This is a genomic window from Dermatophilus congolensis, from assembly GCF_900187045.1.
Classification (GTDB): domain Bacteria; phylum Actinomycetota; class Actinomycetes; order Actinomycetales; family Dermatophilaceae; genus Dermatophilus; species Dermatophilus congolensis.
This window is the reverse complement of sequence record NZ_LT906453.1, coordinates 57,672-173,014: the sequence shown is the minus strand read 5'-3', so window position 1 is coordinate 173,014 and position 115,343 is coordinate 57,672. Positions and strand designations below refer to the sequence as shown.

The window sequence follows — 115,343 nt, the reverse complement described above, 5'->3', positions numbered from 1 at the left end:
GACAATTACTCGCGGGGTTCGTCGTCTCATCCCCGGAACAGGCACGGTTCGCGATGGCCATCAGCGGGTTTGTCGTCGTAGTGACCAGTTCCTTAGTGCTCCTGTCGCCCGCAGTTCGATGTCTGTCTCGTGACTTAACCGCCGGGTCGTGACCCAAAACTAGAGACGGGGGTGGGCGAGACCGTTGTGAGAGCCGGTTGGTAGCGGCGTAAAGCGTCGCGAGTTTCGTGCCTCTCCTATGAGAGCCATCTCTCGGCTGAGGTGGCGTAGCAAGCATTCTCGTACTCAGCTGGGGTGCTCATGCTCAGGGAACGACCCTCGGGTCTACTGGGAAAGGGCTGAGCAGCACATCACGGACACAGAGGCCGAGTTCACGATCTCACCGTTCGATGACAGTGGGTGCGCATCCGTCGAGGATGGGCATTTCGGTGTTTTCGTTTTCGGTGGTGTTGTCGTCTTGTTTGTTCAGATTAGGGTCCATGGACGTACCTCGTTAGCGGTGTCAATGAGTGCGGCGCGTTCGCGCTCGTTGGGTGTGAGGGTCGCCAGCCTATGGTAGGCATCCGATAGAGCGAGGCGGACTGCTCGTTTGGTTATGCGGATTCCGTCGAGGGTTTCTTTGGGTTTTTCTCCTGTGCTGGTGATGCGTTGGAGAGCTGTGTTGAAGAGGTGTACGCGGAATCGGGCGCGTTCGATGGGGGTGACGGGCAGGTTTTCGGTGCTGCGCCACGCGTGGTCAAGGGCGTCGTATCCGGGTGTGTGTGTCGATAGCTCGGCTCGTAGCCACTGGGCGCGGCCGTGAGCTGTGGTGCCCGGTGGGATGAGGTCGAGGGCGGCGATGGCGTGGTCGGGGTTGCCGTCGCGGATGTGGGTGCGTGCGATGCCGAATGCGGCTGCGGTGGTGTAGCTGGTGTCGGTGCGTAGGCAGGTGAGGTATTCGCGTCGGGCGTTGGTGGTGTCGCCGTTGAGTTCGTGGGCCAGAGCTAGGCCTAGGTGTGGGGCGATTTCGCCGGGGTGTTGGTGGTAGACGCTGGTGAAGCTGTTGATGGCTTCCTCCAGGGCGCCTTGGTGGAGGGCAGAGAGGGCGTGGAGCCATAGTGCGCGCCATTCCCAGGGGTCTGCGGCGAGGATTTCTTCAACGGTGGTGGTGATCTTGGTGTGGTCGTGGAGGCGGAGGTGTTCCCAACCTTCGGCGAGCATGACTGCGGGGGTGCGGCGGGGGATGGTGCGTAGGGCGTTGAGGCGGTTCCAGGAGTCGTTGTCGGTGATGGAGGCGACGGCGGCGCGGGAGGGGTCGGTTTCGTCGGGGCGTAGGGCTGGTAGTTCCCACCAGGCGAGGGATTCGTTGGTTACTAGGGGGGAGTGGAAGAGGTGTGAGGGGGCGGATTGGGGTGCAGTGGTGGGGTTGTCGCAGTCGAGGACGGTCAGTCGTAGTACGCCTAGGAGTTGGGTGCGTAGTTCGTCGATGCTTTGGAAGCGGTCGGCGGGGTCGGGGGCGCAGGCTTTGGCGACGAGGCGGTAGAAGGGGTCGTTGTTGCTGAAGGCGGGTAGTTGGTCGCGTGGTGGGAGAGTTGTTGCGTAGGTGGTTTGGTAGCCGCGGAATTCGTTGGTGAGGACGGCGAGAGTTCGTCCGATGGTGTAGATGTCTGAGGCGATGGAGGGGCCTACGTCGGGGACTTCGGGGGCTTGGTAGCCGATGGTGCCGTAGATGGGGGAGTCGAGGTCATCGATGGCACGCATGCCGCCGAGGTCGATGAGTTTTACTTGGTCGCCGATGTGGATGAGGTTGTCGGGTTTGAAGTCGCAGTAGAGCATTCCTGCGTCGTGGAGGTAGGTGAATGCGGGCAGGATGCCGTGGATGTAGGCGAGGGCGTGTTCTACAGGTAGTGGGTTGTATGTGCCGCCAGCCTCGCGGAGGCGTTGTTTGAGGATGTCTTTGAGGCTGGTGCCGGGGACGTGTTCCATGACGGTGTATCCGGCGTCGTTGTGGGTGACGACGTTGTAGACCTCGACGATGTGGGGGTGTTCGACGCGGGCGAGGAAGGCTTGTTCGGCTTCGGCGGCTGCTGCGGCGTCGGCGTCTTCGGCGTTGAGGAGGCCTTTGAGGACGACAGGGCGGTTGGAGACGTTGCGGTCGCGGGCAAGGTAGATCCACCCTAGGCCGCCGTGGGCGAGGGGGCCGGTGATTTCGTATTGTCCGGCGACGATTTCGCCGGGGGTGAGTTTGGGGGTGAAGGAGTAGGGGGTGCCGCAGTTTGGGCAGGTGCCTTCGGGGTTTCCGGGGGTGTTGTCATGGCTGCGTCCCACGGGGGTTTGGCAGGTGGAGCAGTGGCGTTTGTTTTCGGGGACGGTTGGGTTGGTGAGGATGTTGTCTTCGGGTGGGGTTGGTGGTGTTGCGGGTACGACGGTCAGGCCAGTGCCGAGTCCGGTGGTGCGGGTGTGTTGGGGGCGGACGCGGCGGCGGGTGGCGTTGTGGCGTGCTGAGCCGAGGGTGACGATGGCGGCGCGTTCGTCGGGCAGAGCAGTGTTGGTGGTGTTTTCTGGTGGGGCTGGTGTGGTGGGTGTGTTGGGGGTGCCGCAGTAGTCGCAGTAGCCGTCGGTGTAGTGGCCGGGGCAGCTGGTGTTGGTGCAGGGGTAGGTGTCCGTCATCGGGAGCTTCCTTGCTGGGTGGTGCTGTCCTGGGTGGTGCTGTCCTGGGTGGTGTAGGTGGTGGTGTAGGCGTCGATGGCGGCGGTGAGTGCGGCGATGCGGGTGGTGTCGGCGGGGTGTGTGGTGGTGGCGGTTTCGAGTGCGGCCAGCAGGGGGGTGAGGTCTTCGGTGGCGTGGGGGGTGGTGAGGGTTCGGGCTGTGTGTGCGGTGGTGGTGGCGTGGGTGAGGGTGTTTTGGTGGTGGCTTAGTGCGGTGGTGAAGGTGTTGCGGGCGTGTTCGAGTGCTTGGGCTACACGGTCGAGTTTCGCGGTGTAGTTAGCGAGTTCATTTGGTTCGGTTGGGGGTTCGCCGAGTGCGTTGGGGTCGGGGATGCCAAGGCGCGGTGGGGTGTTTAGGGTGTGGGCGGCCTGACTGGCGAGGGCGCGGATTTCGTTGGCGGTGGTGTTGAGTTCCTCGCGGCGGGTCAGGGCAGCGTTGTGGGCGTGTTTGGTGTTGGCGCGGGTGCCTGCGGCGACGATGAGGTTGCGTTCGGTCAGGGCAAGGTCGGTTTCGAGGGCGGGTAGTAGGCCGCCGACGTCGGCTCCGCGGTTATATCGGTTGGTGATGTCGACGACGCGGCGGTCGAGGTTGATAAGGGTGTTTTGGGCGTCGCTGCGGTGCTGGGCAGGAATGAGATGGACTTGGTCGCGGATGCGTTCGATGCAGGTGCGTAGTGCGTGGACGCGGTTGTGGTGTGCGGGGTTGGGGCCGTGGAGTCCGAGGTTGGCGCGTAGGGATGAGACGAGGGTGTCGGAGAGCCTGCAAGCTTCGGGTAGGGATATGGCCAGGCTGTTGTTGGTGTGGTTGTCTTCGAGGGTTCCCCAGATGAGGCTGGTGATGTGGGTGCGTTGGGGTTCGGTGGCGCGGCCGTTGTCCCAGAGGGTGGTGATTGTGGTGTAGCGGGTGTGGATGGCTTGCCACAGGGTCATGGACAGGACGATGTCGCTGGTGAGGTGGTCGCTGCCGGGGGTTTTGAGGGCGGTGGCGTCGAGTTCGTCCAGTTCGGTGCGGCGGGTTTGGCACCAGTGGCCGAGGTCGTTGAGGTAGGTGAGTAGTTCGGTGGCGGGTGTGTCGGTGCCTGGGGTGCCTGGTGGGGTGGGGGCGGTGGTGGTCATCGGTACTCCTGGGCGCGTTTGTTGATGCCTCTGGCGGTGAGGATTCCGGCTAGGACGCTGCCGGTGAGGGTAAGGGCGCCTGCGGCGAAGGTGGGTAGGGTGCCGGTGCCTAGGAGGTTGGTGGCGGTGATGCCGGTGCAGGTACTCAGGAGCACGGCGCCGGTGAGGATGGGCAGGCTGATGAGGCGTTTGGTGGTGCGTGCCAGGGTGATGCTGGCGCCGATGAGGGTGCCAAGGGCGGTGAGGGCGGTGAGGGTGTAGAGGCTGGTGGCGAGCAGGGGGGTGGTGTTGTCGCTCATGGCGACTAGGGGGGTGGTGACGTCATTGGTGAAGGCGGTGTCGGTGTCGGTGGTGGATGTGCCGGCGTTGACGGTGGCGATGTAGGTGGCGAGTTTGTGGGCGACGGTTTGGTAGGTGGGGGTGTCTGTGGTGGGAGCGCTTGCGGCTAGGTGGGGGATGCGGGAGGCGAGGTCGGTGGCGGCGGCGGTGAAGTGGTTGCGTGCGGAGTGGGTGTCGGGGGCGATGCGTACTTGTTGGGCGGCGGCGGGCAGGGTTTGGGCGATGGTGGTGGCGTTGTTGAGGGCTTTGTTGTAGGTGGAGGTACGTGGGGAGGCTAGGCCGAGTGCGCCCATGCCGACGACTCCGGTGAGGGTGCCGGTGGCGATGGCTGCCGCTGACCAGGTGCGTAGTCGGGCGCGGGTGTTGCGTCGCCGTGGTGTGGGCGTTGTTGGGCTGGTGGTGATGGTGTGTGTGGCTGGGGTTGTTGTTGGTGTGGTGGTGGCGGGGGGTGTTGCTGTGGCGTGGGGGGTGGCGCTCATTGTGGGTTTTCGCCCTCCTGGGGTGTGGTGGTGGGGGCGGCGGTTTCTTCTGGGGTGTGGTCGCGGTTTTCGATGTCGCTGCGTTCGAGGGTGCGGAGTTCTTCGGTGGTGGGTTCGGTGATGTTGGCCAGGCGTAGTGCGTGGTGGCTGATGGCGTTTTCGAGGATGTTGCGGGCGAAGCGTCCGTTGCCGAAGGTGTGGTCGCGTGGGGTGGCGGCGAGGATTTCGCGGAAGCGTTGTTGGGCTCGGTGGGTGAGGTCGTAGTCCCAGTTGCTGGCTTGGGTGGTCAGGATGGAGACGATTTCGTCGTCGCTGTAGTCCTCGAAGGTGATGGTGGTGCGGAATCGGCTGGCTAGGCCGGGGTTGGTGTCGATGAATTCCTGCATGGGGCGGGGGTATCCAGCGACGATGACGACGAGTTCGTCGCGGTGGTCTTCCATTTCTTTGACGAGGGTGTCGATGGCTTCTTGCCCGTATTGGTCTCCGGCGAGGGTGTATGCCTCGTCGATGAAGAGCACTCCGCCGTAGGCGGATTGTGCGATTTCGGCGGTTTTAGCGGCGGTTTGGCCTAGGTATCCGGCGACGAGTTCGGAGCGGTCAACTTCGATGAGTTGGCCTTGGGAGAGCAGTCCGAGGGCGTGGTAGATGCTGGCGACGAGGCGGGCGACGGTTGTTTTCCCGGTTCCGGGGTTGCCGACGAAGACGAGGTGGCGGGAGAGGGTTGCGGTTTTGAGTCCGGCGGCGCGGCGTTTGGCTTCCATTTCGAGTATGGCGCTTTGGCGGCGGATTTCGGTTTTGACACTGGTCAGTCCGATGAGCTGGTCGAGTTCGGCCAGGAGTTCTTCGACAGTTTCGGTGGGGGTGTTTTGTAGGGGCGCGGTGGTGTTTTCGAGTGGGGGTGGGGCAGCGGTAGTGGGCTGGTAGGGGGTGAGGTTGCTTAGGTCCAGGGCGTTGGAGGCGGGCCAGGTGGCTGTTCCGTTGGTGTCAGGTGCGCCGGTTGCGTTGGTTTGGGTGGTGGCGGTGCGGGTTGCTTTTCCGGCGGCGGTGACGGGTGCTTCGGGCAGGGCTGCGCAGGTGGTGGCGATGTGGGCTAGGGCGTGGGCGTAGGCGCTGGCGTGTGGGGAGCCGGTGTGGATGAGGTGGGTCAGTAGGGGGGTGGGGGTGTGTTCGTGGCGGCGCCCGTGGGTCGCGGCTGTGAAGAAGTCGGTCAAGGTGGCGCCGGTGGCGTCCTGCCAGGCGTTGTGGGCGCTGCTGGGGCGGCTGGTGGCCAGGGTGGCTGCAGCGATGGTGGTGCCTTCGATGCGGGCGGTGTCTGGGTTGATTCCGGCTCGTTGGGCCAGGTCGGTGAGGTTGGTGAGGGCCCGGGCGAGGTCGTGGGGGCTGGTGTGTGGTGTGTCCACGGGTTACCTCGGGTTTTCGGGTGGGGTTGGGGGTTGTAGGCGGTCCGGTTCGCCGGTGGGTGGTGGCGGGGTAGGGGTGTTTTCGCTGAGGTTGAGAGCAGGTGTGCTGCTGCCGTGGCCGAATTTGTCGGCGAGGAATTGTCCGTGCGCGATGAGTGCGTTGGCGTCTTCGCGGTAGACGGCGTCGAAGATGTTGTCCATGGTGGCGCCGAGCAGGTCGAGTTGGTCGATGAGCACCATGAGGGAGGTGCGGCCGTTGTCGACGGGGCGGGTGTCGGCGAACCGGCGGGGCAGGCGTAGGTAGCCGTTGACGGCGTCGGGGAGGTAATCGGTGGCGGTGGCCATGACGTTGTACACGGTGGCTGATCCGGCGCCGAGGGCGTCGAGGCGGGGGAGGGTGTCGCGTACTGCGGTGGTGACTCGCAGTACGCGTGCGGTGACGGGGGAGGGGACTTCACCCGTGTTCACGAGTGCTTCGGTGGCTTCTAGAGCTTCCCGGAGCCGGTCGCTGGTGGGCGGGCCGGGGTGTGTTTCTTCTGGGGTGGGGGTCTCTTTGCGGCCGAATAGGTCAGCGAACACGGGTGGTCACCTCCTTGGGACGGGCTTGTGCGGATGCGTGTGGTGCTTGGGGTTCAGGGGCGGGGGTTGGGGCCGCCGATGTTCAGTGTGCCGTTGTTGTGGCGTTCGTCGACTTTTTTGGCGCGGTCGAGGTATGCGCGGGATTTACTGACTTCACCTTCGAGGGTGCCGATGGTGGTAGCCATGTTGTCGAGCGCTTCCAGTTTGAACTGGTCGATGGCGTCCATGGTTTGGTAGATGTTCGCGAACGCGGCCTGTAGCTGGGGTAGGCCGATGGTGGAGCTGGCTGCTTGTTGCTGGATGGTGACGGAGTTGTCGCGCAGCATCTCGGACGTTGATTGGATGAGGTTTGAGGTGGTGGTGTTGAGCGCGGTGATTTGCTCCAGGACGAGCTTTTGGTTGTTCAGGGCTTGGGCGACGATGATCGCGGTGCGCAGGGCTGAGACGGTGGTGGTGCTGGCCCGGTCGACACCTTTGATGAGTTCGAGGTTGTTTTTGATGACGATGTCGATGGCCAGGTAGTTCTGGATTGACACGGCCAGCTGGGTGAGTAGGTCTTGGTGTTTCTGCCGGATGTAGAAGAGGACGTCTTCACGCATCGCTTTGGCGCGTTCGGGGTCGCTGACGTCTAGTTCAGTGATTTGAGCTGAGACTCGTGCGTCGAGTTGTTCTGCTACGTAAACGTATTGGTTAAGCCTGCCCATGGACTCCCAGAGCTGGTTTTTTTCGACGTTGAGGGCGGCGTTGTCTTTGAGTAGTTCGTCTTGGCCGCTGCGTAGGGAGTGCAAGATGCCGTCGATGTGTTTCTGGGCGGATTCGTAGCGGCGGAAGTAATCGGTGATTTTCCCGCCCATCGGAATGAAACCGAGGAGTTTTTTACCGACGGAGGCTTTGCCGGGGTCGAGGTCTTCGACGGTGCGGCGTAGCTCAAGCAGAGTGTTGGAAACTTTGGATTCTTTGCTGATTTCGCCGTCGTTGAGTGCTTTGACGGGGGTTTGGAGCAGGCGGTTGCTGGATTCGGCGGCGCGGCGGATATCGGCGTCGCCCATGCCTCGTACTTCGGCAGCGCGAGATTCGAATTCGGGTGATTTGGTTGCGGCGGCGTCCAAGCCGCGCATGAACTCGTTGACTTTGTCGTCCAGGGCGGGGATAGCGCTCTCGGGGACGGCGGGGGCCATTTTGGGAGCGGAGGTGGCGGCAACGGGTTGCGGTGGCGCAGGGGCTTCCAGTTTGAGGACGGGCTCCGGTGGCTGCAACGGCGTCGTCATGGTTCTCCCCTGTTCCGGGCTGGTGGCCCGTGAGTGATGGCGTGGTATGTGGGCGTAGCCGTGCGGCTGGTTGTGCCAGCAGTTCAGTGGCTTCGATGACCCACCGGGTTCACGCACAACTGTTCCATATCGTTCCCGTGTTGTGCTGATGCTGGTGGAGGTGGAAGTACCACGTACTGCTGGGCCGACACGCCGGAGCCCGGTAACTGTGAACATCTCACACACAGCTAGGGTTCGGGTGCAGTGTGGTTGTTAGGCAGTTGATCTCGCAGGAAGCGGTGAATAAATCGAGGGGGTTTGCTGACTCAGAGACTTCGGTCGGGTGCCGATAGGTGCGCGTATTCACGCGGGACGTTGGGTCCCCGGACGGGTCGGGAAGAGGTTGACATGATGGGCAGCTTCGGGCTTTCCCCTCTGATACGGGCCGCAGCGGTGCAGGTCGGTGCCCCGGTGACAGGTGACGTGCGATGGTTCGATGCCAGCCCAGCAGAGTTGCGCGGATTGACCGAAACCGACAAAGAGCTCATCTATGTGGCAACAAGTGAGCGTATTCCTGATGACATTCCTGAAGAAGGCTTGCGGGTCAGCTTCTATGTGCTGCAAATCGCGATGGATCGCCTGGCCGGTCCGTTAAAAAACGGCGAAGACATCAGCGTCGAATACGCCGAGCACATTCACACGATGTACGAAGAGGGATGCCCGGACGGAAACCCGTTCTCGGGAGACCTTCTCGATATGACGTTAGCGTTCTTAGTGGGCCGCGAGTTGGGGCGACTCGGTCCGGACCACATGAACGTCTGACGGCCGCGAGGCCGGGTGCCTGAGGGGGCGCCTGGCTGCCGCGGCGGCCGAGGCGCGGTGAGCGAGTGATGCGCTCACCGCGCCTCGTGCTGTCCCCGCAGGTTTATATCGAGTCAGCACCAAGCGATTTCCCCCCGCGCTACTGGATACACCTGCGTTGACTGCCGAAATAGGTAGTAGAAAGAATGACTGGTATGGCCCTCCGCGGCCGTCATGACCCTCGTTCGCTCAGGATTGGGGGCCGCTAGCTGGAACGTGCTGACAAAAGGCGTCACCCACCAAATCTGCTGGACTTTCGGGTGGCCACCAACCTGATCGCCTTAATCGTGCTGATGGCATGGATCCCGCTACGCGAAATGCCAGGGCTGGGCACAATCATGAGCTCCCAGGTAGAGCGCATCAAACCAGGCGAACATGATCAGGCCAGCACATAAATAGGCCACGCGAATTGGTAGCGATTTGGCGGGCGGGATAATTATTGCGGCCCAGTCTGCGGCCATTCCCACAAGAAGGACGTAACCCTGTAACAGCCACAGTTACTTCGATGCCAGTTCGCACTCGGCCTATGGGCTGTCGCGTTATACGAGTCAATCCGGTCATGATGCCATCACGCGGCCCTGCTCCTAGCTGTAGCGCAGTCCGTGGCGGTATCGACGACATCCCCTGCCCACACGCCCGCTAGCGTGAGCAGGTGGATGTCGTCGGAGCCGTCATAGCAGGCGCAGCGCTCATCGTTGGCGTCGCCGTCGGCCGACTCTGGAAACCCCGCCGCCACTTGCACCCCGAACTGCCAGAACACCAAGTGCTCGCCCACGAAATCCGCACCCCCCTCTCCCTGGTCGAAGGCGCCACCGAACTGCTCGCCGAAACCCTCGACACAGAACAACTCACCCCCCAACAACGCAAACTTCTAGACACCATCCGCACCAACAGCGTCCGCGCCATCGGAGTAGCCGCCACCTTCCTCGTCTCCGCCCGTATGCGCAGCGACGACTTCCGCCCAGACCTCCAACCCTGCGACGTACGCCTCCTGCTACGGGAAACCGCCCAAGAACTACGCGAAACCAGCGCCATCCCCATCGTCGTCGACGACCAAGGCGACCCACTGCACGTCCACGCAGACCCCGTACTCCTACGCCACGCACTCTGGAACGTCATCAACAACGCCGCCCGCTACGCCGCCGAAACCAGCGACATCCGCGTCCACGCCCGCGCCGGCGAAAACAACGTCGTCATCACCGTCGCCGACCTCGGCCCCGGCATGAGCCGCCAACGCTGCCGCTCAGTCTTCGTACCCTTTGAACAATACGAACCACGCGCCGGACTGCTCAGCGGAGCCGGCCTAGGCATGTCCATCACCCGCGACATCGTGAACGTCCACGGCGGACGCCTCCTCGTGGACTCCATCGCCCACCACGGCACATCCGTGCTTCTGACCCTGCCCCGGAGCCGTGCATGACACCAACACCCCGATACGTACTCGCCATCGACGACGAACCCCAAGTCGCCCAAATCATCTCGTTCGCCCTCGAAAACGAAAACCTCGAAGTGCTCACCGCCCACACCGCCCACGACGGCTGGTCACTATTCGAACGCCACGACTGCTGCCTAGTCATCCTCGATGTCATGCTCCCGGACTCCAACGGATACGACCTCTGCCGCCGCATCCGCAGCACCAAAGACATCCCCGTCATCATGCTCACCGCCCTAGGCGACACCGACGACCGCGTCACCGGCCTGGAAGCAGGCGCCGATGACCACCTCGCCAAACCCTTCTCACCCAAAGAACTCATCCTGCGCGTACGAGCCATCATGCGCCGCTACGGACTAGCCACCACCCACACCGCCACCACCATCTGCTGCGGCCCCATCACCCTGGCCCCCGCCAGCCACGCCGTCCACGTCAACGGCACCCGCCTGGACGTCACCACCACCGAAAGCCGCCTACTCCAAGCACTCATCACCCGCCCAGAAGAAATCGTCCCCCTACGAGCCCTGCTCAACGAAGTATGGGAAACAAGCGCAACCCAAGGCGGACGCAACATGGTTAAATCCACCGCCTACCGACTCCGCCGCAAACTCGAAGCAGCCGGACTACCCGCCGAAATCATCACCGCCGTACGCGGAGCCGGATACGTCTTCACCCTCGAACCACTCACCCCCAACCCAACCCAACCTCGGTAACAAAACTGGCACCAACAGTTACCAACACCCACTGCCGCCGTTACTCCCATAAGCGAAGAATCGTGACGTCACCCACGACCCGCACAAAGGAGTCCCCATGCTCACCTGGCTGCAGGCACCGCCGCCGGCCGCCCCACTCCCCACGGAGGCGGTTGCCTCCACGTACCGTCGCTACCGGTTCCAGGTGTTCATGGGGATTTTCCTCGGCTACGCCGGGTTCTACCTCATCCGTAACAACATCTCCACCATCGCGCCCCTCCTGCTCGACGAAGGCGGCGCCATCGACAAACCCGCCATCGGCATCATCGGCAACGCAGTACTCGTCAGCTACGGCCTGAGCAAATTTTTCAGCGCCATGATCTCCGACAGATCAAACGCCCGATACTTCCTACCCCTCGGGCTAGCCCTATCAGCACTGATGAACCTCGTCGTCGCATTCGTGCCCTGGGTCACCGCCAGCGTCGGCCTTTTCGCCACCGTCATGTTCCTCAACGGCTGGTTCCAAGGCATGGGATACCCACCCTGCGGACGCATCATCGTCCAATGGTTCAGCACCAGCGAACGCGGCTGGAAAGGCTCACTCTGGAACACCTCACACAACCTTGGCGCAGGTGTCCTGCCCGTACTCGTTGGCATCGGCCTGGGCGCTAGCGGCAAAAACTGGCAAGGCGCCTACTGGCTACCAGCCCTCGTCGCCCTGGCCGTCGCTGTCGTGGCCTTCTTCCTCATCCACGACAACCCACCCGCAGTCGGCCTACCCCCCATCGACGAATACCGCAACGACCCGGCAAAAGTCTCAGACACCACCGCCGAAGGCACCGAACGCATCTCCACCAAAGAACTCGTCGTCACCCACATCCTGCGCAGCCGCATCATCATGCTGCTCGCCATCGCCAACGTCTTCGTCTACGCCCTGCGCTACGGCGTCCTGCACTGGATCACCACCTACCTATCCGAACACCACCACATGAGCATCGGATCAGGACTCGTCGGCTTCGCAGCCTTCGAACTAGCCGGACTGCTCGGCACCATCCTGTGCGGCTGGGTCTCCGACAAACTCCTGGGAACCAACCGGTCCGCCACCGTCTCACTCTTCATGCTCGGCGCCGCAGCCTCTACCGCCGCCTACTGGCTAGCCCCAGTCGGCACCCCAGCCTGGGTACTCCTACTCTTCATCTCCCTCATCGGTGGATTCATCTACGGCCCCGTCGCCCTCATTGGCCTCCAAGCCCTAGACCTATCCCCACGCAACATCGCCGGAACCGCCGCCGGATTCACCGGACTATTCGGCTACCTCCTCGGCGCCACCCTGGCCTCCACCGGCGTTGGATTCCTCGTCAAATACGCAGGATGGGACGTCACCTTCATGACATTCCTAGCCTTCAACGTCCTCGTCCTAGCCATCTTCCAAGTGATCTGGCGCGAAGAAAAACGCCTCATGGCCGAACACACCGCCACCACCGCCTAACCTCATCAGCCACACCAATCACGGCGTGCAGGGAACAGCCCACGAGGCAACCCCTGCACGCCGTGATTGCTAAATTGACCGATCCAACTCACTGGGCCGGAAGGACAACAGTGCTCGCCAAATGGCTGCGCCTGGCCACCCTGTGCGCAGTGGCGGCCGTATCAATCATCTCCATGGGCCACACCCTCTTCCCGCCCCGCGCCGACCTCACCCTCATGTGCTCAAACGACACCCGCGTATGCGAGCAATGGCAAACCGGCCTCAAACGCGACCTCGGCCTCGACGTTCGATACGTCGCCCTACCCACCCAAGAAGCCCTCAAACGCCTCCAAACCAGCCACACCCACCCCGAATTCGACCTCTGGGTAGGTGGCCCCTCCGAAAACTACCGATACGCAGCCGCCCAAGGCCTCCTCCTGCCCATCACACCCCCACACGCCAGCGACCTACCCCCACAATTCCGCGACCAACATGGCCGCTGGTTCGGCGTATACGCCTCCGTTCTAGCCTTCTGCTCCGACCCCGACGCCCTCACCAAACTCCACGCCCCCACCCCACACTCTTGGAAAGAGCTCACCACACCCCGCCAACCAGGCTGGATATCCATGCCCTCACCACTTTCCTCCGGCACCGGATACGCAACACTGCTCACCCTCGACGCTGCCGGACTCTCCCGCACCGACATCACCCACCTACTGAGCAACGTCGAACGCTTCACCCGAGCAGGCAACGCACCCAGCGACATCGTCGCCCGCGGTGAAGCCGCCGTCGCCATCTCCTACGAGCCCTACTGCCACGGCAAAACCACCCGCACCGGCCGCCCCCTGACCATCACCCACCCCCGCGAAGGAACCAGCTACGAAATCGCCTCCGGCGGCGTCCTGACCGGAACCACCCACAAAACCCACGCCACCGCCGCCATGAACTGGCTCCTATCACCCACCGGCCAACAAGCCGCACGCCAAGCCGGACTCGACCAAGCCCCCGTCAGCCAAGCAGCCCCCGGCCACATCGGACAACGCCTAACAACATCCCACTTACCCCTACTCACCCTGGACCCCAAACGCGCCGAAACCACCCGATCAGCCTGGATGGACTGGATCGCCAAACAAGTCTGGCCATGACACGAACCACCTACACCGCCCTGACCACCACCATCCTCACCCTCACCGCCACCACCTCACCAACACGCCCCACCTGGTGGCCCATCCTCACCGCCCTACTCGTATGCGCAGCAGCCTCCACCGCAGCCTGCGCCATCGGCGCCACTACCGCCATCTGCGCAACCATGCTCTCCAGCCGCGCCCAAACCCTCCTAGACGCCCTCTTCCTCTTCCAACTCACCATCCCCCCATTCATCATCGGATCCCTCCTCAAACTGATCCTCGGCCGCACCAGCCCCCTAACACACCTAATACCCACCACCGAATTCACCGGCCCCACAGCCCTCATCCTCACCTACGCCATCGCCCTCACCCCACCAGCACACTTCGGCATCCGCGTAGCCCTACGCGGCATCACCGCCTCACACATCGACGCCGCCCGCGTCGCTGGCCTCTACGGACCCCACCTGCTCAAAATCGTCCTCGGCCACCGCCTCGCCCTAGCCACCCCATGCCTCATCGCCTTCCTGTTCTCCATCGCAATGTCCGACCCCGTCACTCCCGCCCTCGTCGCCCCACGCCTACCCTTCGCCGCCAGCGAGATCTGGTTCCGCGCCCACGCCTTCGACCAAGCACACCTCGAAGCAGGCCAAGCCCTCCTCCTAGTCATCCCACACATCTGCGTCCTGGCCGCAGCGCTATGCACCTGCCGCCGCCTGCTCCTACGCAACCCAGAACTGCCCGAATCATTCCGCCTACACACCACCACCGCCGACTGGTCCCGCCCCGTGGGATCACACACCTGGATCCCCACCACCATCGTCACCATCGCCGCAACAACCAGCGCCACCCTCATCACCGTCATGATCCTCATCGGCAGCCAATCCCGCGGCGGCCCAGCCATCACCGAAGTCGTCATCAACACAATGGGCCTGGCCTTCCTCGTCCTCGCCCTAGCCCTCGCACTAGCCTCAGTAGCCCTCCACATCCGCAAACACCTCGGCCGCGCCTGGGGAAGACACGCGCGCCGCACCATCGACGCCCTCTTCCTCACCCTGCTCACCCTGCCCGGCGCAACAATCGGCACCGGCCTACGCCTAAGCATCCACAATCCCAACCCCACCCTCGGCAACTACACCGACACCCGCCTGGCCGGCCTCCTCCTAGCCTGCCTACCCGCAGCCCTTGCCCTGACATACCTCCTCACCGTCATCATCGGCCCCGTACTCTCCCGCGACGACTACGAAATCGCACTCCTCCAAGGCGTACGACCACTGGCTGCATTCATCGAAGTCGTCCTGCCCAGATCAACCAACATCGTCATCTGCGGCTTCCTCGTCGTCTTCTCCCAATGCGCCGCACTCGCAGCCCCCCTGCTGTGGGTAAGCCCACCAGACACCCCCCTAGTCATGCTGCGCCTGTTCAAACTCCTCGACGCCGCCGACTACCCCGACGCCTTCCGCATCTCAGCCACCGTCTCCATACTCGTGGCCACCCTCGCCGCAGCAATGCGCGCCACAATCCAACCCCACACCCCAACCCGCCCCAAAGGACGCCGATGACCCACCCCGACCACGACGTCCACGCCGGTGTCTCCATCCGCGGACTCAACGTCCACACCGGAACAACACCACTGCTGCACGACATCAACCTCGACGCCGAACCGGGCGAAATCGTCGTCATCCTTGGACGCTCCGGCGCCGGAAAATCAACACTCCTACGCGCCCTCAGCGGCCTGACCCCCGCCACCGGATCTGTACGAATCGACGGCCGCGAAGTCAATGCACTACCACCACACCGCCGCCCCATCGCCATGATGCTCGACACCCCCTCCCTGTTCACCCACATGACCGTCCGCGACAACATCCGCCTCTCCCGCAGCCGACGCCTGCGCACCGAACACAGCGTCGACGTCGCCATGCTCTCCCTAGGCATCGACCACCTAGCCAACCGACACCCACACCGCCTCTCCACCGGCCAACAACAAAAAGTCGCCCTAGCCCGCGCACTCGTACGCGTCCCCACCGTCCTGTGCCTCGACGAACCCCTCGCCCACGTCGACACCTACGCATCCGGACAACTCAAAGCCGAAATCATCCACACACACCGACGTCTCGGATGCACAACCTTCTACGTCACCCACGACCTCGACGAAGCCTTCTCCGTCGCAGACCAAATGGTCTACCTCAGCGGCGGACGCATCATGCAAATAGGAACCCCCGCAGACCTACGCGAACGCCCCGCCACACTCGAAGTCGCCCGACACCTGAGAGCAAGCATCTTCCTACCCGCACACGGCACCATCACCCACGACCGATTCGGCGCAGCCACCGCACGCGTATGCCTCCTGGGACAACACCTCAACGTCCCCGCCTGCGACACCCTCACCCCCGGCACCCACGACCTCGTCGTCATCGGATACCCAGACAGCGCAACCGCCGACCCCACCGGTCGCCGAGCACGCCAACTCCTTGGCGCACTAGGACAAGTAACCGACAACATCTACATGGGCGCTTTCCACCACGTAGGCGTCGAAACCATCGCCGGACGCATCACCGTCCACACCCAACCCGACTCCGACGCCGCCATGACAGCAGCCGGCGACGAAGTTGAAATCAACCTCGACGCCACCCGACTATGGGCCCTACCAGCCGAAACCGCAGCCCCACGACCCCCAGCCAGCTAACCCCACTTCACTGCGTCATACGATGCAAAAGCGCATCAAAAAACTCCTCACACGCAGCAAGCTGAGAAACCTCAATCCACTCATCAGGCGTGTGCGCCTGCGCAATATCACCTGGACCACACACAACCGCATCAGCACCCAACCCAGCAAACAATCCCGCCTCAGTGCCATACGTGACCTTAGGACCAGGAACAACACCACCACACGACCGCGCATACTCAGCAGCAACCCCACCAGGATCACTATCCAAAGCTGGCACCGTCGCAAGAACCTCCACATCCACATCCGCATCCGGATGCTCATGATTCATCCGAGCCCCGATACGCGCCGCCTCCGCCTTCACCTCACTGATCACCACTTCCGGGGAAATCTCCGGCAAACTACGAAACTCAAAAGTGATGAGGCACTCACCCGGAACAATGTTGCGCGCAGTACCACCAGCCAACATGTTCACCGACAACGTCGTGTGCGGAACCACATACGCATCATCAAACGGACCATTACGCACCCAAGCATCAGCCAAGCCCCGCAAATACAACACAAGCTCAGCAGCATGCTCGATAGCGTTCACCCCCGCAGAAGGCAACGACGAATGCGCCGGCACCCCACGAAAGCGCACCTGCACCACACTCATCGACTTATGCGCCGTCACCACCTGCATACGCGTGGGTTCACCAACAAACACCACCCTAGGCACCAACCCCGCCCCAGGAAGCTGAGCAACTAAATGCTCAGCCCCCAAACACGCCAACTCCTCGTCATAAGTCAACGCCACATGGAAAGGCTCATTCAGCGACGCCGCCGCGAACCGAGGAAGCGCCTCTAACACCACACCGATATAGCCCTTCATGTCGCACACGCCACGCCCATACAAACGCCCATCAGCCACCCGCACCGTGAACGGGTCACAACTCCACGCTTGCCCATCCACAGGAACCGTATCGGTGTGCCCAGAAACCATCACCCCACCATCGGTGCGGCCATATCGGTCTGGCACCGTCACCACCACGTTGGCTTTCTCCTGCGCAGGGGCAGGAAAAACACGCGCAGTTAGGCCTAGGCGCTCGCATTCAGTGATGACGGCGGTGATGAGTTCGAGGTTGCTGTTTCGGCTGGTGGTGTCGTAGGAGACGAGGCGGCGAATCCAGTCCAGGCAGCGCAGCTTTGGTTCGGCGAAGGGTTCGGTGAGTTGCTGATGACCCGGTTGCTCTGCGAAGGACGGTGATTCGCTCATGCACACGTGTATACCCGATGCGTGTCAGCAAGTTTGAAATGCGCGCCACACAGACATTAGTAGATGTATTTCTTTGAAGCTTAATGATTTTCGTAATTTTCCTGTCGTGAATCAGTTTTATGCATCGCGTATACCTGTTGAAAAAATCACCTGAGTTTATTCAGAGAAACAGATACACAGCTGTTGCACCGCTCCTGACCAGCAAATAAGGTGAGGCTCACTTAATGCCGGGCTGCGTGGTCCGGCCTGCGTTATGTCGGAGGAATCCCGTGTCTGCAGTTGCTGAACAGCTGTCCCGGCGTGCTTTATCTGCCCCAAAATCCGCTAAATCCGCTGACAGAGAAGAAAATTCAGCAACCACAACAGTGCAGCCGCTCCGTGCTTTGCCCCTGGGAGCCACCGCTCACATCACAGGATTCAACAACTCACTGGCACCCCAAGTAGCCCGCCGCCTTCTCGACCTCGGATTTACCCCAGGCCTAGACATCACCCCCGTTCGCCGCGCCCCCCTGCACGACCCCGTCATCTACCGAGTCGGGGGAATAGAGATAGCGCTGCGCGCTCGTGAATCAGCCGCCATCCTGATCGACACCCCTTCCAGCGCGGCGGCTCAGGCATGAACAGCCACTGCGAAAAAACCCCACACAACACACCCACCGCTGAAGCAAACGCGACCCGCATTGCCCTCATCGGCGCCCCCAACTCAGGAAAAACCACCCTCTTCAACGCGCTCACAGGACTCCACGCCAAAACGGGTAACTATCCAGGCGTCACCGTTGCTAAATACGAAGGCACCGCCCGCGGCCTTGGACACACCGTCGTTATCGAAGACCTTCCCGGCACGTACTCGCTCGATCCGATCAGCCCAGACGAACAAATCGTCTCTCAGGTTCTGGATCCAGCAGACACCGCTATTACTACCCCCGATGCACTACTAGTCATTCTGGATGCCACGGCGCTGCGCCGTTCTCTTGGACTGCTCGCCCAAGTAATGGCCACCGGTCTACCAGTCACAGCTGTGGTGACTTTTACCGACGAAGTCCAGCGCCGCAGCGGAAACCTCAACATCGACGATTTACAACGCGCCCTGGGTATTCCGGTGGTGTCTGTCGTTGCAGGCGGTAACGGTATTAAAAAGCTGCGCACGCACTTAGAAGATCCCACCGCTTGGCCTCTCCCATCCTTGCCGCCGCCGCTGGAGCCTTCCGAGGGTGCAGCCTGGGCAGAGTCAGTCCTGAATGCCAGCGGCTACCACGCCCCGGAACAAGATGTACGTACCCGCCGCATCGATGCACTGCTGCTGCACCCCATCTTGGGAACACTCGTGTTCGCCACGGTGATGTTCTCTTTCTTCCAGGTCATTTTTTCTGTGGCCACACCTTTGCAAGACATGGTTGAAGAGGCCTTCGGCGTGATGGGGCAGTGGGCTGGATCCCATATCTCATCACCATGGTTTTCCTCGTTTGTTAAAGACGCTTTGATCGGTGGGGTTGGCGGTGTGGCAGTTTTCTTGCCACAAATTGCTCTGCTCTTTCTTATGGTGTCGATCCTTGAGTCGGTTGGATACCTATCTCGGGCCGCGTTCCTCATGGACCGTCTCATGGCTCGCACTGGCCTGGAAGGGCGAGCTTTTGTAGCTCTGTTGAGTTCTTTCGCCTGCGCGATCCCCGGAATGATGGCCACCCGTACGCTGCCCAGTGCGCGAGATCGCATCGCGACCATGATGGTTGCCCCGCTTATGACGTGCTCAGCACGGCTTCCGGTTTATGTGTTGCTGATCGGAATGCTCGTTCCTGATGACAGCAGAGTCGGTCCTTTCGGCATGCAGGGCCTGGTCATGTTTGCTTTGTATGTGCTGGGTGCGGTTTCAGCGATGCTTGCCGCTTTCGTCATCCAAAAGCTCACCGGCCGTGATGAGCCTGTCTTGCCGTTCTATATGGAGATTCCGCCATATCGGGTTCCGAAGCTGAGCACAGTTGCGTTGGCGGTGTGGGAGGCATGTGCGGCATTCGTGCGGAAAGTGACCACAGTGATTTTGGCAGTCACGATCGTGCTGTGGTTGCTGCTGAATCTTCCGGTTCGTGGCTTGCTGGAGATGCAGTCCGCTGGTGTTGACATCAGCGATGAGGTCGCAGTGTCGCAGTACACGTTGGATCACTCTGCTGCGGCCACGGTTGGTAAGGCAATCGAGCCTGTTTTCGCGCCGCTGGGTTTTGACTGGCGGATCAATGTGGGTGTTGTGGCTTCTTTGGCTGCGCGGGAAGTGTTCGTAGCGACGTTGGGTCAGATCGCTGCTGCCTCAGATCCGGAAGAACCCGCGACTGCTTTGGAGCGGATGACTGTTTCGCAGGTGGATAGAGCCACGGGGAAAACGGTAGAGCGCCAGTTGTTCGATGCTCCGACTACAGCAGCTCTCCTGGTGTTTTTTGTGTACGCGTTGCAGTGCATGTCCACGGTGGTGGTGATGCGCCGTGAATCCAACACGTGGAAGTGGCCGGTGATTGCGTTTGGGTACATGTTTGTGCTCGCGTGGGTAGCGGCGTTCATCACGCGGTCTGTGGTGGGGGTGTTCGTGTGACGGGGCAGGTCAAGCCGGTTCCGATGCATCCAGAGACGACTGCGGATCCGGATGTGTTGCGCTGGATGGTCCCTGCAGGCGTGCTTCCGTTCGTGGGGTTGGTTGCTGCGGCTCCGGGGCTTTTGCAAGAGCGTTTGGCTCGCGGGCAAGTAGAGATCGAGTTGCGTCCTACTGCGATGGTGGTGCGTCTTGTGCCGCCAGCTTCCTGGCGTAGTGAGGGTGCTGCGGTGCGTTCAGAGCTTGCTGCGGCATTACATGACCCTTCTGGGTGGGTGTTGGCGCAGGGGGCAGTTGGGGTGTCGGGTAGCCCGAGTGCTGTTCTTGATGCTGAGCTTGCTCAGGCTGTGCGTGAGGCGATTGCGGGGCGGGCTGGTGAGTATGTGCGCTCTCATGGTGGTGAGGTGGAGCTCGTCGATGTTGTTGGGGGGGAGGTGTTGTTGCGGTTGAGTGGAGCGTGTGGTCAGTGTGCTGCCTCGACGTTCACTTTGCAGCGACATTTTGAGGCTGAGTTGCGGGCGATGGCGCCGGGGGTAGTGCGGGTGCGTCAGGTGGCGTGAGGAGTTTTTTGGGGGTTTTGGTTGGTGTTGCCGATGGGATGTGAAACAACGCGGCGTCGTTGTGCGTAGTTATTCCGTGCCTGTCGTGGTGATGGGTTGTTTCGGTGTGTGGCTCTGTTGTAGGTGGGGTGGCGTGCCGGGCACGTGAGTGTGGCGTGATGTGCGCAGCATTCTCGACACACTGGTCGGCTCAGGCTCTGTGTTCGTGGGTGGGGTGGGCCTACGCTTTCGAGTTGTGGGGATGAGCCCGCGCAGGCTCTAGAGGGAAAGGCGCCAGGATGGCGGATGAGACGTTGGGTCGTAAGTTACGTGCCGGTCGGGCACGCTCTGGTGCTGCGCCTGCGTGGGTGGATGCGTTGCGTGAGATTCCTCGGGAGGGGACTCATGGGGGGCCGGTGCCCAGGGGGTTGAAAATCGCTGCGGCGTGGTCGTGGCGGTTGTTGCTTATTGGTGCGTTGGTGTTTGTTGTTGTTAAGACGTTGTCGTTGGTTCCGTTGGTGACGATTCCGTTTGTGTGCGCCTTGTTGTTGGCGGCTGTGTTGACGCCGGTGCAGCGGTGGTTGCATGAGTCGTTGCGGGTGCCGCATACGTTGGCGGCTTTTTTGGCGGTGCTTATTGGGGTGACGTCGATTGGCGTGGTTTTCACGTTCGTGGTGGGGCAGATTCGTAGTAATGCGCCGGTGTTGGCGGATGGGTTTATTACGTTCGTTAATGATGCGGCGTGGTGGGCGCAGCATGGGCCGTTGAAGGTGGATAGGGCTCAGGCTGATCGGTTGTCTGCTGAGCTGGTGGCGTTGCTTTCGCGTAATCAAGAGGTGCTGTTGAGTGGGGCGTTGGCGACGTTGTCGACGGTGGGGCATTTGGTTGCTGGTGGTTTGTTGTTGCTGTTGTCGACGTTTTTTATGTTGCGTGATGGTGAGTTGTTGTGGGGGTGGGCGTTGTCGTTGTTGCCGGCGCGGGCGCGGCGTCGGGCTGATGTGGTGGGGCGTATGGGGTGGCACACGGTGGGTGGGTTTATGCGGGGGCAAACGATTATTGCGTTCCTGCACGCGAGCACGCTTTTTGTTGTGTTGATTCTGTTGGATGTGCCGATGGCGTTGGCGTTGTCGGTGTTGATTTTTTTGGGGTCGTATGTGCCGTTGGTGGGGATGACGGTGGCCGGGGTTTTGTGTGTGTTGGTGGGGTTGGTTGAGGGTGGTGTGGGGGCTGCTGTTGTTTTGGCGCTGGTCATTGTGGTGTTGGTGCAGTTGGAGGCGCATTTGTTGCAGCCGTTGATCATGGCTCATCACGTGGAGGTGCATCCGTTGGCGGTGGCGATGGCTGTGTTGGCGGGTACGAGTTTGGGTGGGATTGCTGGGGCTTTGTTTGCGGTGCCGTTGGTGGCGTTTGCGAATGTGACGATGCGGGCGTTGGCGCAGACGCGTTCGGAGGATGTTGGTTTGGTTGGGGGTGTAGCTGAACGGCCCGCTCCTGCAGGAGAGGGATCCTGAGGGCGGGCCGTTGGGGTGGGGCGTGGTTGGTTTAGGCGGTGGTGATGGAGACTTTGCGGACGCCTGCGGCGGCGCGGGCGACGGCGAGGGCTTGTTGTGCTTCTTCGGCGTTGCCGTTGCCGGTGAGGGTGACGATGCCGCGCTGGACGGTGGCGTGCCAGTCGTAGAGTCCTTCGTCGGCGAGGTCGGCGGTGAGATCGTTGAGGAGTTCTTCGTCGGGACGGAAGAGGGCTTCGATGACGTCGCTGCGGCTGACGATGCCGATGATGCGCTCGTTGCGGAGTACGGGTACGGAGCGGATGTTGCGGGTGGAGACGTGGGCGGCGATGTGGGCGACGTCTTCGTCTTCGTAGGTGGTGAGGACGTCGGTGGTCATGAGGGGGTCGATGGTTTCGGTTTGGGTGATGTCGGAGATTTCGGCGAGTTTTTCGTGGGGGTTCTCGCCCATGTCTTCGGCGTGGTTGGGCATGATTGCGCGTAGTAGGTCTAGTTCGCTGATGATGCCGCACAGTGCGCCTGTTTCGTCGATGACGGGTAGGGCGGTGACGTGGTGGGTGGCGAGTAGCTCCAGTGCGTCTTGGAGGCTGGCGCCGCGTTGCACGGTGATAGCGGGGGCGGACATGATCTCGCGAACGCGCATAGTGTCTCCTCGATGAATCGTTTTGTTGTGTCTAGTTTTTCATCATGCCGTGGTGGGATTGTGTGTGTCTGGTGGGTTGAGGGTGATTTGGCAAGGGTTGTGGTTGCTGTAGCGGTGTAGGTGTGGTTGGTGGGTGAAGCCGCTGGAGGTGAGGTATCCGGCAATGAGGCCTTGGTGGATGTTGCAGATGATCTCGGGGGCTTCTTTAGCGATGTGGATGAAGGGGCATACGCCTAGTTCGGTGGTGTTGTTGGTGTGGGTGGGGTTGAAGCCCAGGTGGGTGAGGATGTGAGTGAGCGCGTGTGTGGGGGTGGGGTGGGGGTGGGGTGCTTTTTGGGCGATTTGGGTGCCGATGGTTTTTCCTGCGGTGAGGGCGTCGTGGGTGGGGTTGGTGCTGGTGCGCAGGAGTTGGTTGACCAGGGCTGTGGTGAGGGCGTGGTAGGCGCGGGTTTCGGGGCGGGCATTTTGCAAGGGGAGTGCTTGGTAGAGGGTTGGGGGGCGTCCACGGCCGTGGGGTTTGCTGGTGGTGGTGCGGACGAGGCCGAGGTGGATGAGGGCGTTGAGGTGTTCGCGCAGGGTGTTGGGGTGGTGGCCAGTGAGGGTGGCTAGGTCGTGGATGTTGGTGGGCGTGTTGATGGAGAGGAGTTCCAGGACGCGGCGCTGGGCGGGGGATAGGTGTGCGATGGGGTCGGTGTCGAGGTGGGTTTGATCGGGGGAGAGAGGACTAGGGGCTGCGCCGGGTGCGTTCATGCGGTGCCCTCTCTGGGGTTGCTATGTGGTGTGAGTCGATGGTGGCTGGTTGGGGTGATTTTACGTTTGTTTGGGTTTTGTTCTGGAGGTTGGTTGGGATGTGGTGTTTTGGTCATTAGGTGGTTGGTGGGTGTGGTTGGGCGGTGGTGGTGAGTGATGATGGGCGCGTTAGGTTCGGGGCGAGTGCCTCGGGCGTCACGGATGGTTGTGTAGTGGTGAGGATGTGGTTGTGATGTCTTCAGAGCAGTCTGTTGGTGGGTGTGGTGGATCGTGTGCGTGTGGTTCGGGTGGGTGCGGTGAGGGCGGCCGGGTTCCGGAGTTGGATGCGCGTCCTATTGATGCGGCGATTCGGCAGGCGGCGATTTTGGGTGTGGTGATGGGGTTGGCGTTGGGGTCGAAGGTGGCGGTGGTTACTGATGAGCGTCCTGAGTTGATTCTTATGTTGATTGAGCAGCAGGTGCCGGGGCAGTACGAGATTGAGTCGGTGGACTCTGATGGGCAGTGTCGGACGGTTTTTGCGCGGATTGTGTGAGTGTGTCGGCTAGTGGCGTATGGGGGGCGTGTTCCGATGCGTGCGTCTAGTTGTGCGGCCTAGAGTGGGTTTTGTTGTCCCGTCAGGGGTATTGCCTTATTCGGTTGTGAGTGGTGGCGATCTCTGGCGGGCGTTTGCCTATGTCGGTCGATCAGCGAGGTTGTTATGCAGTTTCCCCGGATGCGACGAGTAGGAGTTGCTGGTGTAGCGGCAGCGTTGTTAGTGATAGCTGCGTGTTCTGGCGCTGGTGATGCAGCTATATCTGGTAAATCGGGTGGGAATGATGCGGCGCAGGCTGCTGATGGGGGGAAAAAGAAAGAGTTACCGATGGGTGGAACAAAGTTGTTCCCGGATTATCGGATTGTGGGTTTTGCTGGGTCGGAGGGGACTGGCCCGGTGTTGGGGAAGTTGGGTGTGGGGAATATGGATGACCGTATGAAAGAGGTCGTCGATATTACGAAGAATTACCAGAAGGACGTGAAGAAGGTTCTTCCGGTGGGTGAGTTTATTGCGACGATCGTGCACGGTAAGCCAGGGGAGGATGGCATGTACCGGGGGCGTGCGTCGGAGCAGCAGGTGCAGAAGCATTTGGATGCTGTCCGGAAAGTGAATGGCATTCTTCTGCTAGCTATTCAGCCGGGTCGTTCGGACTTTGTGACGGAAACTAAGTATTACGAAAAGTTTTTGAAAGAGCCTGATGTTGGAGTGGCTTTGGATCCGGAATGGCGGATGGGTCCTGGTGAAATCCCGATGAAAACTTTCGGGCATGTGAGTGGTCAGGAATTAGATGATACGGCTGCTTATCTTGAAAAACTAGTGAAGGATAATAACCTTCCGGAAAAGGTGATGCTGTATCACCAGTTGCGTGCGGATATTGTGCGTGAAACTGGGCCAATGAAACCCCGCGACGGTGTTGTGCAGATGGTTTCGGTTGACGGTATTGGTTCTCCGGATATGAAGATCGCGACATGGAATTCCATCATGCGTATGAAGCCCAAGCATGTGTATCCGGGATTCAAGTTGTTTTACCAAGAAGACGCTACGTTCGGGCCGATCATGAAGCCGGAGGCGGTTTTGGGACTGACCCCCTCACCGTTCTACGTCCTGTACGAATGATGTCGTACAGAGTTTGACGTTCTAAAGAGTGAGGTTGGCTGTGACGGTCTCGAAAGATGCTGTTTCGGCGGCGGTGGCGCTGGGCCAGTTCGTGGATGGGGCTCCGACGCCCTACCACGCTGTGGATTCGGCCATGGAAATGCTGCGTGATGCAGGGTTCGTTGAGGTCTTTGAGGGGCAGCGCTGGCCTTCGACTCCAGGCCGGTATGTGACGACGCGTGGTGGGTCACTGGTGGCTTGGTCAACCGAGCGCCTGTCAGATAGCGGCGTAGTGCAGCAGTGGCCTGCGCAAGCATCGTTTTCGGTAGTGGGTGCGCACACGGATTCACCGAACCTGCGGCTAAAACCGAAGGCTGATTACCGTTCAGCGGGGTGGGACATGCTGGGGGTGGAGGTGTATGGCGGGCCGTTGCTGACCACGTGGCTTGATCGAGACCTGGGCTTGGCTGGCCGGGTGGCGGTACGTGATGCGTCGGCATCGGGTGGCTATGCGATGCGTTTGTTCCGCTGTGATGAGCCATTGCTGCGGGTGGCTAATTTGGCGATCCACCTTGACCGTTCCTCTGGGGCTGGTGGTGTGGAGATGAATCGTCAGAGCCATCTGGCTCCGTTGTGGGGTTTTTCAGGGGGAATGTCGTTTCCGCGATGGGTGTCCGAGCAGGTGGATTGCGCCCCTGATGACGTGTTGTCGTTTGAGGCGATGGCTTATGACCTGCTCCCGGCCTCGCTGTTGGGGCATTCGCGTGAGCTGTTGGCTTCACCGCGTTTGGATAACTTGTGCACGACATTCGCCGCAACGGAAGCGATGAAGCAGGCAGTGCTGACCCCTAGTGAGGAAGGACCTGCGCGGGTGGCTGGGGCAGGGAAGGGGCCTCGAGTGCCGGTGTTGGTGCTGTTCGACCACGAGGAGATTGGCTCCGAGACCTCATCGGGTGCGCGCTCGCAGTTGTTGGCCAGTGTGCTGGAACGGATTGTTTTGTCTTGTGGTGGTGATCGGGCTGATGTGCTGGCTGCGCTTTCTAGTGGTTTGCATGTTTCGGGAGATATGGCGCATGCGATCCACCCGAATTACGCAGATCGTTCTGAGCCACACAACTACCCGGTGATTGGTGGTGGTCCGGTCCTGAAGGTGAACGCGCAGGGGCGGTACGCCACCGATACGGGGGGCGCGGCTGCGTTCGGTGTGGCGTGTGAGCGCGGCGGGATCACGCCGCAGGTGTATGTGCACCGCACGGACTTGCCGTGCGGGTCAACGGTGGGTCCGGCCAGTGCAGCGAATCTGGGGATGACCACTGTTGATGTAGGTGCGGCGATGCTGTCGATGCATTCGGTGCGTGAGGTGATGGCTGCGCGTGATGTGGAGCCATACACACGTGCGTTGGCGGCGGTTTTAGGGGCTGAGGTGAGCGCCCCGGGTCTGGTGGCCTGAGGGATTTTCGATCTGTTTGTGGGTCGCAATGACCACAGATGTGTTCGTTCTGTGGTCATTGTGATTCTTATCTGGTTTTGAGAAATCAATGCTGTGGGACCGTTCGGCCTGCAAACATACGTGACACGTCCTCGGAACGAGTCTTTTCGCAAAATTTGTGACAAGTTGTGCGCAAGAGATGCGATGGCCCCACGCCTCGCCGGGGGCGAGGTTGTGTACCGCTACGACGAAGTTCCGGGAGACGATTTTCATGCCGAAGTACGTGTACGCCTTGTCCGAAGGGAACAAGGACGCCAAGGACCTCCTTGGTGGCAAGGGAGCCAACCTTGCCGAGATGTACAACATGGGTCTGCCTGTCCCGCCGAGCTTCACCATCACCACCGAGGCGTGCAAGGCATACCTGGCTCATGGTTCCGAGCCAGTGGAGTTGTCCGAGCAGATCGACGAGCATCTTTGCGCCATCGAGTCCGAGATGGGTAAGAAGCTCGGCGACCCTGAGGACCCCTTGCTGGTGTCTGTGCGATCCGGTGCGAAGTTCTCGATGCCGGGAATGATGGAGACCGTTCTCAACGTGGGGTTGAACGACTCCTCGGTGTTGGGATTGGCGAAGGTCTCCGGCAACGAACGATTCGCCTGGGACTCCTACCGGCGTCTGCTGCAGATGTTCGGTAAGACTGTTCTTGACCTCGATGGTGAGCTATTCGAAGACGTCCTCGATCGAGAAAAAGACGCCAAGGGCACCAAGAACGACCTCGACCTCGATGCGCAAGATTTCAAACGCATTGTCGAGGAGTTTAAAAAGATCATCGCGGATCAGACAGGTTCGCCGTTCCCGCAGGAACCAAAAGAACAGCTGCTTGAAGCGATGCGGGCTGTGTTCCGTTCTTGGAACTCCCCACGCGCTGTGTTGTACCGCCGTCGTGAGCGCATCCCCGGTGACCTGGGCACCGCAGTAAACGTGTGCTCCATGGTGTTCGGAAACATGGGGGAGACCTCTGGTACCGGTGTGGCATTCACCCGCGACCCAGCCTCGGGACACCAAGGTGTTTACGGCGACTACCTCGTCAATGCTCAGGGTGAGGATGTCGTAGCCGGTATCCGCAACACCATGTGCCTGGCTGACATGGAAAAGGTGGACAAAAAGTCCTACGACGAGCTGATGGACATCATGGCCAAGCTCGAAAACCACTACAAAGACTTGTGTGACATCGAGTTCACGGTCGAGAAGGGCAAGCTGTGGATGCTGCAGACCCGAGTGGGTAAGCGCACCGCGGCAGCAGCGTTCAAAGTTGCAGTCCAGCTAGTCGATGAGGGTCTCATCGAGCGCGGTGATGCGCTGCAGCGCGTCACCGGTGAACAACTGGTGCAGCTGATGTTCCCCCGATTCGATGAAGACGCACCCCGCACCAAAGTCGGCAAAGGCATGGCCGCCTCGCCGGGCGCAGCAGTCGGTGGGTTGGTGTTCTCTTCCGAGCGCGCAGCTGAGCTTGCTGACGCAGGCCAGAACGTGATCTTGGCTCGCCGGGAAACCAACCCCGACGACCTGGTCGGCATGATCGCTGCCCGGGGCATTTTGACCAGCCGTGGCGGAAAAACCTCGCACGCGGCTGTCGTGGCGCGCGGTATGGGCAAGACCTGCGTTTGTGGCGCCGAAGAGCTGAAGATTGATGTCAACGCGGGCACGCTGACCCTGCCAGATGGCACCATCCTTCGTGAAGGTGATGTGGTCTCGATCGATGGCACCACCGGTGACGTTTTCGTCGGTGAAGTCCCAGTCGTAGACCCGCCAGTGGTGAAGTACTTCGAAGGCCAGCTCTCCGAGGAAGAAATCGCCTCGGACGAGCTCGTACACGCCGTGGACTACATCATGGGCATCGCTGACGCTCGGCGCCGGATGAAGGTACGCGCCAACGCTGACACCGGCGAAGACGCTGCCCGTGCCCGCCGTTTCGGTGCACAAGGTATCGGTCTGTGCCGCACCGAGCACATGTTCCTTGGTGACCGCCGCCCGCTAGTAGAGAAACTCATCGTCGCCGAAACAGACGACGAGCGAGAAAGCGCCCTGGCTGCCCTGGCACCGCTGCAAAAGGGTGACTTCTTGGAAATCCTCGAAGCGATGGACGGCTACGAAGTCACGATCCGCTTGCTTGACCCGCCGCTGCACGAGTTCCTCCCCGCCCAGGCAGAACTCATCGCCCAGCGCGCTATCGCCAAGGTCAAGGGATATGACCTTGAAGAAGACCAGAAAAAGATCATGGCTGCCGTGGAGCGGATGCACGAGCAGAACCCAATGCTTGGTCTGCGTGGTGTCCGGTTGGGGATTGTCATCCCAGGCTTGTTTGAGATGCAGGCCCGTGCGATCCTCGAAGCCACAGCTGAGCTGCGTAAAGCGGGTAAAGATCCCCGCCCAGAGATCATGATTCCGCTGGTCTCGGCGGTGCAAGAGCTCGAAATCATGAAGGAAGCGATCCAGCAGGTCGCCGCAGATGTCAGCGAAGAGACCGGGGTTGACCTAACCAAGACCCCGATCGGCACGATGATCGAGTTGCCACGTGCAGCAATGACTGCTGGAGAAATTGGTCAATGCGCCGAATTCTTCTCCTTCGGAACGAACGACCTCACACAGACCACGTGGGGATTCTCCCGAGATGACGTCGAAGGCACCTTCTTCAAGAACTACCTGGAGCGCGGCATCTTCGGTGTCTCCCCATTCGAAACCCTGGATCAGCAAGGCGTCGGCGCATTGGTGAAGCTCGCAGCTGACACTGGCCGCGCTGCGAACCCAGACTTGCACCTAGGCGTCTGTGGTGAGCACGGTGGCGATCCGGAGTCGGTGCACTTCTTCCACAAGATCGGTTTGGACTACGTCTCTTGTTCCCCATTCCGGGTACCGGTTTCTCGACTTGAAGCTGGCCGGGCAGCATGGCGCGGTTGGTGATCACTAAGCCAGACCAGCCGTAACACCGGCTAAGAACCCAGTAGGCAGTGGTTGGACACGGCAGATCGCCGCGTCCAACCACTGCCTACTGGGCGTCGATAACCATGGCTACCAGCCTTATGCGAACAAACAGACACAATCTCGGCATGAGGTAGCTATCCGTTAGCCCCTTCCCTAACGTGGGCCCAGTGAGTACCAACCCTCAACAAGACACTGCACACAGCAGACATAGCCCCCACCCCACCGCCACGTCCACACCAACCCCGGTCGTCACCACCACGGGCATCACGATGGACTTCGGCAGGGTGATCGCCCTGGACCACGTAGATCTTGCCATTCCCGCTGGCGTCACCGGTCTGGTCGGAGCCAACGGCGCCGGAAAATCCACCCTCATCAAAATCTTGCTCGGACTGCTGCGCCCCACCAGCGGAACTGCCGCTGTTCTTGGCCTGGATACCGCCACCGACAGCGCCCAGATCCGCCGCACAGTCGGGTACATGCCTGAACACGACTGTCTACCACCTGACGTCAGCGCTAGCTCCTTCGTCGTCCACATGGGCATCATGTCAGGCCTACCCAAAGCCACAGCACGTGAACGCGCCGCCGACATCTTGCGCCACGTCGGTCTTGCTGAAGAGCGATACCGCCCCATGGGTAACTACTCCACCGGCATGAAACAACGCGTCAAACTCGCTCAAGCCATCGTCCATGACCCGAAGCTGGTGTTCCTCGACGAACCTACCAACGGCCTTGATCCCGCTGGCCGCACCGACATGCTCCGCCTCATCCGCCGCATCGGTACCGAATTCGGCATCTCCGTCATCGTCACCAGCCACCTTCTAGGCGAACTCGAACGCGTCAGCGACCATGCAGTCATCCTCGACGGCGGCACCTTGCTGAAGGCATCATCCACCGCCGACTTCACCCAAGCTACCGGAGCCCTACTGATCGAGGTGCTCGGCGGAATCACTGAACGCGACCACATGGGCGAAGCCCTGGCCGCAGCTGGCCTCACCGCCTATCCCGAAGGCCGATGCGTGCGCATCGACGACGCCGCCACCGACTTCAGCACCCATGATCTCGTTCGCGACACTGCAGACCAGCTCGGTCTGGGCCTGGTGCGCATCGACAACGACCAACGCCACCTACAGGACATATTCGAGGAGAAACCCGCATGAGCAACACCTCACCTTCGGCGGGAGTGATCCACGATCTCGGCTACCGCCACTACGACGGACCCCGCCACACCGACGCGGCTATCGCTCGTGCTCTTTTCTTCAACGGGCTCGGTGGCGCCTACGGAATCGGCCGCGCTGGCCGCGCAAAATGGATCCCTTTCGTCTTGCTCATCATGTACATCCTCCCGGCGTTCATCACGGTTGGTGTCCTCAGCTTCGGGTTGCTCAACGAACTACCCACCAAGCTCTACAACTACCCATCTAGTAGCGCCATCCTGCCCAGCATCTTTGTCGCAACCCAGGCACCCGCCATTTTTGGACGCGACCTGCGGCACCGCTCCATCGTCTTGTACATGGCCAGGCCTTTGTCGGCACGTATCTACGCCCTTACACGCTGGGCATCCATGACTGTGGCTGTTTTCTTGTTCCTGCTGGCACCCCTTGTTCTGTTGTTCCTCGGGGGCTTGCTAGCTAATCTCAACGCCGCTGAATTGACCCGACAGGTAGCCCCTGCACTAGGTGTGTGTTTCCTCATCTCCCTGGGCACCAGCAGCATCGCAGGGATTATCAGTAGTTGGACCCTGCGTCCTGGCCTAGCCATCGTCTTTTCTCTTGCCGTGTTCATGCTAGGTAACGGAATCGTCGCCATGCTTCAAGCGATTCTTCAGGTCACAGGCAAAGCAAGCACGGCCGCTGAGATGCTCGGCATTTTTTCTCCGTACGCAGCCGCTAACGGCGCCATCCACGCATTCGAACCCACCACCTCCATGATCCTTGCCCCCAGTAGCGCCGCTGTACACGCCCTCTACTGGGTCGTGTGCATCATCGGACCTGCTCTGGGCGTCTGGCTCATCGGAAACCGCATCACCCGAGGAGGAAACCGATGAGCACCATCGAGTTACGAGACGTATCCCGTTGGTATGGCCATGTCGTGGCAGTCAACGACGTCACCCTCACTTTCGCCCCCGGTGTCACCGGGCTTCTAGGCCCCAACGGTGCCGGAAAAACCACACTCATCGGCATGATCAGTGGGTTCCTTCAACCCTCATCCGGAACGGTCACTGTCGCTGGTAAGCCTGCCTGGAGGAACACCGACCTTTACCGCCACATCGGCTTGGTGCCTGAACGCGAATTGTCCTTTGGATACCTCACCGGCAGAGCTTTCGTTCGCGCTTCTGCGGACCTGCACGGCCTAACTGATCCCGGCGCAGCAACCGAACGCGTTCTGGCTACAGTGGATCTCACTGATGCAGCCGACCGTAAAATCGGCACCTATTCCAAAGGGATGCGTCAACGCATCAAACTTGCTGCCGGACTCGTCCACGATCCGGAAATCATTCTGCTTGATGAGCCTTTTAACGGCGTTGACCCCCGCCAGCGCGCACAACTTATGCGTCTTTTACGCGAGCGGGGAGCAGAAGGCCGCACTGTTGTGTTCAGCTCGCACATCCTCGAAGAAGTAGAGGCATTGGCCCGCCATATCGAAGTCATGGTTGCGGGGCGCCACGCCGCTTCTGGAGATTTCGGAGCGATTCGGCGTCTGATGACTGACCGGCCCGTTCACTACTACATCACCAGCAGTGATGATCGAGCATTGGCGTCGGCGCTCATTGGCCGTCCCAGTGTTGTCGGTGTTGCGATTGCCCCCGAGGGTGGTCTGGACGTACGTGTCTGTGATCTGGGTGCTTTTGCTGCAGGTTTGCCGGGCTGGGCGCGTGAACTAGGTATTACTTTGCGTCAACTCACGCCCACTGATGAGTCTCTTGAATCCGTCTTCTCCTACTTGGTGGCCTCATGAATCGCACAATTATTCGGCTTGCGGCTGCGTCCATCGTCGGTCAGAAACGTATCTGGGCTTTGGTGGCTTTTCCGCTGGTGTTGTTCGCTATTGCTGGGATTATTCGCCTTGTGGGCAGCGGCGACACGAGCCTTTCCTTGCTGTCGAATATCGCGTATCCGTTGATGTTGCCTTTGGTTGCGTTGCTTGCCGCGAACTCCACGATTGGTCCGGAGGTGGAAGACTGCTCGGTTGTCTACTTGTTGTCTAAGCCGGTGAACCGGTATGTCGTGGTGGTGAGCAAGTTTTTTGTCGCGTGGATAGTCACGATGATTGTTGGTGTGCTGCCGCTGCCATTGGCGGCCATCACGCTCAGTCTGGACTTTAAAGACATTGCGGTGGGTTGGGCCGTTGCAGGTGTGCTGGCGGGCACCGCTTACACCACACTGTTCGTTGCTGCATCTGCGTATACACGGCATGCGGTAAGTGCAGGTGTGCTCTACGTACTGATGTGGGAAGGCACTCTTGGTGGTTTCTTGCAGGGGGTCAGCTGGGTATCTATTCGTAAGTGGGGTGAGCGGGTCGGGTCGCATTTTGATGGTGCTATTACCGAGCCGAACATTTCCATGGCCTATGCGATCGGTGCTGCGATTGTCGTGGTCGTAGTGGGATTGTGGTTCGCCGGTGACCGGTTGCGCTCACTCACCTTGAAAGGTGAGTGAGCCTGACTGCGCTCATGTGCTGATACCTATGTAGTGGTGCCCTCTCCCGATCGGGAGAGGGCACCACTACATAGGCGGGGGAGTGGGGGTTTATCTGCTGCACTTCACCGAGGGGCTGGCGAGCTGGAAACCATCTGCTTTGAAGTCCGTCACCATGGAGGGGGTCACCTCTACACCGTGCAGGTCTACGACTACGTAGACGCGCGGATCGTCTTCTCGCATGTCTGTGATCCGGTGTTCAAGGGCGACGACGGGAACCGCGCGAGGAAAATATTTCGCTACGTGTTCGCCGAATGCGCGACATTCAAGAAACTCACCGATACGAGGTACCACAACCGAGAAAAGCCCTGACCGCATAAACACGGCATCGACGGTTTCCACCGGTTCTTTTTCTGTTTTTGAACCGCTGTCACGGGGTAAGACCCGCACCACCAAGCGGATCCGGTCCATCACTGCACCTCCAATACGACCTTGCCGATGTGACTGGACTCTTCGAGAACTCGGTGTGCAGCGGGTGCCTGAGCTAGCGGGAAAGTCGCGTGTAGGACAGGTTTTAAGTGTCCGGTTTCCACCAACGGGACCACGTTCTCTCGCACCTGGCGCACGATGTCAGATTTGCCTTCTACAGATCGTGATCGCAGTGAGGTGGCCGCTAGGGTGCCCCGCTTATTCAATAGTTTCCCCAGGTCGAGTTCGCCTTTGCGTCCGCCGAGCAGACCAATCGTGACGATGCGCCCATCTGGGGCTAGTACATCTATGTTGCGTTTGAGATATTTCGCTCCGATGACATCGAGGATTACGTCAGCGCCACGGGAGTTGGTCGCTTTCTTTACTTCTTCTACGAAGTCTTGCTCGCGATAGTTGATGAGGATGTCTGCGCCCAGCTGTGCACAGGCCTCAAGCTTGGCTTGAGATCCTGCTGTTACTGCCACCTTTGCACCTTTGGCTTTAGCGATCTGGATTCCTGTGGTGCCGATACCGCTGGAACCGCCGTGTAAGAGAACTGTTTCGCCTTTGGCCAGATGGGCGGTCATGAACAGGTTTGACCATACTGTTGCCGCGGTTTCGATGAAGCCGGCAGCTTCGGTAAGCGATAGGTTGCTCGGTCGAGGCATGAGTTGCCCGATGGGTACTGCCACTTGCTCTGCGTACCCACCGCCGGAGAGCAGCGCTACCACCTCCTCACCGATGTGGTAGCCGCTGGAATCTGGGGCGACCCCTTCACCAAAAGCCGCTATGCGACCGGCGACCTCTAGTCCGGGAATGTCGGTGATGCCCGGTGGGGGCGGGTAGTACCCCAGGCGTTGCATGACGTCGGCACGGTTCACGCCTGCGGCTACGACGTCGATGAGTACTTCTCCAGGGCCAGCGGTGGGGGGTTCTACATCGTTGAGGACGAGAGCGTCCGCGTCGCCGAATTCGGGAATCGTGACGGCCTTCATGGAATCACCCTAGCGATGAGGCCACTGCTGGCACAGGGCGGGGCGAAGGTTAATTGGTGCGTGTCCGGTTGATGTGCTGTTGTGCCAGGTCAAGGTCTTCTGGAGTGTCGACATCCAATGCCGCTGAGATGTGTTCAAGGGGTAGTGGCACGGTCTTGACGTGTAGATCTTTCAAGGCGCGGTAGACGCCTTGGTTGCGGGTATCACCGCGAACAGCATGGGCGAGGGCATGTACGCGGTAGGCAGCTAAAAGGAGTGCAGGTCGTGCAGAGAGATCGTTGCTGTCAGTGCTGGCAGCAACGGCGTGTGTGGTTGCTGCTGCGGCTTCGAGTGCTTTGAGCAGGTGGGGGACTGCGCGCCCAGCGAAAGGCTGGTCACCGGCAATGACAGCGAGTATGCCTGCGTCGTACTCAGGGGGGGCTGCCATATTCGTGAGCTGGTTAAGTCCAGCGCGGATACCGTCTAGCGGGCCACCTCCGGGTGGGGTTTCTCGTGTCCAGGTCACGCCATCACGCAGGAGCGGGCGTGGGGGGCCTACACACACCACGGGACCTGATGGGAGCCCAAGGAGCGCGGAGTCCAGGAGCGTTGCTGTCCCAAAAGGCAGTGCTGTTTTGTCGGGAACGCACATGCGGGCAGATGTGCCACCGCACAGCACGATTGTGCCGAGGTAGGTGCTCACGGGTTTTTCTGGATGGTCAGGTCGGAGTTGTCAATTTCGTTGACCAGGGCGACGATGCGCTTCCAGTTGGTGCGCATTGCTGAGCCGAATCCGATGAGGGCGCAGAGGATGAAGATCGGGGGCACAAAGATCCACAAGATGACGTGCGCTTTGAGGAGGGCGGCGACAAGTATGCCCAGGAAAATGGCCCAGAGCAGGTTTGAGTAAATCAGACCAATGGGGCCGAAGAAGAGTCCCAGTGCTGCGGCGATAACGGGGTTTTTCATTTTGAGCTTGGAGGTGTCCACGCCCAGTTCTGCGCTGGCGGCTTGGTAGGCGCTGGAGGCTCCTGGTGGGTTGAAGAAGCTACGCGAGAAGGGGTTGTTGCTCAGTGGTTCGGACTTGATGTAGCGGGGGCCTTCGCTGGAGGTCGGGCCTGCTGATGGGGGCTGGTTGGTGGTGCTGCTCTCTGAGATGACTTCGCCGCATAGCACTTCTTCTGATGCAGCTGAGCGTGGGTTGTTTGGGTTGCTGAATGGGCTGTTGGGGGTGGACATCGGGTCCTTTCGGTACATCACGGGCATGTGAGAGAGGGGGCGTGCGTGTAGGGGCGGTTGTGGTGCCTTGATACCGATGCCCCATTCATTATGGACAGCATCAGGGGTCTGTGTTGTTCCGGTTGTGTTGCTGGGAATCATCTGTGAATGGTTTTTTGTCAGTGACGGGGATGCTGAGGTGGTCGAAAGGCCCTGTGAGCAGTGGTGATGTTGTGTATCTCATATGTGTGACCGGCAGCGCGGGAGTGGGGGTGGTTTTAGCGTGGTGGCATGGCTGATGCATCTGCAGGTGTTTACTCGTCGGGCTGTTCTCGGCACAAGGGTGGGCATGGTCATGGTGCTGCCGGTGGGGCAGGGGCCGGGCATCGGCGGATGCGTGGGGGGCATGCGCCGATGGACTTCGATAAGGCTCCTTTTGTGGTGATTTGGGAGACAACACAATCGTGTGATCTTGCGTGTAAGCACTGCCGTGCTCAAGCGCAGCCGTTACGTCATCCGGATGAGCTCACCACGGATGAGGCTAAGGCGATGATGAAACGGCTTCGTGAGTTTGGGCCGGTGGTGTTTGTGTTTTCTGGTGGGGACTGTATGAAGCGCCCGGACATTGTGGAGTTGGTGAAGTACGGCGCAGATCTGGGGATGAGGATGGCGGCCACTCCGGCAACGACTCCGTTGACGTCCAAGGAGAAGCTGCGTGAGTTGAAGGAAGCGGGCTTGGTTCGTCTGGCGGTGAGTTTGGATGGGTCGAATGCCGGGATTCATGACACATTCCGCCGGGTTGAGGGATCTTTTGATCACGGGTTGCGTATTTTGCGGCAGGCCCGTGAGGTGGGGATGTCGACGCAGGTGAATACGGTTGTGCGGCGCGACAACATTAATGACATGCGGGCGATGGCGGAGTTGAACGCTCAGCTGGGAATCGTGTTTTGGGAAGTGTTTTTTCTGGTGCCGATGGGTAGGGCCAGGCCCGAGGATGTAGCAAGCGCAGCCGAGTTCGAGCGTGTTTTTGACCTTATGTACGAGATGAGTAAGGAGGTGCCGTATGACATCAAAGCGACAGCGGCTCCTCAGTACAGCCGGGTAGTGGTTCAACATAAGCGTGCTGAGAATGCGGCAGTCCCGCGGGTGGCGAATGCGGGACCTATCCAGATTGATGTGTTGACTTCAGGGAAGCATCATTCGGATTCGGATGGTATCGGCCGAGCGCGTAACGTGAATGATGGAGATGGGTTTTTATTTATCAGTCACACGGGAGATGTGTTTCCTAGTGGTTTTCTCCCGGTGAAGGCTGGGAATGTTCGTGACGCGGATGTCATTGATATTTATCAGCGTTCTGAACTGTTTCGGGGGCTGCGTGATCGGAGTAAGCTCAAGGGCAAGTGTGGAGTGTGCAATTACAAAGGAATGTGTGGTGGTTCTCGGGCTCGCGCGTTCGCGGTGACGGGTGACCCATTTGAGTCTGAGCCGTTTTGTGCCTATGTTCCCCCGCGGTGGGAGAAGATGGTTGGGGATGGATAAGTCGCCCATCCCCAGTCGTCTGGCATATTTTATAAATGTTGCTGGCTAGTTTTATTCCTGTGTAGCTTGTAGGTCAAGAATGCGCCTGCTGTGAAAGAAGAAGCACCAAGGATGACGGCGGCGTATCCGATGAGTTGAATGATTCCGCCTTCTTGCGCCTGGATCATGTATCTGCTTGAAAGCAGAATGCACAGTCCAGAAAGAATGTACGAAAGATATTCGTATTTCTTTTTATGGTCTTTCGGTGTCATTTTCTTATCTTTCCCTGTGGTGGCGTGTTGGTTATTTTTTAGCAGAGTCTAAGAGGGGTACAGGTAGAAAAATTCAGATGCGTAGCAAGTTTGACGGCTCTGTCTATGTAGTCGTTCTTGTGGCGACATGGATCGGTAGCTAAAGCCGGGTCCTCGGTTGAGAGGGGTCTGTGTGTCACGATTTGATCGTGAAAACTGCCGTTCTCGGAGGGAAAGGGCTGTTTGGCCACCGGCTGTGCGAATCTTTGGTCGCCGCCGGGCATGAGGTTGTCTCGGTGCGTCCTCGCAGGCAGGGCAGTGTGGCTTCACCGTATCGGGGAGTGACATATTCGGCAGTCGATGTCACCGATGACGAGGCTGTGATCACGCAGGTTTTGCGCGGCGTGGATGCACTTGTCTACGGCGTCGGGGTTTCCGGCGTGGGGCCGGTTGAAGGTGGGGATGCCGTCGAATGGGTGCGTGATGTGGTCGGGCGCACGTTTCGAGCGGCTGCCGCAGCTGGGGTGGAGCAGGTGGTGGTAATCGGGTCGTACTTGGCTGCATGGGAGCGAGCGAACCCCGGTCTGGGGATAGCGGATCGTCACCCGTATGTGCGGGCTCGGGTCGCTGAGGCAGATTTCGCTATCGAGGTAGGTACTGAGCTAGGCATGCGGGTGTGTGTGCTGGAGATTCCGTATGTGTTTGGTGCTGGGTCGGGGGAGAGGCATCACTGGCGGGAGATTTTGTTAGATCGGCTGCGGGGGCCAGTGGTGTTGTTTCCTACTGGCGGCACCTCGGTGATCACAACGCAGCAGTTGGTTGATGCTGTGATGAGTGCGCTTCAGCGGGGGGAGCATGCGGCGCGCTATCCGCTCACTGATATGGATTTAACCTGGCGGGAAATGATTTCTGTAGTGATGGATGCGCTGGGTCAGCGCAGCCCCATTATGGGAGTGCCGCGGTGGGTTGCACAGCCAATCTGTGTGCGAGTGATCCGTCGATTGCAGCGGCATGGCCAGTTGCGGGGGCTGAGTGCTGAGCATGTACTCGACGATTTTCTGTGCAGCCATATTTATGTTGACGCGACGTGGAGTCGAGAGCTGTTGCGTTACCGCCCTGGAGGGGTACCCCAAGCAATTCGGGATGAGTCGTTGGATGCCTATGGGTTGCCGATTGAGTCGCCGCGTCCGGTGCCCCAGTTCGCGGGGCGCCGGCATTAGCGAGATCTGCAAGGGGCGATTGGGTTAGGCCTGTGATGGGCCATCTGGGGTGTCAGGGTGGTGTGTAGAGCGCTGGGTTTTCTCGGCTTCTTCATCTCCGCTGGCTGCCGCGCGGGCCATACGGTCGCCGGTGAAAGTACCGCCGGGGACGCTTTGTACTCCGAGTTCGGGGAATTTGTCGTAACCCTTGAGGTACAGCACAACCACGTTTGTGAAAGCCATGGCAGGCACGGCGAATACGGCACCAACAATGCCGAAAAGGAATGAGCCGACTGCAACGCCGAGCAAGGTAGCCAGAGGGTGGATCGACACGGATCGGCTCATGAGTACGGGTTGGAGCACATTTCCTTCGAGCTGCTGCACCGCCAAAACGACCAGCATCATGATGAGCGCCGGTACCGGCCCCTGAGTGACCAGGGCCAGGAGTACGGCAAGGGCTCCGGATGCGAAAGCTCCAACCATGGGGATGAAGGAGGAGAGGAAGACAATGAGTCCTAGGGGGACAACCAGTGACAGCTTGAGGAAGAACGCTCCGACGCAGATACCGACGGCATCGATAGCTGCGACGAGGATTTGGGTGCGTACATAGGCTCCGACGGTGGTCCAGCCTCGGCGGGCAGCGTTGTGGACGTCGGTGCGTACGCCGCGAGGCATGAGGCGCACCAGCCATCCCCAAATGTTGGGGCCATCGCCAAGGAAGAAGAAAGTGACGATGAGGGCGATGACTAGTCCGGCTACCAGGCTGGTGGCTTGGCTGCCCACGGTTACTGCGCCGCTGGTGAGGGTGCTGGCGTTGGCGGAGAGCCATTCGCGGGAGTGGGTGATGGCTTCGTTGATTTGGTCGCCACCGATTTGTAGGGGTCCGGTGGCTAGCCAGGTTTGGATTTGAGTCATGGCACCGGAGACGCGATCGATAAGTTGGGCGACGCCGGTGATGAGTTGGCCGCCTGCGATGGCCAGTGTGCCGGTGATAAGGATGATGCCAAGGATGATGGCGATGGCTGCCCCGCCGTAGGTGGGGATGTGGGCGTGGCGGTGTAGGCGGTTGACCAGGGGCTGGCCCAGGGCGGTGAACAGTAGTGCCACGGCTACCGGGAGGGTAACGGAGGAGGTGATCTGGATTCCGCGACCGACGAGGTAGAGCGCAGCGATAATGGCGATGAATCGCCACGCAATTTCTCCGGCGATGCGTAGTTCTTGGGAAATGTTTTTGTCGGCGTTGACCACGTGTACTACGGGTGGTTCTTCCGGAGGGTTTTCGGTGGGAGAGGGGCGGAAGAAAGGCATCAGAAGACCTCGCAGGGTACGCGTTGGTGTGTGAGTTGTGATGTGTTGAATGGGCCCTCGGTCAAGGGTGTGGGAGGGCAGCGCATTAGCTTTGAGTGTGGCATAGAGGATGGTCGAATTCGGGTCTGCTCAGTGACGGGGCGTTTCGGTTTAATTTCCGCCCTATCTGAGTGAATAAAATTGTGTGGGTTCAGCGGCACTGCGGGAGAGTGGCGAAAGTGTATCCGCGGCTCTTGAGAGTGCTGATGATTCCATCAAGTGCTCCGATGGATTGGGTGCGGTTTCCGCCGCCGTCATGCATGAGGATGATTGATCCTGGGGTAGTGAGTCGCAGTGCAGTAGAGCGGATATTCACTGTTCCGGGGCGCTGCCAGTCGCGAGTATCAACATCCCAGTTGATGACACTTTTATCTAGCTTGTTTGCTTGCGCGATGACGGTTTTGTTTATGAGGCCGCCTGGAGGGCGCATGCATGTAGTTTCTCCAAGAATGTCATCGGTTTTCTGTAGCTGTTTACGTATTTCGGGTGTGCTGAGATGTGTGAGCCATGGGTGGGTGTAGGTGTGATTTCCGATGGCATGTCCAGCTGCGCGAACTTTAGCCACAGTCTCTGGGTAATGTGCGGCTTCTTCACCGATCATGAAAAAGGTGGCAGGCACATTGTGGCGAGAGAGAATTTCCAGTGCTTTCGTGGTGTAGGGGCTGGGGCCGTCATCGAGGGTGAGATAAACGATTTTGCGTTTTCCCTCGGGTGATTTTGTGACGGGGGTGCGTGCTGGAGTTGGGTGGGGCCGACTTGGCGTGGGTGTTGAAGTAGGTGGCACTGTCACAGTGACGGTGGGGGAGGGGGTGGCCGTGGGATGGCCGAAGAGTGTGCTGTTGCCTTCGGAAAACGCCCGATCCAGCGCAGGGATCGTCAATAAAGCCACCGCTGCCGATGACATAACCAGCAGGGAAAGCCGTGAATGTGACATGTGGCCACCTCCTCGATGCGCTCATCGGCACATCGTAGGAGCCACTTAAGGAGATTCTTTTTCCGAAAAAGTGTTGTCTCCGTAAGGTTTTCCCCTCCTTTTAGGAAGGGAGGGGGTGCACTGTTTCGGCACTAATGCGAGCGCCGTTCTCTGCTGGCTCTACTCGATACACTCCGGCTCCGGTGCGCTCAGCCCAGAATGATTGGACTTGGCCGTCTAGGTAATGAATGCCTGCCGCATCATCGACGGCGTATCCGGCCGGTAGGGCGCAGGTGTCCACGAGCTGTTGGTACCGCGGTGCGCGGTCGGGCTCTGAGTTGTAGTGCGGGCAGAAACTTCCAGGCAGCAGCCCCAATCCGAAGGGCAAGGCTGAGATGCCATTACCGAATCCGTCTGTGGCACAAGCTTCGTAGAGCGCGGCTGCGCCAGCGGCGTTGCCTGCAATGACGATATCGCGTCCCTGATCTTGGGTGTAGCTGCGTAGTTTGTCGCCTACTCCGTGCGCGGACCAGAGTGCCAATAGATTCACGGTGTTTCCGCCACCGATGATGAACACGTCTGCTTCGTCCATGCGCGCGATGGAGTCCGCTGCGCCTGTCCACAGTGTTAATACGCTAGTTCGTACGCCTAGCCCGCTGTAGGCGTTGAAAAACTGTGAAATATATAGCCCGTTGTCGCCTGAGGCGGTGGGGACAAAGCATACGAGCGGGTTGGGTTTGTCAGTCAGGGACAGGATGAATCGGTCTGCTGCGCTAGCGCGGTGGTCCGCAGACATGGAGAAGCCTCCGCCACCTGACACGACGATGTGAGTGCTCATAGCAGCACCGTAGCTGCGGTATCTGGCTGTTTCGGCGAAGACAAGCCCCGATGTGGTGTGGCCCACCCCCCATACTGGGCGGCGGGCCACACCACATCGGGGCCAGCAACGGTTTAGCTATTTTCCGCAGGCGCGCCGAGTGGCTTCTTCGAGTCGTTGTAGTAAGCGTGCAACTTACGGCTCGCTACCAGCTTGAATGTCGCCATAAACACAGCTGACAAAATCGCAAAACCCATCGCCTCCGCGAAGGAAGTTTCTTCCGGGTCATCAGGGTTTTCCGGTGGTTCGCCGACGACACCGCGCCACACCAAACCCACCAGCTTGTTCGCGACGGCGCCAGCAGCGAGCGCAACGCCCGTACCGACTAGGTCGAAGATTTTCTCGTTCATACCTCTCCTCAGGATGACACCGAACCGACGACTTTCCGTCAGCAATCACATTGCGGCAGGACGTGATCGGTCAGATGTGGAACGTTCCGCGCGACACCTCGAGAGTGCGTCCACCCACGAAGATATCGCCAGATTCATCAACCGTAAGGTCGACGTGGCTGCCGCGACCCAATGGGCGGCCTTGGCGAATGTGTCGACTGATTGGGCCTCGCCCCTGAGAGGCGAACCAGGCGCCGAGGTTAGCTGCACCGGAGCCGGTTGCGGCTACTTCCAAGACACCGCCACGAGGGCCGTAGAACATACGTGAGTGGATGACCTCGTCTTCGTCGCTCTCAGCCCATACGTATACGGATGGGACCGTGTTGAGCAGCATCGCGTATGAGTGCAGCAGGCGTGCATCCAGGCGAGTTTCCCGAACATCGTCAATGGTGCGAACAGGCAGAATGATTCCGCCGGTGCCGCTTGTTGAAGAGACGGTGGCCGGGGCTGCCGCGATGGCATCCAGCGACAAACCAACCAGAGAAGCAAGGATCTGCGGTGAGGCTTTCAGCTCGCGGGTTCGGCGCTGGCTACCTTGGAACATCCATTTGTTTTCGCTGCCGGCGACGTGCTGGACGTGGTAGTCGCCGTACTGTGACTCGTGTAGCGTCACGTCTCCGGTGCTGCCCATCATGTCCCGCACCACGTGAGCCGTGGCCAGCGATGCGCTACCGGCGAACCCTTTCTCCTGATGAGGAGAGAAGAAACGCACCTGTGCGTTCGCAGGATCGTCGGTGGGGAAGATGAACACCGCTTCCTGATTTAACTCTTGCGAGAGTGACTGCATCTGATAGGTCGAGAGTTCGGAACCATCCTCGAAGATGGCTACAGCATTGCCCGAGAAAGGATCGTCACCGTCCGTGAAGACGTTGACGAGGCGGTAGGTGATCTCCATTCCGCCAGCGTAGCCGTCACGTGGGTTGAGGTGAGGCGACCTGCCAGGACTTGTTAGAAACGTTCGGCGTGTCGCCTCTTCTGTTATACGGCGACGTCCTCGGCGAGTTGGAGTTCCATTGACTGCTGCGGGGTTAGGCCATCACGGCGGGCGGCGTCGAGAGCCTGGCGCATGGAGTCGTGGCTGCGGCGTAGTCGCTGGGCGTGACGGCGGCGTAGCTCAACGTGGTGAGCGATAGCCAGGCTACCGACAGCGGACAATCCCCAGCCGATGAGGATCCACGCGCCGCGGCTGACATTGGCCTCGGGGAAGTAGGTGACGTGCTGGATGACGTCGATGAAACCAGAACCGATCCAGAACGAGTGGAGCCAATCGAAGAAGGCAGGCTGCATAGCTGGTGGCATGGTCCCGCCGGAAGAGGTGAAGTTCAACGCCACAAAGAGGGCGTTAAACACCAGCGTGCTGTAGCGGCCAACGAGAGTGTGGAGCCCGACGCTGATACCGATCACAGTCAGGCAGTAAGCCACCGAGATAGCCCAAACGGTCCCGCCATCGTTGGGGAAAAGGCCAAACAGCACAGAAGAGACGCCCAGCATCAGCGTGGGGATAGTGATTCCGGCGCCGATCACCAAGGCTAGGCGCTCGCGGAAACGACGTGTAGCCCCGGCGGCGGCGATGGAGATGGCGGTTGCGTAGGAGCCGATCGACAAGATGATCAGGTAGAAGAACGCGTTCTGTCCGATTGGGTCTTCAGCGGGTAGGGGAGCGACGTCGTTAATCGTTAGTGGTTTGCCCTGTTTGGCGGCCATCTGTGTGAATACGCGGTTGGCGGCGTTGGCGGCTGGTTCGGAGGCAGCGCTAGCGACAAAGAGGGTGGGTTTATCGGCTGAGGGTAGGTAGGCCCCCGAGATCTCAAGGCGTTGGAGGGCGTCAGTGGCTGCTTGGGTTGAAGGCAAGGTGCGCACCTCGAGCATCTCGCCGGTGGCTTGTTGGAGTCCGGCAGCCACGGGGCCTGCGGTGTTGACGGGGCCGATGATGGCTACGGGCAGGTGGTGAGGTTCGGGGCGGTGGAACCCGCCGAGGTAGCACAGGGCCATGACCAAAGTCATGAGTACAGGGATGGTCATGTGTGACAGCACGGTCCGCATGGGGACGCGTGAAGTTTCTTCGGAGTGCAACACGGGAAATCCTTCGTGGTTCTTGTGCGCGTTGAACATCAACGCCTAAATCACAAGAAAACTTATCAGTCAGACTGACTATTTAAAATCGAGGAAGCACTCAACAACCAAAACAACAACCACCCCTCACACCCCACCCAACCTGCGCAAACCTTGAATCAGTCTGCAACCCTATGCAAAAGCGCAACAGCCTCCTGAACCGCCTCCAACTCCACCCCAGACAACCGCGAAGCAAGCCGAGCCGACAACCAGTCATCCCGCGCAGAACCAAGCTGCATCAACAACTCATGACCAGCATCCGTCAAATGCACCTCACGCCGCCGCCCATCCTGCGCATGAGCCCGCGTCTGCACCAACCCCGCCTCACGTAAAGCAGTAACAGAAGCACCCATCGACTGCGGCGTCACCTTCTGCTCCCGCGCAAGCTCAGCATTCGTTAACCCCGGCGTGCGCGCCAACAACAACAACACATCCTGCTGCGGAAGCGGAACATCACTCACATGCAAAGTCTCCGAACGCAACTGCCGCGTCAAACCACGAATCAGAGCACGCAAAGAAGCAGAAACCTCAACAGGATCAGCGGCCCCAGACATGCAGCCATCGTAAGACCCAAAACACCGCCCCAAGCAGCACAACCCCAACAACTAGCCTAGACAGGTGCACAACCCCAACACCCTCCCCCAACATCCCCTCATCGGCCTGCCCGCATCCCACCTGCCCAGCCGCACACTCCGCACCGAAATGTGGCTCGTCATCGGAGTCAGCATCGGCGCCTCCGCCCTCCGCGCCATCCTGTCCATCACCGAGCGCCTCACCCGCGACATTGCACTATCAGCCCAAACCAGCAACCTCAACACCCCCGTCACCCCCGACCGGCCCTGGCTCGACCTCGCCTACCAGCTTCTACGCATCCTCCTACTCATCATCCCCGCCCTGCTGGCCCTACACCTCATGCGCCGCGACGACACCACCACCGACCACCGCATCGGATGGCACCTCCACACCCCAGCAAACGACCTCGCCCTGGGAACCGTCCTGGCCACCTGCATCGGCATCCCCGGACTCGGCCTCTACCTGGGTGCCAAAGCACTCAACATCAACACCACCGTCTCAGCCGCCAGCCTCGGCGACCACTGGTGGAGCATCCCCATCCTCATCCTCGCCTCCCTAGCCAACGCTATCTGCGAAGAAATCATCCTCATCGGATACCTCTTCACCCGATGGGAACAAGCCCGCAACGCCGACCGCCTCGCCAAAGGAAAAATCCCACCCACCCCACCCAGCGAATGGATTCCCGCCGCCCGCGCAGTCCTACCCATCCTCATCCTGTCCGCACTCCTACGCGGCACCTACCACCTCTACCAAGGATTCGGCGGATTCATCGGCAACATCTGCATGGGACTTATCCTCGGTACCGTCTACGCACGCACCCACCGCGTCCTACCCATCGTCATCGCCCACGCCCTCATCGACATCGTGGCCTTCATCGGATACACCTTCCTAGCCGGACACATTGCCTGGATATAAACACCTCACACATACCGCAATGCCCCCGCCCAACACTCCCGCCCCACCGCCACCCCATCAGCCAACCCACCCGAGTCACGTAACTGAGCCAACCCCGCAACCACCCGATCCCGCACACCCCACGGATCGATCGTGTTCACATAAATCTTCGTCCCACCCTCAAATCCAGCCACATTGCTAATACGCCACTTCACCACCACCCGCCACGGCATCGGCACCTCCAAGCCCGGCGGCCGATAATGCCACTCCTCATTCACTGGCACATCCACCCCCGTCGCCGCATGCACCGCATGAACCAAATCCGACACATCACGCCGCTGCCGAACAGACAGCTCCCATGGCAACCCAGAGCTCCCCTTCGAAAACACCTCTACCGCAGGCCACCGATGCCCAAACCCCGCAAAAGCCACCGCATGCTCATTCTCAGCAATCAATAACCCCTGCCTGGCCGCATACCCCACACCCCACGTCCAAAACGCATCCGGAGCCACCCGTAACCGCTCCACCTCACGATTCGTCTGCTCGCTGTACTCATCAATCGCCACGATCTGCTTATGCAAATGATCAAAAGAGGCCCCCGCCGGCCGCAACCAATTTTGAAACGCCACCACGTACCGCGCCGCCGGAATCCGCTCATACAGATCCACCACCCCACGCACCGTCAACTCCATAAAAGCCGCATGCTCCTGTAAAGACAACGTCCCAGACCCAGCCAACACGCCCTCACCAGCATCCGTCACATGACGCCGCCCAATCACCACCTCATGGCCACCAGCAAAAAAACCCGTAGCCGCCTGCACCAAAGCCTCCCGCTCACCCTCAGTAGGAACCCCATCTACCGAGCACCCCATCGCCGCAGCCTTAGCCCGCAACACCGCCACCACATGCTCCCGCCCCGCCGAATCCGCTAAATACGCATCCCGCCGAGCCAACACCTCACCCGAAGCAACTAACCCATGGTTGTCCCGCCAATACGGCCAATCCAAAATCGCAAACAAATTCGGCACCCGCCGAAACTCCGCACTCTGCTCAGCCACCTCACCAGCGCTCAACCCTTCACGAAAAACCCACTGACCCCCTTCCCGCACCACCCGCTCCCGCTCCGGCGGAGTCGACAACCTCTTCCCCTCACAAAACGCACACAACGACCGTGCCTGAGAAGCCGAAACCACCCCCACCGACGCCGCCCCCGAACCCACCGGACGCGACGCCCTGCCCGGAACCGTCCACACCTCCGTCCCACTAAACGGATTCACCTGCTTCACAGTCCCATCCGCCAAACGACGCACAGGCTCAACAGGACCATCCACCCGCGACAACGAAGAGGCACCCATCAACTCAGACTAAAAGGGCACCCACCCCACACCCCTCACCCCACCAAACCGCGCTTAACCAACCAATTCACCGCACGCTCATACGCCTTGCCTGCATACGGATTACGAAACGCCACTCGACCGGCATTCTCACGCTCAATACGCACCGACGCGTCCCGCAAATACGTCGCCGTCACCGGCGCATCCCGCTCCAAATCACCACGACGCCGATCCAACGCCAACTGCTGAGCAAACTGACTCTTCGGATCCTCACGATCAGCAGCCTCACCCGTAGCCGCTCGCAACAACTCCACATCATCAGCAGTCAAATACCGAAAATCATTCAACACCGAATAACGGCGCGTAGGCCGCGCCAACCTCGCATCAGTCTCAGCCCGACGCGGCTGATGCTTAGTCGAACGAGCAGTGGACGAATACGTGGTGCGCATAGTAAGGCTCCGGTCTGTACGGACGGTTCGGCGCAAACACCGAGAGGGGAATATCAGTACGGACTTCCTGTCCTTCACCCCACATCGGCCACCACCACCCAAAAGTGAAACCTTTTACCCACAACGCATACTCACCCACCAACACGCCCCAACCACCCAACCTAACCACCCGCCCCACGACATACTTGCCACGATGCCCACATCCCGCACCCCCATACCCCGCGAAATCTGGATCCTCGTCAGCGCAGCCTTCTGCGTCTCCATCGGCTTTGGCCTCGTCGCGCCCGTGCTGCCCCAATACGCCGCCAGCTTCAACGTCGGCGTCCAAGCAGCCAGCGCCATCATCAGCGCATTCGCTCTCGCCCGCTTCGCAGCCGCCCCAGCCAGCGGCGCACTCGTCGACAAACTCGGCGAACGACGCATCTACATGAGTGGCCTCCTCATCGTCGCCCTATCCACCGGAGCATGCGCCCTAGCCACCAACTACACCCAACTGCTGACCTACCGCACCCTCGGCGGAATCGGCTCAGCCATGTTCGTCGTATCCTCCTCCGCCCTCATGGTGCGCCTAGCCCCAGCCAATATCCGCGGACGCTGCTCCTCCGCCCTCGGCGCAGCCTTCCTCATCGGAAACATAGCCGGCCCCATCGTCGGCGGCCTCACCGCTGAAGCCGGATACCGCATCCCCTTCATCGTGTACGCAACAATGCTCCTCACCGCCACCGCCGTCGTCGCGACCTTCCTCACTGAACCAGCACCAACCACCACCGGCTCCCACACCAATCGCCCCACCATCACCACCGCTCAAGCCCTCCACCACCCCGCATACCGCGCAGTCCTCCTGACCGCCTTCAGCCATGGCTGGGCCAATTTCGGCGTACGCGTCGCACTCATCCCCCTCTACGCAGCAGCCATTCCCACCCTCGGAATCCGCTGGGTAGGCATCGCTCTGACCACCTTCGCCATCGGCAACGCCCTCGCCCTGACCACCGCAGGTAACGCAACCGACCGCTACGGACGACGCCCCTTCATCATCATCGGACTCATCACAAACGGCGCTGCCACTGCAGCACTCGCCCTCTCCGAAGCCCTACCCCTCTTCCTAGCCGCCTCATTCATCGCAGGCCTAGGAGCAGGCCTAATCCATCCAGCCCAACAAGCAGCCATAGCCGACATCATTGGCCCCAACCGCAACGGCGGAAAAGTTCTCTCCAGCTTCCAGATGATGATGGATGCAGGAACAATCCTGGGGCCAGTCATAGCAGGATGGATCGTCACGCTCACCACCAGTCCCCAACAGGGGTACTGCCTGGCTTTCGCCATCACTGGCATCCTCACCGTCCTGGCCGCCCTGGCCTGGCTACCCGTCAAAGAAACCTGCACACCACAGCACTAACCCTTGCGCGGTAACACCACCACCCCCTGCTGCCCCTCTGCCAAAGCTTGACCCCCATCACGCGAACGCGCTGGACCAGCCACACGCACCGCCAACACCGAATCTGACTCCGCTTCCGGCAAATCAGTCCCAGAAGGCAACGCCGTAACGCCCTGCCCAGGACCAGCAACTGAAGCACGTCCCGCACTCACCCCATACACATGCCTATCCGTCACATGACTAGAACGCCACTGCCCCAGATCAGAGATCGAACCCCCCGCCGCATCCACAAGCGCACGCCCATACACACCCCACGTCCGTGCCGGAGAACCAATCAGCCTCTCCCCCTTATCCGTCTTCGGCGGAGCAACTCCCCGAAAAGCCACCTGCAACTGCGGCCCTGTATCGCTATGCACAACCAACTCCGCACGACGATTCCCAAAAGCCGGATACTCCAACACAACCGACTTACCCACATACCCCACCACCCGCGGCCGAACACCCTTAGGCAACGCATCTGGCGTAGCACTTTCAAACGGACGCACCGCACCTGCCGGAACCCCTGACCGCAAACGCCACCAGCCTTGCGGCGACACCGCAGTCACACTCCGGTCATCCCTCGCAGCCAGAGCATATGCACCCGCAGGAACCGCCACCTGCAACAACCCCTCCTCCCCAAGCACCGAAACCGTCGAACTGCCCGTTCCCACCAAAGGAGAAGCGCCCAAATAGGAAACCTGCGCGTCATCGGGTAAATCCACCGCAGCTACCGCAGATCCATCCGCCAACGACCACGCCACTAACCGATTCCCTACATGAATCGCCAATGAATCCACTGACCGGATCCGTGTCCTCGACAAATGACCGCGCACCTGAGCGGGAACAATCTTTTGTTCCCAACGAGAACGCCCCGTGGCAGCATCGACCAGCGCCACCGTGCCATCAGACTTCACATAACCCAGAGCATCCCCCACAGAAACCACCGGCCCCGCTGCTGTAGTCAAAGGCCCCGTCGACCACGAACCCTCAACCGTGCTTCCAGGAGGCGCCGAAACCATGGGTGCCGGTGAACTGCTCCCATCACCAGCCCCCCGCACAACTGGACTCACCAAAACCCCAGCTACCGCCAGTGCACACACACCACCAGCAGCACCTAATGCCAACCGATGACTGACACGCCCCCATGACCAGAGACGTGACCCAGCAGCTTTGCCATCCTCGATGTACATCGGGCGCTCAAGGTCTGCATCTATCTCATCGTGATCCAGCACACCTACCGAGGATTTCGGCGCCAATATCGCCGCAGTTTCTCCCTCGGCAGCCGAAACTTCCTGACCCGTCACAAGTAACGAGTCAGCTGCAGTAGCAAGACCAGCCGAAAAAGAACCTCCGGTCGGTGTGCCAGGTGGTATCAGCCTCGCGACCTCAATCTCAGGCTCAGATTCCTGCGCCCAAGGAGCCTCATCTTCCGCAGCTAGTTCCTCAGCATCGGCCTCAGCGCCACCAATCTCCACACCGTCCATCGAAACCACAACGGAGGGGCCGATTAAATGAGCTGCGAACTCATCTTCTAATTGACGCTGCAAAGAGGAATCCCCAGCAGAATCCTGCAGATCCAACTCCGCTACGGATGCATCTGCTCCACCCGGAAACGGAATCACGCCATCGGGAAGGGCCTGCTCCTGCCCAACATCTGACTGTGCCGGAACAAACAGTCTCCCGTCGCCATACACCACAACAAAGCGAGATAAATCGTCTCCGACCAGGGTCGCTTTCAGCCCCGTATACGGTTGGCCATTGTCATCAATGCCAGCGAAAACCGGCACCATTGCAGCGATCTGTCTGACTGCCGCATCTAAAACATCTTCACCGCTGTGAGGCACGACAACGTGACCATCGACGAGCGCAACCTCAGTGCCATCACTGTCCACATCGAAAGTCACCTGCACGATCGGTTCAGGCGCGACCTCCGGATGCCGTCTGGCGAAATCATCGCTCCTCATCGGAACAACGCCCGGTAAGCCTGCGCGGCACGACCACCGGCCGCTTTGCTGCCTTCGGTGTATAGGTCGTAGACCAAAGCATTCTTCTGGGCTACTCGCCACAGCCAATCGTGCATGTTTTGCACGTACGGAGCGTTATTTGACGAAACATCTGACCCTGGCCCTGGCCCCCACGCAGACACAGCAATTTTCGCTCCACGGCGCTGCGCGAAAGTCACCCACCAGTTGAGTCCACGATCCCCATTCACAGCTTTGGACCAGTTACCACCAGTATCCAGAGCATCCAGGGCCACAATGTCGACCACTCCGTCACCTGGCCACGCAGCAACCGCGTCGTAAGGACCATCGGTGCCGCGCGTTACCGTCCACTGCATAGTAGCGCGGGGAAGTACACCTTTAACTGCTTCTGCAACCTGGCGATAACACGATGCGTACGCCTGCGGGTTCATCTCTTTGGTAGGTGCGCTGATATCAAGAATGGGGTTATCGATCTGCGCTTTCTGCAGTGCCTGCGCGAAAGATTCCCACATCTTGCGGTACTCACCTTTGCCACAAGCGGTTAAAGAACCGTGACTATCAGGCAACGCCGGCAAAGAAAGCACAGTGTGTTTCGCGCCACGAGGTGCTGCAGCCGCAGCCTGGGGCAGATCGCTCCACTTACCAAAAGAGATACGCATGCTAGCTACGGCAGGGGCCATCGCGCTCTGTTTGGCCACTGTGGCAGCGTGGGCTACTTCTTCGAGGCTGTCTGCGATGGGAGCAACTCCCCGCGCCCATGACGGACGCGAAGTAGTAGAGGTGATAAGGGGATATGCATTTGTCGTTGTGGTGGCGGATTTTTGTTGAGTAGTTGCCGAGGCGGCAGAGCGTTGAGGTGAGGGTGTTGGAGTGCTCCCTGCAGCGCGGAATGGTCCCGCCATCTCTTGGCCGCCGCTGTTGTTTTCGTAGCGATGGCCTGAAGGTCCTGCGGCTGGGGCAACCGCCATCAATGGTGTAGGGCTGGCCGCGTCGGTGGAAGTGACCTGCTCAGCAGGCACGGGGGATTCTTCTTCTGCCGGGGTGAAAGGCTCTTTGACCTGCTGACTCTCTTGCTCCTGTGCTGCGGCTTCAATGCTCTTCCAGAAAGGCCGCGACACTGCAGGCTCAGGAACCTTCTCTACAGCTTCAGAGATCTGCTCACGGATGGCTTGGCGTGCGGCTTCATGTTGTTGACGCCGTGCTTCTTGGCGTTCGTGTCGTTGTTCACGCCATAGGTCGATCTGGGCCTGACGTTCTGCTCGGCGTGCTTCACGGCGTGCTTGACGATCTGCTGCGGCCTGTTCCATGTCGCGAATGATTTGCTCGCGCTGAGCTTCACGCTGCTTTCGACGATTGGTGATTTCGTCTTGCTGATCTTCTGATTCACTCAGCGTTGGCGACGTTGGCGACGCCGAGTCGGTCGGTGTTTCTATCATCCGGTGATGGGGCCGCAATCGTGGGTTGGCTCTCGGAAGAAGAGACAACAGTGTCCTGGTGAGATTGCGCAGTAGCGGCGGAAGATTTTTGTGCGCTGTCATCTGTTTTGCCGGTAAAGGTGTTTGCACGGTTGTTTGTCGGTTCACTAGTTCTGAGAACCGTGCTTTCTGCGGAAGTTTGCGTGCGTGGTGAAGACGTAGACGTCCGCGATGAAGGTGCAGACGGGGCGGTGTTGCGTTGTGCGGGCTTCGTCAGTTTCTTTTCTGCTGGTGCTGGTGCTGGTGCTGGTGCTGGTGCTGGTGCTGGTTTGGGGGCGCTGCTCTGAGTGGTGTTCCCACTGGGGGCTTTTCGTTGGGTAGGGGGAGGCGTGGCTTTAGAAGTGGTTTGCTTGGTCGCTGTCGCTGTCGCTGTCGCTGTCGCTGTCGCTGTCGCTGTCGCTGTCGCTGTCGCTGTCGCTGTCGCGCGTTGAGACGCTTTTGGGGCTGTGGAGCTGCCAGGACTTGGGGTAGCGCTGACTGGTTTCTGAGGGGCTGGAGAAGTTGTGTTTTTCTGGGGCTGGGGTGTAGCTGGTGCGGAGGCGGCAGCTTTGTGCTGGGACGTTGAAGTTGTTGTGGGTTGTGACGTGTGTGTCTTGCGGAGTGTTTGCTGTCGCGTCTGTGCCGCTGTTGGTGTTACCCGTCGTGGAGCTGCAGTGGTGACATCGGAGCGCTGACTGCCTTCGACGGTGGGGGAGTCGCTTTGCGCGTACGCACTGGGGTCAGCGCAGAGCCAGAGGGCCAGAGCTGCTCCTGCTGTCAGTACGTAGGGGCGGCGGTTTTGGGAAGGCGTCGGTGACACGTCATTACCTCATCTGTGATGGACGGGTGTTTCCAACGCAAATTAGTTCGATTTCGGGGTGACGTGCCTCACTCGCCTCAAAGATTTAAGGCTTCTGACCTGCATGTATGCATTCAATGATATTGATTTTCGAGGGAACTGGAGTTGATTGGGCAAATAAAAACTTATTACCCACATGAGGCTTGTCCGTATGCGCCAGTGGCGCCCTAAGGGGCGCCACTGTGTCGATGCCTGGTGGTGTAAACGAACAATCACATTGATCGTTTGTTTATCTTCCGACTGTGACAGGCGATCAGATGTAGGGGCCAAATCGGCTGCGGACAGCTTCTCGGGTGGGGTGGTGGTCGCCGTTTTTAACGAGGATGGCGTCCGCGATTTGCTGGAAGGAAAGGCCTCGGCGATAGGCGTTTCGGACGCCCTGTTTAAGTCGTGCGTCATTTCCGGTGGCGCGCGCTTGTTCATCGAGGGCGGCAAGGTTGCGTTGGATCTGTCGAACCAATGCGCGGGGAACGTGGCGAGCTTCTCGTTTTTTGAGCCACTCGCCGACCTCATCGGCGTCCCACAGAATTCGACGGCCCCATTTGAGGCCGGTAGGGGCGGGCATCTGGTCGCGGCTAGCCATTCCGCGGATGGTGGAGGCGGGAATGGACTTTTTGCCGGTGATGCGGGCGAGTGACTCGGCGATCATCTCGGCGGTCATGTAGCCGTCAGGGAGTTTGTTGGCCTGGGGATTTGTGGAGGTCGACCCGTTGCTGACGTGGGGGGGAGTGGGGGTCGTGGTCATGCCCGCGTATCTCGCTTTCGGTTCCGGGGGTTTCTCGTCTTCGAGGTGTGGTTCGGGTTCAGGGATGGTCGAGGGGGCCTTCGGGAGGTGGAGGAGATGTCCACGATGCGAGAATTTCTATGTGATTTAAATCACATCGCCGGTAGGCGATATGTGTCATCTCCCCATGAAACGCAAGTGTCCATACGTCCCGAGTGGTTGATCTCGTCCAAAGTGTCAACACAAGAACCGCAAACCAAACTATCGTCTTGATCAACTGTCCAACAAGATGATTCGGTCGGCTTGACGGCCACTCTTCACTGTTTGTCGAAATTGCCTCTCGGGGGTTCGGTTGCGCAGTGTCGGACGGCACGCGAAGGCAAATAAGCCTTCACGAGTACACGAAACCTGGACGGTTGTATGGAAACGCGTATTGACGACAGCAGCGCAAGATCTCCAAACTCTAAATCGTTCACGCCGCACCACAGACGCATGTTCACGGGGGACAAATGCGCACGATGACAGACGTACGAACGGCACCTATGGCCGATTCGACTGCCGGGAGTGGTCTCTCCATGGCGTCTTTGAGGGTCAAGGTAGAAGCCGATGAGCTCCGTTTGGATGGATCTGCCGCTTGCCGCTCTACAGCGACAGGTATTTCCGCCAATGACTGGACTCCGGAGTACGAGGAAGACCGCATGCCTCGGCACCTTCGGGCTATCTGTGATTCATGTCCGCTGTGGGAGGCCTGCTTGGTTGCAGCGCTGCGCATGGATGACATCGGATATCGCGCTTCGATGACCACGCGTCAGCGCAGGGAGCGCTTCCCTGAGTTGATCGCTGCGGCTCGCCCCAGTGCACGTTCAGTATCTGTGCCGATTCGTCGCGGTGGGTCTGACCGTGACCGCACTCCCACCCATGCCAAGGGTGCCGGTTCACTTAACACATACCGGCGTGGGTGCCGGTGTGACGAGTGCCGGGGGCACAATGCCGCCGCTCGTCGTCGTGAGCGCGCACGCGCTGCCGCCTCCTGAGCGGAGTGATTAATGTGAGTGCTGCTGAGTCGTGGGACCCTGCCGCGCAGCTTGCGCGGGGGCGACCCAATCCATTGATTCCTGCGGCCGAGGTCGAGGGTGCACCGTCGTTAGTGACGGTGCCTCCAGCAAAAAATGATCTGCTCCCAGTTGAAGAAATAACGCCGACTGACCAGAGCTTGAGCTCGGCTGCGGGTGCTGCATCTGCTAGTCCATCAGATTCGGCCGTGGCTGCGGTGGAACGTCCGATGCTTTCGCAGGTATCGCCTCGTCCTCGTGCGGGGTGGCGTGCCTTGGCGTATGACATCACATCGGGCAGATGGAACCCAGGGCCATCGGTGCATGAATTAAAAGTGCGTGAGCGTGAGTCGCTCATTGCCCGCCGTCTGGACCGGCGTCACGTAACGGCGTTTTTTTGTCTCAAAGGAGGCATCAGTAAAACGTCAACTACGGCAGCCACATCGTTGGCCTTGTCAGATCTGCGTCCTGATCCAGTGTTTGCCATCGATGCGAATCCAGATGCGGGTGATCTGGCTGAACGTCTTGTTGGTGAGTCTCATGCCGGAATTTCGGCGTTAGCTCGCGATATCGACTCCATTCATAGTTTGGAGGCGCTGTCGAAATACACAGTGACAACTGGTCGGTTGACTATGTTGCCAGGTGAACCCAATCCGGTATTGGGGGATTCGCTGCGGGCGCAGGACTTCAAACGCATTCTTGATGTGGTGGGGACTTATTACTCGTTGGTGCAGGTTGACTGCGGTACGGGGGTTACTCACCCGCTAATGAGTGGGATTCTTGAACACACTGATACGGCAGTTATCCCGGCGGCGTGGTCGATTACCGGTGCCCGGCGAGCAGCGGAAACGATTGCTTGGTTGCGGGCTAATGGATTCACCCGCCTAGCTGGTTCGAGCATCGTGGTCTTGACGGCCAAAGACTTGGTAAGCGGGCAGGTTGATCGTGGAGCTGTGTTGCATCACCTGCGCAAGGCGGCTGATTTGATTGTGGTTCCAGCCGATCCGCATGTGGCAGATGGTGCGCAGTTGTCGTGGGAGAAATTGCAGCGTCCTACGCAAGAAGCCTATCTGGATATTGCAGCGGCTATAACTAGCCGATTTATGGCTTGATTGCCTTGTCTGCCAGCGTTTTTGCTTAGTTTCTTCGTTGGTGATGGGACATGGGGGTGGTGACTGTGAATGCAGTGGTCATGGCCTTTCCCTTAGAGTCAGCGACAGAAAGTTGGACACTCGACCAGTCGGGTGTCAGTAGGGGCGGTGTGCCCATACAGGGGATCGGGAGGAAACATGTCGAACGTGCGCGAGCCGCGCAGGGATGAGGCGTTGCCCGGAGAGTTGAAGCCGCTCGATTGGTATGAGGGGCGTGGGCCCATCACGGATGGCGAGGCGCTCGGTGTGCTGCGGCGTCGACGTCGGGTTGAGCTGGCTGGGGTACCGAAGTCGCGTGGGAAGCGCGCGGGGGTTCCTGAAGAGTTGCCTCCGGCAGTAGGCCCAAAGAAAGCATCGGTATTTCGTCTTCCTGAGCGCACTATGGCGTTCGCGCATGCCCGCGCAGAGCTGGAACGTGTGCCGCTGACAACGGTGATCGAGGAGATGCTGCGTGACTATGCCACATCAGCTCCGCAGTCGCCGCAGGACGTGGAAGCGCGTTTGACTCGTAAAGACATCAAGTGGCAGCGCCGGTGACGGTATAGCTGAACTGGCTCTTCTGGGGCTCTGTTGACTTTTGATAAGTCGGCGGGGCCCCTTTTTTGGCGCGGGTTACTCCTTAGCAGGGTCGTGTTGGGTGGCAAGGAGGTTGGCAGCGTCGGTAGTGGCTGCGATGACAGTGTTTTGATCAACAGGTTCGGTGCTACGGCCTGTGACGATAAGAATCTGTCGGCTCTTTTTCGCGGTGGTTGCGGCGAAAGAGAAAGAGAGTACGCCGGTGTTGCTTCCTCCTTTGAAGGCAGTGGAAGCCCAGGCGGGGGTTTTGATGCCTGCATTTTTAGTGAGGATGTGGGTTAAGGGTTTTCCAGTGGGAGAGTCAGCAAGTTTCTGTAGGTGCAGATGGACGTCGGCGAGGTCGCGTGCGGAGACGAACCATTCGATGTCATTGGGCCATTGTGCGGTGGTTGCATTGTTGGGAATTTGTGGCCCAGGGCCAGGCATGGGGAGGTTTTTGAGCAGTTCTCTACGTTGCTGAGGGGAGGAACTCTTCCATGAGGAGCGGGCTTTTTTGGCCTCTTCGGAGGGGCCGTAGGCGAGCCAGAACATTTGTTTGGGTGTGAGGAACGGGGTGATTCCTTCGAGGTGATCGTTACTGGCATTTTTAGCGGCGGTAAGGATGGCTTCTTCGCCGACAGTGCGGTATAGAAGGTCAGTTGCGGTGTTGTCGCTGGTGGCGATCATGGCGGTGGCAGCGTCAAGGACGCTGATTCGGGTTCCGGCGGCGCTGTTTTGGAGTGTTCCGGAGGGGAGGGTTTTGTCTTCTTCGGTGAGGGTGAGTTCTTGGTCCCAGCTGAGTTCCTCGTCAGCGATTTTTTCCGCGATGGCAGCGAGGATGTAGAGCTTGGAAGCGGAAGCGACGGGGCGTGGAGTGTCAGCGTCGTGGGCGTGGACATCGGTGAGTTTGTCGTTGTCATCGATGTTGGCGGCAAGGATAGAGACGTCTTTGATTCCTAGCTGGGCGCGTTTGGTGACGTCGTTCCAGGTGGTGGCAGGGCTCCCTTTAGGTGCTGAGTCCACAAGCGCGCCAGCGATTTTGCCGTTGTCGTCAACGTGCATGGTGAGGGTGAAGCGCTGCCCGTATTTGTTCATGAGCGTTGCAGTGCCGTTATTGCCGTTGGTGGTGGTGTTTTCGGTGATCCAGGGGCCTTGGGGGCGCAGTTCACCAAAGAAGACGAGCAATTGTTGAGGGCTGATGTGTTTTGTGAATTCGGAGGAGAGACGCTGGGCGAGGTTGGAATCGGTTTTGTCCGTGCTCATTTGGCCGACGAACCATTGCATTGCCTGGCCGATGGTGTCGTTGGGGTAGGTGGCAGTGGCGGTGGGTGTGGCGGTGGGAGTGTTTTGGGGTGTGGGGCCGCTTCCGGTGGTGCAAGCAGCGAGGGTGAGGGCGATGAGACCAGCAGTGGGGGCAAGTAAAGCGCGCATTATTCATGCTTATCGGGCTGGTGGGGTGTGTGCAAACGGATGTCGCGTCTGGCTGATTCGAAGTGACGTCGATGGCTTATGGCGTGAGGATAGGTGGCATGACTAGTTGGAGCAGTAGTGATATTCCGGATCAGTCGGGTCGGGTGTTTGTTGTGACTGGCGCGAATTCAGGTTTGGGTTTGGTGGCTTCGCGTGAGCTGGCGGCTAAGGGTGCCTTCGTTGTGATGGCGTGTCGGGATGTGGAGAAGGGGAATAGGGTTCGCGCTGACATGATGCCGGGGGGTGATGAACGGAGCCAAGTGCGTTATTTGGATTTAGCTGATTTGGAGTCGGTGCATCGGTTTGCAGATGACTGGGGGGACCGGCCTATTTCGGTGGTGATTAACAATGCTGGTGTGATGAATACGCCGCTGCGGCGGACGGTGCAGGGGCATGAACTGCAGTTTGGTACCAATGTTCTTGGGCATTTTGCGTTGATGCAGAGGTTGTGGGGTGTGGTGACGGATCGGACTGTGTGGTTGGGGTCGATTGCGCATCGGATGGGACGTCCGGATTTGACGGACGTGGATTGGCGTTCGCGTCGGTATTCGTCATGGCAGGCGTATGCGGACAGCAAGATGGCGTGTGTGATGTTGGCCTATGAGCAGCAGCGTCGCCTGTTGCAGGCGGGGGATTCTCGGCGTGCGATGGCAGCTCATCCGGGGATAGCTTCGACGGATTTGTTTCGTTCGCATGTGGGTAAACGTGATGCGAACTGGTTGATGGGGGCGGTCTTATCGACGTTGCGGTGCAGTCAAAGTCCTGAGGAAGGAGCGCTGCCGGAGTTGTTTGCTGCGACGGTTCCGCATTTGGCGGGTGGGAGTTATGCGGGTCCAGGTGGGGTTGCTGGTGTAGTGGGGGCTCCTAGGGTCGAGAAGTCGATTAGGCGTAGTTATGACGTGGCTGCTGGGCGGCAGCTGTGGCAGGTGTGTGAGTCGTTGACTACGCGTTGATGGTTGTGCGCTGCATGTGCGTGGTTGTTATGGGGTCGTTGTTGTTGAGGACAGTCGTGGGCTGAGTGTTGTAGGTCGGGGCCTGTGTGGGTGTTTAGCGTGCCTGTTCCATCTCGGTTGCTTAGTAAAACCAAAGGTCAGGAGTACGTATAGACACTTAGGTTGGTCCCACGGCCTATCAGCTCTGTGATGGGTGACCTAGCCTGGGCAGTGTTATGGAAATCATTTCGCCGTGTGTGAAGACGTACGCATGGGGGTCGCGTCACGTCATCGCGGAACTGCAGGGACGGCCTGTCCCGACAGAAGGCCCCGAGGCTGAACTCTGGATGGGGGCACACCCTTCCGGACCTGCAGGCTGCGTTCGTGAGGGGGCGACACGCGGTCTCGACAGCATTATTTCCCAGGACCCAGTCACTGAGTTGGGCGCAGATATCGTGGCTCGCTACGGTGACCGGTTGCCGTTCATGTTGAAGGTTTTAGCTGCTGACCAGGCACTATCTATCCAGGTGCACCCTGACCGAGTGCAAGCTGAGCGTGGATTTGCTGCTGAAGAGGAAGCGGGCATCCCGCTGGAGGATCCGGCACGTAATTACGTAGACACGTGGCCTAAGCCCGAGGTTCTCGTTGCACTGACAGATTTTGAAGTGTTGGCGGGATTCCGCCCGGCCTGTGACTCTGCGCGGTTGCTGCGTATGACAGGTGCCGCTGCGCTAGAACCGATCGCTGCCGATTTGGAGCAAAGCGGAGATCAAGCGCGTCTGCGTGCTTTTGGCGCGTTGTTAGAGATGCCGCAAGAACAGACCGAGGTGCTTGCAGCCCAAGTTGCTGCAGCGGCTGAACAGCTAGCTGCCTCTGGTGGAGACGAAGCTGCTGCATTTGCGGCAGTGGCTCGAATGGAGAAAGAGCATCCAGGCGACCACGGTGTTATCGCATCGCTGTTGCTTCAGCACCTCGTTCTCGCTCCGGGGGAGGGGTTGTTCATGGCTGCGGCTGGGCCGCATGCTTATTTGCACGGTGCTGGCGTGGAAGTAATGGGCAACTCAGACAATGTTCTACGAGCAGGGTTGACGGTTAAGCACATTGACATTCCTGAAGTAATGCGAACTTTGGATCCGGATGTCTCAGTACCGGTGTTGCGTCCGCAGCCTGATGAGTATGGGGTCTGGGCGTATATCGTTCCCGTTCCTGAGTTTGCTCTATATGCCGTTGATGTGGCTGAGCAAGAGGTTGACCTTCCTGGTTCCGGTCCACGGATCTTGCTTGCTGTGGAAGGTGATGTGTGCTTACAAGACGAGACGGGCGAGGTTTTGCAGGTTTGTCGTGGTGAGTCGGCGTACCTGTCTGCTGCGACGCAGGGAGCACGAGCTTGGTCGGCACAGGGTGGTCGGATTTTCGTGGCGACTGCTGGAGCGGATACTACGGCCGCTAACCATGATCATCGCTGATGCGATCTCGTCGGTATTGCCGAATGAGGCAGGGCATGCTCGCCCAGCTACTGGCCAGCGTCCTGGTGCTGCTGCGTGTCCTGACTGATGTGTGAATTGTGTGTGGCCCCCACCCTGATCAGGGTGGGGGCCACACACAATTCAGTGGGATTCTGCAGCGGTTTGCAGATCAGACCAGTTTGAGGCCCTTGGCGGTCACGAGGCGCTGTTCGACGTCGCTCCAGTTGATGACGTTCCACCACGCCTTGACGTAGTCAACCTTCACGTTCTTGTACTGCAGGTAGTAAGCGTGCTCCCACATGTCGAGCATGAGCAACGGCACCTGCGTGGCGGGAAGCTGGCTTTCCTGGTCTTTCAGCTGGGCAATGATGGGGCGCTGGCCGAGGGTGTCGTAGGCCAGGATCGTCCATCCGGCTCCCTGGATGCCAGCAGCGGCAGCCGACCAGATGGTGTGGAACTTGTCGAAGCCACCGAAGAACTGGTCGAGCATTTCAGCGGTTTCGCCGACAGGTTTGTCGCCGCCTTCGGGGGAAAGGTTCTGCCAGAAGATCGAGTGGTTGATGTGCCCACCGAGGTTGAAAGCCAGGTTTTTGGTGATCTGGTTGATCTTGCTGGTGTCGCCTGCTGCGCTGGCTTCCTGCAGCTGCTCGACAGCGTCGTTGGCGCCTTTAACGTACGTGGCGTGGTGCTTGGAGTGGTGGAGCTCCATGATTTCGCCGCTGATATGCGGTTCGAGGGCTGCGTAGTCGTAAGAAAGGTCTGGAAGGACGTACTGGCTCATGGTGTTTTGCTCCTCATTCGCTGTGATGCCGGTTGGGGGTATCCGGCCCAGGTCCTCCGTGGAATGGTGCCGCGAGCGGATGCTGGGCGTGTCACGGATTCTTGCCGGGCGCTTGTCCACGCTCAGGGACGATGCGCCGCACCGCCGGGTGCATTGGCGAGGCTTTCCTGATCAACGGTCATCCTAGGCGTGGCGGTGACGCATGTCACTGGATTGCCGCTCCTGCTGTGGCCAAGAGTGCCCTGCGGGCACATAAGGTGCAGCTCTCGGTCTTCATTACCGCGGTAGGTTTTTCCAGCCGAACGATACATGGTGGGTGTCGTCTCAGGAATCTAAGGCAAGCGTCTGTGCCTGCGTATCGCTGTTTTTGCTTGTGCCTTGGGGATCGCCAAGGAATTCAATAATGGCCGGGAGCTCTTTCTGGGCTTGGGCGTATCCAGCCTCGTAGGAGGCGATGAGCTGGGCAGTTGTGGATCGGTTGGTAGAGATCGGCATGGTTTCAGGGATGAAGACGTAAGCCTTTCCTTTCTCGGCGAGAGAGAAAATCTCTTCGCGCAGAGCGTTGTATCGCTTTGGCCGCGAGGCGAGTGCTTCAGATACAGCGGGTAGCCCGTGGAACCAGCGGTTGACCAAACGTGTGTGCCGGAAAGGTTCCTTGATGTAGTCGCGGGGGCGAGAAAGAACAATGAGGAAACGTTCGTATCCGGCGCGTTGTGCTGGCAGGAGTGGGATTCCTGCGGTTTCTCCTAGGGCGCCATCGAGGAACACTTGGTCGTTGATGATGACGCGGGGCATGACGATCGGCATTGTCGAGCTGGCTTGGACTCGGATCATCAGGTCGCCAGCGGTATCGATATCGGAGCGACCCCAGTAGGTGGACTCGCCTGTGGATGCGTTGAAGGCACCCACGCTCATCTGGGCCGGGTTGGCCTGGAAAGTTTCGTCGTCGAAGGGGAGGTTGGCGCCGGGCTGACCTGCTTCTTGGTAGATGTATTTCGCGTTGAAGAGGCCTTGGCCGCGTACAAAAGTGGACCAGCCGCCGAACTGGGGGTCGTCGGCGAAGTCGGTGAAGGAGGCTCGGGCGCGCCACACATCGCGCGAGAGGTAGTTGGCTGTATGGCTTGATCCGGCTGAGATTCCGCCTACCCAGTTGAAGTACAAACCAGCTTCAAGCAGGGACACGACGAGGCCGGAGGTGTAGCTCGCTCGGAGTCCACCTCCTTCAAAGACGAGGGCCGTGTCAGTGATATTCGATGTGAGCTGCACGCCTTTCACGCTACTACCGGGTTCTGAGTGCTTCTGTGGAGCCACGCTTCGTTGTTGGTGCGTTGGGTGCTATGTGCGGGTGTCTTGGTTGCTGTTTTCGTTGGTGAGAGATGATGGGGTAAGAGGTGTCCCCCGACAGAACGGATGAGTCAGCGCCATGATTGTCACCCTGACCACAAATCCCAGTGTTGATCGGTCTGCGCACCTGCGAAGTGGGCTGGAGCGGGGGTTGATGCACCGTTTGGGTGATGTGGTGATTGAGCCTGGTGGCAAGGGCGTGAACGTGGCGCGTGCGTTGCAGTTGGCAGGTAAGCCTGTGGTTGCTGTTTTACCTGCCTCGCCGCGGGAGCAGTTGTTGACATTGTTGGAGATGAGGGGTGTTCCTTTTTCTGCGATTGATGTCGCTGCGGGGGTGCGGACCAATTTGACGCTGACGGAGGCTGACGGAACGACAACGAAATTCAATGAGCCTGGTGGGGAGATTTCTCCGCAAGAGGTGAACGCTTTGCGCAGCGCATTACTTATCGCAGCTGAGCGGGCGGACTGGGTGGTGTTGTCGGGGTCGCTTCAGCCAGGTGTTCCGCATGATTTTTATGTGGATCTCATTCGCACGTTGCGGCAGATGCAGGTGAAGGTCACGCTGGATGCTTCGGATGCGCCGTTGGCTGCGGTGGCGCGGTCTTTGCAGTTGGCTGCGCCGAATTTTTTCAAGCCGAATGCTTCTGAGCTTGCCCAGGCAAGTGGTTTTAAAGTGCGGGTGTTGCGTGAGGCTGTTGCCGCTGGGGATTGGGAAGTGATTGCGCAGGCTGGTCGTTCACTGGTGGATCGGGGAATCGACACGGTGTTGGCAACGATGGGTAGTGCTGGTGGGGTGCTCGTTGATGCGCAGGGGGCGTGGTTGGCGCAGGCGCGGGAAGTGACGGTGCGTAGTCAGGTTGCTGCGGGGGATTCAACGATTGCCGGATATTTGTTGGCGCAGATGCAGGGGCAGGATCAGGTGGGGTGTTTGCGGCATGCGGTGGCGTATGGGAGTGCTGCGGTGGGTTTGGAGGGATCGGGGGTTCCTACTCCTGACCAGGCTCGCCCTGAGGATATTGAGGTTGTGGCGTTGTGATGTTGAGGGGTGTTGTGAGGTAGGCGGGAATAGCTTGGCCATGGACGCCAGGAGTGGTGGCGTCCATGCGCGTGCTTCAGGGGTTCCTGGCGTGCTGCGCCGGATTAAGTGTGGGGGAGTAAAGAGAGAAGCGAGCCGGATCCGACGACGCGTGCGCCGAGGTTTTCGGCGCTGGTTCGTAGTGGTCGGTCTGAGGTGACGACGGTTACGTCAGTACTGGCGGGGAAGGTGGCGAGGCGTTCGAGGATGGTGCTGTCGCCGTCGGCGCTTGCTCGGGTGATGAGGAGTTCGCCTGTGCTTGGCGTGGTTTGTTCAGAGGGCGGTGTGGTGGTGAAGAGGTTGTCTGCGCGGGCTACTTGCCCTTCGATGACGGCTTCGATTTCTGGCCAGAAGTGCCATTCTTTGGGATGGCCGAGGAAAGGTCCGGGGATGCCGTGGTGGGTGAGTGTTTCGAGTTGTGTCAGGAGTCGCTGGGCAGCTCCAACACGGTCTTTCCACCAGCCATCGGGGCGGGACCCCATGACATTTGCAATGTCGACGAGAAGGTGTGGCTGGGCGGTGAGTGCGTAACGCAGCTGTGGCCATAAGGCGGCCAGGCCGGGGTGTAGGGGGAGGGAGTCGACATCGTCGATGGGCACCCAGCGCAGTTCTTCGCTTTCGGTGTCGTTGATGACAGCTTCGAATGGGGTGGCTACTTCGGCGATGACAGTGGTGTAGCTCCAGTAGTTGACGTCGTATGTGTAGGTGCTGGTGATAAGGAGGTTTTCGTGGGGGACGCCTGCTTCTTCGGTTGCCTCGCGTAGTGCGCCGGGTATGGGGTCTTCGTTGCTGTGGCGGGCTCCGCCGGGCAGGCCCCATGTGCTGCCGTGGTCGCTCCATGCGGCACGGTGTTGGAGGAGGACCCCGCGGGGTGGGTCGTGTGCAAGGAGTCCGGCGGCGCCGTTGGCGCCCCAGAATCGTCCGGCGGGGCCTTCGGCCCATTGGTCGGCGGGGTTGCGGGGTCCGTTTGGGCGGCGTGGGTTGGAGACACTTCCGGTTTCGTTGGCCACGTCAATATAGTTTCATCGCTTCCCGCCTGTGCGCGACCGTAAATACGGGAGTGTGGGTGGAGTGTCCTCTTTTCAGGGCAAGGAAGGTTCTTCTGCAGTGAGAGGGACGAATTGGTGTCCGGATGCGGTAAGGATGCCGTTGACTGGCTGGTCGAAGCGGCCATGGGGTAGTGGGGTCGTGCTTATTTCGCCTTCGTGAAGGACAACAATGACGGTTGCCTCTGGGTGTTTTGTTGTCAGGGTGCGGTCGTAGCAGCCGCCGCCGTGTCCGAGTCGGTTGCCTTTGAGGTCTACTGCGATGCCGGGGATGAGTAGCAGGGGTGCGCTTGTGATCGCCTCGGGGCCTAGGAGTGCTGCGCGTTGGGTGTCGGTGAGGTCGCGAGTGCGTACAGCTGGGGGTGTGTTGGGGTCGTAGGGGAGCCAGTTGAGGGTCATGTCGTCATTAGTGACGGGAGTGATGACGTCGTATCCAGCTGCAGTCAGGGTGGCGTTGAGGCTGTGAGTGGGGGGTTCATCGTCGGTGGAAATGAAGGAGGCGATGCGGCCTGCTTCGGGGGCATGGTTGCGCGCCAGGGTTAGGGCTGCTGTGGCTAGGGCTTCTGCTTCTTGGGCGCGGGTGGGGCTGTCAGGGCCGTGGTTCTGGTGCCGGGTGGCCAGGCGGAGGCGGCGTTCTCGTTTTTTTGCGGCGTCTAGAGCACCCGCAGCTGCAGTCAGGGGGGTGGGGCGTGGGGTGGTTGTCATGGGATCTCCCAATCTTTGTTGACGCATCAAGTAAAGAGGTCTATGGTGAAAATGAAAGTTCAACCATATCGGTTGGATATATACGGGACCCTACGCATCTACCTGTTCTGGTCGGAACAATGACACCACTCAGGGATGCAATACCCAAGGAGGCATCATGACTGCGCTCGAATCACTTCACGGAACCTACTTAATCGACCCAGCTCACAGCGAGATTGGCTTTGCTGCTCGCCACGCCATGGTCACCAAGGTTCGCGGCTCCTTCGACACCTTCGAAGGTACCGCCAGCATTGAGCCCAACCTCCTCAATGGGGCCATTGAGGTGACCATCGATGTCAGCAGCATTGACACCCGCAACGGTGACCGGGATAACCACCTACGCTCGGCTGACTTCTTCGACGTTGAAAAGTACCCCCACATCACATTCCGCTCCACGCACATCGCTTCCGGCGGTAGCAACATCCTGCGCGTCACCGGTGACCTCACCATTCGTGACATCACTCGCACTATCACCATCGACTTCCTTTTTGCGGGTATCGCAAACGACCACACTGGAGCTGAGCGCGCTGGATTCGAAGGTTCAATCAAGGTGAACCGTAAAGACTTCGGTCTAACCTGGAATGCCGTCCTCGAAGCAGGCGGCCTCCTCGTTTCTGAAGAAGTCACCCTTTCCTTCGATATCTCCGCCGTGAAGCAGGCCTGATCGGCCCAATCTTCTTCGCGAAGATCACCCCGGCCACTCCCAACGAATCCCGTGAATGCCTGCAGATGCTGGTTGCTGCACTAAAACTGCGCGATCACCGTGATCAAGGCGCAGCTCGTGGCAGCAGGTGTCGGGAGCTTGAGAGCGTGGACGGAAAAAAGAAGTAATTGTGCTCGGGCGATATGCCCGATCGAACATCACTTCCACAGTTAAAAGGCTGACCTCATGAGTCGCCCAATGAAAATAGTCCCGGGCCAGAGCATCCCCAGGTAAATCGAACTCAATCTCATGAACAATGAGTTCCCCGCGATCTAGGGTGCGGTCGAAATGAAGCTGCGCGGCAATCAGATTCGCCTCAGTGTCTCGCAAAACTCGGCCAAGGCGAGCACCTCGAATCGGATGAACACTTGCTTGGCTGATGTCACTGTCGTTGTCCCCAGCATGGGCAACAACAAGACGGTCCGTCGATTCCAAAACTCGCATGACAGTCAGTGAACGCCGTCGAATTAAGCCCCCTCGAGGGCCGATGGTGACCTGATCGTGGTTGCCCAGCGTTGCAAATGCAGCGCTGGGCAATGCGCCTAGATCAGCAGTCAGGGCCTCAAGGCGCTCGGCATAGTCGACAACATGCAAGTCACTTCTATGAGACTGAGATGTGCCGATAGCTGCAGAGCGTAAAGCTCCAGGTGGAGTTCCCAAGATTCGCTCTAGCTCATCGACTACAGCCAGTGAGCGTGGTGAACGGGGGATGCGGTGTCCGTGCTGCCACTGACTGATTGTGCTGAGTGCCACATGAAAACCTGCCTGTTCTAGGTGGGCTTGCACGCGCGCAAGCGGTAACCCGCGTCGGCGAACAGCCTCATGTAAGGCTTCGCCGAAAGGGGTTTGCGGGCTCGTCAACATGTTTTCTCCCCGCTGATTCTGTGTGTGAACGTTCACGAGAAGAGGGGCGTCGATCCGTGAAAACGGTAGTAAAAGCCGTGAAGACTATTCACGGCCAGACTCGCTGAAACGACAAAGCAGGAAAGGCACTTGGGGCAGTCCTACTTTCGTGTTGTCCGCACCGACATTCCTCGATGAGGAGGAGTTTTGTTCCGAAACAACACAATTCGCAAGGCGGCCGGAATTTCCGGTCTCTTTGCGGCAGTGATGCTGGCTGCGCCTTCGGCTATGGCAGCCCCCATCCATCGCGCCGATGATGCAGTTCGTCTGCCGATCAGAGCCCAAGCCCAAGAGCGCGATCAATGGTGCTGGTCGGCAACAGGCACAACCATCGCCACCTACAAAGGCGTCAACGTCTCCCAAAACGAGTTCTGCAATCTCGCATTCGGGCGCCCGAGGACATCGGACTGCCCAAACCAAGAAGCCACCTTGGAGAACGACCAAAAAGCTTTCCGGGCGCTGGGAATTGCCCCCGGGCAGGTGAGCTCCAGGGCAGTCAGCTATCAGGGCGTACAAAAAGAAATCAACGCTGACCGCCCGGTCATGACTCGTATCGGTTGGAAGGCAGGCGGTGGCCACATGATGGTAATCAGTGGCTTCAGCTCCAGCGATCAAAGCATTGAGTGGTACGACCCATGGCCCTCCAATAAGCGAATGAACGTCGGTAAGTACGACTTCTACGTCAACAACCACGAATTCGCTTGGACCCACTCCCTAACTCAGATCGGAGGCTGACATGAGTACTTCTATGCGTATGCTCGCCGCAGCCACTGGTGCAGGAATGCTGCTGTGTGTCGCTCCTGGAACAGGTAACGCCGCCGATCACGTCGCTCCACCGCCCCTGAGCGGAGCCGAACGCGTGGCTGCTACCCGGGCTGCAGCCAGCGAATCTGGCCTGGAATTGGCTGCTCGCGTCGCAGAAAAAAACAAGGATCAAGGATCCTCCGCTCACAAACACTCCGGCGCTGCTGGCGGTGCTGCTGCGGATAAGCCCAGCCCGTCGTTGGTGTCGGGTACGACGACGCAGGTGAATGTGTTGCAGCCTGAGTTCGTTACTTCTGGGCGTGGCCCGGTGGGTGCGTTGGGTTACGTGGCGAACACGGTGCGTGTAGGTGACCAGGTCACCAGCGTGTGGAGTGTTAAGGACAAGGGCGGCTCGGGCTGGAAGGCCGTGAATGCTGCTTCTGGTGACCTGGAGGCGCAGTACAACAGCCGTGCTCAGGGTGGTCAGGTGTTGCACGAGCCGCAGGTCAACGCGTGGTACTCGGTTAAGGGAGATCGGGTGTTGCCGCTGAATGATGAGGCCCGTGCCAATGTTGGTGAGGGTGTGTCGTTGAAGCGTTACCAGGAAATTGTGCACGGCAAGTACGCGAACAAGCTGCCTGGTAGTGACTACGACAAGAGCGGTGCTGCTGGTGGTTTCGAGACCAGCGCAGCTCCGGCCGCTGCTGCGACCAGTGCTAACAGTTCCCTGGGTGTTTCTGCTACGACGTTGGCATTGGGGGGTGTAGGTGCGCTGGGTCTCGTGGCGGTCGTGGGTACGTTGATCGCTCGACGCCGCACCACCCACTGACTCCCTGAATCTTCAGCTCCCTGATGCTGAAGAACATATAAGGGAGCGTATAGCCAGGCATCTTTAGATGCCTGGCTATACGCGTCTGTAATTTTAACTTCCCTATATGGAAGTAGCCGAGAAAATAAAGTTCCTTCGGTATAGACGAATGCTCTTCTTAAACACTTTTTACGATTTCTTGACTAAGGACATGAAGAACCCTTACGTCGGAGACGTAGAAACATGGGAACTTTTCCTGTGTACTCGCCGATACGCGATTAAAAAATAGTCGCGAAAGATGCGGCATCGCATCTAAAGCGATGCTGCAATCTCGAAAAAGTGAATCAGAACTTCTGGCTCACTGAAATCGAAAGGCAATCCATGAGCACAGTCAACAGGCGTTCTATGTTCGCCGTCGTCTCCCTGATGGCACTGACCGGCTCCTTGATCCCCGTCGCTGCCCAGGCCACCCCTGCGGCCCCAGCTGACGACAAGGTCGTGGTGCACGAGTTCCAGGGACAGCAGGATGCTGCCTCCTACTGGACCAAGGCCCGCATGCAGAAGGCCAAGGACCTCACCAAGACGAAGAGCGCCAAAGCTTCTGGCACGACCAAGCAGGAAAAACTCCCGCCAGCAGTCATCCCCGGTAAGAGCCCCAAGAAGGCTGTTGCCAACGCAACCTCGCCTTTGACTCGCGCATCGGCCAAGGCTGTCCGCGAGAAGCCACTGCCCACCATCGGCAAGGTCTTCTTCACCGTCAACGGTGAAGACTACGTTTGCTCCGCCAACTCCGTGAACTCCAAGAACAGTTCCACGGTTTCCACCGCCGCTCACTGTGTTAACGAGCGCGGCCGTTACGCCAACCGATTCATCTTCGTTCCCGCATACGAAAACGGTGAAGCTCCCTACGGCAAGTGGACCGCCATCAACGCCTTCGCGCCTTCGGACTGGATCCGTTCCGAAGAGATGGAAGTTGACACAGCATTCGTCATCGTTGGCAAGCGGAACGGCCAGACCCTGGCTGACACCGTCGGCGCCACCGGCGTTGCCTTCAACCAGGCACGCGGCCTGAAGTACAAAGCATTCGGCTACCCTGCAGGTAAGCCCTACGACGGTGAAAAGCTCTGGTCCTGCACCGGAACCGCCATCCCCGACAAGTACGCCCCCGAAGGCCAAGCACAGGGCATCCCTTGTGGCATGACCGGTGGCTCTTCCGGCGGTCCGTGGTTCATGGGTGGCAAGTACACCGGCACCTCGTCCGTGCAGAACTCGGTCAACTCCTACGGTCAGGACCTGATGCCTGACTACATGTTTGGTCCGTACTGGGGCAGCATCATCCAGCAGACCTACAACAAGGCATCCAACGCGAGCGGTCGCTGATCACACCGATCCCGGCAGGAAGCAGCAGAATATGAGCGAAGAACACCCCGTCGACAGCCACACCTTCCCGGATCCAGAAGAAGCTTTGGCTTACTTCTCCCCGGAAAAGATGGCAGCAGCTACACCACGGCGGATGATTCTGGACTCTTCCGGGAAACCGATCAAAGAAAAACCTGAAGACACCTCGGAACTGCCGCCTTCCTGAGCAGAATGCCCCTCAGTGTCGGGCCCCACCGGTAATTACCGGTGGGGCCCGATGCTATTTCTTCGAAGGAACCATAAGAAGGCGGCAGCGTTACATGCCCAGCAGGTGATAAATCATCCGCCATAAGAACCACAAAGCAACACCCATGAACACAATCAGCACACACAAGATCACGCCCACTAAAAACGCAGCACGGATCAAGTAGCCACGAGTGTCAGTACTCACAGTGCGGCCTTCAGTGATATCACGGCGTAATAGCTGAATATTCTTCGAACTGGCTCGATGGGCAAAGTCTGCGATGTCACCAACGCCAGGGATAAGGCCAAGTATTTGGTCAATGAAAAGGTTCCATCCCATGCAGAGAAGGGTGGACATGGGGACGCGTTGTCGAACTGCGCCAATAAGAATAGCCCCGCCAAGAGCTGTCCCTAGGACATCGCCGACCCCAGGTATAAGGCCAATGAGAGCATCTGCACCAATCCTCATCCGAATGCCAGGGATACGGATAAGGTCATCAAGTAGCCATGCCAATAGATCAAGCTCAGGGGTCGAGCTGCTATTGGAGGGACGTTTCGGTGTAGAAGTCATAAAGTCCTCAAAAATCAGTAACCACGCGGATGTGTGACCGAACGTAGATCACTCGGTAGTTGAATCCGTCCCTGGAAGTTAGGAATTCGAAGGAGAAGAAACGCGACCCAGTCCGCCTTTGCGAAGCGACCGAGCAATGAGAATTCCTGCCGCAGCAAGCCCTAGACACGCGGTAAAACCTGTTACCCGCTCCGCGTGAATAAAAGCCTGCTGTGCGGCGGTGTGGAGAAGATGACCAGCCTCCGGGGAAAGTTTAGCGGCGACTTCTTCCGCAGCCCCCAAGGTAGAAACCACGGCGTGGTAGTCGCTTGCAGATAAACCCTCGGGAAGAGAAAGAGCGCGACCGTAAAAAGTGGTAAGCACACTCCCCAATACCGCGACACCAAGAGAAGTCCCCAGTTCAAAAGCTGTTTCTGACAAGCCTGACGCAGCTCCAGCCCGCTCTGGTGGCGCCGCCGAAATCAACGCATCAGTATTCAAAGCCTGAGCTGCAGAGGCTCCAACCCCAAGAGCTACATACATAAGAACCGGCAGCCAGATGCCTGTTTTGACGTCAAGAAAAACACTCAATCCTGCACCCGCGGCCATGAGGAGAGTTCCGGCGCCAATAAGCAACCAACGTGGAAAAGTCCGAGTCAGGTAGACGATCAACACGCCCACGGCCACAGAAGCTGCCGCCCCAGGAAGAAGCCACCAGCCCGCCGTCACCGGATCAAGCCCCTGAATTAACTGAATGTGTTGTGACACGTAAAACTGGACACCTGCGAAAACAAAAACCGAAGAAAAGTTACCGATGGCGGCGGTTGTGAGCACACGGTTTTTAAACAAACGCACATCCAAAAGAGGATGTTCCATGCCAAGCTGACGGCGCGTAAAGAAAAAACCGCAGGCAATACCAAATACCAACGGCAAGATGGAAAAAGCGTCCAAACCCGTTGCTGCAGCATGCTTCAACCCGTATGCCGTAGGGACCATAGCCCCAATCGAGAGGAAGACTGATAGTGCATCAATGCTTTCGGAATCCTCATTGCGAGACTCGGGTACCAAGAAAAACATCGTTGCAAGCATCAGTGCGTTCAAAGGAACTGGAAGAAGGAAAATAGCCCCCCACCAAAAATGCCCCAAAAGCCACCCGCCAACAATGGGGCCCAACGCCCCGCCTCCAGCGAAACTAGCGCTCCAAATCGCGATAGCTAAACGACGTTGCCCCTCATCATGAAAAATATTGCGCATTAGCGACAAAGTAGAAGGAAGCAAAGTCGCCCCAAACACGCCGACTAACGCGCGAGCAAAAATGAGCTCAAGAGCACTGTCGCTGAAAGCGGCATAGATCGTAGCGGCCGTAACCCCCACCGCACCGATCGCCAACACCTTCCGCCGGCCGATACGATCACCAAGCACCCCACTGGTCAACAACAAACCAGCAAGCGCCAGCGGATAAACATCCACAATCCACAACAGTTCTTCACCGGTCGGTCGCAAAGCCGCAGAAAGCGCAGGCACCGCGAAACCGAGAGCAGTCGTGCTAATCGATACAGTCAGCACCGGAAGCAGCAACACCCCCAACGCACACCATTCCCGCCACCGGGCACGATCCGAAACCGTCACAGACACAGAACTCCGCTCACTTTCCTCAACATCAATGAATCACCGCAGCCAGCTAAGCCAACCGCAACACAGCCTGGAGAAGAGCACACCTACCAACGAACGGCCCACCCTTAGCTGTTAAGAGCATCCCATCGTCTCACCCCAAAAAAGTGAGTACGACCTTCTCTTGTGTGTGACTAGCCACCAACCCGCAACGGAGCCCACATGAGCCAGCAACCCACCCAGCCCCACGCACTCATCATTGGCGAATCCCTCATAGACATCATCGACACCGAAGCCGGCCACACCAAGGAACACCCCGGCGGCTCACCCATGAACGTTGCCATCGGCCTGGCCCGCCTAGCCCGCCCCGTTCACCTGGCCACCTCCTACGCACTCGACACCCGAGGCAAACAACTCCACACCCATCTCGCCGACGAACACATCACCATCACCCCAGGAAGCAACACCGCAGCCCGCACCAGCACTGCCCACGCCACCATCGACGCCACCGGATCAGCTACCTATCAATTCGATGTCCACTGGGACCGACCACCCATCAACATCACTAACAACACCTGCATCGTTCACGCAGGCTCCTTCTCTGCCATCACCGAACCTGGAGCAACCCACGTCCGCGAAGCCATCGCTGCCGCCCGCGCCACCGCCACCATCACCTACGACCCCAACGCTCGGCCCAGCCTCATGGGCACACCTCGGCATGCCTACACCCACATGGAACGCCTCATCGGCATGGCCGACATAGTCAAAGTCTCCGACGAAGACATTCATTGGCTCACCGGCGGAACCACCGACCCCCTCAACGTCGCGGAAAACTGGCTACGTCACGGCCCCAGCCTGGTTGTCGTCACTCGCGGAGCCAAAGGCGCAGTCGCACTCACCAGAAACGGCGTGGCTATCGCTGTTGAAACCCCTACAGTCAACGTTGTCGACACCGTCGGCGCCGGAGACTCATTCATGGCCGCCCTCATTGACAGCCTATGGACCCACGACCTTCTTGGCGCCCACCGCCGTAGCGACCTGGCCAACATCGACCAAAACACCCTCACCACTATCATCCAGCGGTGCAGCCGTATCAGTGGCATCACCGTCAGCCGCGCCGGCGCCAACCCACCCACAATCCAGGAACTCACATGACCGCGAGTGCAAGTGCAACCCTCCACGCTGCCAACATCACCGCCGGGCACGCAAACACCATTCTCTTCTCCGGACTGAACCTCACCGTCGCCAGTGGTGATGTCATCGGCCTGGTTGGACCCAACGGCGCAGGAAAATCAACACTTCTACGTATCCTCGCTGGAGAAAAACACCCCGAAGCCGGAACCGTCACCCGCACTCCCCGCCACGCCCAACTCGGCTATCTCACCCAAGAACCAGATGCACACCCTGGCGAAACCATCAGGCAAGCCCTCACCCGCCGCACAGGCGTCGCAGCAGCCACCGCCCACATGAACGCCGCCGCTGAAGCTCTTGGAAATCCTGATGCCGACGCAACCACCAGCGACGCCTACTCCAATGCCCTTGAAACCTGGCTCAACCTGGGTGGAGCTGACCTTGATGAACGTATGCCCTCCGTTGCTGAAGACCTAGGCCTTGACGTCGACCTCGATCGGGAAGTCGAGTCCCTTTCCGGTGGACAAGCCGCCCGCGTTGGTCTGGCCTGCTTGCTCCTATCCCGCTACGACGCATACCTTCTCGACGAACCCACCAACGACCTCGATGTCGCAGGACTATCCCACTTAGAAAACTTCGTCACCCAACTCAACGCTCCCGTTGTTTTGGTTAGCCATGACCGAGAATTCCTCGCTCGCGTAGCCACCGGCATCGTCGAGATCGACCGATCTCTTCAAAAAATCACGACCTACGGTGGCGGATATGACGCCTACCTGGAAGAACGTTCTATCCGGCGACGCCACGCCCGCGAAGCTTACGAAGACTACGCCAAACGCAAAGCCGACCTCGAAGCTCGCGCCCGCATGCAGCGCGCATGGATGGACAAAGGTGTCAAAAACGCTGTCCGCAAAGCAAAAGCCAGTCATGGCAAAGAAAAAGATAAAAACATTCGCCACCACAACCGTGGTAGCAGCGAAAAACAAGCAGCAAAAATCAAAATCACTGACAAACTTCTCGAACGTCTCGAAACAGTTGAGGAACCACGCAAAGAATGGCAGCTGCAATTCAGTATCGCCGCTGCCCCCCCGCTCTGGCGATATCGTCGCCCAGGCAAAACAGGCCATCGCCCGCCGTGGTGACTTCACCTTCGGCCCACTAACTATCGAGCTGCATTACGGCGACCGCGTTGCGGTTACTGGACCCAACGGCGCCGGAAAAAGCACCCTCCTCAATGTACTGCTGGGGCGAATTCAACCGATTGAAGGAACTGTCTCGGCTGGCTCACGAGTTGTTATTGGTGAAATCGACCAGGCACGAGCCGCATTCGAGGGAGAAGAAACGCTAGGGAGACGTTTTTCCCTCGAAGTACCCGACTGGCCCGACGCCGACGTACGCACCCTGCTGGCCAAATTTGGCCTCAAAACTAATCACGTCAACAGGTCTGCCTTCTCGCTTTCTCCAGGAGAACGCACCCGCGCCGGATTAGCTCTTCTCCAAGCCCGGGGCGTGAACCTGCTCGTCCTCGACGAACCCACCAACCACCTGGACCTGCCCGCCATCGAACAGCTTGAAGAAGCTCTTGAGGCATTCGACGGGACCATCCTGCTTGTCACCCACGACCGGCGCATGCACGAATCCGTGCGGCTGACTCGCAGATGGCACGTCGAAAACGGGACAATAGAAGAGATCGACGCCGACTGAATAGCCCACCATTACGTAGTTGGCCTCTGCCCCCACAGAAAGTGGGGGCAGAGGCCAACTACGTAAACAGAGCAGGAACTACATGAAGCTCTGCACCATTGTCACGATGATCGCCCCTACCGCGAACAGACCCGCGATAGTGATGAACACGTTGCTGAGCTTGCCGCGGTACGGCTTAAGAGCTGGCACCTTGTGGATCGCGTACATCGGCATGAGGTACAAGATCGATGCGATGACCGGGCCAGAAATTGTCTCGATCAGGCCAAGAATGCTCGGGTTCGCGACAGCCGCACCCCACGTGGTGAGAAACATGAACACGGCGACGCCGATCTGGGCGGAACGCTGCTCTACCTTGCCCTTCGTGACAGCGCGGACGATACCGACCGCCCCTTCAGCAGCGCCGAAGTAGTGCCCAAAGAAAGACGAAACGATGGCAGTAATCGCAACAATGGGACCCAGATAGCTAATGATTGGGTTTGCCATCACGTTCGCGATATACGACAGCACGGGCAGGTTTGCCTCGCGTGCTTTACCGAGCTCGGTGGGCCCCAAGGCAAGCACACACGACCACACAAAACCCATGGTGAACAGCACGAGCATGATTGCGTTGGCGCGCAGGATCTTCGAAGCCTTTTCAGCTGAGTTATAGCCGTAGTGGCGCTGCATCGCCAAAGAGAATTGTGAAATAGCCGGGCTGTGGTTGAACGCGAACACGAGCACTGGAATGGTCAGCCACACCGTCATGAGCATGCTTGGCAGCGGCTGAGGTTGGGTAAGGCCGCTGAGGTCCCACTGCGGAACGAGGTAAAGCGAGACGCCGATCAGAATTGCGATGAGCGGGTAAACAACCCAACCAGTGACCATCAAGATGATCTTTTCACCCGAGAGCATGACCGCCATAAGAGCAGCGATCAGGATTGCTGAAAGGATCCATCGTGGTGGTGATGAAATCCCAAGCTGATTAACCAGGAGGCTGTCCACTGTGTTCGTGATGGACACGCCGTAAATCAGCACAATCGGATAAATCGCAAAAAAGTACAGGACAGTGATGAGTTTGCCTGCGGCAGAACCAAAATAGTCTTCAACGACAAGAGTGATGTCGTCACCCATTCGGGGAGACTTACAAATAATTCTCGACAATGCCCGGTGGGAAAAATATGTCATCGGACCAATAAGAAGGGTCATGACGACCAGCGGCCATAGGCCCGCTGCTCCCGCGCGGATGGGAAGGAACAAGATTCCCGCCCCCACCGCAGTTCCAAACAAGCTGATGACCCAGCTCGTATCGTGCTTATTCCACCGAGGCGTATCGAAGATTTCCGGTTCCTTGGTGGTTTCCTGTCCCACGGGTCCGCTTGTGGCGTCGCTCGCGGTCAGGTGCTCGGGTGACTGATCGTTTCCCGAGTGGACGTCGGCCTTGGGATCTGCCATGGCCACTCACCACTTTCTTCATTCCAGCGCAGCTTTGTGCAGGGGTTTCTAATAAAACCTCAAACTCCCCTGGGAGACGACTTGGTGGTGGGTGAGAGCGGGCACATCGTCACCGGATTGTGTTCTTGTACCGTGATGGCGTTCTAAAAGCAGATGTGCAGACATTTACGCAAAAAAGACGCGAGTAAGCGAAAGCCGCAAGCAGCGGACACGGACTGTCGAATTCGCTACGGTTCCCAGCGGTGAGAGCATTTCTCGCGTTGTCGGGTGGTGAGTGCTATCCGATCGGTCATCGCGCCTCAGGTGCATATAAGAGTCGAGCAGGAGAGGCCAATGTCCTCCACACGGATCGCCGTGACAGGTGCCACAGGTCACATCGGTGGCAGCGTTGCCCGCAAGTTGGCAGAACAGAACGTGCCATTGCGGGTTTTTGTACGTGATGCCACCAGACTGCCTGAACTAGGCGATGTGGAAATTACCGAAGGCACATACACCGACAGCGAACGCGTATATGACGCCTTACAAGGGATCGACGTACTGTTTTTCGTCTCTGCTGACGAAAACGCTGACCTGCTACGCACCCACGACCGGTTCATTTCCGCCGCGATGGCTGCGGGTGTCAACCACGTTGTGTACCTATCATTTGCTGGCGCAATGCGCGACGCGACATGCACAGTCGCCCGGGATCATTGGCACACCGAACGCCTCATACGCACAACTTGCCGCCACTGGACGTTCCTGCGCGACAACATGTACGCAGACACCTTGCCGCAGCTCGTGGGGGAAGATGGCGTTATTCGTGGCCCAGGACGTAAAGGGAAAATCGCGCCTGTGGCTCAAGAAGACATCGTCGATGTTGCTGTTTCGGTACTGCTCAATCCACACGCCTATGATCACCGAAGCTTGGAACTATCCGGTCCGCAAGCATTCCCGTGGGCCGAGCTAGCCCGCCTCTTGCAAGAAGAGAGTGGACAGGCCATCTCTTACCAGCACACGTCAGTGGAAGAGACGATGGATGAGCTCCTTGGCACCCTAGAGCCATGGCAGGCCTGCGCCCGCGTATCTCACTTTCTCGCTGCGGCAAAAGGAGAACTCGGTGACGTGACACGAGACATTGAACGTGTGCTAGGGCGCCCAGCAACCAGCGCGCAAACCGTGCTGCGAAACATCTACGCGGCTTCGCCAGCGCTCACTGGCTGACCCACCCCAAGAATGGATTGCGCCATTCTGAACAGCATGTTTTCGAGGTTATCGGCAGAAGCGTTTCCCCACGCGTAAGCCATCTCCACAATGACGCGATGCGCAGCAGCAATCAGTAATTCCCGCTCCGCTGGCGAATATTCTGGACGTAAAGCTGCCAACGCAAGTGACCATTCGTCGAACACCACCCGTTCCAAACGGTGCAGCTCCGCGCGCGGCTCCTCGGCCAGATGGAAACGTTCGCGACCAGTAACCAGCGCCATATCCCGGTCAGCCAGAGTGTCCATGACATATCTGTGGAGCATGTTCGTCATCGCCTGATCTGCATTGTGAGCCGATAAAAGAGCCTCACCCAAGCCGCTGACGAAACGGTTAGCAGTGCGCAACATGGCAGTCGCTAACAAGTCGTCCTTGCTCACAAAATGACGGTACGAAGCAGAAGCAGTGATACCGACTTCGCCAGCGATATCGGCCATAGATACGCCCCCATAGCCCCGCTCACGAAACATACGAACCGCAGTGCGAAGAATTTGTTCACGACGACTAGCGCGCGACCAACCCGGCGCATCATTTTTAATGATGGACATTTCCCCCTCAATTAGAGGAGTACGGAAAAGACGCATCACAGCCATGACAAGTGCATTCGACCGTGCCGAATGTGAAATATCCCGGTCAGAGGAAGCAGCCCCAAGAACTAAAGCCGCAGCAGCCCGGGTGTAGACGGACATCGATTCTTGAGGCATCGAAGGATTGAAATGACGCAAGCTATGCCCGAGAGTGTCACGCATCAGAGCGAAACGTTGCACCGCGAAACTACGAGCCTCATCCAGCCCGGTCTGGACCGTTTCTTCAGGTGAAGGAGAATCAGCCAGTGCCCGGGGGGCAAAGGCTTCATGCTCGATGCCGGGGTGCACGTACCGCAAAACCACAGTTAGATGCGGAATTGTTGTCAGACAGAAGTCGATACCAGTCTGCAGAATACGACGGTGCAGTTCTTCGGGATCGATCTGCGCGCCTGAGGGATCCCCATCGCGAACAACCTGAATACGCGTGGTGATCTCATCAAGCCAATTCAACGCGATCTCAGCAAGTAGCTGCTCTTTGCCAGCAACGTGCCGGTATACAGCAGGGCCGCTTATCCCCACCGCTGCGCCAATTTCATCAATCCCGACACCGGCATAGCCGCGCTCCATGAAAAGCCGCGCCGATTCATCGAGTAAGTGCGCTCGTCGTTGATCGGCAGGGAGCCGGACACGTGTGTGCGCACGTGCGGATTCTGCGGAATTCATGGCCGAACCTGCCCTTAATGTCCGTCGTGCGTTCTTATGCATCCACCGGCGTTGAGCTCACATAGTGAACTCAACGCCGGTGGAACGCTTTACGCAACAGTTTAGAGAGAACGCGCAGGTCTTGGCAGGCAGCGACGCGAGGTCAGCATTCGATCACGTTGACAGCAAGACCGCCTTGAGAAGTCTCCTTGTACTTAGTCTGCATGTCACGGCCGGTATCACGCATAGTGCGAACCGCAGTATCAAAAGAAACAATGTGCTTGCCATCGCCGTGCAATGCGCTGCGCGCCGCAGCTACAGCCTTGACCGCGCCAATGGCGTTGCGCTCAATACATGGGACCTGCACCAGGCCCCCAACGGGGTCACACGTCAGCCCAAGATTGTGCTCCATCGCGATTTCACCGGCGTTTTCGATTTGCGCTGCGCTGCCGCCCAAGGCAGCAGCCAAGCCTGCCGCGGCCATGGCGCAGGCAGAACCCACCTCACCCTGGCAGCCAACCTCAGCACCCGAGATGGACGCATTCATTTTGATAATTGCGCCAAAAGCGCCTGCGGTGAGTAAGAACCGCATCACACCCTCATCGTTGGCGCCGGACATGTGGAACCGGTAGTAATGCAACACGGCCGGAATCACGCCAGCAGCGCCGTTGGTAGGAGCGGTAACAACACGCCCTCCAGCTGCGTTTTCTTCATTGACAGCCATGGCATACAAAGAGATCCAGTCCATCGCAGCCAGTGGGTCATGGGCATCCTGCGAAGACAAACGGTTACGTAGCAACGGGGCACGCCGCAGCACATTCAAACCACCAGGCAGGCGGCCCTGAGTGTGCAGACCATTCTGTACGCACTCCTGCATGACGCCCCAAATGGCCATCACGCCGCTCTCAAGCTCTTCTTGACTACGCCACGTCAGCTCGTTTTCAAGAACAAGCTGATCGATGCTCTTACCCTGCTCATCACACATGGCAAGGAGCTGCTTAGCAGTGCGGAATTCATGTGGAGCGTCCATGCCGACGCTCTTCTCCTCAGCAGACTGGTCATCAACAACCATGTCTGCAGCGTCAAGAATGAAACCGCCACCAATAGAGAACTGAGTGTTTTCGTAAACAACCTCACCAGAGGCATCAAAAGCTTTGATAGTCATCCCATTGGGGTGCTGGGGGAGAGCATCAAACATGTGCAAAGTCAGATCCTCTACCCAGTCAAAGTCGATCTCATGGGTGCCAAGAATCGACAAGCGACCGGTGGACTTCACCACATCAAGTTTGGGAGCTACCGCACGAGGATCAATAGTTTCGGGCTCATTACCCATCAGACCAAGCACAGTGGCTCGGTCAGTGTGGTGGCCGGCGCCAGTGGAACCAAGAGATCCCCACAAGTCAACGTGAATGCGCGCGACCGTGTCGAGGAGCCCTTCGGCCAAGAGGCGTTCGGCCCATTTGTGTGCGGCTCGCATAGGACCGACCGTGTGCGATGACGACGGTCCGAGACCGATGCTGAACAGGTCAAAAAAGCTGAGGGCCATGTAACGAGAGTACGTCCCAATGGCCCCCAGATGTTCACCGATGTCGCTGTGCGTGATGACGGTCTCTCCTGGTGGTATCTATTCCGCTCACCTGTACGCAAAGCACCCAAACCCACACCTGACAACAGCGTGTAAATGCAACCTCCGCAAGGGTGAGCCAGACTCACGCACTCGCTTCACACAAAGCCGCGATCGCTGTTGTGGTGCCCGGAACAACCTCAGTGAACCCAGCATCCCTGACCCCCACAAGTCGATGATCACCCCAGGCTCGATACGGGTCGCGCACAATCTGGCTCAACTGCGCCCACTGCTGCTGCCCGCTACGAACAACACGGGTAGCGCACCCACCCTCAAACCAGCGTCGAGCCAAGTCAGTATCCGTGGCCGCCAACGCCGCCGCCGTCAACATCCCGGCATGCCCAGCCTGCGCCATGAGCTTGCCCGCAGACATCACCGGCGCTGTGTGCCCAGAGGCAACATGCACAGTGACTACAGGCCCATCTGCAGCCACTATGCGGCCATCCCCTTCACCAGAGCGCACCACCACGCTCTGGTCATTGACCGGAAAATCAGTCCCACCCACCTGCAACTTCGCTACCCGTTTATCCAGCTCCTGCACCAACCCCGGCACCAAAGCCCGCACGTGTGTTGCTCCGTGCACAACACCAACACCAGCGAAATCCTGCACCGCCTGCCAATGCGCACCTCGCGCGCGTCTGGTCACCTTACGGATATGTCCTTGGCTGTAGGAATGCACAGCATCGAACCACGCACCCTCCGGCTCAGCACGAGCATCCAAGCACAAGGCAGCACAAGCGCTCGCCGATGCTGCCAGCGCAGCGTGCCAGCCGGGAGCAAGATCCGGATCTTTGGGGAGGTTAATGATGAGTTGGATGGCGCGGATACGTTCGGGGGGTTCTTCATCCGGGACAGGATCAGAGGGAGCGTGAGTGGTTTTTTCACAATAGAGAGGCATAAGAGGAGCCAAAGCGCTGCCGATGGTCATGAGGTCTCCCGTCGATATGGATGGGTGTGACGTGGGGAAGCGTAGGGGCTCTGGCGGGTGTGCCACGCTGTTTATCGATAGGCGGCACATGCTGCTCTCTGGTGAGGGGTTGCGATGAATGATGGTGCAGGTGGGACAGGATGTCCTTTCACCGGGACGCGCAAGACAATCCGGGAAGCGGAGGCAACGCTTCCTGATGCACCGCGAATTGAGCAGATTGATGGGGTCTGGCATGTGCGCTCCCTGCCTGCTGTACGGGAGGTGCTGCGCTCAGGGCGCACCACCGTGCAGGCAGGGTTCAACGCTGAAAGTGTGGGGTTTTCGTGGATGCGCCGCCCGATTCTGTACGTAGACGGTGAAGAACATCGCCAGCAACGGGCCAAGCTAGCTCGGTATTTCGCGCCCAAAACGGTCGATAGCCGGTACCGGGATTTCATGAATGTGCGAGCCGAGGAGATCGTTGCGCGGATTGAGCAGTTGGGGCGAGAAGGTGAAGTGGATTTAGCTGAGCCAGCGATGCGGTTCTCTGTGGAGGTGGCTGCCCAAGTAATTGGTTTGGGTGGGGCAGATATGCGGGGAATGTCGGCGCGGATGGAACGCTTTTTTGCAATTCCGGCATTGGGAGCTCAAGGCGGTGTGGATCCGTTGGTGGCTCCGCCGAGCAAGTTGACGTCGCTGTTGATGTCGCTGCGGGGGTCAATATCGGTGATTGATTTCTTTGTGCGGGATGTACGCCCCGCAGTGCGTCAACGACGAGCTCAGCCACGCAACGATGTGATCAGTCACTGCATCGAGCAGGGATACACCGACGCAGAGATTTTGACCGAGTGCGTGACGTACGCAGCGGCGGGAATGGTGACAACGCGTGAGTTCATCTCAATGGCGACGTGGCACATGCTCAGCGATGCTGCATTACGGGAACGATTTTTAGCGGATGTCTCTGCTGCTGGGGCGAAAAATAGGTACGCGATCCTGGAAGAAATCCTGCGCCTGGAGCCGGTAGTGGGACACCTGTATCGGCGCACGCTTTCAGCGATCACGATTTGTGATGGCGAGGATAAATATGAGATTCCGGAGAATGCGTTGCTGGATTTGTGCATCCGTGCAGCTAACGCTGACCCGGATCATGTCGGAGAGTCCCCGATGGGGGTGTGCCCTGGACGGCCGCTGCCACCGTGCACTGGTGGTGAGGTGATCAGTTTTGGTGATGGGGGACATAAATGCCCTGGGCAGCATGTGGCTTTGCAGGAATCAGATGCGTTTTTGACGCGTTTGCTGCAATTGCCGTTGCAGCTTGTCTCCGAACCGAAGATTGGGTGGGCTGACCTCATTTCGGGCTACGAGGTGCGGAACTTGCGGCTGCGAGTGGGGTAGCCGGCAGGCAGAAGCGGTGGGCCATTGGGGTCTGCTGCTGCGAAGGGGAGCAAATACCAGGTAGGAATGGGGTTGCGGTGTTTTTAAGCGCGTAGACGTCAAGCTGCATCCACAAACTTGATAAGGGTAGCCTGACCTATGTGATGCAGTGGTCAGGGAGCAGGCTTACCGGAGCGGCGCTCCTCGTGGTGGGTGTTCTTTGTGCAGTGGTTTTTTCCATTTTCGTCGGCACGCGACCGACAACAATCGATGAGATTCTCACCGCTCTAGGGCGTCCATGGGACGCCAGCACCGACATCGGTGCCATCGTGTGGAGCCAGCGGCTACCTCGCACACTTCTTGGGCTGGCTGTGGGGGCATCCATGGCTCTGGCTGGAGCGCTCATTCAAGGGCACACCCGTAACCCGCTGGCTGACCCAGGCATCCTGGGCATCAGCCAAGGCGCGGCGTTCGCGGTAGTGCTGGGAGTGTTCGTCTTCGGCGCCACAGGCACCGACGTGCTCGTATGGTTTGCCCTGCTCGGCGCGATCTTCGCTGCCGTGACCGTGTTCGCCATCTCCTCCATCGGCACCGGAGCGGCCTCACCGCTGACGCTCGTGCTCGTTGGTGCCGCCACGACAGCCCTGTTCAACGCCCTCACCACCACGATCATCCTGCGTGACCAGGCAGGATTGAACGAGCTACGCCAGTGGAACACCGGCTCCTTGACCGGCCGAGACCTGTCAGTGCTCGCCGCCGTGGCACCTTTCCTTCTCGTGGGAGCAGCGCTGGCCTTCCTCTCAGCCCCCACACTGAATGTCCTGGGCGCAGGTGATGACATCGCCAGCTCCTTGGGCGTCAACGTGCCGGTAGCGCGACTGCTGGGTCTGACCGGCGTCACCCTTTTGGCAGGAGCTGCCACCGCAGCCGCTGGCCCCATCGTTTTCGTCGGTCTCGTTGTTCCGCACGCCGTACGGCTGCTCGTGGGAACTAATCAGTGCTGGATCATGCCGATGAGCGCCCTGGCTGGAGCACTGCTCATGGTCCTCGCCGACGTATTCGGGCGCATCCTTACTCGACCCTCCGAAATCCCCGGCGGCATCGTCATCGCCTTCATTGGAGTTCCCGTGTTCCTCGCCCTGGTGCGCCGTCGATCGGTCGTGACGACATGAGCACCATCACAGACTCACGCCTTCGCCCTGGTGAACTGATATGGCCGCTACCACGCACCCGGATCCGAGTGCGCACAGTGCTCGTCTGCGCCGCCTTGGGCATTCTTGTCGCTGCCATGTCGATCCTGACGCTAGGGCAGGGCACATACCCACTCACCCCCGGTGAAGTCATCACTGCGCTGACCGGAAATGGCCCCGAAATTCACCACATCATCGTCGTGGAATGGAGGCTGCCCCGAACACTGGTCGCAGTGCTGGTCGGCTGCGCTCTTGGCACCGCAGGATCTATCACCCAGACGCTGGCACGTAATGCGCTGGCCAGCCCTGACCTTTTGGGGATCACCATGGGATCCTCAGTGGCTGTCGTAACGGTGCTGGCTCTCATTCCTGGCCCCATGCTTCTGGCAACAGGGGCGCTCGCAAGCATCGCGGTGCCGCTAGCTGCACTGGTCGGTGGGCTGATCGCAGCTGGGGTGGTATGGCTGCTGACCTTGCCTGGAGGCACCGATACCTCCCGCCTCGTGCTCACCGGAGTAGGGGTCACCACCTTGTGCTCAGCGACAGTTTCCGCTGTTCTGGCCAGCTCCGATGTGCACCAAGCCAGTGAAGCAGTGGCCTGGCTGGCCGGAACCCTCGATGGGCGGCAGTGGCAGCATGCAGCTCCGGCAGCCATCTGCCTTGTCACCGGACTGATCCTGCTGGCCGCTTCCGCGACAGCAATGCAGGTCTTGCCGCTGGGAGATGACACAGCCCGCTCTCTTGGGGTGCCTATCGGACGTAGCCAAGCACTGGCCTGGGTGGCTGCCGTTGTCATGACAGCTGGTGCGGTCGCTGCCGCTGGCCCTATCGGATTCGTTGCGCTGGCTGCCCCCCAAGTCGCTCGCCTTCTCCTGGCCAGTCCCACGCCGCCAGCAGTGGCCGGCGGGCTCTGCGGGGCGGTCATGGTGCCCGGATGTGACCTGATCAGCCAGCAGATTCTCGCCGGAAACGTCCCGGTCGGGGTGGTCACAGCTGCCGCAGGTGCACCGTTCTTCATTGCACTTTTGGTTCACGCTAACAAGAAGGTCATGTCATGACTCTTACCGCCGTTGCTCAGACGGTTACTCCCGCGCTGCGTGCCAGCGGCATCAGCGTTGGTTACCGCGGAAACACTGTGGTCAAAGACTGCGATCTGGAGATCCGCCCCGGAGTCATGACAGCCATTCTTGGACCAAACGGGTGCGGCAAATCCACACTGCTCAAATCCTTGGCTCGACTGATCCCCACCATCAGCGGATCCATCGAACTTAACGGCCAGCCACTGGCATCTCTGTCAGGGCGAGAACTGGCACGACGGTTGGCGATGTTGACCCAAACCCCAACCGCCCCAGAAGGGATCCGAGTAGCCGACCTGGTTGCTCTCGGGCGTCACCCCTACCGATCCTGGCTGCGACAGTGGTCGAGTAGTGATGCCGAGGCAGTACGTGAAGCGATGGCCCTCACCGGAGTCAGCGAGCTAGCAGACCGGCGCCTGGATGCCCTCTCCGGCGGTCAACGGCAGCGCGCATGGATTGCGATGGTGCTCGCCCAACAAACAGATGTGCTGCTCCTGGATGAACCCACCACCAGCCTGGATCTAGCTCGCAGCCTAGATCTGCTGGACCTCGTGGACCGGCTGCATGCCGACCATGGCCGCACCGTCGTCATGGTTCTGCACGACCTCGCACTGGCATGCCGCTACTGCGACGACCTGGTGATGATGCGCGATGGGCGCATCATCACTCGCGGAGAACCCCAGGAAATCGTCACCGAAGAGCTGCTGTTCGAGGTTTTCGGACTCCGTAGTCGAGTGATCGAGGACCCCGTTTCGGGCAGGCCGTTAATTGTTCCCGTGGGCGAACGGCACAGCGAACGGATCGCGTCCATCTGATGGGAAGAAATGAGACAACACCTAACTAAGGTTTACCTTAGTTAGGTACATGTCACTCATTCCCGCCGCTTCCCTGGAGGAGACGCCATGGCCGACAACCCCTTCGACGACGCATCCGGCAGCTTCTACGTCCTCACCAATGCCGAGGGGCAACACTCCCTATGGCCAACCTTCGCTGACGTCCCTGCAGGCTGGACCATAGCCCACGGGGCACCTGAAGGTGCCTCCCGCGAAGCCGCCCTGGAATACATCGAAACCCACTGGGCAGACCTGCGCCCACAGCGCATCGGCTCCTAAAACCGTGGCAGTCCCCTCCAATGAGCGCCTGCCAGTCGTCACCGCTGCACAGGCAACCACCGAACTGGTCCGATCACTTAAAAGCCGTCCACTCCTAGCAATCGGGGCCGCCCTAGCCCTACTGGCTGGCGCCGCGCTGGCCGTAGTGCCAGTGCTCCTGCTTGGCCGGATCGTTGACCTCATCCGCGCAGGCAACGGAGCACAAACCCTGCCTGGACTATTGAGCATCATCATTGCCTGTGCCCTGGGGGCGGGTCTGCTCAACGGCCTGGGGCACACCCTCCTGGGAACCCTGGCCGCTCGCGTTGTCGCTGAACTACGCGAACGCGTCACCCACGCCACACTCAGCCTGCCTGTGGCCACCCTCGAAAACGCAGGACGAGGAGACACACTCTCCCGCGTGGGCCCCGACGTTGCAGTCCTATCCTCGGCCTCGCGCGGCGCTCTGCCCACCGTCTTAGGTGCCTCGCTGATGATCTTCGTGGCACTAGTAGGTATGGCAACCCTTGACGTGCGACTCGCTCTTGCTGGAATGGCTGCCGGGCCGATGTACGTTCTGGCAGTGCGCTGGTACCTGCCACGGGCCGCGCCTCGCTACCGGGAGCTGCGACGCCTAGAAGCCGAATACCTCAACGATGTGGTAGGCACCGTCGAGGCGGTGCACACACTGCGCTCCTACGGACTAGAAAAACAACGCCGCCACCAGCTAACCAACTCCGCTGCCGCAGTGCGCCGTCAAGCTATCGACAGCTTCTCGGTGTTCACACGGTTCGTTGCAAGAGAAAACCGTGCCGAATTCATCGGGCTGGCAGCGCTGATCCTCATGGGATGGCTGCTGCTACGCGCTGATCACGTCACCGTCGGCGATGTTGCTGCCGCGACCTTGCTATTCCACCGCCTATTCACCCCCATTGGTGCGGTCCTAGCCGTTGCCGACGACATACAAAAAGCAGGTGCCGCGCTCGTGCGCCTTGTCGGCGTAATGCGCCTGGCCGGACACGCTGAGCCCGCGCAGCCTGGTCGAGAAAAAGAAACGGCAGTAGAGATACGCGTACACGGACTCCATCACCGATACCCTGCAGCAGAACACCCTGCAGTCGATGGTGTAGACCTGCATATCCCCGCTGGGGCCACCCTGGCCCTCGTCGGAGCCACCGGAGCCGGTAAAACCACCCTGGCCTCGCTGCTTGCGGGCAGTTTGCACCCCACTGAAGGTGAAATCACCCTTAACGGTCGCTCTATCGCCGAATTCGACGAGTCCCAGCTGCGCGCGCTGGTAAGCGTCGCTACCCAAGAGAGCCACGTCTTCGCTGGCACTTTGCGCGATGACCTACGGCTGGCAGACCCAACAGCCGATGACACCACGCTCCACGACGCGCTGAAAACCGTTGGCGCGCAAGAGTGGATGCAGACCTTGCCCGAAGGCCTAGACACCCGCGTCGGTGAAGGTGGACTCATCCCCGACCCTGCGCTGGCCCAGCAACTTGCCCTCGCCCGAATCCTCGTGCGTGCCACACCAGTCGTCGTGCTCGACGAAGCAACCGCTGAAGCCGGATCGGCCGAAGCTGGAGTGCTGGAAGCGGCCTCGCAAGCAGTCACAGCTGGTCGCACTGCCGTGGTGGTGGCGCATCGGCTCGATCAGGTGTGCGCCGCTGATGCCATCGCTGTCATGGCAGACGGTCGGGTTATCGAACACGGCACGCATGAACAGCTCCTCGCTGCAGGTGGACGCTACGCCGAACTGTGGGATGCATGGAGCACCGGACGGGAAGAGGAAATGCGATGAGTTTGGGAGGCGCTGGCATGCCCGAGCGTGCCCGAGCGCGAGAAATCCTGCTCGCCCCCCTGCGCCGTCAAAGGTGGACGCTGCTAGGAGCCGGTGCGCTCCTGTGCCTGTATCAGGTGGCAGAAGCGTCAGTTCCGCTGCTGCTGGGGTGGATCGTTGACCACGTACTTGAACAGCGCAGCGTGTGGGCTCCGGTGTTGTCAGTGGTTGCGCTGGGCGTAGCTATTTTCACCGTCTCGTGGTCCTGGCGCACCGCTTTCCGTTTTTTGCAGGCCGCTACGGCTCGCCGTACTGAAGAACTGCGTGACGAAATCGCTACCCGCGTCATCGCCTCTCGCCCTTCCCGCGGTGAGGTTAACGGGGATGACTTGGTGACAGTGGCAGGTGAGGATGCCGGTCACGCTGCCGACATCATGGAAATTCTTGCGGTGGCCGCCTCTGCCCTGGTGGGGATTCTTTTCTGTGCTGGTGTGCTGGCCTATATCGACCTCGCGCTAGGGGCGATGGTTCTTGGCGGCACGGCTGTGGTGCTTACAGTCCTGCACCTCATCTCAGGACGTATTGCCTCCTGGGGGCAAGAGCATCAACGTCTCCTAGCGGTGGCTACTGCTCGCGTAGGTGACCTGCTGCGGGGGCTGCGCCCATTGGCTGGAATTGGTGGTAGAGGGGCTGCCTATCAGGGGTACCGGCGGTTATCTTCCGATGCACGTGAGCAGGCCGAAGGCCTCGCCAAGCTTGGTGGAGTGAGCGAGATGGTGACCACCTTGACCAGCACTCTTCTTGTTGGTCTCGTGGGAGTGGCTGCAGGTTACCGAGCCCTAGCTGGGGATATTTCGATCGGTGAACTCATCACGGTCGTTGGGTTAACCCAGTTCGTGGCAGATCCAGCTCAACAACTGTGCCGAATGCCGCAGTATGCGGCAGCCGCGCGGGCTTCATCCCGGCGCCTGGCCGCGGTGGGGGAGCCCACACCGATGGTGCACGGACGTGCCTTGCCTGCTGCTGGAGAAGTAGCTGCGATTGCCGCCTGGAATGGCGAGCAGAAGTGGTCTGCCCCCGAAGGGCAACTCACCGTGGTGTATTGCTCCTCTGGGCATGCCACAGAAGTAGTAGAGGCGTTGCGTGCAGGTGTTGATGCGGCACCGATGCAGTGTCATGTGCAGGTGCGTGGCGTGCCAACACAGGAAGCAGATCTAGAGCAGTTGCGTGATCTCGTGCTTGCCGAAGCGAGGCATCCGCAGATTCTGCAGGGAACGGTGGGGCAGGCCCTCATCCCCGCTGGCCGGTTTGCTGGCAAAGAAACTGAGCCCGATCAACCTTCCGAGTTGTGTAGCCGGTTGCGCCTCGATGATGTGACAGCTGGTTCGGCGTTGGAGCGGCAGGTAACTGAGCGGGGGACCAATCTTTCTGGTGGGCAGCGGCAGCGGCTGGCATTGGGGAGGGCATTGGCTGCTGACCCAGACATTTTGGTTTTGGTGGATCCGACCTCTGCTGTTGATGCCGTGACAGCGCGGAACATTTCGCTGCTGCTGGCTGAGAAACGTTCAGGCAGAACCACAGTGGTTCTTTGTGCTGGGCCGGAGTGGGTGACGGTGGCGGATCGAGTTGAGCACATGTCCATGTAAGGTAAGGCTTACCTTATAGAATGGAGGAGTCATCGTGTTTACCCCTGACCCAAGCGAATCCCACACACCTACGCAAAACGGCCACGCCCCCCACCAAGAATCCAACCGCTCCACCGCGGTATATGACGTCATCGGCATCGGTTTTGGACCAGGCAACCTCGGGCTAGCCATCGCCCTGAACGAAGGAACAGGCATCAAAGCCATGTTCCTCGAAAAACAAAACGAATTTCGTTGGCACGACGGCATGCTGCTGCCCGGAACCACCATGCAGATCTCCTTCCTCAAAGATCTCGTGACAATGCGTAACCCCGAAAGCCGCTACACCTTCATCAACTACCTGAAAGAACACGACCGACTCCCAGACTTCATCAACCGACAAACATTCACCCCCGAACGCGTCGAATTCTCCGACTACCTACGCTGGGTAGCCACCAACCTCGACGCCGACGTCCGCTACGGTCGAACAGTCACCGCACTCGACCACGCCATCGACGACGCCCCCAACGGAGCCCGCTTCACCATCACCGCAGAAGGCCCAGATGGGCCCGAAATCCACTACGCCCGCACCGTCGTCGTAGCCAGCGGCCTAGAAGAACGACTTCCCGAATGGGCACTAGGAGCAGAACTAGCCGAATCCGGAAGGGTGTTCCACAACCACCGCCTACTAGACCACCTCGCCGCACTACCAGAAGGCCTGCCACGCAACGCACTCGTCGTCGGCGCAGGCCAATCCGCCGCTGAAGTCATCGCATACCTGCACGACGCCGGAGCCAACGTCGAGGCAGCATTCCACGGATACGGATTCGCACCAGCCGACGACAGCCCCTTCGCCAACCGCGTCTTCGACCCCGCAGCAGTCGACGACTTCCACCGCGCCTCCGAAGACGTACGCCGCGACCTAGTACAACGACACCGATACACCAACTACGCCTGCGTCGACGAAAGCCTCATCGTCGACCTGTACAACCGTGAATACCGCGAACAAGTCACCGGCGAACACCGACTGAACTTCCACCGCGTCACCCGCGTCATGCACGCACGCCTGGCCGAAGATGGCCGCGTCGAAGTCATCCTCCGCAACCGCATCGACGGCACTGAACACACCACACACGTCGACGCCGTCGTCTGCGCCACCGGGTTCCGCTCCCGCGGCCTCAGCGGCCTAGCCCCCAGCCTCATCGGCACCGAAACCCCCCAGGTCTCCCGCGACCACCACGTCATCGTCAACGGACGCGAAGTACCCGGACTGTTCATCCAAGGCGCCACCGAAAGCAGCCACGGCCTCTCCGCCACCCTGCTATCCACCATCGCAGTACGCGCCGGAGAACTCTGCCAAGCACTACGCGCCGACCTACAAGAAGAAAACCCCAACCACGTACACACCGAACAGTCAGTGCTCGCCGCGCGCTGACCTCAATGTCGGCGCCACCGCCCGACGCCCACTTCTGCGAGCCGGCCTCGTCGTCGGCCCCTTACCCGTCTTGCCACCCGCTGTGAGGACCCGTCGATGACTCAAGAACTCACCCACCTCATCCACCTGCCCACTCAGGAAGTCCACGCAATGGCCAACCGATTGGGCAAGGATCCCGATGGCACCTGCGCTACCTCAATCTGCCTACCCCTCCTGGCAGTGGCAGCAGCGTGGTGGGTGCAACACGGAAACACCCCCGCCACAGAAGGAACCGATGTGAGGTCCACCCCCCTCACCGTCACCCTGAATGACGCGCTGGGCCAACACCACATACAGGTCACGGCCCACGATCGACTCCCTCACCTGGCGGCAGCCATGGCAGTACAAGCAGAGTGGGCGCCGGGACGAGTGAGCGCCACCCTTGAAACAACCACCGTGACAGTAGAGCCAGCACAAACCGGCTCCGCTCAAGCCACCGTGTGCGTACACGTACCCCCAGGCGTCGACGAACACGACCTGCACACACTGCTCACCGACCTCATCGCCCGCCCAGAGCGCACACTGCTGTCCCTACGTGCCCAAAGCGACACCCAACGCGTGGCACTCGAGGCCATGTGGAACGACACCGACCAACCCCGACACCGACCAGACATCACCGAACTCATCCGCTCCTGGGCCGAACAAACCCCCGAAGCCGAAGCCGTCGTCAGCGACGAACACCGCCTCACCTACCGTCAACTCGTGACAGCTGCAGACGCGGTAGCCGCACAACTACGCCACCACGGCGTAGGCGCCGAAACCGTCGTCGGTATCTCACTTCCACGCAGCGCCGAAATGGTCGTCGCGATCCTCGGTGTCCTCTTCGCCGGCGGCGCCTTCGTGCCCGTAGACCCAGCATGGCCAGCACCACGACGAGCCTCAGTCATCACCGACGCAGCCGTCTCACTACTGCTCGTGGCAGACCCCACCACCAGCGAAGAAACATCAACAATCACCCTCGATCTCAACAACCCCCTACCCCAAGCCAAACCAGAGCCACTACCAGAAGAAATCAACGGCTCCAGCCTGGCCTATATCGTCTTCACCTCCGGCTCCACCGGCCGCCCCAAAGGCGCCATGATCCGCCGCGCCGCCATCGTCGAACGACTCCTGTGGCAACGCGATGAAATCCTCGGCTTCCGCACCGATGACGCCTCCCTCTTCAAAGCACCACTGGCCTTCGACATCTCCATCAACGAAATCCTGCTACCACTGATCTCCGGAGCACGCGTAGTCGTAGCAGCCCCAGACGGAGAACGCGACCCCTCCTACCTGCTCAACCTCATCGGCACCGAACGAGTAACCTTCGCCTACCTGGTCTCATCGATGCTCGAAATGCTCCTCACCCTCGATGCCGAAGACACCAACACCACCGACCAAACCCCCACCGGATCCCTACGCCACCTACGCCACGTCTGGTGCGGCGGCGAACTGCTCACCCAAGCGCTCTACCGCCGATTCCGCCGCGCCCTAGACATCCCGCTCTACCACGGCTACGGACCCGCCGAAGCAACCATCGGTGTCTCCCACGTGGTTTACCGCGCAGAAGGCGACCGCATGGGACACTCCATCGGAAGCGCCAACCCCAACACCCGGCTATACGTACTGGGCCCCGACCTACGCCCAGCCCCCATCGGTGAACCCGGCGAACTCTACGCCGCTGGAATGCTAGTCGGCCGAGGCTACGTCGGCGCCCCCGCACTGACCGCCTCACGATTCGTCGCCGACCCCTTCGCCGCTGACGGATCCCGCATGTACCGCACCGGCGACCTCGTACGACGCCTCGACGACGGCTCACTCGAATTCGTCGGCCGCGCAGACAACCAAGTCAAAATCCGCGGCATGCGCCTAGAACTCGAAGACGTCGAAGCAGGCCTGGCAGAACACCCCGAAGTGCGCTCCGTCTGCGTCATCGCCCGATCCGGACGACTCATCGGATACGCAGTAACCACAGCCGACTCCAGCCTCACCGGAGAACAACTACGAGACTGGGCCCGCTCCCAACTGCCCGAATACATGGTCCCCGCAGCCGTCGTGATCCTCCCCACCATGCCAATCACAGTCAACGGCAAAGTCGACCGATCCGCCCTCCCCGAACCCCAATGGGAAAACGACACCACCACAACCGAAGACATAACCGACCCACGCCTGGCCCAGGTATGCACAGCTATGGCCGACGTTCTTGACCTACAACGCGTCAGCCCCGACTGCGACTTCTTCGACATCGGCGGCGACAGCCTCATCGCCGTCCGCCTAGCCGGAGCACTACGCTCAGCAGGCCTACCCATAGGCGTCGCACACATCTTCAAAGCACGCACCCCCCGCGCCCTAGCCAACACCGTCCAAAACCTCCCAACCCCCATCGACGTAGAAGACAAACCCCACGGCACCCTGCATGACCTGCCCGTACTGCGATGGTTCGCAGAAGTAACCCAAGCCATCGACGGATTCGTACAAGCCGTGCCCCTACGCGCCCCCCACGACCTCAACCTGCAGGCCGCCCAAGCCATCCTCAACGCAGTCATCCACCAACACCCAGCACTGCGCGCCCGCGTCAGCCACCACAACGGCCTCCACCTAGACATCCCCACCCCAGAAAACGCCACCCCCGTCTACGTAGACGAACGAGGACCAGGCGGCGACAAAAACACAGACACCGACGAACTCATCGCCGACCTAGACCCAGCAGCCGGAGTGCTCGTACGCGCCCGCCTACGCCCCGGCGTACTTCTGGTAGTGATCCACCACCTTGTGATGGACGGCATCTCCTGGCAAATCCTCACCGACGACCTCACCGCAGCGATGCAGGCATGGCGCGCCGGAGAACTCAACCCCGACGGCACCCCAACACCAGGAAAAACACACCCCGTACAGCCAGAGGGATCATCCCTACGCAGATGGACCCAATGCCTCGCCGACGCCGTCGCCTCCGGACACTTCGACACCGACGCCCACTACTACCGCCGGGTACTGGCAACCCCAGACGCACCACTGACCAACGCCACCGGCCCCACCCCCACCGTCGCAAACGAACGCACCCTCACCCGCCACATCGACGCCACCACCACCGAAGCCATCACCCTGGCAGTACCAACCGCCTTCGGAACCGGCGTCAACACCGTACTCCTCACCGCGTTCGCACTCGCACTCGCAACATGGCGAGAAGAAAACGGAACCCACCAAACCGCAGCACTCATAGACCTCGAAGGACACGGCCGCGAATCACGCTTCGTCCCCACCCCTGGCGGCGAAGCCGACCTCAGCCACACCCTGGGCTGGTTCACCAGCATGTTCCCCGTACTCCTGGACCCTGGAACCACCCTGCACGCCGATGAAGACACCCTCGTACGAGCCCTAAAAACAGTCAAAGACCAGCTCGCCGAAGTACCCAACGGCGGAATCGGATTCGGCGCGCTACGCCGACTCGACCAACGCCCAGGCGCCGCAGCCGGCCTCGACCACGAACCACAAATCCTGTTCAACTACCTAGGCCGCGTGGGATCCACCAACGACGCAGAGTTCGAACCCCTACCAGGCACCGACCTGCTAGGCGAGCGCCGCGACCCAGAACAACCACTGCCACGCACCCTAGAACTCAACGCCGTCACCACCGTAGAACCCGACGGCGGCGTACTCCGCGCTACCTTCTCCTGGGGAGCCAACGTCCTCGAAGACACCAGCATCACCCGACTGGCGCAACTATGGACCGAAGCACTCACCGCACTAGCAGGCCTAGCCCACCGAGGATCACGCTCGCCCGGAGACTTCGCCTCCGCCCCCGGCCTACCCGCACCCATCAGCTTCGAAGACCTAGACCGCCTCGACAGCCCCACCCTGGTCGACATCCTGCCACTGACCCCAGTGCAAAACGGCATGTACTTCCACTCCGTCTTCGAAGGCGAACAGTCCGACGCCTACGTTGAACAACAACTAGTCCACCTCCACGGCCCCATCGACGCCCACCGCCTCGAAACCGCCCTACGCGCGCTGCTACGCCACCACCCAGCCCTATCCGCAGCCGTATTCACCACCACCTCCGGAGAAGCAGTGTCTGTGATCGACACTGCCGCCGCCGACCGGCTCCATCTCGCCGAACTCGACCTGACCGCAGTAGAACCACACGAAGCCCAACAACGGCTACGCCAACGGGCACACACCGACCGCACCACCGGATTCGACCCAACACACGCACCGCTGATGCGCTGCACCCTCGTCACCCTCGAACCAGAACACTGCGTGCTCATCCAAACCGTCCACCACCTCGTGGCTGACGGATGGTCAGTGCCCCTCATGCTGCGCACCCTCATCGAGTGCTACACCAACCCCGACCTACCAGAACCCGCATACCGGCCAGAACGCGGCATCCCAGGCTTTGTGCGGTGGCTAGACACCCGCGACCGCCACGCCGACCAACAACTCTGGCAAACAGCACTCCAAGGAGCCACCCCCGTGGTAGTCGCTCCAGGCGCAGCAACCCCCACACACATCGAAGAAATCCCTGTCATCGCCGACAACATCGACGCTGCGCTCGAACACTGCCGCAACCACGGATGGTCAATACCCGTCCTGGCCCACGCAGCATGGGGCTTAGTACTGCGCGACCTCGCCGGCCTGGACTGCCGCAGCGACGTCATCTTCGGATCCACCGTCTCCGGACGCGACGCCCCTGTAGAAGACCTCGAAAACGCGGTCGGCATGGTGATCAACACCGTCCCATCCCTAGCCCCAGGGGCAGCCCCCACCGACCCAGCACACACGCTGCTCACCGGTGTAAGCACACACCTAGATCACGTACGCGCCCACATGCACGTGCCACTAGCAGACACCGTCCCCCAGGGCAGCACCGTCGGTGACCTCTTCGACACCCTCGTGGTGATGGACCTACCCACCGACCCAGCACAACTACACGTGCCCGGAGCAGAAGTGGAAATCCGCGCAGTCATCAACGACGGCGCACCCCATTACCCATTGACGCTAGTGGTTTCCCCCACCGAAAAACCCCTGTTGCGACTTCTCTACGACCCCGCATCCATCAACCACTCCCGCGCACAACGCATCACCCGGATGCTCGCCGCCGCCGTCGAGGGACTGTGCTCATCGAATTCGGTTGCACACGTAACCGCACATATCGCCGCAGCCGGCGCCCAGAGCACCAACGAACCGGAAACACTGACCCAGCTGTGGCAAACAAGCGTGAAAGCACACCCACAACGCCCAGCCCTCGTCGCCGTCACCGCTGATAAAGGCACACCAGAGCGCATCGAATACACACAGATGCACGCCCGCGCTCGCAGCGTCGCCGCCACACTCAGCCAAGCCCTACCCCACAGCGATCAGCCCGCCAGGGTAGCTCTCCTACTTGACCGTTCCCCAGAGCAAGTAGTCGGCATCCTGGCAGTGGTCCTTGCTGGCGGCACCTACGTACCACTGGACCCGCTGTCACCTGACCATCGGATCGACCTCATTCTGGATAACTGCCAGCCCGAAGTGCTGCTCGTCGGGCCTCAGTACGCTGAGCGTGCCCACACAATCGCCCCCGAAGGCACCACCGTCATGGTGATGCCCGATCCCCAGCAGCAGGACAACACAACAGAGCAGCAGGACAACACAACAGAACTACAGTTCTCGCCCCGCAACCCATCTCCCCACGATCCCGCCTACATCCTGTACACCTCCGGCTCCACCGGCCGCCCCAAAGGAGTGGTAGTCACCCACGCCAACGTGCTGGCGCTACTGCACACAGCCGACAACCACATCCAGATGAGTAACCAGGACGTATGGTGCCTGTTCCACTCGTTCGCCTTCGACTTCTCCGTCTGGGAGCTATGGGCACCATTGCGGTACGGGGCCTGCGTCGTTCTCCTCGACTACGCCCTGACACGCTCACCCCACGACTTCGCTGGCGTACTCGCTGAACAAAAAGTGACGGTTCTTAACCAGACCCCCTCAGCATTCGTCGCCCTGGACTCGACTGGAGCGACCCTGCCAGCCCTACGCCACCTCATCTTCGGTGGAGAAGCACTCGAAATAGCTCGCGTCGCTGAATTCGCTCATCGACACCCCAACTGCCACATCATCAACATGTACGGCATCACTGAAACCACAGTGCATGTCACGGCGCTCAAACTCACCACCACGCTGCTGCAAACAGCCCAGCAAAACCGCACCACCGCAAGCCCAGTAGGACGCCCACTGGATGGGCTGCGTGGCTATGTCCTCGACGGCCAGCTGCAACCAGTGCGCCCCGGCGGCACCGGAATCCTCTACGTAGCCGGTCCACAAGTCACCCGTGGCTACTTCGGACAACCAGGGCTCAGCGCCGCACGGTTCGTGGCCGACCCCTTCGCCGCTGACGGCACCCGCATGTACTGCTCCGGTGACGTTATGCGGGTACGGGCCGACGGTGGGCTGGAGTACATCGGCCGCGCCGACCGCCAGATACAGGTGCGAGGATTCCGTATTGAACCCGGTGAAGTCGAAACAGTCCTGCTCACCGCACCCGAAGTGGCCGACGCCGCAGTACTGGCCCTCGACCGCCCTGAAGGACGCCAACTAGCCGCCGTTGTCGTGCCCCGCGAAGGCACCGACCTGGCCGAGGCAGCTTCAACAGCTCGACGCACCGCACGGCGCAACCTACCGGCCTATCTTGTTCCTTCCCTACTCATCGCAGCACAACAGCTGCCGCTAACCATCAACGGCAAACGCGATGAAACAGCACTGCGCGCAATGCTCGAGGCATCCAACGAACACGAGATGCACCCAGAACCAGATGCCGCACCCGCTGCTGAGCAACAGGGTGAAACAGCGGTAACAGCGATCGCGGCAGCGCTAGCTGCAGTGCTCGACCTAGACCCCCAAGCAGTAGGGCCGAACGAGGACTACTTCCAGCTCGGTGGAGATTCCATCCTGGCGCTCAAACTGTGCCACCGACTGCGTCGCGAAGGCATCGCAGTCAGCCCGCGCGAGGTTTTCACCGGCCGTACCCCTGCCGGAATCGCTCGCCTATGCCTACAGCCCGCCCCCGCGACATCAGTAACTCGCGCGAAAACAACGCACGGGGCATTGGTGCCGTTGCCCATGCTGTACCGCCAGCAAACACTGGGTATGCCCAGCGACTTCGCGCAGGCCAGAACGATTGAACTCGATGAAACCGTCAATACGGAACAGCTGAGTAAGGCGTTGGGCCACGTGGTCACAGCACACCCGCTGCTCGGGGCCAGGCTCAGCGGCCTCTCGCACCAACTGCCGCTAAGCATCGAAATCCCAGCCACCCCGCCAACGATCCCCGTGCTACAGGTAGACACTGCTGAACACGCACTGCCCGCACTGCTTGAAACCCTCGACCCCGAAAACGGAACGCTCCTTGCCGCCGCAGTAGTAAAGGAAGGACGCGTTGCAGTAATGGCCGTGCATCACGCAGTTGTGGACAGCATGTCCTGGCTGGTGATCGAGAACGACCTACGCTGCGCTCTCGAAAACAAGCCCATTGCCCCCGAAACTGTCTCGGCCGGTGAACACGCAACGGAACTGCTGCGCCGCACCCACACCGACGAAATCACCCAGTGGCTACCGCACTGGCAACGCATGCACCACATACCGCAGCTAGTGGTAGCTGACAGCTGGCCAGGTGAGCAGGTGCGGCTACTAGCCACCCGACTAGAGGCAGACGCAGCAAAAGCTCTGCTCACAGCAACCTCCGGCACTCAGGTCGCAGCTCGGCTCACCGCGACTGTCGTCGCAGCACTGTCCCGCTGTATCGGCGAGCGGCCCGAGATACTGGTAGACCTGGAAACGCACGGGCGTAACAACGGAGACAGTCTCAACATCGACCTAGAACGCACCGTTGGATGGTTCACCTGCCTAGCGCCGGTGCGCGTACCTGGATCGAGCGACCCACAGCGAGTGATCCACGCCGTAGAAGGCGGGAGCGATGCCGCCCCCGCAACCAGCTATGCAGCGCTGCGTTACCTACATCCACACGGCGCACGCATGCTCAGCAACGGTGGAGCACAGGTACTGGTCAACTATCTCGGCCGCGCCGAAAGCGAGGCAGTGCTCTGCGTACCTGCCCCAGCCACCCCGCCGCGAACCCCGCACCTGCTTGAGGTAGACATATGGGCGATGAGCAGCCAAGAGCTGCGAGCCGAGTTCCGTGTGGCCGAACCAGCCTGGAACGAGCTAGGAGTCGATCCGGCCGACCTCATCCCAGCATGGCAAAAGGCCGTCGCTGACCTGGCCGAATCGCTTGCCGAACAAGGCGAACAAGCAGCACTGACTCCGCTGCAACGAGGACTGTTGTTCCAGGCTCAGGTCGCCCCCGGAGGTACGTACACGGCGCAAACCACGCTGGCCTTCGATCGGCGTCTTGATCCGCAGACCGTGGCCGAAAGCTTCGCTGACACAGTCACAATTCACCCAGCCATCGGTGCCCGCTTCCTCGTGGACGAGGACGGCACACCGACGCAGTGGCTGCCCGAGGCTACCCAGCGCATCTGTCCAGAGGTGACAGTGCACGAAGTCAACAGTGTTGACCAGATCGATGCACTGCTTGACGCGCAGCGACGACTGCCATTTGACCTGGGCGAATGGCCCTTGGCTAGGTTCCTGCTTATCCGTACCCCGCACGAAGGTGACCTGCTGGTGTTCACCTACCACCTCGTCCTGATGGACGGTTGGTCCAGGGCGCTGCTACTAAACAGTTTCCTTCAGCGACTCCGCCTACGTGAGAACACGCCGGAACAGGACATTTGTTTACCAGAGCCATCGCGTCCAAGCTTCGCTGAGGTTGCTCGCAAAGCCACATCGCACGATGAGGCAGCCGCGCTGGCCCACTGGCGAAGCCGTTTGGAAGGGCTGAACGGGCCAACGCTTGTCGGCGATGGGCGGCTGGCCACGACACCGACGCTGCCCGAATCGGTAGTGATCGACCTGGATGAGCAGAGCACTAACGCGCTGAACGCAGCGGCATCCCGCGCCGGGGTAACCCTGACCGCTTTGATCGTGGCTGCGACCACGCTCTCGTTGCGGGTTCTCACTGGTGAAGACGACGTTGTCGTAGGCCTGTCGGTCTCTGGCCGTAATCTCGTGGAAGACCCCGGGGTGGATTCGGTCGTGGGTGTGTTGCTCAACACCGTTCCGGCGCGGGTGCAGCTGCAAGCCCAGCAGACGGTGATGGAGCTGCTAACCCGAATTCAGGCTGAGCGGCTGGAGTCGATGCCTTTCGATGGGGTCGATCTTGGCCAGGTTCAGCGAGACCTAGGCATGGAGGTGCTGTTCGACTCGCTCGTGGTGGTGCAGAACTTCCTGGACCCCAAGGCGGCGCAGGAAACACGACGTACACACGGGATCACGGCGGAGTCCTCCGTGGATGCCACTCACTTCCCGCTGACCTGGGTGTATACGCCGGGGGAGAGGTTGAGGCTCACGCTTGAGCACCGGCCTGAACTGCTTCCCAAGGGTGCAGCCCAGACCGCGGCGCACCTGGCGGTGTCGGCGCTGCAGTCATTGACTGACAGTGTTTTGTCAGCTGAGAGTGGCCGCCGTTGTGTGGCGTCTTTGCCTGGATGGCAGGCTGGTCCAGATCACGGTGACGTGGTGGCGGCCCAGAACGCTCGGGTGGACTTCACGGTGGTTGATGCCCTTGATGCAGCAGCTGAACGTAACCCCGATGCAGTGGCTCTGGTCGATGAGCAACACCGGTGGACGTTTGCGCAGTTCCAAGGGCGTTGTCTTGCCGTGGCGCAGGAGCTGCAGCGGCGGGGGGTTGGTCCTGGTGCCACAGTGGCGCTGGGGTTGCCCCGGTCAGCGCACGTAGTGGCGGCGTTGATGGGTGTGCTGCGCACGGGTGCTAGGTACGTTCCTGTGGATCTGTCCCATCCGGATGGTCGCTTGGCGGCGGTGCTTGGTGATGTGAATCCTGAGGTGGTGCTGGTCACGGGAGAGTCACGCTCTCGGATGGCCAGAATCGTTCCGGATGTGCCGCTGATAGAGGTTGATGCTCTTGCATCGGTGCAGATGACTGCTGAGTTGGTGTCACGCGCCAGTGTCGCAGGTGATGCTTATGTCATCTACACGTCTGGTTCGACGGGGCGTCCTAAGGGTGTGGTTGTGCCACACGACGGTCTTGCTTCGATGTTGGTCAACCACCGGCGAAAGATTTTCGCTCCGGCTGTTCATGCTGCAGGTGACCGTCGGTTCCGGGTTGCGCACGCGTTGTCGTTTGCTTTCGACATGTCGTGGGAGGAGCTGCTGTGGTTGGCCGATGGGCACGAGGTGCATTTGTGTGATGAGGATCTGCGTCGTGATCCGCAGCGTCTGGTTGAGTACACCCGCCAGAACGGTATTGATGTCATCAATGTGACTCCGGGGCAGGCAGAGCAGCTGATTGCTGAAGGGTTGTTGGACGAGGGGATGCATGCTCCTTCGCTCGTCTTGCTCGGTGGTGAGGCTGTGTCTGTGCGGTTGTGGCGTCGTTTGGGCCAGACATCTGGTGTGCGTGGCTACAACTTGTATGGCCCGACGGAGTACACGATCAACGCGTTGGGGGTGGGTGATGATGAATGTGCTGACCCGGTGATTGGTGCGCCGGTGGATCATACGGTGGCGTTGGTGCTTGACCGTTGGTTGCGTCCTGTTCCTGATGGTGTTCCTGGTGAGCTGTATTTGACGGGAATTGGGTTGGCTCGTGGTTATCACGGCATGCCGGGACGTACAGCTGAGTCGTTTGTGGCATGCCCCTGGGGCGAGCCAGGATCGCGTATGTATCGCACCGGTGACCGGGTCCGGCGTCGTGTTGAAGATGGGCTCATGGAGTACTTGGGGCGTACGGACAACCAGGTGAAGATTCGAGGTCATCGAGTGGATCCGGGTGAGGTCTCTGCGGCTGTGCTCACTTTGGCTGAACAGGATCGCGGTGCGCAGGCGCCTTCTGATGTGGCTGAGGTGTATGGCTGTGTCACGACAGTGGTCAATGGTGCGTTGGTGTGTCATCTAGCTGCTCGGGTGGCTGATTCGCAGGGTGTGGCGCGTGCGGTGCGTGATGGGTTGCGGTCGGTGTTGCCAGAGGCGTTGGTGCCGGACCGTTATGCGGTTGTGTCGGAGTTCCCTCTGACTGCTAATGGCAAGGTGGATACGGCGCAGCTGGGTTCGGGTAGTCCGGTGGGTAGCACGGGGCGTCCTGCTCGCGGTGAGCAGGAGTGTCTGGTGGCTGAGCTCGTGGCTGAGGTGCTCGACCTGGATGAGGATGAGGTGCCAGCGGATGTTGATTTCTTCTCGCTGGGTGGGCATTCGATGGCGGCAGTGCGTCTTGTGGCGTTGCTGCGTGCTGAGGGTGCTTCTGAGTTGGCGGTGCGTGATGTGTATGCGCTGCGTACCGTGGAGAGGATGGCCCAGAAGCTGGTGATGTAAAGACGCCCAGGGTGGGTCTGGTGACCCTCTGGGGGTTATGTCCAGAGGGTCACCAGTTCCTCAAAGAGGGTGGTGCGCCAGCAGGCGTGGTCGTGTCCGCCGGGGACGGTTCGGGTGAGCACGTCGATGTTGGCTTCGGTGAGTGCTTTGGTGACTGCGTTGACGTGTGGATGCATTGCTTTTTCGTCTTCGCCGACAGTGAAGCGAATACGCATGTTGTGTAGGTCGGGTAGGTGGCGTGCGGTGTCTCCTCCAGGTGGTGCGTTCAGGGGGTCGGTGGGGTTGGTGTCGGTCCACCAGAATGCGGGGGATTGGCCTAGGAGTGCGTCGAATTGGGTCGTTGTTGCTGCGGCTCGGGTTGCGGCTAGGGCGCCGAGGCTTTGTCCAGCTATGACGGTGTGTGTTCGTTGGGAGCCGTGTTGGGATAGCCAGGTGTCGCACATGGTCAGGATTGGTCCGGGTAGTGCGCTGGTCAGGGTGGGGCTTGTGAGGAAGTCGGTGCGTGCTTGCGGGTCTGCTGGGGAGGGGATTAGGACGAGGACGTGGGGTGGCAGGAGTCCGTCGGTTACGGCTGTGGTGAGGGCGCTAGGGGCGTCGTGTAGGTGGAGCCAGTGGTCGCCGTCTAGGAGGAAGAGGACGGGTGTTGTTTTGGTGAGTTGGCCTGAGGTGAATATGCGTAGTGTGCAGCGTCGTCCTAGTACGTTGCGGTCTAGGCGTAGTCGATCTGCGGGGTGGGGGCAGATGTGTAGGGGGCTGCGTGGTGGCCATCGGTCTAGGCCGGCGGTGCCGTCGCGGGGAGCTGTGGGGTGGGTGAGAAGTGACCCGAGTTCGCCGGTGGCGTCGTGGTTGAGCGGGTCGGCGCTGGGTGGGCCGTCGTTGTTGCTGAGTCGGTAGGTTACGCAGGCTTGGGGTGGGATTGGTATTTGGGCGATTCCGAAGCCTGGGGGGATTTCGTGTCCTGCTGTGGCTAGCTCTTGGGTGAGGGTGGGGTCGGGGTTGGTGATGGGGGTTGATTGTTTGTGTTCCCACAGGATGTGGGTGCCGTGGGGGGCAGTGACGATGCCTAGGGCTGAGCCGTCGGGTAGGAGTCGGTAGAGGGGCCATCCGGGGGAGCGGTGGGGGACGTCGTGTAGGCCGGGTTGGGGGGTGGGGTCGTGGTGTTTTTCTTGTGGTGATGAAACTGCTTTGACAGTCATATTAGGTGAGCCTAACCTCAATCTATGCGCGTCGTTACCTTCGGATACCAGACCTGGGGCCACCGGACTTTGCAGGCTGTTCTCGCAGGCGGACATGAGGTGCCATTGGCCGTCACCCACCCGCCGAGCAACAACCCTTACGAACAGATGTGGAGCGACTCGGTAGCCGACCTGGCCACCGCTCACGGCATCCCTGTTTACGAAGCGCGCCGCCCCGATGAAGCCCTCATCAATGCCGTGCGTGAAGCAAAACCAGACGTCATCGTCGCTAACAACTGGCGCACCTGGCTACCTCCGGAGATCTACGACGCCCCACCGCACGGCACCCTCAACGTGCATGACTCCTTACTTCCTGAATACGCCGGCTTCTCACCAGTGATGTGGGCTCTGCTGAACCGTGAAACCCATGTGGGAGTCACCGTGCACCGCATGGATGAAACCCTGGACGCTGGCCCCATCGTCGCGCAGCAGGCAGTACCCGTTGGCCCTAACGACACCACCACTGATCTTTTCCACGCGACCGTCGCTTTGATTGAGCCGCTGGTCACCCGTGCGCTAGCAGACCTGGCCGCAGGCACACTCACCGCTACTGCGCAAGACCCAGCCCGCGCCACCTATTTCCATAAGCGCTCCGAGCGGGAGGCATACCTTGACTTCCGAGCCTGCGCCGCCGACCTGGAGTTGCAGGTCCGTGCTCACAGCGACCCTTACCCGAACGCGTACTTCAACTACCGCGGGCAGCGGTTGCGTGTGCTGCGAGCCCACGTCTCACGTAGCCGATTCGGCGGTACTCCGGGCCGTGTCACGGTCCCGTATGAGGGGGGAGTAGCCGTAGTTTGTGGTTCTGCGCAACGCAACGCGCCAGCTCCTGCACTCATCCTAGAAACGCTCCGTCTTGATGACGGTCGCGAAGTAGCCGCAACCGAAATTCTCGGTGACGGTGGCTACATCGATTTGCCCTAACCCACACAGCCACGGGGAAACCCAAAGCACCAACTATCCGGGGGATCACTACACCATGCCCACAAAACTGTCCTCGTTACGCCGGAGGGCTTTCCTTCTCGCAGCCGCACTGTGCTTGACCGGCGGAGTGGTCGGATGCTCCACATCTGACTCCTCGACTTCGGCGAGCTCCAAGCCAGCGCCTGCGGCCACGGAGGCTGGCGCGTTCCCAGCCACGATTGCCCACAAATTCGGCCAAACGGTGGTCAAAGAAGCGCCTACTCGGGTGGTATCCCTGGGGTATAACGACCAGGACGCTCTCCTGGCTCTCGGTGTCACCCCGGTGATGGTGCGCAACTGGGACGGGATGACCCCTTCCGGTGAGGCTGCAGGAGCATGGGCCAAAGACCGCATCAAGGGTGAAAAACCCCAGGTGTACACGAAAGAAACCGTTGACCCGGAGGCAGTGGCAGCAGCCAAGCCTGACCTGATCGTCGCTACCTACTCCGACGTCGACAAACCCACCTACGAGGCACTTTCCAAGATCGCCCCAGTGATCGTGCAAAAGGGTGACTACGAGGACTACCAGCAGCCCTGGGATGTCACGACTGAAGAGATTGGCGCTGCCGTAGGACGCCCCGCCGAGGCCAAGAAATTGGTCGACGGCATCAAGGGGCGCATCAGTGGGCTAGCTGCCCGTCACCCTGAGTGGAAGGGCAAGAGTGCCACTGTTGCTACCTATGACGGCAAAGCGCTATCTGCTTTCGCTGCCAACGACATGCGCACACGGTTCTTCACCTCGCTTGGCTTTGAAGCGAACAAAGAAGTTAACGACGCAGCAAAGGGCAAGTTCTACACAGAGCTCTCTTTGGAAGAAGCCCGCAAGCTCGATTCCGATGTGCTGGTCTGGGATCAGATTTCTTACGCCCCGAAGGGACGTTCCACGATCGAATCTGAGCAGTCATTGTCTTCACTGCCAGCCATGAAGGACAAGCATGCGCTGTTCCTTGAAGACCAGCTTGAGAAAGCCTTCGGATGGCAAACAGTGCTCAGCTTGGGGTACGTGCTTGACCACATCGAGAAGCCCCTTGATGAGGCTGTCAAAGGCTGATTCTGCGCGGTAAACATAAGGGATGCCCCGGAGAAGATTTTTTTCTTCTCCGGGGCATCCCTTATTTCTCTATCGCTCGCTGGTCTGCTGCCTCTATCAGCCAGCAAAGGACATTGGTGGCAGCGGCATGTAGTGAGGGGGCTCTGCTTGCATCAGATGCGAGCAGAGCCCCCTCAGCGTGGGGTTAGTTGCGTAGTTCCTCTGGCGGAACGTCAGCGACGATCTGAGCGATGACTTGGGTGTCTCCCATGGTGAGGTGGGCGTCGGTGTGTTTGATGTTGCGCTGGTAGAGCCAGTTCAAAACCGACAGCAACACTCCGATGAGGAGCAACACCGCAGCGATGGAGTAGACCACCGGTTTCTGGGCCCAAGGGCCAAGAAGAAAAATGGTGGAAGCTGCGCCCAGGTAGGGAACCCACCGGGGAGCGCGGAAGTGGTTACGGTTCTCGGCTGCGGTGTCACGGCGCAGCACGATGCAGGCAATGTTCACAACAGTGAACACACCCAAAAGGAGCAGCGCTGTGGTGCTTCCCAAGGCCGAAGTGGTGTCCGCCCCCAGGCCCAGCCCAACGAGGGCGAGTAGGCCCACTCCCAGCGCGGTGGTGAAGATGATGGAGGCATATGGGGTGCGGCGTCCGCGGTGGATCTTCCCCAGAGGGCGCGGGAGAACGCCCTGTTTAGCCATGCCGTAGACGAGCCGTGAAGCCATCATCATGTTCAGCAGCGCTGTGTTCGCGACAGCGAAAATGGTGATGAATGGGTAGAGAGTGTGAATCGGGATGCCAGGCGCACCGCGGGCAATCACCTCGAACAAGGGGGTTTCTGTGCTGGCCAGAACACCGATGGGCACGATAGCGACAGTGAACAATGAGATGGCAACGTAGATGGCCAGGCAGATCCCCATGCCGCTGAGCATCACTTTGGGGAAAATACGGGGGTCTTTTACTTCCTCGACCATATTGACGGAGTCTTCGAAGCCAACGAAAGAAAAGAACGCCAAAGCGGTGACACCAGACAAGACCAAGAACATGGACTTGTCCTGGGGGGCTTCGAAAATAACGGTGCGTGAGAAGTCAACGTTGCCGTTGATGGTTGCCCAGATGCCGACCCCGATGACTAGCGCCAGTCCGAGGAAACCGATCAGGGTGAGAACCATGTTGAGCTTCACGGACTCCGAGGAACCCCAGAAGTTCACGCCTGCCAACGAGATAAGGAAGGCAATAGCCAAGGCAACGACGGCGGTTTTACTCCAGTTCAGGCCAAATCCAAGGTTGATGTTGTTGGCCACAGCCATGGAGGTGGTTGCTGCCGAAGTGAGGCCAGAGCAGAGCACAGCGAAAGTCACCATAAAGGTGAGGAATTGCTTGTGGAACGCTTTGTGCGCGTAAAGGGCAGCCCCGGAAGCTCCCGGGTATTTGGTGACAAGTTCGAGGTAGGAGTAGGCAGAAAGTGTCGCTACCGCGAAGGCAAACAAGATAGGAGCCCAGGCAGCGCCGCCAACGTTGGCGGCCAGCTTGCCGGTGAGGGCGTATACACCTGTTCCGAGAATGTCTCCGAGGATGAACAGGAGAAGCAGCCCAGGGCCCATGACCTGGTGCAGTTCATGATGGTCGTGTCCTGCGACCTTGGTGGGCGGTGTTTTGCTCAAGGTGGCCTCCTAACGAGGGGGTCCGGCGGGGCAGGAGGTAGAGCCTCCTGTGGCCCGCCTCGCGCCCACGCGAAGTTCGATCAGCTTATTCACAGTTGCGGCTGATCCAAAAGCGTGGGCGCTAGGAGGTCACCGAAGGTCACCAAAGCTTGCGATAAACCTCTCCCGACTTGGGGTTGAGGGGATCGGCGTCCCAAATGTGGTTTTTCATATCAGTGCCAGCTTCGGCGAAGTAACTCTCCAAGACGAGAACATCGCTGTTGCCTTGGAAGAATTCGCGCATTTTGCGGATGAAATAAGGATTATCGCCGTTGCCGTCACGGCCTGGGCTGGCCAAGCCCCATTCGGAGACCGAAAGGCCTTTCTTGTGTTCGCGCGCGAATCGGGCCAAGTCAGAAAGGCCAACGCTGGAATCAGGAGCGATAGAACGGCGCCATTCGTTTTCGTTGCGGGCTCGCAGAGGGCCCCAGTCGTAGTGGGAGCAGCCGACCATGTCGACGACGTCATCACCGGGGTACATGAGGTTGAGGCTGTCTAGGCGGTTTTTTTGGCCGCGCATCACAGTGCCGCAGTTAATGTCGAAGCTGAATTTAAGGCCAGGAGCTTCTTTTTTCATCAAATCGTGGATGCGTCGATACGCGGTTTTGTATTCGCCAGCGGTTGTGGCGGTTACGCTCCAGGGCATCCACGTGCCGTTGCCTTCCCAGCCGATACGCACCACAGAGTTACCGCGTCCTGCTTTTTGCAATTCGCGTCCGGTGCGACGGTAGGTTTCGTCGTATTTTCCTGCAGCGACATTTTTCAGGTCGCTGGGCTTAGCTTCGCGGGGCAGGATGGGCTGTCCCCATAGAAGAACACCTTTGAAGTCTTTGAAGGTGTTGATTTCCCAGCTGGGGTCGTTGAGGTCTTTCCAGGTATCCCAGCCGGGGAATGAGGGGGTGACGTCACTGGGAGCGCCGCGCCAAGTGCCCCAGCGAGTGGCGCGTTCACCAGACATGAAACCGCCTACCCATGCTCCAGAGTGCCATTTATTTCCGGAGCTGGGTTTACCCAAATATTGGTTGGCCAGATTGTTGGGGGCAGGTTTGGCCACAGCGGTGTTTTTAATGCTGTTGTTCGCCGGTGTTGTGGTGGCGTTAGCCGGTGTGGCGGTAATGGCGGCTCCGGCGAGGAGGGCTGTTGAAGTGAGCGTTACGAAAGCTCGTCGAAGTGTCATATGGAGGCCTTTCGGTGTGGCGGACACCGAGCGGCACGTATGTACATGCAGCTCATAGCTCTGCTCGTACCCCCTGCCCCCCGGCTTCCGCGAACCCTATGACACCTGTGAGATGTCGTGCAGCTTCGTGGGGATGACCCACGGGTGTAAAGAGCAAAAACACATGGGTTTATTTGTTTAGCAGGGTAAACAAAGCTGTCGAGAATGTTCGACTGTGTCGCGGATCATTTCAACGCCGTGAACTCGATACAAAGCTCATGACGCGAAAACTATTAAGAAAACAAAATACTCGCCCACCCGACTAATTCTTCACAGCAATAACGCTACTGAGGTCACAGCTGTGCCCATCCAACGAACACGTATAACCCGCCCCAGAACACCCCCCTCAATCAGTCAAAATTTCCCCAAACCCGTGTGCCCTCCTTGCCCCTATCTGCCTTCCCAACTGTTCTGATACACGACCAAACCCGGCTGCCCACCCCGGGCACCCTGGGAGGACACAAGGGAGAACACCACGTGGCCGACAACGCCGAGCCCACCACCAACACCACCGGGCACCCCACCACCACACCACCAGCCGTCCACACCTGGCTCTCCAACCTTCTCGACCTCACCCGACGCAACCCCCTCATCTGCCTGCCCAGCACCGCAGTAGCCCTCCACACCAGCGAAAACACCCTCCCCACCCTCATCACTGCCATCACCTCAGGCACCCCCATCGTCATCCGAGGCTCCGATGACCTCGACGAACTAGACCTACCCACCGGGGTCCACCAATCCACTGACCTAGACAGCAGCACCCACACCACCCTCCTCGACGAAGAAAACCTCATCTTCGCTGTCGACGACACCGCCACCATCCGCAAACGCTTCCCCGACCTACGCCGATGTGCCCACGTTATCCGTGACCAATCCGGAGCCAGCCCGCTCTACCTCACCCTGGGTGCACTGACCACCCACACCAACGGAAGCACTGACACCGCTCCCCTCTACCTCCTACCCATCACACTTGAAGGACGCCGCTACGGGTCCTGGACCATGCAGCTCGAAACCCAAGGAACCCTACGCATCAACGAAAGCCTGCTCGAACGGCTGCGCCGCAACCACAGCATCGACCCCCAAGCCCTGCGCGACCTGCACACCAGCGACGATGCCCTCGACCTGCCCGGCGCGCTGGAGCGCATCCGTCAAGCCATCACCCAAGCAGGCATCGACGCCGAGGTCACCACCGACGCCCGCATCGCATTGCTGGAGTACTCCACTCTCGAAATGTGGCGAGATCTGCACGACAACTGGGCCACATACCTCACTAATCCACTCCTTTCCCACCTCACCAGCAGTGAAGACACAGCCCCACCAGCCAACCCCACCGACGGGCTAGCCACCCAGCCACTCCAAGCCGAAACCGAACTCACCGCACCCCTACCAGCCGATGGCGCCCAACAGCGCGCCATTGCCTGGGCCCACGACCAACACACCTTTGTCCTCGAAGGCCCACCTGGCACTGGAAAATCACAGACCATCACCAACATCGTCGCCGACGCACTCGCCAACGGACGCCGCGTCCTGTTCGTAGCCGAAAAAGACGCTGCTCTAGATGTTGTTGCCCGCCGCCTAGCGGCCATCGGCCTGCATGGACGGTGCCTAGACCTACGCAGCAAAGAACAAACCCTGCGCGGCATCCTTACCCACCTGTCTGCATGCCTAGCTCAGCACGCCATCCCCACCAGCGAAGACCTCACCGCAGCCCGCGACATGCACCGCGAGATCGTCACCGATCTAGCCCGCCATCCCGCAGCCATCCGCGAGCACGGAACCGAACCCATCGCCGTAGACGCCTCTGCCAGACGGGAACAAGCTGAACAATTCCGCTACAGCGCAGACACACTGCGCAGCGAACTGGCTGCAGCCCTACCCCACATGCAGCCTGCCCATCCTGCTCCACCCGCCGCGATGGAAGCTTTGTCCACCGAACTCACCGCAGGTGAAATCGAAGGCCTCCACCACTTCGTCGACACACACATCGATGCCATCCTCACCCTCACCCCCTGTCTGCTCATGAGCCCGGCCACCGTTGCCCGCTATCTGCCTGCCCGCGCACACCTGTTCGACCTAGTCATTTTCGACGAAGCCAGCCAGATCCGCGTAGCTGACGCTGTTGGATCCCTAGGTCGCTCAGATGCGGCCATCATCGTCGGCGACCCCAAACAAATGCCTCCAACTAACCTGTTTGGCGCTGCCGCAGCAGACGAAGCCGACCGTCCTGATGAAGCTGAATCGATCCTGCTCGAAGCTGTACGGCGCGGCATCCCATGTCTACGGCTCACCTGGCACTACCGGTCGCGCACTGAAGGACTCGTTGCCTTCTCAAACGAGCGCTATTACGGCGGTGAACTCGCAAGTTTCCCCACACCTCCGGGTACAGCTGCCTCTGGTGTTGAATTCCGTCGTGTCGAAGGTGGCTTTTTCGGGGCAGCCCGCCGCAAGCCACCACTGAACATCGTCGAATCCAACGAGGTTGTTGCCACAGTCCGCGAGATGGTCGCCTTAGATCCAGACGTCTCCGTTGGTGTGATCACCTTCAATGCAGCTCAACGCGACGACATCCTCGACAAACTTGAATCCGATGAGTCCGCGCCGGAGGTACGGGCCGCGCTGCGAAGAGAAAACGAACCGATTTTCGTCAAGAACATCGAACACGTCCAGGGTGATGAACGCGATCACATTCTTTTCTCTTTGACCTACTCCCTTCATGATGCTGACAGGCTCTCCCGTGACTACGGGCTTTTGCGTCACGACGGCGGCCAACGTCGTCTCAACGTCGCTATCACTCGCGCCCGCGTGCGCAACGTGCTTTTTGCTAGCTACGACCCGGACGTCTTCGACCACATTGACGCTCTTCCTGACGGGCTGGCTGACCTGCGCGATTACTTACGCGCTGCTCGCTATGGGCAGATTGCAGAAAAACCTGCCGCCGCAACGGAGACCTCTTGCCTTGCGTCCCCTATTGCTGCGCGGTTACGTGCTGAGGGTCTTGAAGCAGTCGAAGACGTGGGTGTCAGTGCCTTCCGGGTAGACCTGGCACTTCGTCGACCCGGGCGAAGCTGGGTTGCTGTTGGCCTGGACACCCCGCAGTGGGCCCGCCGGCTAGCTACCACCGATCGTGACGAGATCCCGCAACGTGTACTTGTGGGCCAGATGGGATGGGCAGCGGCTTACCAGCTGTACCGCAGCGAATGGAGTAACAATCCCGACCAGGTCATCGCCGACCTTGTTCGTCTTGCTGATGAAGCACCCATCGCCGATGCTGCTAGCAGCACAGCAGCAACCAGTGGGTCAGTAGTCGAACCTGACCCGCTCCTTGCTGCTGCCGCCGCTCAAGCTCAAACACAAGCCGACATTGTTGAGCGCATGGGAGCCACCCCCATCGGTTACCAGGCACCGGTGCTCACTCGTTTTGAAGCTGCTGAGGCCGAGCAGCGTGGTTCGCGTGAAACAATCAACGCCTTGCCAGAGCACGCCGCTGTTGAAGAGGTAGCAGCGCAATGGCGTGAAATTGTCGAGATTGAGGGCCCCGTCCACATCGACCGCGCTGCCCGTATCGTTGCCCGTAGGTTTGGGTGGCGACGCATGCCGGGAGTGGAACGAGATGCCATCGTTGCCGCAATGCCCCCTGAGCTAGAACGAGTCGTTGACACCTCGGGAGAGTTCGTATGGGGTGAGGGAGTCGACCGAGACAAATACCGCGTGGTGCGGGGACAGAATCGGGCTGAGCGTCGCGCCACCGAGATTGCGCCTGAAGAACGCGCCAACGCTGTCCTACTTGCACTTGCTGAGTCAGGTGGGAAAGCAGGAGAGTCCACCGTGCTCAGAGGAGTCAAGGAGATATTCGGCTTCGGTTTCCTGGCGACACAGTTGCGGCCAGCTTTTTGGCCGGTTATCGAAAATCTCGTGGCGAGCGGACAGGTGCAACGTCAAGGACGCGAACTCGTTCTTGTCCAGGATGCTTCTGCTGCGCGAGAGCGTTCGCGCGTGGGGTAAACAATTCGGCAGCCACTTGTACGTGGTCAGCGCAGTGACTCAGTCCAGGAGTTTTCCGCGGCCATCGTGGGCACGGCGCAGCGCGATGAGGACGATGTCTGCTATGTGCCAGATACCGAAGGTTGCCCAGCCGAACAGCAGTTTGCCTATAGCTAGCCAAATGTTTCCTAGGTAAAAGCGGTCCAGGGCGAAGACGCCAAAGAAAATCGACAGCAAGATGGCGACTAGCCAGCTTTTATCCGAGAACAAGCCGGGCACGTGGGAAGCGAACATTTGACGGCCATCGGGCAGGATCACGGTGTCGCTGCCGCGCAGGGTGCGGTCTTTAGCCATGATGGCCAGATCTGAGAAGGAGTACGGCCCGATTGGATCGCTATGGCGGCGAACGTAGTAGCTGTCGTTGGCGGTAGGTCGCTCATCCATGGGTGGCCTTTCGCTGGGTGGGTGTGAGGTGCGTGGCTTCATACACGGCATGCATGAACCATCTTCCCTGCCCGCGTGGGTCGCAATTCAGTAGAGGGCATGGCTGCGTGGTGTGGGGTGTGTGCTGCACGGGTGCCAGGATGTGGGTATGAATTTCTTCATGCGAGTCGGAGCCACTGCTGCCGCGACGGCCGTGGCTGCGTGGGTTGTGCCGGGTATCGCCGTTGGTGGGGTCTCCACTGGACACAAAGTGCTCACCCTTATTGGGGTGGCGATTGTGATCGGTGTGGTGAATGCCTTGATCAAACCGATTGTCACGTTTTTGTCTGGGTGCCTGGTGTTTCTCACGTTGGGGTTGTTCTTGTTGGTGATCAACGCGTTCATGTTGTTGTTGAGTGGTTGGTTGGCTAACGCGGTTGGGTTGGCTTTTGCGGTGCATGGTTTCTGGAGTGCGTTGATCGGTTCGATCATTATCAGCGTGGTTTCGGGGCTCCTTTTGGCGCCGATGGGTGGTAGCCGATGAGGTGCTGGGGGTTTTAGTCAGAGCCGAAGAGATCCCTGGTGTAGACCTTTTCAGCGACGTCGGCTAGTTCTGGAGAGTGACGGTTAGCGATGATGACATCGGCGCGGCTTTTGAACTCGTTGAGGTCTTTGACTACTTCGGAGCGGTAGAACTCCGTGGCCTCCAGGGTGGGTTCGTAGACGATGACGGGGATTCCTTTGGCTTTGATCCGCTTCATGATTCCTTGGATGGAGGAGGAGCGGAAGTTGTCGCTGCCGGTTTTCATAGTGAGTCGGTAGACCCCGACGACATGTGGTTTTTTGTCGATGATGTCGAAGGCGATGAAGTCTTTGCGGGTGGTGTTGGAGTCAACGATGGCGCGGATGAGAGTTTGGGGGACCTGGTCGTAGTTGGCTAGGAGTTGTTTGGTGTCTTTGGGGAGGCAGTAGCCGCCGTAGCCGAAGCTTGGATTGTTGTAATGGTTTCCGATGCGTGGGTCTAGTCCGACGCCTTCGATGATTTGTCGGGTGTCTAGGCCGTGGCGGGCGGCGTAGGTGTCGAGTTCGTTGAAGTAGGCCACTCGCATGGCTAGGTAGGTGTTGGCGAAGAGTTTGATGGCTTCGGCTTCGGTGGTTCCGGTGAGTAGGACAGGGGTGTTTTCTTCGAGGCTGCCTGTGTGAAGTAGGTGTGCGAAGGTTTTTGCTTTGTCGCTGGCGGTAGGGGAGTTGGGGTCGGCTCCGACGATGATGCGTGAGGGGTGCAGGTTGTCGTGGAGCGCTCGACCTTCACGAAGAAATTCGGGTGAGAAAAGGATGGTGATGTCGGGGTGTGTGGTGCGTACTTGGTCGGTGTATCCCACTGGGACGGTGGATTTGATGACTGCTGTGCCGCCGGGGTTGTGGCGGGCTACTAGGTCTAGGACTGTGTCGACGCTTGAAGTGTCGAAGAAGTTGAGGTTGGGGTCGTAGTTGGTGGGGGTGGCGATGATGACGAAGTCAGCGCCGGTGTATGCGGTGGGGTCGGTGGTGGCGGTGAGGTTGAGTTGATGGTTGGTGAGGTATTCGCTGATGTCGGGGTCGACGATGGGGGAGCGGCGGGCGTTGATGTCGGCCACGCGGGTGCTGTCGAGATCCACGGCGGTGACTTCGTGGTGCTGTGCCAGGATCACCGCATTCGCGAGCCCGACGTATCCAAGTCCTGCTACGGCGATCTTCATGCGGCCAGATTAGGCGTGCTGGAGTCGGATTCGTGAGAGTTGCGGGTGTGAGGCGTGGCCGCGTTGGGGGTGGGTCAGTGTGAAGTAGGTGATTGTGTAGACACTAACGGAATGTGAAAAAAGTGATTTATCTCATCTTGACACCGGTGTATTTGCGCACATTTTGCACGCGAAAAAAGCTATGAGCTGCGGGCTCTTCGTTTTTGGGAATTACTCCAGTGAATGCTGGAAGAAATCCCAACGCGTGGGTG

General features: G+C 59.7%; 95 protein-coding genes and 1 pseudogene (1 of these 96 only partly in view). 53 read left to right on the top strand and 43 right to left on the bottom strand.

Annotation, left to right across the window (positions count from 1 at the left end):
* A protein-coding gene (locus CKV89_RS00700) for an MFS transporter (protein WP_154657542.1) crosses the window boundary here: on the top strand, positions 1–152 show its 3' end. It extends 1,102 nt beyond the left edge of the window; 152 of the gene's 1,254 nt are visible here — the last part of the coding sequence; the start codon falls outside the window, past its left edge; its stop codon occupies positions 150–152.
* Positions 153–465: 313 nt separating this feature from the next.
* Here CKV89_RS00700 and CKV89_RS00695 read toward each other — a convergent pair whose 3' ends face one another.
* From CKV89_RS00695 to CKV89_RS00670, 6 genes are read right to left on the bottom strand one after another with little or no spacing between them, the layout of a single operon-like run.
* On the bottom strand, positions 466–2,649 hold the full coding sequence (locus CKV89_RS00695; protein ID WP_028326896.1) for a serine/threonine-protein kinase: 2,184 nt from the start codon (positions 2,647–2,649) through the stop codon (positions 466–468).
* Positions 2,646–3,803 carry a hypothetical protein gene (locus CKV89_RS00690; protein ID WP_051277318.1) on the bottom strand — a complete coding sequence of 386 codons (1,158 nt, stop codon included), beginning with the start codon at positions 3,801–3,803 and terminating at the stop codon, positions 2,646–2,648. The genes CKV89_RS00695 and CKV89_RS00690 overlap by 4 nt, the downstream gene beginning before the upstream one ends.
* Positions 3,800–4,621 carry a hypothetical protein gene (locus CKV89_RS00685; protein WP_028326895.1) on the bottom strand — a complete coding sequence of 274 codons (822 nt, stop codon included), beginning with the start codon at positions 4,619–4,621 and terminating at the stop codon, positions 3,800–3,802. The genes CKV89_RS00690 and CKV89_RS00685 overlap by 4 nt, the downstream gene beginning before the upstream one ends.
* Complete coding sequence (locus CKV89_RS12420; protein ID WP_051277316.1) at positions 4,618–6,021, bottom strand: AAA family ATPase; 1,404 nt, start codon at positions 6,019–6,021, stop codon at positions 4,618–4,620. Before CKV89_RS12420 ends, CKV89_RS00685 begins: the two co-directional genes overlap by 4 nt.
* Before the next feature lie 3 nt (positions 6,022–6,024).
* On the bottom strand, positions 6,025–6,600 hold the full coding sequence (locus CKV89_RS00675; protein WP_051277314.1) for a hypothetical protein: 576 nt from the start codon (positions 6,598–6,600) through the stop codon (positions 6,025–6,027).
* Between the two features lie 53 nt (positions 6,601–6,653).
* Positions 6,654–7,868: a toxic anion resistance protein gene (locus CKV89_RS00670; protein ID WP_028326894.1), complete on the bottom strand. Its 1,215-nt coding sequence runs from the start codon at positions 7,866–7,868 to the stop codon at positions 6,654–6,656.
* 387 nt (positions 7,869–8,255) lie between these two features.
* On the opposite strand from CKV89_RS00670, the gene CKV89_RS00665 reads away from it, so the two are divergent.
* From CKV89_RS00665 to CKV89_RS00630, 8 genes are all read left to right on the top strand, one after another.
* Positions 8,256–8,669, top strand: a complete 414-nt coding sequence (locus CKV89_RS00665; protein WP_028326893.1) for a hypothetical protein — start codon at positions 8,256–8,258, stop codon at positions 8,667–8,669.
* Positions 8,670–8,968: 299 nt separating this feature from the next.
* Entirely contained in the window at positions 8,969–9,103 is a 135-nt protein-coding gene (locus tag CKV89_RS12415) for a hypothetical protein (protein WP_267879259.1), read from the top strand.
* A gap of 257 nt (positions 9,104–9,360) precedes the next feature.
* On the top strand, positions 9,361–10,128 hold the full coding sequence (locus CKV89_RS00655; protein ID WP_028326892.1) for a sensor histidine kinase: 768 nt from the start codon (positions 9,361–9,363) through the stop codon (positions 10,126–10,128).
* Positions 10,125–10,853, top strand: coding sequence for a response regulator transcription factor (locus tag CKV89_RS00650; RefSeq protein ID WP_028326891.1), 729 nt, complete (start codon positions 10,125–10,127; stop codon positions 10,851–10,853). Before CKV89_RS00655 ends, CKV89_RS00650 begins: the two co-directional genes overlap by 4 nt.
* A 97-nt stretch (positions 10,854–10,950) precedes the next feature.
* Positions 10,951–12,321, top strand: coding sequence for an MFS transporter (locus CKV89_RS00645; protein ID WP_028326890.1), 1,371 nt, complete (start codon positions 10,951–10,953; stop codon positions 12,319–12,321).
* Between the two features lie 74 nt (positions 12,322–12,395).
* Entirely contained in the window at positions 12,396–13,445 is a 1,050-nt protein-coding gene (locus CKV89_RS00640; RefSeq protein WP_197697058.1) for an extracellular solute-binding protein, read from the top strand.
* Positions 13,442–14,986 carry an ABC transporter permease family protein gene (locus CKV89_RS00635; protein WP_051277312.1) on the top strand — a complete coding sequence of 515 codons (1,545 nt, stop codon included), beginning with the start codon at positions 13,442–13,444 and terminating at the stop codon, positions 14,984–14,986. The genes CKV89_RS00640 and CKV89_RS00635 overlap by 4 nt, the downstream gene beginning before the upstream one ends.
* Positions 14,983–16,110 (top strand): ABC transporter ATP-binding protein, encoded by a 1,128-nt coding sequence (locus tag CKV89_RS00630; RefSeq protein WP_028326888.1) that lies wholly within the window; start codon positions 14,983–14,985, stop codon positions 16,108–16,110. Before CKV89_RS00635 ends, CKV89_RS00630 begins: the two co-directional genes overlap by 4 nt.
* A gap of 7 nt (positions 16,111–16,117) precedes the next feature.
* Here the strand turns inward: CKV89_RS00630 and argE are convergent, their stop codons facing one another.
* Positions 16,118–17,344 (bottom strand): acetylornithine deacetylase, encoded by a 1,227-nt coding sequence (gene argE, locus CKV89_RS00625; RefSeq protein ID WP_084440911.1) that lies wholly within the window; start codon positions 17,342–17,344, stop codon positions 16,118–16,120.
* Between the two features lie 269 nt (positions 17,345–17,613).
* On the opposite strand from argE, the gene CKV89_RS00620 reads away from it, so the two are divergent.
* From CKV89_RS00620 to CKV89_RS00600, 4 genes are all read left to right on the top strand, one after another.
* Positions 17,614–17,964, top strand: a complete 351-nt coding sequence (locus CKV89_RS00620) for a FeoA family protein (protein ID WP_051277310.1) — start codon at positions 17,614–17,616, stop codon at positions 17,962–17,964.
* Positions 17,961–19,922 carry a ferrous iron transporter B gene (gene feoB, locus CKV89_RS00615; RefSeq protein ID WP_028326884.1) on the top strand — a complete coding sequence of 654 codons (1,962 nt, stop codon included), beginning with the start codon at positions 17,961–17,963 and terminating at the stop codon, positions 19,920–19,922. The genes CKV89_RS00620 and feoB overlap by 4 nt, the downstream gene beginning before the upstream one ends.
* Entirely contained in the window at positions 19,919–20,479 is a 561-nt protein-coding gene (locus tag CKV89_RS12635; protein ID WP_051277308.1) for a NifU family protein, read from the top strand. Before feoB ends, CKV89_RS12635 begins: the two co-directional genes overlap by 4 nt.
* Positions 20,480–20,757: 278 nt before the next feature.
* Positions 20,758–21,969, top strand: coding sequence for an AI-2E family transporter (locus CKV89_RS00600; RefSeq protein WP_084440909.1), 1,212 nt, complete (start codon positions 20,758–20,760; stop codon positions 21,967–21,969).
* A 31-nt stretch (positions 21,970–22,000) separates the two neighbouring features.
* Here CKV89_RS00600 and CKV89_RS00595 read toward each other — a convergent pair whose 3' ends face one another.
* On the bottom strand, positions 22,001–22,609 hold the full coding sequence (locus tag CKV89_RS00595; RefSeq protein WP_028326878.1) for a CBS domain-containing protein: 609 nt from the start codon (positions 22,607–22,609) through the stop codon (positions 22,001–22,003).
* A gap of 42 nt (positions 22,610–22,651) precedes the next feature.
* Positions 22,652–23,359, bottom strand: a complete 708-nt coding sequence (locus tag CKV89_RS00590; protein WP_028326877.1) for a helix-turn-helix transcriptional regulator — start codon at positions 23,357–23,359, stop codon at positions 22,652–22,654.
* Positions 23,360–23,591: 232 nt separating this feature from the next.
* Between CKV89_RS00590 and CKV89_RS00585 the strand changes: the two genes are divergently transcribed.
* The 8 genes from CKV89_RS00585 (at position 23,592) to CKV89_RS00550 (ending at position 33,051) form a co-directional block, all read left to right on the top strand.
* Positions 23,592–23,891, top strand: coding sequence for a DUF2249 domain-containing protein (locus CKV89_RS00585; protein ID WP_095068402.1), 300 nt, complete (start codon positions 23,592–23,594; stop codon positions 23,889–23,891).
* A 165-nt stretch (positions 23,892–24,056) separates the two neighbouring features.
* Positions 24,057–25,007: a hypothetical protein gene (locus tag CKV89_RS00580; protein WP_028326876.1), complete on the top strand. Its 951-nt coding sequence runs from the start codon at positions 24,057–24,059 to the stop codon at positions 25,005–25,007.
* A gap of 40 nt (positions 25,008–25,047) precedes the next feature.
* Positions 25,048–26,436: a M18 family aminopeptidase gene (locus CKV89_RS00575; RefSeq protein WP_051277304.1), complete on the top strand. Its 1,389-nt coding sequence runs from the start codon at positions 25,048–25,050 to the stop codon at positions 26,434–26,436.
* A 250-nt stretch (positions 26,437–26,686) separates the two neighbouring features.
* A complete protein-coding gene (gene ppdK, locus CKV89_RS00570; protein WP_028326875.1) occupies positions 26,687–29,374 on the top strand; it encodes a pyruvate, phosphate dikinase in 2,688 nt (895 codons plus the stop codon).
* A gap of 188 nt (positions 29,375–29,562) precedes the next feature.
* Complete coding sequence (locus CKV89_RS00565; protein ID WP_231935404.1) at positions 29,563–30,552, top strand: ABC transporter ATP-binding protein; 990 nt, start codon at positions 29,563–29,565, stop codon at positions 30,550–30,552.
* Complete coding sequence (locus tag CKV89_RS00560; RefSeq protein WP_051277302.1) at positions 30,549–31,439, top strand: hypothetical protein; 891 nt, start codon at positions 30,549–30,551, stop codon at positions 31,437–31,439. The genes CKV89_RS00565 and CKV89_RS00560 overlap by 4 nt, the downstream gene beginning before the upstream one ends.
* Positions 31,436–32,350, top strand: a complete 915-nt coding sequence (locus tag CKV89_RS00555) for an ABC transporter ATP-binding protein (RefSeq protein WP_028326873.1) — start codon at positions 31,436–31,438, stop codon at positions 32,348–32,350. The genes CKV89_RS00560 and CKV89_RS00555 overlap by 4 nt, the downstream gene beginning before the upstream one ends.
* The gene (locus CKV89_RS00550) at positions 32,347–33,051 is read left to right on the top strand and encodes an ABC transporter permease (RefSeq protein ID WP_028326872.1); all 705 of its coding nucleotides are present in this window, start codon (positions 32,347–32,349) and stop codon (positions 33,049–33,051) included. Before CKV89_RS00555 ends, CKV89_RS00550 begins: the two co-directional genes overlap by 4 nt.
* 90 nt (positions 33,052–33,141) lie before the next feature.
* Here CKV89_RS00550 and CKV89_RS00545 read toward each other — a convergent pair whose 3' ends face one another.
* The 4 genes from CKV89_RS00545 to CKV89_RS00530 are packed head-to-tail and all read right to left on the bottom strand — an operon-like array spanning position 33,142 to position 35,711.
* Entirely contained in the window at positions 33,142–33,501 is a 360-nt protein-coding gene (locus CKV89_RS00545) for a hypothetical protein (RefSeq protein WP_028326871.1), read from the bottom strand.
* Complete coding sequence (locus CKV89_RS00540; protein WP_028326870.1) at positions 33,501–34,493, bottom strand: NAD(P)H-quinone oxidoreductase; 993 nt, start codon at positions 34,491–34,493, stop codon at positions 33,501–33,503. The genes CKV89_RS00545 and CKV89_RS00540 overlap by 1 nt, the downstream gene beginning before the upstream one ends.
* A 49-nt stretch (positions 34,494–34,542) precedes the next feature.
* On the bottom strand, positions 34,543–35,175 hold the full coding sequence (gene mobA / locus CKV89_RS00535) for a molybdenum cofactor guanylyltransferase (protein ID WP_051277300.1): 633 nt from the start codon (positions 35,173–35,175) through the stop codon (positions 34,543–34,545).
* A complete protein-coding gene (locus CKV89_RS00530) occupies positions 35,172–35,711 on the bottom strand; it encodes a hypothetical protein (RefSeq protein WP_028326869.1) in 540 nt (179 codons plus the stop codon). Before CKV89_RS00530 ends, mobA begins: the two co-directional genes overlap by 4 nt.
* Before the next feature lie 270 nt (positions 35,712–35,981).
* Between CKV89_RS00530 and CKV89_RS00525 the strand changes: the two genes are divergently transcribed.
* Positions 35,982–37,229 (top strand): TIGR04053 family radical SAM/SPASM domain-containing protein, encoded by a 1,248-nt coding sequence (locus CKV89_RS00525; protein WP_197697057.1) that lies wholly within the window; start codon positions 35,982–35,984, stop codon positions 37,227–37,229.
* Between the two features lie 29 nt (positions 37,230–37,258).
* Here the strand turns inward: CKV89_RS00525 and CKV89_RS11555 are convergent, their stop codons facing one another.
* On the bottom strand, positions 37,259–37,480 hold the full coding sequence (locus CKV89_RS11555; RefSeq protein ID WP_034400484.1) for a hypothetical protein: 222 nt from the start codon (positions 37,478–37,480) through the stop codon (positions 37,259–37,261).
* A gap of 188 nt (positions 37,481–37,668) precedes the next feature.
* Here CKV89_RS11555 and CKV89_RS00520 point away from each other — a divergent pair, with 188 nt between their 5' ends.
* Positions 37,669–38,679: an NAD-dependent epimerase/dehydratase family protein gene (locus CKV89_RS00520; protein ID WP_034400483.1), complete on the top strand. Its 1,011-nt coding sequence runs from the start codon at positions 37,669–37,671 to the stop codon at positions 38,677–38,679.
* A gap of 24 nt (positions 38,680–38,703) precedes the next feature.
* Here the strand turns inward: CKV89_RS00520 and CKV89_RS00515 are convergent, their stop codons facing one another.
* From CKV89_RS00515 to CKV89_RS00485, 7 genes are all read right to left on the bottom strand, one after another.
* Positions 38,704–39,966, bottom strand: a complete 1,263-nt coding sequence (locus CKV89_RS00515) for an AI-2E family transporter (protein WP_051277298.1) — start codon at positions 39,964–39,966, stop codon at positions 38,704–38,706.
* A 190-nt stretch (positions 39,967–40,156) separates the two neighbouring features.
* Complete coding sequence (locus tag CKV89_RS00510) at positions 40,157–40,939, bottom strand: polysaccharide deacetylase family protein (protein WP_084440907.1); 783 nt, start codon at positions 40,937–40,939, stop codon at positions 40,157–40,159.
* A 100-nt stretch (positions 40,940–41,039) separates the two neighbouring features.
* The gene (locus CKV89_RS00505) at positions 41,040–41,756 is read right to left on the bottom strand and encodes a Type 1 glutamine amidotransferase-like domain-containing protein (RefSeq protein ID WP_028326864.1); all 717 of its coding nucleotides are present in this window, start codon (positions 41,754–41,756) and stop codon (positions 41,040–41,042) included.
* A 113-nt stretch (positions 41,757–41,869) separates the two neighbouring features.
* Positions 41,870–42,145, bottom strand: coding sequence for a DUF4235 domain-containing protein (locus CKV89_RS00500; protein ID WP_051277295.1), 276 nt, complete (start codon positions 42,143–42,145; stop codon positions 41,870–41,872).
* A gap of 70 nt (positions 42,146–42,215) precedes the next feature.
* Positions 42,216–43,079 carry a PhzF family phenazine biosynthesis protein gene (locus CKV89_RS00495; RefSeq protein ID WP_028326863.1) on the bottom strand — a complete coding sequence of 288 codons (864 nt, stop codon included), beginning with the start codon at positions 43,077–43,079 and terminating at the stop codon, positions 42,216–42,218.
* An 83-nt stretch (positions 43,080–43,162) separates the two neighbouring features.
* On the bottom strand, positions 43,163–44,206 hold the full coding sequence (locus CKV89_RS00490; RefSeq protein ID WP_154657606.1) for an ABC-2 transporter permease: 1,044 nt from the start codon (positions 44,204–44,206) through the stop codon (positions 43,163–43,165).
* A 209-nt stretch (positions 44,207–44,415) separates the two neighbouring features.
* Positions 44,416–44,850 (bottom strand): MarR family winged helix-turn-helix transcriptional regulator, encoded by a 435-nt coding sequence (locus CKV89_RS00485; protein WP_028326862.1) that lies wholly within the window; start codon positions 44,848–44,850, stop codon positions 44,416–44,418.
* 64 nt (positions 44,851–44,914) lie between these two features.
* On the opposite strand from CKV89_RS00485, the gene CKV89_RS00480 reads away from it, so the two are divergent.
* Positions 44,915–45,784 (top strand): CPBP family intramembrane glutamic endopeptidase, encoded by an 870-nt coding sequence (locus CKV89_RS00480; protein WP_231935403.1) that lies wholly within the window; start codon positions 44,915–44,917, stop codon positions 45,782–45,784.
* A gap of 5 nt (positions 45,785–45,789) precedes the next feature.
* On the opposite strand, the gene CKV89_RS00475 is transcribed toward CKV89_RS00480, so the two are convergent.
* Positions 45,790–47,118: a DUF4921 family protein gene (locus CKV89_RS00475; RefSeq protein WP_051277291.1), complete on the bottom strand. Its 1,329-nt coding sequence runs from the start codon at positions 47,116–47,118 to the stop codon at positions 45,790–45,792.
* Between the two features lie 35 nt (positions 47,119–47,153).
* Entirely contained in the window at positions 47,154–47,546 is a 393-nt protein-coding gene (locus tag CKV89_RS00470; RefSeq protein ID WP_028326859.1) for a hypothetical protein, read from the bottom strand.
* A 193-nt stretch (positions 47,547–47,739) separates the two neighbouring features.
* Here CKV89_RS00470 and CKV89_RS00465 point away from each other — a divergent pair, with 193 nt between their 5' ends.
* Complete coding sequence (locus CKV89_RS00465; protein ID WP_034400478.1) at positions 47,740–48,942, top strand: MFS transporter; 1,203 nt, start codon at positions 47,740–47,742, stop codon at positions 48,940–48,942.
* On the opposite strand, the gene CKV89_RS00460 is transcribed toward CKV89_RS00465, so the two are convergent.
* Together CKV89_RS00460 and CKV89_RS11550 are read right to left on the bottom strand one after the other, a co-directional pair.
* Complete coding sequence (locus CKV89_RS00460; protein WP_028326857.1) at positions 48,939–50,924, bottom strand: hypothetical protein; 1,986 nt, start codon at positions 50,922–50,924, stop codon at positions 48,939–48,941. The two genes, CKV89_RS00465 and CKV89_RS00460, sit on opposite strands and share 4 nt — an antisense overlap.
* Complete coding sequence (locus CKV89_RS11550) at positions 50,921–52,249, bottom strand: glycoside hydrolase family 26 protein (RefSeq protein WP_154657605.1); 1,329 nt, start codon at positions 52,247–52,249, stop codon at positions 50,921–50,923. The genes CKV89_RS00460 and CKV89_RS11550 overlap by 4 nt, the downstream gene beginning before the upstream one ends.
* A gap of 311 nt (positions 52,250–52,560) precedes the next feature.
* On the opposite strand from CKV89_RS11550, the gene CKV89_RS11545 reads away from it, so the two are divergent.
* Positions 52,561–52,704 carry a hypothetical protein gene (locus CKV89_RS11545; RefSeq protein WP_154657604.1) on the top strand — a complete coding sequence of 48 codons (144 nt, stop codon included), beginning with the start codon at positions 52,561–52,563 and terminating at the stop codon, positions 52,702–52,704.
* 804 nt (positions 52,705–53,508) lie between these two features.
* Here the strand turns inward: CKV89_RS11545 and CKV89_RS00445 are convergent.
* Entirely contained in the window at positions 53,509–54,000 is a 492-nt protein-coding gene (locus tag CKV89_RS00445) for a hypothetical protein (RefSeq protein WP_028326854.1), read from the bottom strand.
* A gap of 554 nt (positions 54,001–54,554) precedes the next feature.
* On the opposite strand from CKV89_RS00445, the gene CKV89_RS11535 reads away from it, so the two are divergent.
* The 3 genes from CKV89_RS11535 (at position 54,555) to CKV89_RS00435 (ending at position 56,719) form a co-directional block, all read left to right on the top strand.
* Positions 54,555–55,013: a WhiB family transcriptional regulator gene (locus CKV89_RS11535; RefSeq protein WP_157728059.1), complete on the top strand. Its 459-nt coding sequence runs from the start codon at positions 54,555–54,557 to the stop codon at positions 55,011–55,013.
* A 14-nt stretch (positions 55,014–55,027) separates the two neighbouring features.
* Positions 55,028–56,143 (top strand): MinD/ParA family ATP-binding protein, encoded by a 1,116-nt coding sequence (locus CKV89_RS00440; protein ID WP_197697056.1) that lies wholly within the window; start codon positions 55,028–55,030, stop codon positions 56,141–56,143.
* A 177-nt stretch (positions 56,144–56,320) separates the two neighbouring features.
* Positions 56,321–56,719 carry a hypothetical protein gene (locus CKV89_RS00435; protein WP_028326853.1) on the top strand — a complete coding sequence of 133 codons (399 nt, stop codon included), beginning with the start codon at positions 56,321–56,323 and terminating at the stop codon, positions 56,717–56,719.
* Between the two features lie 75 nt (positions 56,720–56,794).
* On the opposite strand, the gene CKV89_RS00430 is transcribed toward CKV89_RS00435, so the two are convergent.
* Positions 56,795–58,168 carry a serine hydrolase gene (locus CKV89_RS00430; RefSeq protein WP_028326852.1) on the bottom strand — a complete coding sequence of 458 codons (1,374 nt, stop codon included), beginning with the start codon at positions 58,166–58,168 and terminating at the stop codon, positions 56,795–56,797.
* A 98-nt stretch (positions 58,169–58,266) separates the two neighbouring features.
* Here CKV89_RS00430 and CKV89_RS00425 point away from each other — a divergent pair, with 98 nt between their 5' ends.
* Positions 58,267–59,160 (top strand): oxidoreductase, encoded by an 894-nt coding sequence (locus tag CKV89_RS00425; RefSeq protein ID WP_034400475.1) that lies wholly within the window; start codon positions 58,267–58,269, stop codon positions 59,158–59,160.
* A gap of 215 nt (positions 59,161–59,375) precedes the next feature.
* On the top strand, positions 59,376–60,605 hold the full coding sequence (gene manA / locus CKV89_RS00420; protein ID WP_028326849.1) for a mannose-6-phosphate isomerase, class I: 1,230 nt from the start codon (positions 59,376–59,378) through the stop codon (positions 60,603–60,605).
* 169 nt (positions 60,606–60,774) lie between these two features.
* Here the strand turns inward: manA and CKV89_RS00415 are convergent, their stop codons facing one another.
* Both CKV89_RS00415 and CKV89_RS00410 read right to left on the bottom strand, forming a co-directional pair.
* The gene (locus CKV89_RS00415; protein WP_028326848.1) at positions 60,775–61,386 is read right to left on the bottom strand and encodes a superoxide dismutase; all 612 of its coding nucleotides are present in this window, start codon (positions 61,384–61,386) and stop codon (positions 60,775–60,777) included.
* A gap of 324 nt (positions 61,387–61,710) precedes the next feature.
* Positions 61,711–62,652, bottom strand: a complete 942-nt coding sequence (locus CKV89_RS00410) for a patatin-like phospholipase family protein (RefSeq protein WP_051277417.1) — start codon at positions 62,650–62,652, stop codon at positions 61,711–61,713.
* A 157-nt stretch (positions 62,653–62,809) separates the two neighbouring features.
* On the opposite strand from CKV89_RS00410, the gene CKV89_RS00405 reads away from it, so the two are divergent.
* Complete coding sequence (locus CKV89_RS00405; protein ID WP_028326847.1) at positions 62,810–63,766, top strand: 1-phosphofructokinase family hexose kinase; 957 nt, start codon at positions 62,810–62,812, stop codon at positions 63,764–63,766.
* Between the two features lie 104 nt (positions 63,767–63,870).
* On the opposite strand, the gene CKV89_RS00400 is transcribed toward CKV89_RS00405, so the two are convergent.
* Positions 63,871–64,815: an NUDIX domain-containing protein gene (locus CKV89_RS00400; protein ID WP_034400474.1), complete on the bottom strand. Its 945-nt coding sequence runs from the start codon at positions 64,813–64,815 to the stop codon at positions 63,871–63,873.
* A gap of 72 nt (positions 64,816–64,887) precedes the next feature.
* A complete protein-coding gene (locus CKV89_RS00395) occupies positions 64,888–65,556 on the bottom strand; it encodes a 5-formyltetrahydrofolate cyclo-ligase (RefSeq protein ID WP_051277287.1) in 669 nt (222 codons plus the stop codon).
* Positions 65,557–65,713: 157 nt separating this feature from the next.
* On the opposite strand from CKV89_RS00395, the gene CKV89_RS00390 reads away from it, so the two are divergent.
* Positions 65,714–66,259 carry a YceI family protein gene (locus CKV89_RS00390; protein WP_028326846.1) on the top strand — a complete coding sequence of 182 codons (546 nt, stop codon included), beginning with the start codon at positions 65,714–65,716 and terminating at the stop codon, positions 66,257–66,259.
* A gap of 24 nt (positions 66,260–66,283) precedes the next feature.
* Here the strand turns inward: CKV89_RS00390 and CKV89_RS11530 are convergent, their stop codons facing one another.
* The gene (locus CKV89_RS11530; RefSeq protein WP_028326845.1) at positions 66,284–66,892 is read right to left on the bottom strand and encodes a hypothetical protein; all 609 of its coding nucleotides are present in this window, start codon (positions 66,890–66,892) and stop codon (positions 66,284–66,286) included.
* A gap of 456 nt (positions 66,893–67,348) precedes the next feature.
* On the opposite strand from CKV89_RS11530, the gene CKV89_RS00385 reads away from it, so the two are divergent.
* The 4 genes from CKV89_RS00385 to CKV89_RS11525 all read left to right on the top strand — a co-directional run bounded on the left by CKV89_RS00385 (position 67,349) and on the right by CKV89_RS11525 (position 70,338).
* Positions 67,349–67,936 (top strand): papain-like cysteine protease family protein, encoded by a 588-nt coding sequence (locus CKV89_RS00385; RefSeq protein ID WP_028326844.1) that lies wholly within the window; start codon positions 67,349–67,351, stop codon positions 67,934–67,936.
* 1 nt (position 67,937) lies between these two features.
* Entirely contained in the window at positions 67,938–68,774 is an 837-nt protein-coding gene (locus tag CKV89_RS00380; protein WP_154657603.1) for a hypothetical protein, read from the top strand.
* Positions 68,775–69,092: 318 nt separating this feature from the next.
* On the top strand, positions 69,093–70,133 hold the full coding sequence (locus CKV89_RS00375) for a trypsin-like serine peptidase (RefSeq protein ID WP_231935402.1): 1,041 nt from the start codon (positions 69,093–69,095) through the stop codon (positions 70,131–70,133).
* 31 nt (positions 70,134–70,164) lie between these two features.
* On the top strand, positions 70,165–70,338 hold the full coding sequence (locus CKV89_RS11525) for a hypothetical protein (protein WP_154657602.1): 174 nt from the start codon (positions 70,165–70,167) through the stop codon (positions 70,336–70,338).
* A 90-nt stretch (positions 70,339–70,428) separates the two neighbouring features.
* Here the strand turns inward: CKV89_RS11525 and CKV89_RS00370 are convergent, their stop codons facing one another.
* Positions 70,429–70,926 carry a DUF4112 domain-containing protein gene (locus CKV89_RS00370; RefSeq protein WP_028326842.1) on the bottom strand — a complete coding sequence of 166 codons (498 nt, stop codon included), beginning with the start codon at positions 70,924–70,926 and terminating at the stop codon, positions 70,429–70,431.
* A gap of 78 nt (positions 70,927–71,004) precedes the next feature.
* Positions 71,005–72,486, bottom strand: coding sequence for an MFS transporter (locus CKV89_RS00365; RefSeq protein WP_051277282.1), 1,482 nt, complete (start codon positions 72,484–72,486; stop codon positions 71,005–71,007).
* A 252-nt stretch (positions 72,487–72,738) separates the two neighbouring features.
* Here CKV89_RS00365 and CKV89_RS00360 point away from each other — a divergent pair, with 252 nt between their 5' ends.
* Together CKV89_RS00360 and CKV89_RS00355 are read left to right on the top strand one after the other, a co-directional pair.
* A complete protein-coding gene (locus CKV89_RS00360) occupies positions 72,739–73,671 on the top strand; it encodes a carbohydrate kinase family protein (protein WP_028326841.1) in 933 nt (310 codons plus the stop codon).
* Positions 73,668–75,348 (top strand): annotated as a pseudogene (locus CKV89_RS00355) (ABC-F family ATP-binding cassette domain-containing protein). Before CKV89_RS00360 ends, CKV89_RS00355 begins: the two are co-directional and overlap by 4 nt.
* A gap of 78 nt (positions 75,349–75,426) precedes the next feature.
* On the opposite strand, the gene CKV89_RS00350 reads toward CKV89_RS00355, so the two are convergent.
* Positions 75,427–76,779, bottom strand: a complete 1,353-nt coding sequence (locus CKV89_RS00350; RefSeq protein ID WP_154657601.1) for an SLC5/6 family protein — start codon at positions 76,777–76,779, stop codon at positions 75,427–75,429.
* Between the two features lie 333 nt (positions 76,780–77,112).
* On the opposite strand from CKV89_RS00350, the gene CKV89_RS00345 reads away from it, so the two are divergent.
* Entirely contained in the window at positions 77,113–77,979 is an 867-nt protein-coding gene (locus CKV89_RS00345) for an SDR family oxidoreductase (protein ID WP_028326839.1), read from the top strand.
* Here the strand turns inward: CKV89_RS00345 and CKV89_RS11520 are convergent.
* From CKV89_RS11520 to CKV89_RS00330, 3 genes are all read right to left on the bottom strand, one after another.
* Entirely contained in the window at positions 77,949–79,268 is a 1,320-nt protein-coding gene (locus tag CKV89_RS11520; RefSeq protein WP_157728057.1) for a TetR/AcrR family transcriptional regulator, read from the bottom strand. The genes CKV89_RS00345 and CKV89_RS11520 overlap by 31 nt on opposite strands.
* A gap of 142 nt (positions 79,269–79,410) precedes the next feature.
* Positions 79,411–80,793 carry an L-serine ammonia-lyase gene (locus tag CKV89_RS00335; protein ID WP_028326837.1) on the bottom strand — a complete coding sequence of 461 codons (1,383 nt, stop codon included), beginning with the start codon at positions 80,791–80,793 and terminating at the stop codon, positions 79,411–79,413.
* Positions 80,794–80,956: 163 nt separating this feature from the next.
* Positions 80,957–81,799 carry a peptidyl-tRNA hydrolase gene (locus CKV89_RS00330; RefSeq protein ID WP_028326836.1) on the bottom strand — a complete coding sequence of 281 codons (843 nt, stop codon included), beginning with the start codon at positions 81,797–81,799 and terminating at the stop codon, positions 80,957–80,959.
* 114 nt (positions 81,800–81,913) lie between these two features.
* Between CKV89_RS00330 and CKV89_RS00325 the strand changes: the two genes are divergently transcribed.
* From CKV89_RS00325 to CKV89_RS00285, 9 genes are all read left to right on the top strand, one after another.
* Positions 81,914–83,173: a cytochrome P450 gene (locus CKV89_RS00325; protein ID WP_028326835.1), complete on the top strand. Its 1,260-nt coding sequence runs from the start codon at positions 81,914–81,916 to the stop codon at positions 83,171–83,173.
* A 143-nt stretch (positions 83,174–83,316) separates the two neighbouring features.
* Positions 83,317–84,324, top strand: a complete 1,008-nt coding sequence (locus CKV89_RS00320; RefSeq protein ID WP_051277414.1) for a FecCD family ABC transporter permease — start codon at positions 83,317–83,319, stop codon at positions 84,322–84,324.
* Positions 84,321–85,400 carry a FecCD family ABC transporter permease gene (locus CKV89_RS00315; protein WP_051277280.1) on the top strand — a complete coding sequence of 360 codons (1,080 nt, stop codon included), beginning with the start codon at positions 84,321–84,323 and terminating at the stop codon, positions 85,398–85,400. The genes CKV89_RS00320 and CKV89_RS00315 overlap by 4 nt, the downstream gene beginning before the upstream one ends.
* Positions 85,397–86,233 carry an ABC transporter ATP-binding protein gene (locus tag CKV89_RS00310; RefSeq protein WP_034400470.1) on the top strand — a complete coding sequence of 279 codons (837 nt, stop codon included), beginning with the start codon at positions 85,397–85,399 and terminating at the stop codon, positions 86,231–86,233. The genes CKV89_RS00315 and CKV89_RS00310 overlap by 4 nt, the downstream gene beginning before the upstream one ends.
* 87 nt (positions 86,234–86,320) lie before the next feature.
* Positions 86,321–86,530, top strand: coding sequence for an MbtH family protein (locus CKV89_RS00305; RefSeq protein ID WP_028326831.1), 210 nt, complete (start codon positions 86,321–86,323; stop codon positions 86,528–86,530).
* A gap of 4 nt (positions 86,531–86,534) precedes the next feature.
* Entirely contained in the window at positions 86,535–88,316 is a 1,782-nt protein-coding gene (locus CKV89_RS00300; RefSeq protein ID WP_028326830.1) for an ABC transporter ATP-binding protein, read from the top strand.
* The gene (locus tag CKV89_RS12410) at positions 88,313–89,941 is read left to right on the top strand and encodes an ATP-binding cassette domain-containing protein (protein WP_028326829.1); all 1,629 of its coding nucleotides are present in this window, start codon (positions 88,313–88,315) and stop codon (positions 89,939–89,941) included. The genes CKV89_RS00300 and CKV89_RS12410 overlap by 4 nt, the downstream gene beginning before the upstream one ends.
* A gap of 34 nt (positions 89,942–89,975) precedes the next feature.
* Entirely contained in the window at positions 89,976–91,352 is a 1,377-nt protein-coding gene (locus CKV89_RS00290) for a lysine N(6)-hydroxylase/L-ornithine N(5)-oxygenase family protein (RefSeq protein WP_051277278.1), read from the top strand.
* A gap of 96 nt (positions 91,353–91,448) precedes the next feature.
* Positions 91,449–102,797: a non-ribosomal peptide synthetase gene (locus CKV89_RS00285; protein WP_051277277.1), complete on the top strand. Its 11,349-nt coding sequence runs from the start codon at positions 91,449–91,451 to the stop codon at positions 102,795–102,797.
* Positions 102,798–102,832: 35 nt separating this feature from the next.
* Here CKV89_RS00285 and CKV89_RS00280 read toward each other — a convergent pair whose 3' ends face one another.
* Positions 102,833–103,993, bottom strand: a complete 1,161-nt coding sequence (locus tag CKV89_RS00280) for an alpha/beta hydrolase (protein WP_051277275.1) — start codon at positions 103,991–103,993, stop codon at positions 102,833–102,835.
* Between the two features lie 24 nt (positions 103,994–104,017).
* Here CKV89_RS00280 and CKV89_RS00275 point away from each other — a divergent pair, with 24 nt between their 5' ends.
* Together CKV89_RS00275 and CKV89_RS00270 are read left to right on the top strand one after the other, a co-directional pair.
* The gene (locus tag CKV89_RS00275; protein ID WP_028326828.1) at positions 104,018–104,956 is read left to right on the top strand and encodes a methionyl-tRNA formyltransferase; all 939 of its coding nucleotides are present in this window, start codon (positions 104,018–104,020) and stop codon (positions 104,954–104,956) included.
* A gap of 55 nt (positions 104,957–105,011) precedes the next feature.
* Entirely contained in the window at positions 105,012–106,046 is a 1,035-nt protein-coding gene (locus CKV89_RS00270; RefSeq protein ID WP_028326827.1) for an ABC transporter substrate-binding protein, read from the top strand.
* A 184-nt stretch (positions 106,047–106,230) separates the two neighbouring features.
* On the opposite strand, the gene CKV89_RS00265 is transcribed toward CKV89_RS00270, so the two are convergent.
* Positions 106,231–107,694, bottom strand: a complete 1,464-nt coding sequence (locus CKV89_RS00265) for an APC family permease (RefSeq protein WP_231935401.1) — start codon at positions 107,692–107,694, stop codon at positions 106,231–106,233.
* A gap of 139 nt (positions 107,695–107,833) precedes the next feature.
* Positions 107,834–108,910 carry a glycosyl hydrolase gene (locus CKV89_RS00260; protein ID WP_051277410.1) on the bottom strand — a complete coding sequence of 359 codons (1,077 nt, stop codon included), beginning with the start codon at positions 108,908–108,910 and terminating at the stop codon, positions 107,834–107,836.
* 516 nt (positions 108,911–109,426) lie between these two features.
* Here CKV89_RS00260 and CKV89_RS00255 point away from each other — a divergent pair.
* Positions 109,427–112,951: a DUF3320 domain-containing protein gene (locus CKV89_RS00255; protein ID WP_161626187.1), complete on the top strand. Its 3,525-nt coding sequence runs from the start codon at positions 109,427–109,429 to the stop codon at positions 112,949–112,951.
* 39 nt (positions 112,952–112,990) lie between these two features.
* On the opposite strand, the gene CKV89_RS00250 is transcribed toward CKV89_RS00255, so the two are convergent.
* A complete protein-coding gene (locus CKV89_RS00250; protein WP_157728056.1) occupies positions 112,991–113,374 on the bottom strand; it encodes a TM2 domain-containing protein in 384 nt (127 codons plus the stop codon).
* 148 nt (positions 113,375–113,522) lie between these two features.
* On the opposite strand from CKV89_RS00250, the gene CKV89_RS00245 reads away from it, so the two are divergent.
* Entirely contained in the window at positions 113,523–113,897 is a 375-nt protein-coding gene (locus tag CKV89_RS00245) for a phage holin family protein (protein WP_084440897.1), read from the top strand.
* Between the two features lie 13 nt (positions 113,898–113,910).
* On the opposite strand, the gene CKV89_RS00240 is transcribed toward CKV89_RS00245, so the two are convergent.
* On the bottom strand, positions 113,911–115,092 hold the full coding sequence (locus CKV89_RS00240) for a nucleotide sugar dehydrogenase (protein WP_028326823.1): 1,182 nt from the start codon (positions 115,090–115,092) through the stop codon (positions 113,911–113,913).
* Positions 115,093–115,343: the final 251 nt, after the last annotated feature.

Excerpts from the sequence above, each read along its gene's own strand:
- CKV89_RS00695 (WP_028326896.1), bottom strand. The coding sequence starts at position 2,649 with ATGACGGACACCTACCCCTGCACCAACACCAGCTGCCCCGGCCACTAC.
- CKV89_RS00690 (WP_051277318.1), bottom strand. The coding sequence starts at position 3,803 with ATGACCACCACCGCCCCCACCCCACCAGGCACCCCAGGCACCGACACA.
- CKV89_RS00685 (WP_028326895.1), bottom strand. The coding sequence starts at position 4,621 with ATGAGCGCCACCCCCCACGCCACAGCAACACCCCCCGCCACCACCACA.
- CKV89_RS00670 (WP_028326894.1), bottom strand. The coding sequence starts at position 7,868 with ATGACGACGCCGTTGCAGCCACCGGAGCCCGTCCTCAAACTGGAAGCC.
- CKV89_RS00665 (WP_028326893.1), top strand. The coding sequence starts at position 8,256 with ATGATGGGCAGCTTCGGGCTTTCCCCTCTGATACGGGCCGCAGCGGTG.
- CKV89_RS00650 (WP_028326891.1), top strand. The coding sequence starts at position 10,125 with ATGACACCAACACCCCGATACGTACTCGCCATCGACGACGAACCCCAA.
- CKV89_RS00645 (WP_028326890.1), top strand. The coding sequence starts at position 10,951 with ATGCTCACCTGGCTGCAGGCACCGCCGCCGGCCGCCCCACTCCCCACG.
- CKV89_RS00635 (WP_051277312.1), top strand. The coding sequence starts at position 13,442 with ATGACACGAACCACCTACACCGCCCTGACCACCACCATCCTCACCCTC.
- CKV89_RS00630 (WP_028326888.1), top strand. The coding sequence starts at position 14,983 with ATGACCCACCCCGACCACGACGTCCACGCCGGTGTCTCCATCCGCGGA.
- argE (WP_084440911.1), bottom strand. The coding sequence starts at position 17,344 with ATGAGCGAATCACCGTCCTTCGCAGAGCAACCGGGTCATCAGCAACTC.
- feoB (WP_028326884.1), top strand. The coding sequence starts at position 17,961 with ATGAACAGCCACTGCGAAAAAACCCCACACAACACACCCACCGCTGAA.
- CKV89_RS00600 (WP_084440909.1), top strand. The coding sequence starts at position 20,758 with ATGGCGGATGAGACGTTGGGTCGTAAGTTACGTGCCGGTCGGGCACGC.
- CKV89_RS00595 (WP_028326878.1), bottom strand. The coding sequence starts at position 22,609 with ATGCGCGTTCGCGAGATCATGTCCGCCCCCGCTATCACCGTGCAACGC.
- CKV89_RS00590 (WP_028326877.1), bottom strand. The coding sequence starts at position 23,359 with ATGAACGCACCCGGCGCAGCCCCTAGTCCTCTCTCCCCCGATCAAACC.
- CKV89_RS00585 (WP_095068402.1), top strand. The coding sequence starts at position 23,592 with ATGTCTTCAGAGCAGTCTGTTGGTGGGTGTGGTGGATCGTGTGCGTGT.
- CKV89_RS00580 (WP_028326876.1), top strand. The coding sequence starts at position 24,057 with ATGCAGTTTCCCCGGATGCGACGAGTAGGAGTTGCTGGTGTAGCGGCA.
- ppdK (WP_028326875.1), top strand. The coding sequence starts at position 26,687 with ATGCCGAAGTACGTGTACGCCTTGTCCGAAGGGAACAAGGACGCCAAG.
- CKV89_RS00560 (WP_051277302.1), top strand. The coding sequence starts at position 30,549 with ATGAGCAACACCTCACCTTCGGCGGGAGTGATCCACGATCTCGGCTAC.
- CKV89_RS00555 (WP_028326873.1), top strand. The coding sequence starts at position 31,436 with ATGAGCACCATCGAGTTACGAGACGTATCCCGTTGGTATGGCCATGTC.
- CKV89_RS00550 (WP_028326872.1), top strand. The coding sequence starts at position 32,347 with ATGAATCGCACAATTATTCGGCTTGCGGCTGCGTCCATCGTCGGTCAG.
- CKV89_RS00545 (WP_028326871.1), bottom strand. The coding sequence starts at position 33,501 with ATGGACCGGATCCGCTTGGTGGTGCGGGTCTTACCCCGTGACAGCGGT.
- CKV89_RS00540 (WP_028326870.1), bottom strand. The coding sequence starts at position 34,493 with ATGAAGGCCGTCACGATTCCCGAATTCGGCGACGCGGACGCTCTCGTC.
- CKV89_RS00530 (WP_028326869.1), bottom strand. The coding sequence starts at position 35,711 with ATGTCCACCCCCAACAGCCCATTCAGCAACCCAAACAACCCACGCTCA.
- CKV89_RS00525 (WP_197697057.1), top strand. The coding sequence starts at position 35,982 with ATGGCTGATGCATCTGCAGGTGTTTACTCGTCGGGCTGTTCTCGGCAC.
- CKV89_RS11555 (WP_034400484.1), bottom strand. The coding sequence starts at position 37,480 with ATGACACCGAAAGACCATAAAAAGAAATACGAATATCTTTCGTACATT.
- CKV89_RS00515 (WP_051277298.1), bottom strand. The coding sequence starts at position 39,966 with ATGCCTTTCTTCCGCCCCTCTCCCACCGAAAACCCTCCGGAAGAACCA.
- CKV89_RS00510 (WP_084440907.1), bottom strand. The coding sequence starts at position 40,939 with ATGTCACATTCACGGCTTTCCCTGCTGGTTATGTCATCGGCAGCGGTG.
- CKV89_RS00505 (WP_028326864.1), bottom strand. The coding sequence starts at position 41,756 with ATGAGCACTCACATCGTCGTGTCAGGTGGCGGAGGCTTCTCCATGTCT.
- CKV89_RS00500 (WP_051277295.1), bottom strand. The coding sequence starts at position 42,145 with ATGAACGAGAAAATCTTCGACCTAGTCGGTACGGGCGTTGCGCTCGCT.
- CKV89_RS00495 (WP_028326863.1), bottom strand. The coding sequence starts at position 43,079 with ATGGAGATCACCTACCGCCTCGTCAACGTCTTCACGGACGGTGACGAT.
- CKV89_RS00490 (WP_154657606.1), bottom strand. The coding sequence starts at position 44,206 with ATGACCATCCCTGTACTCATGACTTTGGTCATGGCCCTGTGCTACCTC.
- CKV89_RS00485 (WP_028326862.1), bottom strand. The coding sequence starts at position 44,850 with ATGTCTGGGGCCGCTGATCCTGTTGAGGTTTCTGCTTCTTTGCGTGCT.
- CKV89_RS00475 (WP_051277291.1), bottom strand. The coding sequence starts at position 47,118 with ATGGGTGCCTCTTCGTTGTCGCGGGTGGATGGTCCTGTTGAGCCTGTG.
- CKV89_RS00470 (WP_028326859.1), bottom strand. The coding sequence starts at position 47,546 with ATGCGCACCACGTATTCGTCCACTGCTCGTTCGACTAAGCATCAGCCG.
- CKV89_RS00465 (WP_034400478.1), top strand. The coding sequence starts at position 47,740 with ATGCCCACATCCCGCACCCCCATACCCCGCGAAATCTGGATCCTCGTC.
- CKV89_RS00460 (WP_028326857.1), bottom strand. The coding sequence starts at position 50,924 with ATGAGGAGCGATGATTTCGCCAGACGGCATCCGGAGGTCGCGCCTGAA.
- CKV89_RS11550 (WP_154657605.1), bottom strand. The coding sequence starts at position 52,249 with ATGGAACAGGCCGCAGCAGATCGTCAAGCACGCCGTGAAGCACGCCGA.
- CKV89_RS00445 (WP_028326854.1), bottom strand. The coding sequence starts at position 54,000 with ATGACCACGACCCCCACTCCCCCCCACGTCAGCAACGGGTCGACCTCC.
- CKV89_RS11535 (WP_157728059.1), top strand. The coding sequence starts at position 54,555 with ATGGCGTCTTTGAGGGTCAAGGTAGAAGCCGATGAGCTCCGTTTGGAT.
- CKV89_RS00435 (WP_028326853.1), top strand. The coding sequence starts at position 56,321 with ATGTCGAACGTGCGCGAGCCGCGCAGGGATGAGGCGTTGCCCGGAGAG.
- CKV89_RS00430 (WP_028326852.1), bottom strand. The coding sequence starts at position 58,168 with ATGCGCGCTTTACTTGCCCCCACTGCTGGTCTCATCGCCCTCACCCTC.
- CKV89_RS00425 (WP_034400475.1), top strand. The coding sequence starts at position 58,267 with ATGACTAGTTGGAGCAGTAGTGATATTCCGGATCAGTCGGGTCGGGTG.
- manA (WP_028326849.1), top strand. The coding sequence starts at position 59,376 with ATGGAAATCATTTCGCCGTGTGTGAAGACGTACGCATGGGGGTCGCGT.
- CKV89_RS00415 (WP_028326848.1), bottom strand. The coding sequence starts at position 61,386 with ATGAGCCAGTACGTCCTTCCAGACCTTTCTTACGACTACGCAGCCCTC.
- CKV89_RS00405 (WP_028326847.1), top strand. The coding sequence starts at position 62,810 with ATGATTGTCACCCTGACCACAAATCCCAGTGTTGATCGGTCTGCGCAC.
- CKV89_RS00395 (WP_051277287.1), bottom strand. The coding sequence starts at position 65,556 with ATGACAACCACCCCACGCCCCACCCCCCTGACTGCAGCTGCGGGTGCT.
- CKV89_RS00390 (WP_028326846.1), top strand. The coding sequence starts at position 65,714 with ATGACTGCGCTCGAATCACTTCACGGAACCTACTTAATCGACCCAGCT.
- CKV89_RS00380 (WP_154657603.1), top strand. The coding sequence starts at position 67,938 with ATGAGTACTTCTATGCGTATGCTCGCCGCAGCCACTGGTGCAGGAATG.
- CKV89_RS11525 (WP_154657602.1), top strand. The coding sequence starts at position 70,165 with ATGAGCGAAGAACACCCCGTCGACAGCCACACCTTCCCGGATCCAGAA.
- CKV89_RS00370 (WP_028326842.1), bottom strand. The coding sequence starts at position 70,926 with ATGACTTCTACACCGAAACGTCCCTCCAATAGCAGCTCGACCCCTGAG.
- CKV89_RS00360 (WP_028326841.1), top strand. The coding sequence starts at position 72,739 with ATGAGCCAGCAACCCACCCAGCCCCACGCACTCATCATTGGCGAATCC.
- CKV89_RS00350 (WP_154657601.1), bottom strand. The coding sequence starts at position 76,779 with ATGGCAGATCCCAAGGCCGACGTCCACTCGGGAAACGATCAGTCACCC.
- CKV89_RS00345 (WP_028326839.1), top strand. The coding sequence starts at position 77,113 with ATGTCCTCCACACGGATCGCCGTGACAGGTGCCACAGGTCACATCGGT.
- CKV89_RS11520 (WP_157728057.1), bottom strand. The coding sequence starts at position 79,268 with ATGAATTCCGCAGAATCCGCACGTGCGCACACACGTGTCCGGCTCCCT.
- CKV89_RS00335 (WP_028326837.1), bottom strand. The coding sequence starts at position 80,793 with ATGGCCCTCAGCTTTTTTGACCTGTTCAGCATCGGTCTCGGACCGTCG.
- CKV89_RS00330 (WP_028326836.1), bottom strand. The coding sequence starts at position 81,799 with ATGACCATCGGCAGCGCTTTGGCTCCTCTTATGCCTCTCTATTGTGAA.
- CKV89_RS00325 (WP_028326835.1), top strand. The coding sequence starts at position 81,914 with ATGAATGATGGTGCAGGTGGGACAGGATGTCCTTTCACCGGGACGCGC.
- CKV89_RS00320 (WP_051277414.1), top strand. The coding sequence starts at position 83,317 with ATGCAGTGGTCAGGGAGCAGGCTTACCGGAGCGGCGCTCCTCGTGGTG.
- CKV89_RS00315 (WP_051277280.1), top strand. The coding sequence starts at position 84,321 with ATGAGCACCATCACAGACTCACGCCTTCGCCCTGGTGAACTGATATGG.
- CKV89_RS00310 (WP_034400470.1), top strand. The coding sequence starts at position 85,397 with ATGACTCTTACCGCCGTTGCTCAGACGGTTACTCCCGCGCTGCGTGCC.
- CKV89_RS00305 (WP_028326831.1), top strand. The coding sequence starts at position 86,321 with ATGGCCGACAACCCCTTCGACGACGCATCCGGCAGCTTCTACGTCCTC.
- CKV89_RS12410 (WP_028326829.1), top strand. The coding sequence starts at position 88,313 with ATGAGTTTGGGAGGCGCTGGCATGCCCGAGCGTGCCCGAGCGCGAGAA.
- CKV89_RS00285 (WP_051277277.1), top strand. The coding sequence starts at position 91,449 with ATGACTCAAGAACTCACCCACCTCATCCACCTGCCCACTCAGGAAGTC.
- CKV89_RS00280 (WP_051277275.1), bottom strand. The coding sequence starts at position 103,993 with ATGACTGTCAAAGCAGTTTCATCACCACAAGAAAAACACCACGACCCC.
- CKV89_RS00275 (WP_028326828.1), top strand. The coding sequence starts at position 104,018 with ATGCGCGTCGTTACCTTCGGATACCAGACCTGGGGCCACCGGACTTTG.
- CKV89_RS00270 (WP_028326827.1), top strand. The coding sequence starts at position 105,012 with ATGCCCACAAAACTGTCCTCGTTACGCCGGAGGGCTTTCCTTCTCGCA.
- CKV89_RS00260 (WP_051277410.1), bottom strand. The coding sequence starts at position 108,910 with ATGACACTTCGACGAGCTTTCGTAACGCTCACTTCAACAGCCCTCCTC.
- CKV89_RS00250 (WP_157728056.1), bottom strand. The coding sequence starts at position 113,374 with ATGGATGAGCGACCTACCGCCAACGACAGCTACTACGTTCGCCGCCAT.
- CKV89_RS00245 (WP_084440897.1), top strand. The coding sequence starts at position 113,523 with ATGAATTTCTTCATGCGAGTCGGAGCCACTGCTGCCGCGACGGCCGTG.
- CKV89_RS00240 (WP_028326823.1), bottom strand. The coding sequence starts at position 115,092 with ATGAAGATCGCCGTAGCAGGACTTGGATACGTCGGGCTCGCGAATGCG.